This is a genomic window from Neobacillus kokaensis, from assembly GCF_014656545.1.
GTDB classification, from domain to species: domain Bacteria; phylum Bacillota; class Bacilli; order Bacillales; family Cytobacillaceae; genus Neobacillus; species Neobacillus kokaensis.
On record NZ_BNDS01000017.1, the window covers coordinates 1 to 113,732 of the forward strand.

99 protein-coding genes and 2 riboswitches are annotated in these 113,732 nt (G+C 41.6%); of the genes, 15 read left to right on the top strand and 84 right to left on the bottom strand.

Going from position 1 to position 113,732, the window contains the following annotated elements:
- Positions 1 to 32 precede the first annotated feature (32 nt).
- The 5 genes from IE222_RS17375 to IE222_RS17395 form a co-directional block, all read right to left on the bottom strand.
- Positions 33 to 200 carry a DUF6903 family protein gene (locus IE222_RS17375; RefSeq protein ID WP_191274964.1) on the bottom strand — a complete coding sequence of 56 codons (168 nt, stop codon included), beginning with the start codon at positions 198 to 200 and terminating at the stop codon, positions 33 to 35.
- Positions 190 to 2,358, bottom strand: a complete 2,169-nt coding sequence (gnpA, locus tag IE222_RS17380) for a 1,3-beta-galactosyl-N-acetylhexosamine phosphorylase (RefSeq protein WP_191274966.1) — start codon at positions 2,356 to 2,358, stop codon at positions 190 to 192. Before gnpA ends, IE222_RS17375 begins: the two co-directional genes overlap by 11 nt.
- A gap of 13 nt (positions 2,359 to 2,371) precedes the next feature.
- Positions 2,372 to 3,253 carry a carbohydrate ABC transporter permease gene (locus tag IE222_RS17385; protein WP_191274968.1) on the bottom strand — a complete coding sequence of 294 codons (882 nt, stop codon included), beginning with the start codon at positions 3,251 to 3,253 and terminating at the stop codon, positions 2,372 to 2,374.
- A 14-nt stretch (positions 3,254 to 3,267) separates the two neighbouring features.
- The gene (locus IE222_RS17390) at positions 3,268 to 4,158 is read right to left on the bottom strand and encodes a carbohydrate ABC transporter permease (protein WP_191274970.1); all 891 of its coding nucleotides are present in this window, start codon (positions 4,156 to 4,158) and stop codon (positions 3,268 to 3,270) included.
- A 67-nt stretch (positions 4,159 to 4,225) separates the two neighbouring features.
- Complete coding sequence (locus tag IE222_RS17395; RefSeq protein WP_191274972.1) at positions 4,226 to 5,560, bottom strand: carbohydrate ABC transporter substrate-binding protein; 1,335 nt, start codon at positions 5,558 to 5,560, stop codon at positions 4,226 to 4,228.
- A gap of 171 nt (positions 5,561 to 5,731) precedes the next feature.
- On the opposite strand from IE222_RS17395, the gene IE222_RS17400 reads away from it, so the two are divergent.
- Entirely contained in the window at positions 5,732 to 6,604 is an 873-nt protein-coding gene (locus IE222_RS17400; protein WP_191274974.1) for an AraC family transcriptional regulator, read from the top strand.
- 191 nt (positions 6,605 to 6,795) lie between these two features.
- Here IE222_RS17400 and IE222_RS17405 read toward each other — a convergent pair whose 3' ends face one another.
- The 14 genes from IE222_RS17405 to IE222_RS17470 all read right to left on the bottom strand — a co-directional run bounded on the left by IE222_RS17405 (position 6,796) and on the right by IE222_RS17470 (position 24,197).
- A complete protein-coding gene (locus IE222_RS17405; protein ID WP_191274976.1) occupies positions 6,796 to 9,372 on the bottom strand; it encodes a beta-galactosidase in 2,577 nt (858 codons plus the stop codon).
- 72 nt (positions 9,373 to 9,444) lie between these two features.
- Positions 9,445 to 10,032, bottom strand: coding sequence for a hypothetical protein (locus IE222_RS17410; protein ID WP_191274978.1), 588 nt, complete (start codon positions 10,030 to 10,032; stop codon positions 9,445 to 9,447).
- Between the two features lie 125 nt (positions 10,033 to 10,157).
- Complete coding sequence (locus IE222_RS17415) at positions 10,158 to 11,735, bottom strand: extracellular solute-binding protein (RefSeq protein ID WP_191274980.1); 1,578 nt, start codon at positions 11,733 to 11,735, stop codon at positions 10,158 to 10,160.
- Between the two features lie 57 nt (positions 11,736 to 11,792).
- Entirely contained in the window at positions 11,793 to 12,671 is an 879-nt protein-coding gene (locus IE222_RS17420) for a carbohydrate ABC transporter permease (protein ID WP_191274982.1), read from the bottom strand.
- Between the two features lie 16 nt (positions 12,672 to 12,687).
- Positions 12,688 to 13,638 (bottom strand): ABC transporter permease, encoded by a 951-nt coding sequence (locus IE222_RS17425; RefSeq protein ID WP_191275140.1) that lies wholly within the window; start codon positions 13,636 to 13,638, stop codon positions 12,688 to 12,690.
- A 60-nt stretch (positions 13,639 to 13,698) separates the two neighbouring features.
- Positions 13,699 to 14,418, bottom strand: coding sequence for a YesL family protein (locus IE222_RS17430; RefSeq protein ID WP_191274984.1), 720 nt, complete (start codon positions 14,416 to 14,418; stop codon positions 13,699 to 13,701).
- Between the two features lie 185 nt (positions 14,419 to 14,603).
- On the bottom strand, positions 14,604 to 15,878 hold the full coding sequence (locus tag IE222_RS17435) for a Gfo/Idh/MocA family protein (RefSeq protein ID WP_191274986.1): 1,275 nt from the start codon (positions 15,876 to 15,878) through the stop codon (positions 14,604 to 14,606).
- 105 nt (positions 15,879 to 15,983) lie between these two features.
- Positions 15,984 to 17,030, bottom strand: coding sequence for a LacI family DNA-binding transcriptional regulator (locus IE222_RS17440; RefSeq protein ID WP_191274988.1), 1,047 nt, complete (start codon positions 17,028 to 17,030; stop codon positions 15,984 to 15,986).
- A gap of 196 nt (positions 17,031 to 17,226) precedes the next feature.
- Entirely contained in the window at positions 17,227 to 18,093 is an 867-nt protein-coding gene (locus tag IE222_RS17445) for a metallophosphoesterase family protein (protein ID WP_191274990.1), read from the bottom strand.
- 108 nt (positions 18,094 to 18,201) lie between these two features.
- Positions 18,202 to 19,821 carry an extracellular solute-binding protein gene (locus IE222_RS17450; protein WP_191274992.1) on the bottom strand — a complete coding sequence of 540 codons (1,620 nt, stop codon included), beginning with the start codon at positions 19,819 to 19,821 and terminating at the stop codon, positions 18,202 to 18,204.
- Positions 19,822 to 19,838: 17 nt separating this feature from the next.
- A complete protein-coding gene (locus IE222_RS17455) occupies positions 19,839 to 20,651 on the bottom strand; it encodes a carbohydrate ABC transporter permease (RefSeq protein WP_191275144.1) in 813 nt (270 codons plus the stop codon).
- An 82-nt stretch (positions 20,652 to 20,733) separates the two neighbouring features.
- Positions 20,734 to 21,630, bottom strand: a complete 897-nt coding sequence (locus tag IE222_RS17460) for an ABC transporter permease (protein ID WP_191275142.1) — start codon at positions 21,628 to 21,630, stop codon at positions 20,734 to 20,736.
- 110 nt (positions 21,631 to 21,740) lie between these two features.
- On the bottom strand, positions 21,741 to 22,895 hold the full coding sequence (locus tag IE222_RS17465; RefSeq protein ID WP_191274994.1) for a Gfo/Idh/MocA family protein: 1,155 nt from the start codon (positions 22,893 to 22,895) through the stop codon (positions 21,741 to 21,743).
- Between the two features lie 243 nt (positions 22,896 to 23,138).
- Positions 23,139 to 24,197 (bottom strand): LacI family DNA-binding transcriptional regulator, encoded by a 1,059-nt coding sequence (locus tag IE222_RS17470; RefSeq protein WP_191274996.1) that lies wholly within the window; start codon positions 24,195 to 24,197, stop codon positions 23,139 to 23,141.
- A 291-nt stretch (positions 24,198 to 24,488) separates the two neighbouring features.
- Between IE222_RS17470 and IE222_RS17475 the strand changes: the two genes are divergently transcribed.
- Positions 24,489 to 25,259 carry an alpha/beta hydrolase gene (locus tag IE222_RS17475; RefSeq protein ID WP_191274998.1) on the top strand — a complete coding sequence of 257 codons (771 nt, stop codon included), beginning with the start codon at positions 24,489 to 24,491 and terminating at the stop codon, positions 25,257 to 25,259.
- Positions 25,260 to 25,388: 129 nt separating this feature from the next.
- On the opposite strand, the gene manA is transcribed toward IE222_RS17475, so the two are convergent.
- From manA to IE222_RS17605, 26 genes are all read right to left on the bottom strand, one after another.
- The gene (gene manA, locus IE222_RS17480) at positions 25,389 to 26,348 is read right to left on the bottom strand and encodes a mannose-6-phosphate isomerase, class I (protein WP_191275000.1); all 960 of its coding nucleotides are present in this window, start codon (positions 26,346 to 26,348) and stop codon (positions 25,389 to 25,391) included.
- 383 nt (positions 26,349 to 26,731) lie between these two features.
- Complete coding sequence (locus IE222_RS17485; protein WP_191275002.1) at positions 26,732 to 27,451, bottom strand: sigma-70 family RNA polymerase sigma factor; 720 nt, start codon at positions 27,449 to 27,451, stop codon at positions 26,732 to 26,734.
- A 52-nt stretch (positions 27,452 to 27,503) separates the two neighbouring features.
- Positions 27,504 to 28,376: a MinD/ParA family protein gene (locus IE222_RS17490; protein ID WP_191275004.1), complete on the bottom strand. Its 873-nt coding sequence runs from the start codon at positions 28,374 to 28,376 to the stop codon at positions 27,504 to 27,506.
- Positions 28,336 to 29,508, bottom strand: coding sequence for a flagellar biosynthesis GTPase FlhF (gene flhF, locus IE222_RS17495; RefSeq protein WP_191275006.1), 1,173 nt, complete (start codon positions 29,506 to 29,508; stop codon positions 28,336 to 28,338). Before flhF ends, IE222_RS17490 begins: the two co-directional genes overlap by 41 nt.
- Positions 29,505 to 31,535 (bottom strand): flagellar biosynthesis protein FlhA, encoded by a 2,031-nt coding sequence (gene flhA / locus IE222_RS17500; RefSeq protein ID WP_191275008.1) that lies wholly within the window; start codon positions 31,533 to 31,535, stop codon positions 29,505 to 29,507. The genes flhF and flhA overlap by 4 nt, the downstream gene beginning before the upstream one ends.
- Position 31,536: 1 nt before the next feature.
- Complete coding sequence (gene flhB, locus IE222_RS17505; protein ID WP_191275010.1) at positions 31,537 to 32,631, bottom strand: flagellar biosynthesis protein FlhB; 1,095 nt, start codon at positions 32,629 to 32,631, stop codon at positions 31,537 to 31,539.
- A 13-nt stretch (positions 32,632 to 32,644) separates the two neighbouring features.
- Complete coding sequence (fliR, locus tag IE222_RS17510) at positions 32,645 to 33,418, bottom strand: flagellar biosynthetic protein FliR (protein ID WP_191275012.1); 774 nt, start codon at positions 33,416 to 33,418, stop codon at positions 32,645 to 32,647.
- Between the two features lie 4 nt (positions 33,419 to 33,422).
- Positions 33,423 to 33,692 (bottom strand): flagellar biosynthesis protein FliQ, encoded by a 270-nt coding sequence (fliQ, locus tag IE222_RS17515; protein WP_191275014.1) that lies wholly within the window; start codon positions 33,690 to 33,692, stop codon positions 33,423 to 33,425.
- An 11-nt stretch (positions 33,693 to 33,703) separates the two neighbouring features.
- Positions 33,704 to 34,456: a flagellar type III secretion system pore protein FliP gene (fliP, locus tag IE222_RS17520; protein WP_191275016.1), complete on the bottom strand. Its 753-nt coding sequence runs from the start codon at positions 34,454 to 34,456 to the stop codon at positions 33,704 to 33,706.
- A complete protein-coding gene (locus IE222_RS17525) occupies positions 34,453 to 35,052 on the bottom strand; it encodes a flagellar biosynthetic protein FliO (protein WP_191275018.1) in 600 nt (199 codons plus the stop codon). Before IE222_RS17525 ends, fliP begins: the two co-directional genes overlap by 4 nt.
- Positions 35,053 to 35,066: 14 nt before the next feature.
- Positions 35,067 to 35,411, bottom strand: a complete 345-nt coding sequence (gene fliN, locus IE222_RS17530) for a flagellar motor switch protein FliN (RefSeq protein ID WP_191275020.1) — start codon at positions 35,409 to 35,411, stop codon at positions 35,067 to 35,069.
- A 39-nt stretch (positions 35,412 to 35,450) separates the two neighbouring features.
- Positions 35,451 to 35,897, bottom strand: coding sequence for a flagellar export protein FliJ (locus tag IE222_RS17535; RefSeq protein ID WP_191275022.1), 447 nt, complete (start codon positions 35,895 to 35,897; stop codon positions 35,451 to 35,453).
- A complete protein-coding gene (gene fliI, locus IE222_RS17540; RefSeq protein WP_240009783.1) occupies positions 35,897 to 37,159 on the bottom strand; it encodes a flagellar protein export ATPase FliI in 1,263 nt (420 codons plus the stop codon). Before fliI ends, IE222_RS17535 begins: the two co-directional genes overlap by 1 nt.
- Before the next feature lie 56 nt (positions 37,160 to 37,215).
- On the bottom strand, positions 37,216 to 37,956 hold the full coding sequence (locus tag IE222_RS17545) for a FliH/SctL family protein (protein WP_223282777.1): 741 nt from the start codon (positions 37,954 to 37,956) through the stop codon (positions 37,216 to 37,218).
- Entirely contained in the window at positions 37,946 to 38,947 is a 1,002-nt protein-coding gene (gene fliG, locus IE222_RS17550; protein ID WP_191275028.1) for a flagellar motor switch protein FliG, read from the bottom strand. The genes IE222_RS17545 and fliG overlap by 11 nt, the downstream gene beginning before the upstream one ends.
- Positions 38,948 to 38,965: 18 nt before the next feature.
- Positions 38,966 to 40,570 carry a flagellar basal-body MS-ring/collar protein FliF gene (fliF, locus tag IE222_RS17555; protein WP_191275030.1) on the bottom strand — a complete coding sequence of 535 codons (1,605 nt, stop codon included), beginning with the start codon at positions 40,568 to 40,570 and terminating at the stop codon, positions 38,966 to 38,968.
- Positions 40,571 to 40,590: 20 nt separating this feature from the next.
- Positions 40,591 to 40,887, bottom strand: a complete 297-nt coding sequence (fliE, locus tag IE222_RS17560; RefSeq protein WP_191275032.1) for a flagellar hook-basal body complex protein FliE — start codon at positions 40,885 to 40,887, stop codon at positions 40,591 to 40,593.
- 20 nt (positions 40,888 to 40,907) lie between these two features.
- A complete protein-coding gene (flgC, locus tag IE222_RS17565; protein ID WP_191275034.1) occupies positions 40,908 to 41,348 on the bottom strand; it encodes a flagellar basal body rod protein FlgC in 441 nt (146 codons plus the stop codon).
- 5 nt (positions 41,349 to 41,353) lie between these two features.
- Complete coding sequence (gene flgB / locus IE222_RS17570) at positions 41,354 to 41,746, bottom strand: flagellar basal body rod protein FlgB (RefSeq protein ID WP_191275036.1); 393 nt, start codon at positions 41,744 to 41,746, stop codon at positions 41,354 to 41,356.
- Between the two features lie 25 nt (positions 41,747 to 41,771).
- Entirely contained in the window at positions 41,772 to 42,146 is a 375-nt protein-coding gene (fliS, locus tag IE222_RS17575; protein ID WP_191275038.1) for a flagellar export chaperone FliS, read from the bottom strand.
- 15 nt (positions 42,147 to 42,161) lie between these two features.
- The gene (locus IE222_RS17580) at positions 42,162 to 42,521 is read right to left on the bottom strand and encodes a flagellar protein FliT (protein WP_191275040.1); all 360 of its coding nucleotides are present in this window, start codon (positions 42,519 to 42,521) and stop codon (positions 42,162 to 42,164) included.
- A gap of 16 nt (positions 42,522 to 42,537) precedes the next feature.
- Complete coding sequence (fliN, locus tag IE222_RS26960; protein WP_370465063.1) at positions 42,538 to 42,912, bottom strand: flagellar motor switch protein FliN; 375 nt, start codon at positions 42,910 to 42,912, stop codon at positions 42,538 to 42,540.
- Positions 42,905 to 43,846 (bottom strand): flagellar motor switch protein FliM, encoded by a 942-nt coding sequence (gene fliM / locus IE222_RS17590; protein WP_191275044.1) that lies wholly within the window; start codon positions 43,844 to 43,846, stop codon positions 42,905 to 42,907. Before fliM ends, fliN (IE222_RS26960) begins: the two co-directional genes overlap by 8 nt.
- A gap of 122 nt (positions 43,847 to 43,968) precedes the next feature.
- Positions 43,969 to 44,055: riboswitch (cyclic di-GMP riboswitch) on the bottom strand.
- Between the two features lie 185 nt (positions 44,056 to 44,240).
- Positions 44,241 to 45,059, bottom strand: coding sequence for a flagellar hook-basal body complex protein (locus IE222_RS17595; protein WP_191275046.1), 819 nt, complete (start codon positions 45,057 to 45,059; stop codon positions 44,241 to 44,243).
- A gap of 12 nt (positions 45,060 to 45,071) precedes the next feature.
- A complete protein-coding gene (locus IE222_RS17600) occupies positions 45,072 to 45,488 on the bottom strand; it encodes a flagellar hook capping FlgD N-terminal domain-containing protein (protein ID WP_191275048.1) in 417 nt (138 codons plus the stop codon).
- Between the two features lie 14 nt (positions 45,489 to 45,502).
- Positions 45,503 to 46,666 (bottom strand): flagellar hook-length control protein FliK, encoded by a 1,164-nt coding sequence (locus IE222_RS17605; RefSeq protein WP_191275050.1) that lies wholly within the window; start codon positions 46,664 to 46,666, stop codon positions 45,503 to 45,505.
- A 141-nt stretch (positions 46,667 to 46,807) separates the two neighbouring features.
- On the opposite strand from IE222_RS17605, the gene IE222_RS17610 reads away from it, so the two are divergent.
- Positions 46,808 to 47,494, top strand: a complete 687-nt coding sequence (locus tag IE222_RS17610) for a glucosaminidase domain-containing protein (protein WP_223282778.1) — start codon at positions 46,808 to 46,810, stop codon at positions 47,492 to 47,494.
- 184 nt (positions 47,495 to 47,678) lie between these two features.
- Here the strand turns inward: IE222_RS17610 and fliD are convergent, their stop codons facing one another.
- The 11 genes from fliD to IE222_RS17665 form a co-directional block, all read right to left on the bottom strand.
- Positions 47,679 to 49,241, bottom strand: a complete 1,563-nt coding sequence (gene fliD, locus IE222_RS17615; RefSeq protein ID WP_191275054.1) for a flagellar filament capping protein FliD — start codon at positions 49,239 to 49,241, stop codon at positions 47,679 to 47,681.
- Positions 49,242 to 49,488: 247 nt separating this feature from the next.
- Positions 49,489 to 53,202, bottom strand: coding sequence for a fibronectin type III domain-containing protein (locus tag IE222_RS17620; RefSeq protein WP_191275055.1), 3,714 nt, complete (start codon positions 53,200 to 53,202; stop codon positions 49,489 to 49,491).
- A 105-nt stretch (positions 53,203 to 53,307) separates the two neighbouring features.
- A complete protein-coding gene (locus IE222_RS17625; RefSeq protein ID WP_191275056.1) occupies positions 53,308 to 54,576 on the bottom strand; it encodes a flagellin N-terminal helical domain-containing protein in 1,269 nt (422 codons plus the stop codon).
- Between the two features lie 97 nt (positions 54,577 to 54,673).
- Positions 54,674 to 55,168 carry a PilZ domain-containing protein gene (locus IE222_RS17630; RefSeq protein WP_191275057.1) on the bottom strand — a complete coding sequence of 165 codons (495 nt, stop codon included), beginning with the start codon at positions 55,166 to 55,168 and terminating at the stop codon, positions 54,674 to 54,676.
- Positions 55,169 to 55,240: 72 nt separating this feature from the next.
- The gene (gene flgL, locus IE222_RS17635) at positions 55,241 to 56,119 is read right to left on the bottom strand and encodes a flagellar hook-associated protein FlgL (protein ID WP_191275058.1); all 879 of its coding nucleotides are present in this window, start codon (positions 56,117 to 56,119) and stop codon (positions 55,241 to 55,243) included.
- Positions 56,120 to 56,152: 33 nt separating this feature from the next.
- Positions 56,153 to 57,619 carry a flagellar hook-associated protein FlgK gene (gene flgK, locus IE222_RS17640; protein ID WP_191275059.1) on the bottom strand — a complete coding sequence of 489 codons (1,467 nt, stop codon included), beginning with the start codon at positions 57,617 to 57,619 and terminating at the stop codon, positions 56,153 to 56,155.
- An 11-nt stretch (positions 57,620 to 57,630) separates the two neighbouring features.
- Entirely contained in the window at positions 57,631 to 58,101 is a 471-nt protein-coding gene (flgN, locus tag IE222_RS17645) for a flagellar export chaperone FlgN (protein WP_191275060.1), read from the bottom strand.
- The gene (flgM, locus tag IE222_RS17650; RefSeq protein ID WP_191275062.1) at positions 58,094 to 58,369 is read right to left on the bottom strand and encodes a flagellar biosynthesis anti-sigma factor FlgM; all 276 of its coding nucleotides are present in this window, start codon (positions 58,367 to 58,369) and stop codon (positions 58,094 to 58,096) included. Before flgM ends, flgN begins: the two co-directional genes overlap by 8 nt.
- A 246-nt stretch (positions 58,370 to 58,615) precedes the next feature.
- Positions 58,616 to 59,392, bottom strand: coding sequence for a flagellar hook-basal body protein (locus IE222_RS17655; RefSeq protein ID WP_191275064.1), 777 nt, complete (start codon positions 59,390 to 59,392; stop codon positions 58,616 to 58,618).
- 5 nt (positions 59,393 to 59,397) lie between these two features.
- Complete coding sequence (locus IE222_RS17660) at positions 59,398 to 60,240, bottom strand: flagellar hook-basal body protein (RefSeq protein WP_191275066.1); 843 nt, start codon at positions 60,238 to 60,240, stop codon at positions 59,398 to 59,400.
- A 15-nt stretch (positions 60,241 to 60,255) separates the two neighbouring features.
- Positions 60,256 to 60,693, bottom strand: coding sequence for a YaaR family protein (locus tag IE222_RS17665; RefSeq protein WP_191275068.1), 438 nt, complete (start codon positions 60,691 to 60,693; stop codon positions 60,256 to 60,258).
- A 92-nt stretch (positions 60,694 to 60,785) separates the two neighbouring features.
- Here IE222_RS17665 and IE222_RS17670 point away from each other — a divergent pair, with 92 nt between their 5' ends.
- The 3 genes from IE222_RS17670 (at position 60,786) to IE222_RS17680 (ending at position 62,744) form a co-directional block, all read left to right on the top strand.
- The gene (locus IE222_RS17670; RefSeq protein WP_191275070.1) at positions 60,786 to 61,586 is read left to right on the top strand and encodes a MotA/TolQ/ExbB proton channel family protein; all 801 of its coding nucleotides are present in this window, start codon (positions 60,786 to 60,788) and stop codon (positions 61,584 to 61,586) included.
- Positions 61,583 to 62,308 (top strand): flagellar motor protein MotB, encoded by a 726-nt coding sequence (locus tag IE222_RS17675; protein WP_191275072.1) that lies wholly within the window; start codon positions 61,583 to 61,585, stop codon positions 62,306 to 62,308. The genes IE222_RS17670 and IE222_RS17675 overlap by 4 nt, the downstream gene beginning before the upstream one ends.
- Before the next feature lie 186 nt (positions 62,309 to 62,494).
- A riboswitch (cyclic di-GMP riboswitch) is annotated at positions 62,495 to 62,584 on the top strand.
- Positions 62,585 to 62,606: 22 nt separating this feature from the next.
- Positions 62,607 to 62,744: a hypothetical protein gene (locus tag IE222_RS17680; protein ID WP_191275074.1), complete on the top strand. Its 138-nt coding sequence runs from the start codon at positions 62,607 to 62,609 to the stop codon at positions 62,742 to 62,744.
- Positions 62,745 to 62,815: 71 nt separating this feature from the next.
- Here IE222_RS17680 and IE222_RS17685 read toward each other — a convergent pair whose 3' ends face one another.
- A complete protein-coding gene (locus IE222_RS17685; protein WP_191275076.1) occupies positions 62,816 to 66,604 on the bottom strand; it encodes an endo-alpha-N-acetylgalactosaminidase family protein in 3,789 nt (1,262 codons plus the stop codon).
- Positions 66,605 to 67,497: 893 nt separating this feature from the next.
- On the opposite strand from IE222_RS17685, the gene IE222_RS17690 reads away from it, so the two are divergent.
- Positions 67,498 to 67,980 carry a sigma-70 family RNA polymerase sigma factor gene (locus IE222_RS17690; RefSeq protein WP_191275078.1) on the top strand — a complete coding sequence of 161 codons (483 nt, stop codon included), beginning with the start codon at positions 67,498 to 67,500 and terminating at the stop codon, positions 67,978 to 67,980.
- Between the two features lie 325 nt (positions 67,981 to 68,305).
- On the opposite strand, the gene IE222_RS17695 is transcribed toward IE222_RS17690, so the two are convergent.
- Positions 68,306 to 69,217 (bottom strand): NAD(P)-dependent oxidoreductase, encoded by a 912-nt coding sequence (locus IE222_RS17695; protein WP_191275079.1) that lies wholly within the window; start codon positions 69,215 to 69,217, stop codon positions 68,306 to 68,308.
- Positions 69,214 to 70,011: a hydroxypyruvate isomerase family protein gene (locus IE222_RS17700; protein ID WP_223282779.1), complete on the bottom strand. Its 798-nt coding sequence runs from the start codon at positions 70,009 to 70,011 to the stop codon at positions 69,214 to 69,216. Before IE222_RS17700 ends, IE222_RS17695 begins: the two co-directional genes overlap by 4 nt.
- Positions 70,012 to 70,504: 493 nt before the next feature.
- On the opposite strand from IE222_RS17700, the gene IE222_RS17705 reads away from it, so the two are divergent.
- Both IE222_RS17705 and IE222_RS17710 read left to right on the top strand, forming a co-directional pair.
- Positions 70,505 to 70,807, top strand: coding sequence for an MTH1187 family thiamine-binding protein (locus IE222_RS17705; RefSeq protein WP_191275081.1), 303 nt, complete (start codon positions 70,505 to 70,507; stop codon positions 70,805 to 70,807).
- A 347-nt stretch (positions 70,808 to 71,154) separates the two neighbouring features.
- Entirely contained in the window at positions 71,155 to 72,114 is a 960-nt protein-coding gene (locus IE222_RS17710; RefSeq protein ID WP_223282780.1) for an LCP family protein, read from the top strand.
- A 77-nt stretch (positions 72,115 to 72,191) separates the two neighbouring features.
- Here IE222_RS17710 and IE222_RS17715 read toward each other — a convergent pair whose 3' ends face one another.
- The 5 genes from IE222_RS17715 to IE222_RS17735 form a co-directional block, all read right to left on the bottom strand.
- On the bottom strand, positions 72,192 to 73,838 hold the full coding sequence (locus IE222_RS17715; RefSeq protein ID WP_223282785.1) for an ATP-binding protein: 1,647 nt from the start codon (positions 73,836 to 73,838) through the stop codon (positions 72,192 to 72,194).
- A gap of 178 nt (positions 73,839 to 74,016) precedes the next feature.
- Positions 74,017 to 74,793, bottom strand: a complete 777-nt coding sequence (locus tag IE222_RS17720) for a 3-hydroxybutyrate dehydrogenase (protein WP_191275085.1) — start codon at positions 74,791 to 74,793, stop codon at positions 74,017 to 74,019.
- 338 nt (positions 74,794 to 75,131) lie between these two features.
- Complete coding sequence (locus IE222_RS17725; RefSeq protein WP_191275149.1) at positions 75,132 to 76,451, bottom strand: GntP family permease; 1,320 nt, start codon at positions 76,449 to 76,451, stop codon at positions 75,132 to 75,134.
- 681 nt (positions 76,452 to 77,132) lie between these two features.
- Positions 77,133 to 78,506, bottom strand: coding sequence for a sigma-54 interaction domain-containing protein (locus IE222_RS17730; protein ID WP_191275087.1), 1,374 nt, complete (start codon positions 78,504 to 78,506; stop codon positions 77,133 to 77,135).
- 153 nt (positions 78,507 to 78,659) lie between these two features.
- Entirely contained in the window at positions 78,660 to 80,750 is a 2,091-nt protein-coding gene (locus tag IE222_RS17735; protein WP_191275089.1) for an Ig-like domain-containing protein, read from the bottom strand.
- A 266-nt stretch (positions 80,751 to 81,016) separates the two neighbouring features.
- On the opposite strand from IE222_RS17735, the gene IE222_RS17740 reads away from it, so the two are divergent.
- Positions 81,017 to 83,023: a catalase gene (locus tag IE222_RS17740; protein WP_191275091.1), complete on the top strand. Its 2,007-nt coding sequence runs from the start codon at positions 81,017 to 81,019 to the stop codon at positions 83,021 to 83,023.
- Between the two features lie 61 nt (positions 83,024 to 83,084).
- On the opposite strand, the gene IE222_RS17745 is transcribed toward IE222_RS17740, so the two are convergent.
- Genes IE222_RS17745 through IE222_RS17755 form a run of 3 tightly spaced genes read right to left on the bottom strand, consistent with a single transcriptional unit; the run spans position 83,085 to position 85,636 of the window.
- The gene (locus IE222_RS17745) at positions 83,085 to 83,573 is read right to left on the bottom strand and encodes a DUF751 domain-containing protein (protein WP_191275092.1); all 489 of its coding nucleotides are present in this window, start codon (positions 83,571 to 83,573) and stop codon (positions 83,085 to 83,087) included.
- Complete coding sequence (locus tag IE222_RS17750) at positions 83,555 to 84,367, bottom strand: DUF3100 domain-containing protein (RefSeq protein ID WP_191275095.1); 813 nt, start codon at positions 84,365 to 84,367, stop codon at positions 83,555 to 83,557. Before IE222_RS17750 ends, IE222_RS17745 begins: the two co-directional genes overlap by 19 nt.
- Positions 84,368 to 84,379: 12 nt before the next feature.
- Positions 84,380 to 85,636, bottom strand: a complete 1,257-nt coding sequence (locus tag IE222_RS17755; RefSeq protein ID WP_191275097.1) for a M20/M25/M40 family metallo-hydrolase — start codon at positions 85,634 to 85,636, stop codon at positions 84,380 to 84,382.
- 347 nt (positions 85,637 to 85,983) lie between these two features.
- Here IE222_RS17755 and IE222_RS17760 point away from each other — a divergent pair, with 347 nt between their 5' ends.
- From IE222_RS17760 to IE222_RS17770, 3 genes are all read left to right on the top strand, one after another.
- Entirely contained in the window at positions 85,984 to 86,289 is a 306-nt protein-coding gene (locus IE222_RS17760; RefSeq protein ID WP_191275099.1) for a monooxygenase, read from the top strand.
- A 707-nt stretch (positions 86,290 to 86,996) separates the two neighbouring features.
- Positions 86,997 to 87,266, top strand: coding sequence for a hypothetical protein (locus IE222_RS17765; protein ID WP_223282781.1), 270 nt, complete (start codon positions 86,997 to 86,999; stop codon positions 87,264 to 87,266).
- A 396-nt stretch (positions 87,267 to 87,662) separates the two neighbouring features.
- Positions 87,663 to 87,851, top strand: a complete 189-nt coding sequence (locus IE222_RS17770; RefSeq protein WP_223282782.1) for a hypothetical protein — start codon at positions 87,663 to 87,665, stop codon at positions 87,849 to 87,851.
- A 53-nt stretch (positions 87,852 to 87,904) separates the two neighbouring features.
- Here IE222_RS17770 and IE222_RS17775 read toward each other — a convergent pair whose 3' ends face one another.
- The 15 genes from IE222_RS17775 to IE222_RS17845 all read right to left on the bottom strand — a co-directional run bounded on the left by IE222_RS17775 (position 87,905) and on the right by IE222_RS17845 (position 103,647).
- On the bottom strand, positions 87,905 to 89,434 hold the full coding sequence (locus IE222_RS17775; RefSeq protein WP_191275103.1) for a glycoside hydrolase family 31 protein: 1,530 nt from the start codon (positions 89,432 to 89,434) through the stop codon (positions 87,905 to 87,907).
- Positions 89,435 to 89,498: 64 nt separating this feature from the next.
- Positions 89,499 to 90,383, bottom strand: coding sequence for a carbohydrate ABC transporter permease (locus tag IE222_RS17780; RefSeq protein WP_191275105.1), 885 nt, complete (start codon positions 90,381 to 90,383; stop codon positions 89,499 to 89,501).
- A gap of 18 nt (positions 90,384 to 90,401) precedes the next feature.
- Positions 90,402 to 91,256 (bottom strand): ABC transporter permease, encoded by an 855-nt coding sequence (locus IE222_RS17785; RefSeq protein WP_223282786.1) that lies wholly within the window; start codon positions 91,254 to 91,256, stop codon positions 90,402 to 90,404.
- 169 nt (positions 91,257 to 91,425) lie between these two features.
- The gene (locus tag IE222_RS17790) at positions 91,426 to 93,042 is read right to left on the bottom strand and encodes an extracellular solute-binding protein (protein WP_191275109.1); all 1,617 of its coding nucleotides are present in this window, start codon (positions 93,040 to 93,042) and stop codon (positions 91,426 to 91,428) included.
- A 258-nt stretch (positions 93,043 to 93,300) separates the two neighbouring features.
- On the bottom strand, positions 93,301 to 94,686 hold the full coding sequence (locus IE222_RS17795) for a response regulator transcription factor (protein ID WP_191275111.1): 1,386 nt from the start codon (positions 94,684 to 94,686) through the stop codon (positions 93,301 to 93,303).
- The gene (locus IE222_RS17800; protein ID WP_223282783.1) at positions 94,683 to 96,407 is read right to left on the bottom strand and encodes a sensor histidine kinase; all 1,725 of its coding nucleotides are present in this window, start codon (positions 96,405 to 96,407) and stop codon (positions 94,683 to 94,685) included. The genes IE222_RS17795 and IE222_RS17800 overlap by 4 nt, the downstream gene beginning before the upstream one ends.
- Positions 96,408 to 97,201: 794 nt before the next feature.
- Positions 97,202 to 97,816, bottom strand: a complete 615-nt coding sequence (locus IE222_RS17805; protein ID WP_191275115.1) for a PadR family transcriptional regulator — start codon at positions 97,814 to 97,816, stop codon at positions 97,202 to 97,204.
- Between the two features lie 81 nt (positions 97,817 to 97,897).
- Positions 97,898 to 98,611, bottom strand: coding sequence for an urease accessory protein UreH domain-containing protein (locus IE222_RS17810; RefSeq protein WP_191275116.1), 714 nt, complete (start codon positions 98,609 to 98,611; stop codon positions 97,898 to 97,900).
- 72 nt (positions 98,612 to 98,683) lie between these two features.
- Positions 98,684 to 99,508, bottom strand: coding sequence for an urease accessory protein UreD (locus IE222_RS17815; RefSeq protein WP_191275118.1), 825 nt, complete (start codon positions 99,506 to 99,508; stop codon positions 98,684 to 98,686).
- Between the two features lies 1 nt (position 99,509).
- Positions 99,510 to 100,121, bottom strand: a complete 612-nt coding sequence (ureG, locus tag IE222_RS17820) for an urease accessory protein UreG (protein WP_191275120.1) — start codon at positions 100,119 to 100,121, stop codon at positions 99,510 to 99,512.
- Positions 100,122 to 100,142: 21 nt separating this feature from the next.
- On the bottom strand, positions 100,143 to 100,829 hold the full coding sequence (locus tag IE222_RS17825) for an urease accessory protein UreF (RefSeq protein WP_191275122.1): 687 nt from the start codon (positions 100,827 to 100,829) through the stop codon (positions 100,143 to 100,145).
- Positions 100,822 to 101,277, bottom strand: coding sequence for an urease accessory protein UreE (ureE, locus tag IE222_RS17830; protein ID WP_191275124.1), 456 nt, complete (start codon positions 101,275 to 101,277; stop codon positions 100,822 to 100,824). Before ureE ends, IE222_RS17825 begins: the two co-directional genes overlap by 8 nt.
- A gap of 11 nt (positions 101,278 to 101,288) precedes the next feature.
- A complete protein-coding gene (ureC, locus tag IE222_RS17835) occupies positions 101,289 to 103,001 on the bottom strand; it encodes an urease subunit alpha (RefSeq protein ID WP_191275126.1) in 1,713 nt (570 codons plus the stop codon).
- Entirely contained in the window at positions 102,998 to 103,321 is a 324-nt protein-coding gene (locus tag IE222_RS17840) for an urease subunit beta (RefSeq protein WP_191275128.1), read from the bottom strand. The genes ureC and IE222_RS17840 overlap by 4 nt, the downstream gene beginning before the upstream one ends.
- Positions 103,322 to 103,344: 23 nt before the next feature.
- Positions 103,345 to 103,647: an urease subunit gamma gene (locus IE222_RS17845; RefSeq protein ID WP_191275130.1), complete on the bottom strand. Its 303-nt coding sequence runs from the start codon at positions 103,645 to 103,647 to the stop codon at positions 103,345 to 103,347.
- 296 nt (positions 103,648 to 103,943) lie between these two features.
- Between IE222_RS17845 and IE222_RS17850 the strand changes: the two genes are divergently transcribed.
- Together IE222_RS17850 and IE222_RS17855 are read left to right on the top strand one after the other, a co-directional pair.
- The gene (locus tag IE222_RS17850; RefSeq protein WP_223282784.1) at positions 103,944 to 104,885 is read left to right on the top strand and encodes an urea transporter; all 942 of its coding nucleotides are present in this window, start codon (positions 103,944 to 103,946) and stop codon (positions 104,883 to 104,885) included.
- 698 nt (positions 104,886 to 105,583) lie between these two features.
- Positions 105,584 to 108,073: a M64 family metallopeptidase gene (locus IE222_RS17855; protein WP_191275134.1), complete on the top strand. Its 2,490-nt coding sequence runs from the start codon at positions 105,584 to 105,586 to the stop codon at positions 108,071 to 108,073.
- A gap of 196 nt (positions 108,074 to 108,269) precedes the next feature.
- Here the strand turns inward: IE222_RS17855 and IE222_RS17860 are convergent, their stop codons facing one another.
- Both IE222_RS17860 and IE222_RS17865 read right to left on the bottom strand, forming a co-directional pair.
- A complete protein-coding gene (locus IE222_RS17860; protein WP_191275135.1) occupies positions 108,270 to 109,001 on the bottom strand; it encodes a YwaF family protein in 732 nt (243 codons plus the stop codon).
- A gap of 125 nt (positions 109,002 to 109,126) precedes the next feature.
- On the bottom strand, positions 109,127 to 113,317 hold the full coding sequence (locus IE222_RS17865) for an Ig-like domain-containing protein (RefSeq protein ID WP_191275138.1): 4,191 nt from the start codon (positions 113,315 to 113,317) through the stop codon (positions 109,127 to 109,129).
- Positions 113,318 to 113,732 lie beyond the last annotated feature (415 nt).

Here is a 113,732-nt window from a genome sequence, read left to right on the forward strand (position 1 = left end):
AGCTAGTTTTGGCCCAGCCTCCATATTGTTGCTTACACATATTTCCGGTTGTAATCATAGAGAAGACCCAATAGACCAGCAAGTCCAATTAACATCATGCCCAGTTCCATTTTTCCTACCGCCTTTTGCCCAATGAAAATCAATGCCAAACTCAGAACAAGAACAATCAGTTTGATCATAATTATAAGACTAGCCTTCATATGAAACATCCTCCCAGCGGATTTCACTAGGTGCTAATGTCACTTCTTTACTGTTGCCGTTTCCATCATAAACGAGTGTTGTCTGTTCTCTCATCGAATTGTTGACCAGCGCCGCTTTTCCGATTGATGGATAGGCATGAACCTCACAATATATATTGCTGGCATGCCATTTATGGAACTCTTCTTCCTTATGCGCCGCATAATATAATGCCCGCATCAATAATCTAGTATTTTCTTCGCTGTACGGAAGCCCGGCTATATAGACGGTTCTGCCGCTGCCAAACGGATGGCTTGCCAAATGAACCTCTCCGTTCGAATACTCAATGATTTCCGTTTCCTCTGACAGGGCGTAAATATTCTTCATCCCTTCCCCGAAATCAAATGTGGTGCTGTCAGCAGAAATAAAATGTTCAACGACAGGTGTGGTAAAATATTTGTCAGTCGATAAGCTATAACCAAGTTCCTTGTCTATGCCTAAGGCTGATGCCAGTTGGAAATAATGTCCCTCGTGCTGGCAGGCTGTTGGTTCTCCAATACCAATGAAGCCGCCGCCATTATAAATCCAGGCTCTTAAAGCAGTTAGTAATCTAGGATTCTTCCAATACTCTCCGCCGGAAAAAGCAGTTCCTACGTCACCTGCATTGATAATCACATCCACGTCTTCTGGCACACCATTGTGGAGGACATCATCAAAGCTGATAAACGTAACATCAACGGATGCCCCGCTTAAAGATTCCAGCACACCGAGATAGGAATAGATTTGCTTATACCATAAAGCATGTGCGACCATATGAGTCTGCCAGGTCCTCAGACCGCCCCATGCATTTAAAATGGCTACCTTCAAGCCGCAATATGGCTTTACTCCTTTGATGGTGTCATAAATGTCACGGAATTCATCCGTCACCTGCTCAATATAGGAGACGAAATCCGGGAATTTATAAGCCAGGCTCAAATAACCTCCATAGCCGATCCGGTCAACAGGATTCCTAAGTATCGCTCTTCGGGCTGTCAGCCAGTTTTCGTTGGCTTCTATAACAGGGTTGTTACCTTCATAAAATGTATCAGGGAAGAAATATGGCAAGAATCTTCCTTCCGTATAGCTGACATGTGGAATATCAGCAATCATTCTTAATGTGGCTCCGCCGCCGACACTGCCAACAACGGCATCTAAGCCAATCTGTTCAAAATATTTCCCATATGGTTCGGTTCCAATCCAGTTATCGCCAAGAAACATCATCGCTTCTTTTCCGCTTTCATGGACGATGTCGACAAGCTTTTTGGCTTCTTCGGCAACAAATTTCTGGACAAAATCCATATACTCTAAATACGTTTTTGTCGGGACACGGAAGGCAGTATTATAATACCCTTGATCAACAATGTCCTCTGGTCGTAAGCGATAGCCCTTTTCCTTCTCAAACGCGTCCATTGCAGCTACAGAGATACTTGCTCCGTATCCAAACCAATCGACAAATTTCTCCTTGCCGAGATTGTTGAAGACGAGGGTAAAATGGTAGAAGAATGTTGTGAATCTGACCACATCGGTATCTGGATTGTCCTGCAGCCATTGTTTAAGATAGCTCGCCATATATTGATTAGAGTGCGGCCCTCTGACATCAAACGGAATGTCATGCGGCTTATCGCCCCAGTTATTCGTGATATGATTGTACATTTGGGTCGGATCCCAAATGGCAAAAACAAGGAAGGAAACCGTATATTCATGCCATGGAATCGCATTTGTAATCACAACTCGATTGGTCCTTGCATTTACGTCCCAATCGCTGACATTCACTACTTCTCCGGTGGTCCGGTCAATGACCTCCCAATACTTCTTCGGATCATGAAGATAATCAGGCTGTAATTGCTCAGCAAAATAACCTTTCATAAAATCAATTTCGAGCGTGCTATCAAGTGCAGTATTGAACAAACTCATCAAGTAAAGCTGCTGGCATTCTTCCATATGCTGCTCGGCAAACTCATTATGACCACGGGCAACAAAATACGTCGTATAAATCTTTGCATCCAGTTGTTTAATCTCATTGTCCAGCTTCGTCCCGTCACTGTCACGAATGGCATCTGCACCCCAACGCTCCATCAATTCCTTCGTTTCCGCCAAGAAGTTTTCTTCACTCGGCAGTGTCACACGACCATTTTTCTTCATGTAGTTCGCCCTCCTAGTCTTTTAGTCCGCCAAGGGTCATCCCTTGTGTCAATTTCTTTTGAACAATCATATACAAAATCAACGTCGGCAGCATGACGAGAACCATCCCTGCATACATTTGCCCATAATTAGCTGCTGACTTTTGCGCTGCCATTAAGTTCATCAGCCCAACCGGCAATGTTTTATTTGGACCGGGAATCAAGGTTAAAGCAATAATATATTCATTCCAGAAGGCAAGAAAATTAAATAAGATGACCGCAATGATACTCGGACGGGCCATTGGAATCATAATCGAAATCATGGTTTTAAAATAACCTGCCCCATCGACCAATGCTGCTTCCTCATAGGTCGTTGGCAGCGACTGAAAATAACTCGATAATAAGTAAATCGTAAATGGTAATGCAGTTGCTGCATAGACCACTGCTAAGACAAATAAATTATCCAGCAGAAATCCATCGCCGAGTTGGGTGCGAAAAAAATTATCTCCGTCCAATAACATTAAGAAAATCGGTACAACAATATAATTCACGTTGATAAATAATCCTGCTTTAAATAAGGAATTCATGAATTTGCTGCCTCTAAAGGTATAGCGGGCAAGCACATATGCGGCCGGCAAGGCTACTACTAGTAAAATCAACAGTGCCAAAGCAGTAACCATGACAGAATTCAGCATATACGTCCCCATGTTTGCCTTTTGAAACGCATCTATGAAGTTTTGAAAATAGAAACCTTCCGGCACGGACCATGGGCTTCCGTAAAATTCCTTGTTTTGCTTAATGGAAGCAAGGAACACCCATCCGACCGGAACGATGATTGAAATCGCTAAAGTAACCAATGCAACATATATAAATATTCGATAAATTTTCTCAGCACTTGCTGCTTTTTGATTATTCATTGTATACGGACCCCCTAATACTCCAGTACGTCCCGTTTGGTGACTTGACTAATGACCGCCGATAAGATAAAGGAAAACAAGAAGATGACTACCCCGATTGCCATTCCGTAACCATAGGAAGAATTCGTGTATGCCTGCTTGTACATATAGCTTAAAAACACCTCTGTTGCTCCATCAGGTCCTCCCCCTGTCATGGCTTGAACAAGAAGGAAACTTAAGTTAATGGTACTAATAATAAAGAAGGTTAATGTCGTACGAATGTTATGCCAAATCAATGGTAAGGTAATACTGAAAAATTGTCTGATCCGGCCTGCTCCCTCTAAAGAAGAAGCTTCATAAAAGCTTTCCGGAATACTCGCCATACTTGACATATACATGACCATGTAATACCCTATTGCCTGCCAAATGAGGGCGCCGCCGATACTATAAATGGCAATCTGTTGGTTGCCAAGCCACATTTTCTGCAGATGGTCTAGATGAAATAGGCTTAAGATATTATTCAGCAAACCTGTCGTTGGGTCATACACTGCAGAGAATATCCCCGCAATAACAACAATGGACAAGATATTCGGGATATAGAAGATAATTCGAAAAAAGCTATTACCCTTCATATTTTCTCTTGTTAACAAGCTGGCGAACAAGATCGCAACCACCATGGTGATGATTGTCACTAACACAATTAGGACAATGCTGTTTTGCAGGGATCGAATGAAGTTTTCATCATTCCATAGGATCTTGAAGTTGTTAAACCCGACAAATTCCTTATTGTTTGAAAACCCGCCCCACTTATACATGGACATTCGGAATACCTGAATAGTAGGAACAATCATAAAAAGGGTTAACAAAATCAGAGAGGGGACTGTACAAACAAAAATAAACATTCTTTTTGCTGCTGTTTTGCTCATTGCTTTTCACCTCTTGTAATAAATATAACGGTGAGAAATCGGACCTCACCGTTATATGAGTGAACTGTTATTTTAATGCTGCGCGCAATTTATCGCTTGCTTTTTCAACTGCGTCCTGCCATTGTTTCACTGTTTTATCACCTGTTACAATACTATCAATGGTATGGAATAACGTATCTGCCATACTGACACCTTCTACAGCTTCTGTTGCAGCAAATCCGCCCATCCCTGCTTTTGCACCGTTATCATAGATGCTATAGAAGAGTTTGTTTTCACCGGATAGCTTGTCAGACATTCCTTTGATTGGCTGGACTGCTCCGGACTGTGCAAAAATATCTGCTGCTTTATCAGAGTATACAAATGTTAAGAAATCCTTTGCTGCATCTTTGTTTTTCGCTTGTGCTGGAATCCACATTTGCTCAAAGAATGTAAAGGCATAGCGGTCACCGCCACTTTCCAAAGCCGGCAGCGAAGTCATTCCCCATTCAAAATTCTTAGCTCTTGGTGCATCTTTCATTTCCCCAACAACCCAAGTACCATTTGGCATGAATAATGCTTTGTTATCTAGGATTAATTGCTGGTTTTTCGTATAGTCCTTATCATTCGCATTTGCTACTGTTGTCGGAGCCGTATATTTGGCCAACTTGCCAACAATATCAAAAGCCTTCGCCGCTTCTGGTGTTTTCCAAATTCCATCTTCGTATTTCATGGCTTTATTATAGAATTCCGGACCGCCGGCTTCTAACAGAAGGGAATAGAAGAAGGCATCAAAGTATCCTGTTGTTGGGTACGTAAACAAAGAAATTCCTTCTGCTTTAGCTTTATCGCCCAACGCCCACATCTCATCCCATGTCTTTGGCACTTCCCAGCCTTTTTCTTTAAATAAAGCTGCATTATAGAATAATCCTGTTGGGCTGTAGAACATTGGAGCCATGTATGTTTTCCCGTCATTATACGGGTTAGTTGCCAGTGTATCTGTGAAGCCAGGCACCAGCTTGTCTTTTACGGGTACTTCTTCCCCGTAAACTTTCTTATCTAGTACATCAGTTAGATCTTCTAATGCTTTATCTTTAATCAATGTTTCAGTAAGGGCCATTTTCCTGCCCGTTGCCAATAACACGACATCCGGATAGTTCCCTGCCTTCATGTTAGGGCTAATTACATCTTCAAGGTTTTTATCCGCTGTTAATTTAATTTCAACGTCTGGATTTACCTCTCTATAGGCATCAACTATTTTGGTCCACATATCCTTGCCATAAGCCGATTCAAGCGCCGCTACCTCGAGAGTTTGCTTTTTCTCAGAGGTTTCTCCTCCTGATGAGGTCTCATTCTTACTTTGACAGGCAATTAAACTTAATGATAACAAGGCTGACATTCCTGCTAAAAACAGTTTCTTCTTCATCTTTTCCGTCCTCCTTTTTTACTATTTCTAAATAAAAGTATACAAACCGAAAAGCGCTTTCACAATCAACATTTTGTTATGTTTTTTAGATATGTTGCTTTCCGTTGTAATAATCTACTAAAAAATTTATAGTATTAATAATCGATGCTTTTTTATGGAGGGGGACGTGATTTGTCGAATGAAATTTATGAAATTCCACAGTCTAAGCGAGAACATCTTCCTGTCAAACTTCTTTATGTAACCAAAGCAAAATATGATACGGATTGGCACAGCACCAATCATACTCATCACTTTACAGAGCTATTGTATATTACCAAGGGGAAAGGGACATTTATCTTTTCGAAACAAGAGGTTTTCGTCAGAGAGCATGATATGATTATTATCAATCCAAATACCGAGCATACAGAAAAGTCCAATCCCATGGACCCGCTTGAGTACATTGCACTTGGAATTCAAGGAATGGCTTTTTCTTCACCTGATCTTCCAGGTGGACAAGTTTCCTTTTTCAATCTTACACAGGATAAGAATTTCTACCTTCTTTATCTTAATCAATTAATGGAAGAAGTAGAAAATCAAAAAGAAAACTATGAGTTAATCGTCCATAATCTATTAGAAAATTTATTACTAAAAATGATGAGAAAAAATCCGTTAAATCTAGAGAAGGTCTCCCATCCGGAAAAAATCAGTAAAGATGTGGCCTTTATAAAACATTACATCAAGCAGAATTTTCGTGAAAAAATTAATCTTGATATTTTAGCGGAAGCGGGGCATATCAATAAATATTACCTCGCGCACTCCTTTAAAAAATCAGTCGGAGTTTCTCCCATTGAGTACTTAATTCGTACCCGAATCCGGGAAAGTAAAATTTTACTTGAAACGACGAACTACCCAATTTCTGATATTTCATCTATCACTGGATTTTCTTCCCAGTCATTTTTTGCACAATCCTTTAAACGAGTGACGAATCTATCACCTTCACAATACCGAAACATGAAAAACAGCAGTAAGAAGAATAAGGGTAGCAGCCCAAAAGATAAAAGTTAAGCGGAAGAAAAGGACAGGTAAAAAAAGAGGCTGTCTTCTAAAGTACTAAACTATACTTTAGAAGACAGCCTCTAGGGGCATATTAGTCTGGGCATGCTGTTATCAATTCCTTGGCACATGCCCATATCATGTAACAACGATTACATCGTTACCATTGCCTTTCCCCAATTCGGTATACCGATATTAAATACTTACATACTGCTTTTTTCCATATTAGTTATTGGAGTAAAGGATTGAATAGATATCCCATCCGGCACCTGTCCTTCTTCATCAAAAATGATTAATTCATTCTGATGCTTTAACAAGGATGCTGGAATTTTATATTCCTCCTGCGGCCCAACGTTCCAATATCTTCCTAAACAGAATCCATTGACCCAAAAACAGCCTTTGCTCATTTGGTCAAAACGAATCTTGATAATCGAGCCTTGGTCCGGTGACCAGTTAAAATGACTCTTATACCAGCGTGGAACTACAGTTGATTTTGAAGGCTGCGCTAATGTCCGCCATTCCTTCGCTTCCTCAACCCTTGCCAAGGATTTCATTTTCCAATGAAGAATTTGCTCTTCTTCATTGAATAAATATAGGTCGAATCGACGAATGCTTGAAATCCCCTGCACATCAAAATCCAACACATTCTCACCCTGCTGCAGGACCTCACTTAAATCTGCAATACCATATACAGCACTGTTTCTGGACCAGCCTGTTTGACATTCCATCAGTACTTCTACAGACTTACCATTTACCTTTACTCGGGAAACTCCTTCACCCACAAGGACAGCTCTGTCATACCCGTCATTTACAAACGTTTTTAAGAACCCAATCCTTCCGCCGATTCCCGGAATCTTTGATAGATGATGGTACGCTCCACATCCTTCAACCTGCCAGTTGTCTCTTAACGATACATACTTGCCTCCGATTGCTGGTGCTTCACTAATCCCTTTTGGTTCCCCCATCGCTTGGGTAAAGTTGAAACGTCCCATATTTTGAACGAGACAGGTTAACTTATTTGTCCCTTGCTTTACTTGGACGTCAATCGTTGCTGCCCCAAGTTTGCTAAGTTTTCCAGCATATTGATCATTGCAGAAGACCATTACCGGATCTTCGATTCTTGGGAACACAATCGTCTTTTCCCCGGCTTCATCCACAGTAAACTCACTTTCATAGCCTAAATAACCGCTAAACTGACCAAACTTAGTGAAATCGAGCGGCTTATCCGCTGCTTTTACGTTTCCGCTTATAAAGCTAAGATCTTCTTCAGCCGCTTCCCACGTTAGTGAGTAGTTTGCTGAGTGCTGCTCTAACTGTGGAATGGAATCTTCCGTTAATATTCTAGAAACAACTTCAATCGAAAACGTCGATCCATCTTCAAATGAAAGCTGTACAGTTTGCGGCTTGATGCTATGGAAAAGCTGGAACGAGATCGATCCGTCTTCCAATACCTCATATCGATTTGGCAGCGGGCATTGAATTTCTGCCTTTTGCTTAGTCTGGATAAGCAAGCTTGAACGTTGACCGGTTTCATGGTAAATCACAGCCTGATCGGATCCAAACCCAGTTGTCTGGCCTGTGAGCACTTTAATGGTGAATAGATCTTCTACCTCGACATCACGGACAATTGGTAGAATTGCATTCGCTTCCACTGTAAATGGAATCCGTTCATGTCCATAAAAAATATGAGCTCCAGCCCGTTCATCCCCACTATTTTCAATAAAAAGCACTTCGCCGGCCGGACTTGTTACTTTCCGTGCTGAAAGGCGGTCCGGAAGCTTGATATCTGCACTTGTCTGCTCGGCATTGGTGAATATTGGCTCAAGCCAGTTCACAAACGAATGGAATCTTTTTAACACTTCGTATTTTCTTGTAGGCTGTACGTATTCATCAAGTGCTACATCATAATCGTACGAAGTGGTTGTCAGCGTTTGTTCACCAACGGTCCTTCCGCCCCAGTGATCAAAATTTGTACCGCCAAAATACATATAATAATTAATCGCTGTAAATCCATTGCTTAAGAGCTGATAGCACTCGCGCTCAAGATGTTCCGGTGTTTTTTGATTTGCTTTCGTACCGCCCCACTGTTCAAACCAGCCAATCCAAAACTCCATTACTCCTTTTGGCTGATCGGTAAATCTTTCATCTAATGTCGCTGCAGCATAGTGTGAATGCGACCAAAAGTTGAGGAACTCCACTGCTCCATCTACACCGCCGTAGCATGTAACAAATGGCACTTCTATCCCTCTTGCCTTCATTCCCTCACGGAGGTATTCCATATACGGTTTATCCGGTCTCCCGTATGCCTGAAATTCATTTTCGATTTGGACCATGATTACGGTCCCATTTTTCGTCAATTGATAGGAATCAATAATCCGAATGACTTGATCAAAATATTTGTCCACATATTGTAAAAAGTTAGGGTCACAGGAGCGGTATTGAATATCCTTTTTTTCTGTAAGCCACCAAGGAAGACCGCCAAAATCCCATTCTGCACAAATATACGGACCCGGTCTTACAATCGCATACAGCCCTTTGTCTGCACACAACTGTAGAAAATGGCCTAGATCCTTATCTCCTGTAAAGTCCCATTCCCCTTCATTCATTTCATGAAAGTTCCAAGGTACGTACGTTTCAATGGTATTACACCCGCCGGCTTTTGCCTTCTCTAATACTTCATCCCACTCTGCCTGCGGAAGTCGAAAATAATGGATGGCAGCAGATAGAATAAAGGTTCGTTTATTATCAATCTTCCAGCTTTTCTTATCGTAAGTAATCATGATTTACCTCCGTATGATATAGTACTAAAGCTTTTACACTAAAGCTGCCAAACTAAAAATGCTGTCAGCTTGTTAATTTGCCTGGTCAACAATCCATTGAACAAACTTCTTCGCCGTTTTTTCCCTCTCGGTATTAGTGATGATGGCCATCATCTTATTATCCGGATTGTATCCGGCATGAAGGAGAAGTTCATTTCCAGTTAACGATATTCCATCATAATCTGTTTGAACATTTTGGTTATCTTTCTTTATAAAATCCAACTCTTTAAAAGCCTCTTGTTGAGACAATACTAAATAATCGCTTCGATCTAGAATAATAATATCAATGTCCTTTGCTGCAACTTGGGCAAGCAATTTTTGGTACAAATCCATATTAGTCGGCGAGGTCAGCTTGTCACTTACCTGCCAAAAGTTGAACTTAATTTCAGACGTTGAATCCTTATTTAAAATTTCGCCTGAAGCTTTTTTTTGCAGGGCATTCTGTTCCTTTGGGTTAATGGCATTTCCAATAATCGTAACGTTTAATGCTGAGGGTTTTTTATCTTTGTCAAAAAATACAAGAGGAATCAGGGCGGCAAGGACAAATATTCCGATAAGGATATGAGATTTATAATGGTACCAGATGTTATCAAGTTTTTTTATGAGTTCCGTTTTTGTCATTTCCATCACCTTGTTTCACCAAAAGTTGCCAATCAAATGGAAGATCACACCATCAAAGCTCCCTATCAGGATTGTATGAAAAAACAATCCCCCGAATAGGTTTCAGGGGATCGTATTCACCTTTATTATTCCGCTTTCTTCCATTCGCCTTCAATCTTGCTTTCTTCTATCAGGCTGTTTACATCATCAATTACTTCTTTTCCGCCTTTATCTAAAAACTCATTTACATATTTATCCCAATCAGAAATTGGTCTTTGACCGACAATCATTTTGGTTAATTCATTGGACGCATACTCTGTTAATTCAGCCATTTTATTATTATAAACATCTGAGTGAATCCGTCCAACAGGACTAATGTAGAAATTAGATTTAGACAGCATGCCATACATAATTTTATTAAATTCTTTTGCTTCAGGAGATTTGGATTGCTTTTCGTAATCTTCCATTACCTTTTCGCCAACCGCAAAACCGCCTAGTTTTTCATTGAATAGAGCTAATGGTGCATATTTGCTGTAATCATCTGTTTTTTCTGTCTGACCATCAACGATATTATAGCCTTTGCCTTCGCCGCCCATTGTCCAATCGAAATATTCGTTATCAGCCTTTTGTTCAGCTGCAGGCACATACTTAGCCATATAGTCCATCATTTCTAAAATTTTCTCAACTTTTTTCGTATCATTTTTCAATTTAGCGCTTAACATCCAAATTCGGTAATAACCGCTTCCGAATACATATCCGGACTCGCCATCAGGCTGCTGGAATGCAGGAATAGCAGCAATTTTTGCTTCAGGTGCATTCTTTCTTAAAGTTGCTAAGTCAAGGTTATTAGGCTGTGCCCCTTTTTCTGTTCCTGGCTGTTCATACCAAATACCAACCTTGCCAGCGTTAAAATCTTTAAATACCTCGTTATATTCCTTAACTGCCCAGTCTTTATCAATTCCACCAGCTTTATAGATATCATTTAGAGCTGTGATTTTTTCTTTGCTGCCTTCAGAAATTTGCCCTGGAATTAATTGTCCATCTTTGTTTTTATGGTACCAGCTATTGCCCCAATAAGCACCATATGCAGGATCATAAACAATTCCTTTTGCAAGGCCTAGACCAACAGTGTCGTTTTTGCCATTTCCATCAGGATCCTTAGTTGCGAAGGCAATCGCGACTTTTTCTAGTTCATCATAGTTTGTCGGCATCTTTAAGCCTAATTTATCAAGCCAGTCTTGACGAATAACAGGCTTTTTCCCGCCAGATGCCGGGAAGAAAAGTGGAATCCCGTAAATTTTTCCATCGATACTTACCGCATCCCAAACAGATTGTGGAATCGCTTTAAAGTTTTCGTATTTATCAACAAAATCATTTAATGGTAAAAATGCGCCTTGTTTTGCCCATTTTACATAATTGGTGTCTGCACCCTCTGTCCCAATCACATCTGGGATATCGCCAGAGGCCATTTTCACCGTCAATTTATCGTTATAAAGGTCAAAAGGAATGTATTGTGGCTTAAAGTCAATATTAAATTTCTCATCTAATTTTTTTACCGCTTCATTTCCTGGTTCAGGAACAGGATTTTCCCACGACCCATCGAACCAAGTAATGGACATCTTTCCATCTTTGTTACCTGATGAAGTCTTTTCATTGTTTGAACAAGCTGCAAGTGAACCTGCTAGTAAAACGGATGATAATGCAATGGACATAAAACGTTTCATCTAAGTATTCCTCCTCATTCGATACCTTTTTATTTTAAAAATTTCAATTTCATCATGCTATTCTTTCACTGATCCAAGCATCACTCCTTTCGCAAAATGTTTTTGTAAGAACGGATAGACGATCAGGATTGGAATGGTGGCTATGAGGATAGCTGCCATCCCAACGGTTTCAGCTGGCGGCGGATTATCCATCCCGGCCTGCATCCCGACATCTAGTAAATTGGACTTATTTAGAATGACCAATTGTCTAAGAACAACCTGAACCGTCCATTTTGCTGGATCACTCAAATAGAGCAAGGCTGTGAAATAAGAGTTCCAAATACCAACTGCATAGAACAATCCAAAAGCAGCTAATGCCGGCTTAGACAATGGGAGAATAATCTTGGAGAAAATTTGCAGATCATTTGCCCCGTCAATAATGGCTGCTTCCGTTAAATCGATCGGCAGCCCTATGAAAAATTCCCTCATAACTATTAAGTTAAATGAGCTGATAGCACCTGGGATAATCAGGGCCCATAGGGAGTCCATTAAACCTGTTCCTTGAACAACCATATAAGTTGGAATCATTCCTGCACCAAACACGAAGGTGAAAAGAACCATGAAAACGTATATTTTTTGCCCAAGAATATTTCGCGATAAGGCATAGGCCATCATCGCAGTTAACAATAAACTCACTAGCGTACCCACTACAGTTACATAAATCGTAACGCCAAGTGAACGAATAAACTCTTTAGATCCTAAGATGTATTCATACGCATCCAATACCCATGTTTTCGGAAAGAGAAGCAGGTCGGTCTTTACAAACTCCTCATAGGTTGCAAAGGAAACTGCAAACATATAATAAAATGGGAATAACATCGTTAATGCAATCAGGCCGAGCAGGATAATATTCGTATAATCAAAGACTTTATCTGATAGTTTGTTACTCTTTAGCAATCTATTTCCTCCTCTCCTAGTAAACTCCTTGATCTCCGAATCGTTTTGCTAATCGATTAGCCCCAACAATAAGGATGAGTCCGACAAAGGATTTAAACAACCCAACTGCCGTTGCAAAACTGAAGTCTGAGTTTTGAATCCCTTTTAAATATACGAAGGTGTCCAGTACGTTCCCAACTTTCATGGTAAATGGGGTTAACATTAGATAAATTTGTTCAAACCCAACATCCAACACACTTCCTAAACGGAGAATTAATAAGATGATAATCGTGCTTTTTAACGCTGGTAAGGTAATGTGCCAAATTTGCTGCATGCGACTGGCTCCGTCAACAGCAGCAGCTTCATAAAGGCTTGGACTAATACCGGAAAGTGCAGCAAGGAAAATAATCGTCCCCCAGCCGGATTCCTTCCAGATTACCTCTAATACCACTAATGGCATAAACCAATTCGGGTCCTGCAAAAATGGAACAGGATCCATTCCAAAAAGGCTTTCGAGTAATTTATTCACAATTCCGTTTGATTTAAGTAAAATCGTTACAATCCCAATTACCACTACCCATGATAAAAAGTGCGGCAAATAGACAATGGATTGAACGATTCTTTTATACACATTGCTTCTTACTTCATTCAACATAATTGCTAGAATAATAGAAACCGGGAAAGCGAAAACAATTTGAAGAAACGATAAATATAATGTATTCCACAATACACGTATAACTTCTTGGTCTTCAAATATCGTTTTAAAATGCTTTAGGCCTACCCACTCACTATGAAGAAAGCCTTGAAACGCGCTGTAATCCTGAAAAGCAATAATATTCCCGGCCATCGGAACGTAGCGGTAGATAATAAAATAGAGTAATCCTGGAATTAATAAGATATATAGATACCGTTCTTTCCACATTCTTTTTCCAATATTTCTCTTTGGCTTGACGGTTAGATCGATATCTCCTGTTACCTTCTCTTCCATCTTCGTTGTCCTTTGTAAATTTTCCACCTTACCTCGTCACTTCCTTTCAAATTACTCTATTTAATGATGTGATTCTGCATTTTCATTTTCATTTGCAGCAGGCTTGAACCCATTTTTCATAAAGCCTTTCATAAACGGCTGTTTTTTAACAGCTGTTTGCTCCTTTTTTACCTCCATACTGTGAAACACCTTCATGGATACCCACATGGAGACAAGTGAGAATAAACCGATGCTTAAAAATGGAATCAATCCTGGTATGAAAAGCAGCAGCAAATAGACAAGATAAAACCCAATGATCATTAGCGCGGTATGAAAAGGGAACGACATGCCTATTAAGATTGAAAGACTGAAGTATCTGCTGAACTTATTCTCAAAATGAACATATACCGGAAAGATATAGAACAACAGAATGACAAACAGAATACTGATCATAAAGACAAAGATCACCAGTAACCAATAGACAATCCCATGTGTATAACGGATGAGGGAAAAATTCATGTAAATTAGAAAGCCTATGATCGTAAATATTAGACCTATTAAATTAGCCTTCCAAAACTCTTTTCGAAAGGTATTCCAATAAATCTTTACATAGGATTGGTTATCCTCGTTCCCCTGAAGCCATTTTCGCATGACTGTAAATAGACCAATTGTGGCAGGCATTGTTCCAAGAACAATACCGCCGCAAAGGGAAAAGGCAATCCATAGCAATTGAAATTGGGCAATTCTCATGACCCTTTCAGCAAAAGTATAAAATTTCCCAACAAGTCCGTTAGCCCCCATGGTGCACTCTCCTTTTCATAAGGTGATGTAAATAAAGAACGTTTACACTTTTTAAGTGATTTTTACCAGCAAGTACAATTTTTTCCTTTTTTAAAAACTATACCTTTTTCCTAATTGATACGTCAACCCAACAAGTTAAAATTCACTTTTACAATTGGAATAAAACATAACATACTCCAAAAATATTACACTTCCATTTTATCTACTAAACTTTGATAATATTCATCAATATGAATAGATTGCCCTTTATTTAATCTCGATTCTTCTGCAGCAAAGGCCATAAGGTGGCTCCTAACCGAAGCAGATACAGAAGAAACACCGTCTCCTTTATTTCCGAGTTGGATTTCACGAAGGAACGTTCTCATAATGGCGTTATCACCGCCGCCATGCCCGCCAATCGGATTGTCAAATTTAATGATAGTTTCTTGTTTTGTTAGAAAATTAAAGATGGAGATTTGGTTATCCTCCATGTTTCCACGGATCTCACCTTTTGTTCCCATGATTTGAACAATTCTTGTTTGTTCTCTAGTGAAGCCGCACATGCTGAAGGTAGCAGTTGCCCCGCCCTCAAATTCCATATTCACTACCTGATGATCGACGACATTGTTATCAGAATGGAATACACATTTTCCATATGGTGTTTCGTTTAATGCTTTGATAATTCCTTCATTTGTATGGTCTTCGGTAAATTTCTTTGCCCAGCCTTTTCCTTCTCCTAGATAATAACGACCTGCATGGAATGGACAATCAAGTTCATGAGGACAGCCATCCAAGCATCTCAGCGGTGCGCCAGCCGGAGCATTTTCCTCATTAAAATACATCAGCGAACCGTAGGAACTTACACGTTTACACTCTTTGCCCATAATGAAAGAAATGATGTCCATATCGTGGCATGATTTTTGTAGAATCATAGGACTTGACTTTTCCTTGTTGTTCCAATTTCCTCTGACAAAACTATGGGACATATGCATGACTTCAACATTTTCATTTAGCTGCAGCGATACAACCTCACCAATGTCCCCTTTGGAAATAACCTTTTTAATTGTCGACCAAAAGTCGGTATATCTCAGAACATGGCAGATAGTCAGCTGGCGGTTATATTTTATTGCTTGCTGTTCCATTGCAATACATTCGGCTGGATCTGGAGACATTGGCTTTTCCAGAAGAACATGGTATCCAAGCTCTAAAGCCTTCATAGTCGGCTTGAAATGATTTCTATCCATTGTACAGATAATCGCTATATCTGCGACATTTTCATCTAGACTTAATACCTCTTCCCATGACTCATAGCAGTTTTCGGAAGGAATATTGTGCGCTTGTTGAACTTTCGTTCTTCTTTCTACCCATGGATCGGCGACACCAACAACTCTTAATTCATTAGGGTATTCTAAGGCATATGGCGCATATGCCCTTGCTCCTCTGTCGCCAGCCCCAATAATAATGGCTGTCATTGTTCTCATCTAAATCTCTCCTCTTTTCGAAAAAATATATCAAATTCGGATTTTCCACAGGGTTTTCCGAAATGAATCCAAACGTTTTCCCGTTGGTGTAAAAAAAAGAATTGTTTAAGTACGTATTATCTGAGATGATTCACGAATGACTAATTTATATGGGAGTATAACCTTGTTTGAAAGGGTCATCGTTCCCTCCACCATGTCAATAATTGTTTTCGCTGCTAATCTTCCCATTTCATATTTTGGAATTTCTACAGTTGACAATGGAGGTGTGAAGTATTTCCCCATTTCGATATTATCTACGCCAAAGAAGGCGATATCCTCTGGTATTGTAAGATTATTTTCATTCACAGCTCTCATGGCAGCGATTGCCATCATATCACTGGCACAAACCATCGCTGTTGGCAGTTGGGCTGGGCTCCCTTTAATGAGCTGGGTCATTTGCTCGTAGCTTATTTCCATCTTCCACTTAGCATTTAGGATCCATTCAGGCTTAATACTAAGACCTGCCTCTTCCATAGCGGCTTGAAACCCTTTAAACCGGTATTCAGCCTGCAAATCTTCATACCCTTCATTAATACCTCCGCCAATAAATCCAATCTCCCGATGACCTTGGCTGACCAAATGCTGAACCACCATTTTAATAGCTTCCTGGCGATTATAATCAATGACGGCTATATTCTTATCCGTGTAGAAAAAATCCAATCCCACCACTGGAATTGTTTGCTGAATGTAGTGGACCAGACGATCGTCTATCTTATCAATCAGCAGTAAACCTTCTATCCCAAGGTCATGAATAGTTTTTAAAAGCAGCGCTTCATTTTCAAGCTCATCTTTTGTAATACTAATCAAAGTATATTGGGCACTTGCTAAGGTATCATAAATCCCTGTATAGATTTCAGCAAAATACGGATTCGTTTCCGCCTGTTTGGGATTGGCCACCCACCCGATTTTCATCGTTCTTGTACGGCTGTCCTGGTCCTTTTTGACTAAGTTTCGCGCGTGCTGGTTGGGGACATAACCTAATTCTTTAACAGCCTCCCATACTCTAACCTTTGTTTCTGGGTTTACTTTTCGCGTTTGATCATTTTGAATAACTCTTGAGACTGTAGAAATGGACACGCCTACATATTCTGCTATATCCTTTAATCTTGCCAAAAAACACACCTCTTGCTGTTCATTCTACGATTATCGACGAAATTTTTTAACTAATTTGAATATACCATCAGTATAAATTTTATGTCAATATATTTTTAAAACCGCTTTCTTCAGAAGAAATGGAATTAAACGTAAATAGTGAGAGAAAACATCCTCTTGGTTTAGTAAATTTTAAAGCTACGTTGATATACTATTACTAGCAGCAAACCGGAATCGTCAATTGATACTCTTGAATCCATTTTTTATTGCTAAAATCGCGCCCTTTAATTAATACGTTATCCTGAAATACTTGTATATATAAACCCTGGCTTCCTTCTGAATCAATGACAGTATCTCCGCCTTCTCCATCAGGTCCCCATGTGTCGTATACTGCCCCCGTATTCAACATATGAAATGGACTGTCAACATACATGTTGGGAAAGCGTAGATCGAAATGAGAATGCCCGGAGAAGAAAAATACATTTTTCAACCGTGCTACCCTTTTCACCAACTCTCGATAAGGGATAATAGCATTTTGATAGTATTTCAGATCGGTTCCATATAACGTAAATGGAATCGGTTGATGCAAAAATACAAAAACCGGTTTGGTCTGATGTTTTAGTTTTTCAACTTTATCCTCCAACCACTTTAATTGCTCCCTGCTTAAGACCGCAGAATCTTTTACGGGGCTTCCCACCGGTCCCCAGCTTTCTGTTCCCAGGAACAGAAAAGAACATTCATTTATTTCTTGCTCATAATATACCTTCTCAAGCCCGCTAAACTCTAAAAAACGTCCTATGGAAGCTATATTACCATCATTTTGAAAGAACTCATGATTTCCTATCGTGAAAAATACTTTCTCTGGATGCGGGTTCATTTTTAAAATTTCTCTTATCTTGTTATAGCTTTCTTTTCTCCCGTCATTAATTAAATCTCCATTTATTACTAAAGCAGCGGCCTCAGAATCAATTTCGTTAAGGTCTTGCAGGGCATAGGCCAATTTATGGTGTGAAACTTCATTAGTAACAGTTAATTGGATATCACTAATGACAAAAAAGGAAAAGCTCGGTTTAGTCTTAGACATGAAATGCACCCCATTATTATATTAATAAAAAATAAGACTCATATGAGCAGATGGCACATCATATGAGTCCATGCATATTCGATTCTGCTAAAATATTGGCAAGTGCAGTTATTTTTTATATCGCTTATAGGCGGCTTCGTATATCTCCATGTAACGATCCAAATTCATCTTTTCTAACGTTTTCACATACTTGTCCCATTCATTCATGGATTTTTTTCCTGAAATGAACGCTGCAGTCATTTCCGTTACATAGGTATTAAGATCTGTGGAAAGGGTTGCTAGCTCACCTGACTCTTCTACCGTGAAATTAAAGTTTGGCCAGATTTGGTCCTGTTTTAAGGTCAGCGGTTCAGCCTTTTCTGCATTTGCTAAGGATCCCGGTGATGCCTCTGCACCTTGGAAGAACTGTTCCTTTACAACACCAGGATAATATCCGCCAGGCCATGTTAAATATTTACTGATTGCTTGGTCAAGGTTAAGACCATCCGGGTTTTTAGTAATTTCATCAGTATAAGCATATTTACCGTCTTTTTCCTCATACGTCACACCTTCAAAGCCCATAAAGAACATTTTAATTCCTTCGTCGCCATAGAAATGATCAATCCAGCGAATAGTTGCCTCAGGATTCTTATTTTTGTCAGTCACAACAAACATCCCTACATTCCCCAATGGCGAGCCGATTGCCGTATTAAGGCGATCCCCATGTGGTCCTTCAACAATAGGAGCACCGACATATCCATCCTTATCCGCCAAAACTTTCGGGTCGACATCAAAGATTACGCCTACTTCATCCTTTCCAATATTTGTGTAAAACTTTTCATTATCTGGGTTGAAGATATCTTTGTTCATTAATCCAGCTTTCCATAACTTATTTAAATAAGTTAATAGCTCTTTATATTCATTTGATGTTGGCTGAAACCTTAATTTATTTGTTTTTGGATCTAAATCAATATTACCATTAGATGTTCCGTGATTATTTAAACCAACTGATCCTTTAAGGTAGTTGATAACCGGTCCAATTCCATAACCTGAGCCTAAAGGTATTTCATCAGCCTTGCCATTACCGTTTGGATCTTCAGTTTTAATTTTCATCAATACATCGTATAGCTCGTCCCAATTAGTAGGTTCTTCAAGTTTTAATTTTTTCAACCATTCGCTTTGGATCCAAGGAGTTCCTATTGTTAACCCTTTAAAGTTAGGATCATAATAGGTAGGGAACCCATAAATATTTCCGTCCGCCATGGTAACCCCTTCCTTTACAATCGGGTTTTCGTCCATAATCTTTTTAAAATTCGGAGCATACTTATCTATTAAATCATTCAGAGGAAGGAATACACCTTGCTGGCCGTATTTAACTAGGTCAGTCTTGGACAGAGCAGCAGCAAACAAAATTTCTGGATAATCCCCGCTCGCCAGCATAAGATTGCGTTTCTCTGCCAAAGCATCGACAGAGACTGTTTCCCAGTTAATATGAATATTCGACATTTTTTCATATTCTTTCCAAAGCATGAGGTTACTCCAATCCTGGGAAGAAAAGAACTTAGCGGCGAACCCGTCCATTTCAATTTTCTTTTTGACGATTGGCATACCCGTCTTATTCAGGTTTTCGATATTCTTTTTATCTGTCTTCGTTGCCGTTTTCTCACTGCTGCCATTACAGCCGCTTAATAATACCGAAACAGCTAAAGCACCAGTAATCAAACTTGCCGCATACTTTTTTCTCTTCATCTAAAAAATCCCCCTTATCACCCTTTAATAGAACCAATCATAAAACCTTTAACGAAATACCTTTGCAGGAATGGATACAGAAGCAGCATAGGAAGGTTTGCCACGATGATGACTGTATATTTTAAACCCTCTATACTTAATTTTTGCTTTAAAAAGCTTTCCGAAGTTCCTTTCATCAATTCGTCCATTTCACCCTGAATTAAAATTTCTCTTAAAATTAATTGAAGTGGAAATTTGCCCTTATCCGAAAGATAGATTAACGCTTGGAAATAGGAATTCCAATGACCCACTGCGTAAAATAAAATCATGACAGCGATAACCGGCATCGAAAGCGGCAGTACAATGTTTAACAGGATTCGGATATTCCCGCATCCGTCAATTTGGGCAGATTCCTGCAGCTCGAGCGGAATCGTCGTTTGAAAGAATGTCCGCATAATAATGATGTTCCAGACTGCAACGGCATTAGGGATCACCATAACCCAGAAAGTATCAATCATCCCGAGGTCTTTAATTAATAAATAGGTTGGGATCAACCCTCCCCCGAAAAACATCGTAAACACAAAGATGGCCATGATGACATTTCGACCGTAAAAATCTTTTCTGGAAAGCGGATAGGCAGCCATAATCGTCATAATCAGGTTAATCAGCGTTCCAATGGTGGTATATTTTAAGGTATTTAAAAATCCATTCACAATATCCTTGTTCTCAAATACCTTTGCATAGGAATCCAAATTGAACCCTTTTGGCCAAAGCCACATTTCCCCGGTCAAAATATAGGTTGGATTACTAAATGACGCACTGACAATAAAGTACAACGGATATATAACCATTAGTGTTATTACTAAAAGAAAGATTGTATTAATGAGAGTAAATAATTTGTCTGAAGCGGAATTTTGCAAACTGGTTCACCACCTACCATAGGCTTGTATTATTAATTTTTTTCGCAATGAAGTTCACCATTACAAGCATGATGAAATTAATGACTGAATTGAACAACCCAACCGCTGCCGAGAAGCTGTATTGCGCTTCCTGAATACCGGCCCGGTAGACGAATGTTGAAATGACATCAGATGTTGACATATTCAAAGTATTTTGCATTAAGAATACTTTTTCGAAACCAACAGACATCACCGATCCAGCATTTAATATAAACAGGATTACGATGGTCGGCATGATTGCCGGAATATTAATATGCCAAATTCTTTGAAGTCTCGAAGCACCATCGATCATCGCTGCCTCATGCTGGGAATGGTCAACAGCTGTAAGCGCTGCCAAGTAAATGATAGAGCTCCAGCCCATTGTCTGCCAAACGTCAGAGAAAACATACAGGCTTTTAAACCAGGCCGGCTCCGTCATAAACTCAATTGGTGTCCCGCCTACTAGGGTAATTAACTGGTTAATTAGTCCATCCGATTTTAAAAACAAAACCAGCATCCCGACAACTACGACGGTTGATAAAAAGTGCGGTGCATAAATGACGGTTTGAACAAATTTTTTAAACTTCACATTTTTGACTTCATTAAGCATAAGTGCAAGGATGATGGGAACTGGAAATGATACCGCTAGTGTATATACGCCAATTCCCAGCGTATTTTTAATTAGCCGCCAAAAATAGTAGCTGTCAAAAAAACGTTGAAAGTGCTTGAATCCTACCCACTCACTCCCCCATATTCCCTTCGTGGCAATAAAATCCTTAAAGGCAATTTGGATTCCATACATTGGGACATAATGGAAGATAATAAAGTAAGCAATAACAGGAGATACCAATAAATATAAATCCCAATTTTTTCGAAAGGACTTTTTAAACATCGCCCACTTTGACGGAGAAATATCTGCCTTTGCGGTTGATAGAAAATTGGATTGTATATCGTTTTTGTTTTCAATAATTTTTTCCAAATCTTCTCCTCCTTTAGCGGGGGCTACTCACATAAACTAGCTGTTGAAGCTTGACTTATCTCAACCACTTTACCGCCGGAACGAATCGACTCAGTTGCCGCACAGCCTACAGCTACGCTCATTCTTCCGGCAAATGGTGTGGTTAATGGCTGCTTGTTGTATAAGACTAACTCGATAAAGTCTCGGCAGATTTTCGGATCCGCCCCGCCATGACTGCCTTCCTCTTTCTTCATGTCATAGGTGATGTCGCTGAATTCGTGCCAGCTATTGGATTTACGTGTTTTGACATAGATTTTATCGTTGACGTCATCGTTTTCCAATCGCCCTTTTGTACCGATAAAAGTATAATTCCGAGAATAATCCGGTGTAAAATGACACTGCAGATAGGATGCCTTAATGCCGTCCTCAAGCTCCATAATCAGCATATTGTTATCCTCAACGTCAATCTCTTTTCGGAAAGCACATTGGGTAAAATAGTTAAGAGTTGCCTCAGGACACGTATCTTTAATCTCACACTCAGGGCATGTTAAGGTATTCGGCATATCCCCGCCGTAATAATCAAGGCTTCCAAAAGCAGATACCTTTTTTGTATATTTTCCAGTAATCCAATGAATCACATCGAGGTCATGCGAACCCTTTTGCAGCAGCAGGGATGTGGTATTCTCTGCAGTTCCATGCCAGTCATGGTAGTAAAAATAGCCGCCATATCCGACAAAGTGGCGAACCCAGACAGCCTTAAGATCTCCGATTACGCCTGAGTCGATAATTTCTTTCATCGTTTGGTACATACTCATATAGCGCATATTGAAGCCAACCATTAAATGCTTACCAGCTTTTTTCGATTCCTCTATGATCCGGTCACAGCCTTCTACAGTAATGGCAAGCGGCTTTTCACAATAGACGTGTTTACCGGCTCTTAGTGCAGCAATGGCGTGCTCTTCATGTAAATAATCCGGTGAAAGAATCGCCACCGCATCAATATCTGGGCGTGCTAATAATTCGTGATAATCCGTTGTAATAAAGGCGTGCTCATTTACTTTTTCTTGAAACGCTTTCAATCTTGCTTCAGAGACATCAGCTGCTCCCACAACCACTGATTTCCCGCCAGGATTATGCCAGTACCTTGCAATTCCACTTCTAAGTCCTGCACCAATAATACCTAATCTAACCGTTTCCATTCCATTCACTCCTATTCTTATAATCTTGTAGTCTTAAAAAATAACCATTAAACACCGCTGGGCCTCACCCCCTTTAAATGATTCCTTCGTTTTCCTCTAATTTGTCCAAACGTTTTCCGTACTCCGTTGAGAAAGATGGATGTAACATCGCATTTTCTTTCTCGTTTTTAACTATTTTTCGCCTATCATTTGCATTTTCCGCAAATTACAGCAAACGTTTTCCAACTAGTTAAAAAAAATAACTTATTCTATTCTTATAAAATTTGATGATTCACGTACGATTAACTCAAAAGGTACCAGCATCTTGACTGGCAGCTTTGTTTTTCCTTCAATCATCTCAATAATAGCTTTTGCCGCTAATTCCCCCATTTCATACTTTGGAATATCAATGGTCGAAAGAGGCGGCGTTGAATATTTAGACATCTCAATATTGTCTAATCCTATAAAGGCTATATCCTCTGGAATTCTTAAGTGATTTTCGATAACAGCCCTCATGGCAGCAATGGCCATCATATCGCTGGCGCAAAACATTGCTGTTGGCAAATGAGCGGGATTTTCCCTTATCAGCTTGGTCATAAATTGATAACACTTATCCATTTCCCATAGAGTATTTATAATCCACTCAGACCTAGGCACAAACCCGGCCTCACTCATTGCGTTTTGATAACCTTTAAAACGACATTCTCCTTGTAAATCCTCATACTTTGTTCCGATACCACCGCCAAGGAAACCAATCTTTCGGTGTCCCTGTTGAATTAAATGTTCCACCGCCATTTTACCGGCCGCTTCCCGGTCAAAGTCGATTGTAGTAAACCTTGAATACTTACTTGAATAGCTAAAATCGAGTCCAACAATCGGTATGTATTGTCTGGCATATTCCAAAATACTATCCTCAACAGGATCAAATAGAATAAGTCCTTCTATCCCAGATTCATAGATAGGTTTATGCAGCAGCGGATCATTCTGAATGTCCTCTTTCGGAATGTTCATTAAGGTGTAGCCCGATTTTTCCATGTATTCACTAAGCCCCATAAGCATGTTTGCATAATATGGGTATGCTTCTATAACTTTATAATCAGCGACCCAGCCAATCTTCATCGTCCGCTTGGATGTCCTTTGCTGATTGTTGGTCACTAAATTTCTTGCATTTTGATTAGGGATATACCCCATATCTTTCACAGCATCCCAAATTTTCTTCTTGGTTTCCGGGTTAACATTTCGGGTTGGATCGTTTTGGATTACCCTTGAAACAGTAGAAATGGATACACCTACATATTCAGCAATGTCTTTAAGTCTAGTCATCGGTAAGTCTCCTCGCAGCCTTCTTAATATAGAAAAAAATCCCTATACTGAATTTTTAGACTAATTAAACTATACTATCTGCTCTTCTGCCATGTCAACCTGTCAAATTAAAAAAATTTACCAGATTTTTATTCTTGTATTAAGAGTGTTAAAGGAAAGAAAAACAGTTTCATGGGAATGTCGTGACGGCTCCTATTTATCTAAAGCAACAGATCAAGAGCAGGGAAAGGAAATGGAAAGCAGATGTCGAATTTACTTATTAATACTAAACATTTTAAGGAGAGAAACGAAATGGCTCTTATTCAATGTCAATTTTATTCAGAGGTATTAAACTTAAGTACGTCGATGACTGTTATTCTGCCGCAGCAAACTGCGTCTCAAATTGGCATGCAAAATAATAAAAAGGGTGACTTACACCAGACACTCTTTTTGCTGCATGGTTTCAGTGACGACGACACGATTTGGACCAGAAGAACTTCGATTGAAAGATACGTTGCACCACTAGGTCTCGCTGTCGTGATGCCGCAGGTTCATCATAGTTTTTACACTGATATGAAGTATGGAAATAAGTATTGGACATTCCTTACAAAGGAGCTCCCTTCCATAGCTCAATCATTGTTCCCATTATCGCCTGCCAGAGAGGATAACTTTGTTGCCGGACTTTCAATGGGTGGATATGGAGCTTTCAAATGGGCATTGAACCGTCCCGATCAAATTTGTGCCGCTGCAAGTCTATCAGGGGTTACCGATATCGTTAAACACATTAAACATTCAGATTTAGCCCCTGTATTTTCATTAGTTTTTGGTAATGAAGATATTTCCGGCACCGAACATGATTTATTCTCTCTGATAAAGGATACACATACAAATGAACAGAAGCCCGTATTATATCAATGCTGCGGGACAGAAGATTTTCTTTATGAAGATAATATATACTTCAAACAGCTATGTGAACAAACCAGCTACAACCTTACAACAGACTTTGGACCAGGAAACCACGAATGGGGTTATTGGGATCAGAAAATTCAAGACGTGCTTACATGGCTCCCTCTAAGAAGATAAGGACGAAAAGGGAAGTACTTCCTAGCCTGGATAACTAAAATCCCTGCAAGAGGTCTCAGTCTATAGTTTACTTGCGGCAGACTCTAAATTAGAAAAGACCCTATATGTTCTTAGGGCCTTTTCTATTATCTATTCATGCGAAACAATAAATGCTGCTTTTCCTTCTAACGTAAACTCACGAATCCCATTAGGCAGGATAAAATGGATGCCCTTTTCCAGGCTGAAGGATTGACCATCAATTGTAAGAGCTGCATGACCTTCAATCACGCTTACCTGTAAAAAGTCTTTATTCATTTCACAAGCGGCCTGTCCATCCAATTGCCAGTGATACACAGTAAAATATTGCTCCTCCGCTAATTTCTTTTCAACTAAATCTCCATTCACAGTTTCTGTTTGTTCAACTGGAGCATCCTGATGAGGGACAGTTGTCACTTGTTTTGAACGTTCAAGATGCAATTCGCGTTTATTGCCGGCTGCATCTGTCCGGTCATAGTCATATACGCGGTATGTAATATCAGAGCTTTGCTGTGTTTCAAGGATCACGATCCCTTTTCCAATAGCATGGATTGTGCCGCTTGGAACGTAGACAAAATCTCCTGCCTTGACCTTCACACGTCGTAGAAGCTTGTCCCATTCTCCCTCGTCAATCATCTGCGCCAATTCTTCTTTTGTCTTGGCATAATGGCCTAACACAAGCTCTGCTCCTTCTTCCGCGCTTAACACGTACCAGCATTCGGTTTTCCCATAAGGGACACCTTCCACTTCACGAGCAAATTGATCATTCGGGTGAACCTGAACGGATAAATCGTCAGCCGCATCCAGAATTTTAATAAGGAGCGGGTACTCTCCCTGATCCTCTGAGTTTTTATTAAAAAGCTCCTTATGTTCATTCCAGGCATCTGCTAATGTTTTTCCGGCCAGCGGACCATTGGTGATGATGCTTGGACCGTGCGGATGGGCAGATATCACCCATGCCTCGCCCGTCTTATCATTCGGAATCTCATAGTTAAATTCAGTCCTTAATTTTTGACCGCCCCATATTCGCTCTTGAAAAATCGGCTGTAAAAAAATGGGCTCATTCTTGTACATAGTTAACCTCCGCTTGAGGAAGCATGGGGACAGTTCTTCTGCTTCTTGATAACAGAAGGAAGCAAGAGAGCCGTCCCCTTGCTTCATAGTTTTTATTAATTGCTCTCTAATAGTTTATACGCTTCTTGTTTGGATGTCACCTGTTATAACCGCTTATTGATACTGTATCCTATTATGCTTTCTGCTTTAAGATTAACTTTGTATCTTGAATAGTTGTGGATAACTAATATCAAGATTGCTAAAAAACCCCTAACTTACTCACATTTACACAGGATATCCACAAAATCCCCTAAATTATCAACAGTTTGTTAGAATATATCAACAGAAAACTGTTGATTATCAACAACTTTTTTCAAGTTATTCACAAATTTATTAACAATGTTTCAAAATGAAGCCAAAGAACCGTCCCCGTGCTTCGCCATGGCAATACGGAGTCTTTTGATGGCTTGGTGGTGGAGCTGGGAGATACGTGATTTATGCAGGCCGAATATTTTGCTTACATCAGTGAAGCTTAAGTTTTCAAAGTAGATGAGGGATAGGATGATTTTTTCACGTTCTGGTAAGCTGTCGATTAATTCGGCTAGTATTTGTTTTTGCTCCTTTGCTTCAAGCCATTCATCCTGCTTGATGGATTGATGATCTTCGATTTGTTGAACCGCCGTGTTTTCTTCCTGACTCTTCGGTTGGTCTAATGAGTCTTGGTGAATGAAAGAGAGCTGCATTCGGGTTTGCCCGTATTCTTTCATGCTGACGCCCATATACTCGCTCACTTCTTTTGCGGTTGGACGTCTAAGATATGATTGTTCTAATGTCTCCATTGCCTCCCGGTACGTTTTTTCTTTTCGCCGTAATGTCCGGGAGACATGGTCCGTTTGCCGTAACCCATCTAAAATTTCGCCACGGATTCGCTGAACGGCATAGGTTTCAAATTTAACTCCCTGAGTTGGGTCAAATCGCTTTCCAGCATCCCACAATCCAGTCATTCCAAAAGAGATAAGGTCGTTCTCATCCGCTTGGCTGGACAAGCTTCTCTTCATTTGCGATACAACCCTATGAACCAATGGAATATATTGATCGATGACTTCTTCTACATTCCACTCCAATCTATATTCCCCTCTCCTTGGTTTTCTCTTAAATTCAGCAAGACAGTGAACATTATGTTATAAATAAGCGTGAAATCGTTCGAATAAATCCCTTCATCCCGCCGTTTTCAGGAACAGCTGCTTCGGCTCCTGTAACAAATCTTTCTGCCAATCGCTTTAACGTTAACGACACCTGGGATCTTGGATAAGCAAGATAAAACGGCACTTGTATTAAAACCGCCTGCATGACAGCACCATCATCTGGAATGGCTCCAAAAATGGTAATCTCCTTTTGTAAAAACCGCTGAACCGCAAACTTAAATTTACTTCCAACCTCTACTCCTTCTTTTTGCCGGGAAACTCGGTTTACCACCAATTGAAAGGAAATTGTCTTGCTTTTGCTGTGCAGCATTTTCACTACGGAATACGCATCGGCCAGCGCCGTCGGTTCAGGCGTTGTAAGTAAAATGACCTCATCGGCCGCAAGATGACATTGCTGCGATTCCGCTGTCAAACCTGCACCGGTATCAATCAAAATCAGATCAGCATAGCCGTGCAGTTTTTCCAGCTCACGAAAAAAATAATGCCTGTCTTCCTCCCGTAATTGCAGCAGCTCACTCAAGCCTGAACCCCCAGCGATATATTCCAATCCCTTCGGACCTCTTTCCAGCACACTCCAAATGCTTTTCCGCTCGCGTATCATATCCAGAAGGTGACGCTTCGGTGTCGCCCCCATTAAAATATCTAAGTTGGCCATTCCGATATCAAGATCAATCACGACAACCTTTTGCCCAAGATCCATCAGGCTGAGCGCAAAACTTAGAATAAAGTTTGATTTGCCTACCCCTCCTTTTCCGCTTGCCACGGTAATCACGCGGGACGTTCGCCTGTGCCCTGAGAGGGAGTTAGATAATTGTCTTAATTGATGTGCTTGATCCTGATTCATTCTCATCTGCTCCTAGAATCTTTTTCGCCATAAAAATAGGGTCTGCCTTCATGATATCCTGTGGGACTCCTTGTCCTAAACTGACATATGCTAATGGATATGGATAGTGATACACCATATTGAGGGCCACACCATAGCAGCTGGTTTCATCCATTTTCGTTAAAATCAGCTTATCAATCGGGACAGCCTTCATTTGATCCACAATTCTGCGCATATCACGCCAGCGTGTTGTCATACTAAGAACTAAATAATTTTCCTGCGGGACATCATAGCGTAAATATTGATTAATTTCTTCGATATATTCTTCCTCTAAATAATTTCGCCCGGCGCTGTCCATAAATACGGTATGGCAGCCTTTCAGCCGCTCCATGGCACCTTTTAGCTCACTTGCGTCAGCGACTACTTCTAACGGAACATGTAAAATCGATGCATAGGTTTTAAGCTGATCGACCGCGGCAATCCGAAATGTATCAGTCGTCAGCAGTCCAACCTTCTGCCTTTGCTGAAATACCCGTGCCGCCGCCAGCTTAGCAATTGTGGTTGTCTTGCCAACCCCTGTTGGACCTAATAGCGTGATAAAACAGGCGGATGATACAGAATCCTTCGCGATTCCTTCTTCAAAAAGCTGTTTGATAATCGTCATAAGCAGCTGCTCGATTTGTAAGTCCGACAAACTCCCTAGGTTTATTTGTTTCATTTGCACTTTTTTCACGATATACCGGATGACTTCCTCGTCTACTTCCTGATCCCTTAGATGCAGCACCCATTTTTCCAGCGGCTTCGGTATGCTGTCGGCGACCGAATCATCCTTAAGCAGCGAATGAAGCAGCGCCTTTACCTCTGACAGCTCCTTCAGGACATCAGGCTGAGAAGGCTGATCAGCATGAACTTCTACACTCGTCTGCTTTGGCTGGCACTCCCATTTCGACTCAACAAGGGGTTTCACTTCCTCCTGCACCAACGGTTTCGGGGCAGATAAATCAACTGCCGCTACAACTTCCACTCTTTTTTTTCGAAAAAAACCAGTCCTAACCGGCTTCGTATTTAAAATAAAGGCATTGGTTCCTAGGTCTTGAAAAATCATCGGATATGCTTCCGCTATCGTGTTAACGACATAGGTTTTGATCATCATAGATTTACCACTCCAACACTCTGCACTTCGACATTAGGCTCGAGCTCGTTGTAGGAAAGAATCGGAACATCCGCTAATGTACGTTCCATTAGCTGCCGGACATACATCCTGATTCCTGAGGATGTTAAGATGACCGGACGGATCCCCAGCTGAGCCATTTGTTCCATTTTTTGTGTGAAAGAAAGAATCAATTGATTCGAAGATTCCGGATCCATTGTCAAAATATCACCATGCTCGGTCCTCTGAATCGATTCTGCCAGTTTCTTTTCAATTCCGGCACCCACCTGAATTGCATGTACTACACCGTTTCGTACATACTGCGATGTCAATTGGCGGGCAAGGGCCTGTCTTACGTATTCTGTTAGGATGTCGGGATTTTTTGTGTAAATCGAATAATCCGCCAGTGCTTCAAAAATAGATGAAAGACCCTTGATTGAAACATTTTCCTTTAACAGCTTTTGGAGCACCTTTTGAACATCGCCGACAGAAAGCACATTAGGAATTAATTCTTCCACCAATGATGGATAAGTTTCTTTCAAATGATTAATTAACTGTGCCGTTTCTTCACGACCTAAAATTTCATGTGCATACTTACGGATCGTTTCTGATAAATGAGTGCTGACAATCGAAGCAGGATCGATTACGGTATAGCCAAACATTTCCGCCTCATCCTTCTGGTCTTCCGTAATCCAGAGCGCCGGCAGGCCGAACGTCGGATCAACAGTTTCAATGCCATCAATTCCATGCTCCTCATCACTTGGATTCAACATTAAGAAATGATCCAGCAGGATTTCCCCTTTTGCGACCTCATTCCCTTTGATTTTAATCACGTACTCATTATGATGAAGCTGGATATTATCACGGATGCGGACAACGGGAACAACAAGACCCAAATCTAAAGCAATCTGTCTGCGTATCGCGACCACCCGGTCTAATAAATCACCGCCCTGATTGACGTCAGCCAGCATAATCAGGCCAATCCCAAATTCAAACTCAATCGGGTCCTCCCGGAGTAAGGCAAACACATTCTCCGGCTTGCGCACTTCTTCGATTTCTTGCTCAGTTTGCGTACTCTCTGCTGCGGCCTCTTGCTTTGTATGCTTATGCTTAATGCTATAAGCAGCAAAAGCAAGCAGTCCGCCAATTCCCCATGTCAGAAAAATACTGATAGGTGTCACAATGCCAAGCAGGGCAATACAGACGGCAACGATATACAACAAACTTGGGTAGGACATAAGCTGCTTCGACACATCATCGCCTAGATTCCCGTCTGATGCTGCTCTCGTCACGATAATTCCAGTTGCTGTTGAAATTAACAGGGCTGGAATCTGGCTGACAAGCCCGTCCCCAACAGATAACAAGGTAAACGTATTGATGGATTGGGTGACATCCATCCCGTGCATTGTCATCCCAATAATGAATCCTCCAATGATATTAATCATTAGGATGATAATGCTGGCAATCGCATCCCCTTTGACGAATTTACTGGCACCGTCCATGGAACCATAAAAATCCGCCTCCTGCTCGACTTTTCTTCTTCTAAGGCGGGCTTCCTGATCATTAATCATGCCTGTATTCAAGTCGGCATCAATGCTCATTTGCTTTCCCGGCATCGCATCCAAAGTAAAGCGGGCAGCCACTTCCGCGACCCGTTCCGATCCCTTCGTAATCACGATGAATTGAATAATCACCAAGATTAAGAAGACAACAAAACCAACAACTGTATTGCCGCCCACCACAAAGTTCCCGAACGTTTCGATGACGTTTCCTGCTTTTCCATTCGTCAAAATCAACCGTGTACTGGACACGTTCAAGGACAGGCGGAATAGCGTAGTCAGTAGCAGCAAGGAAGGAAAGATGGAAAAATCAAGGGGCTCCCTCGTATTCATCGTAATTAATAGAATCATAATCGATAAGGATAAATTGAATAAGAGCAAAATATCTAATAAAAATGTCGGTAACGGAATAACCATCATCACGACAATCATGATGACCGCGATGAGAACCCCCATATTTTTCATACTCACGTTAAATCCCCCCCTGCTTGTTTAATGTCCCTTTGACTTTATAAACATAGGCCAGAACTTCGGCGACTGCTTTAAACAGCTCTTCCGGTATTTCTTCACCAATCTCGACATTAGCATATAATGTTCGGGCTAACGGTTTGTTTTCCATGATGACAACCCGGTGTTCTTTCGCTATTTCCTTTATTTTGTGCGCTAAATAATCCGCACCCTTGGCGACCACAACGGGCACCTGTGTTTTTCCTGCCTCATAGGCAATCGCCACAGCAAAATGGGTAGGATTTGTGACTACCACCTGGGCACGAGGGACATCCTGCATCATCCTGCTGCTTGAAATCTGCCGTTGTTTTTCCTTGATTTTATGTTTAATTAACGGGTCGCCCTCCGACTTTTTATATTCATCTTTGATGTCTTGCTTCGACATACGCAGGTTCTTTGCATGATCAAACCGCTGATAAACCAAGTCAGCAACGGCAAGGACCAGATAAGCAGCCGAAATGACTATTCCCAGTTTCACAGTAAGCGACCCAAGAAACGCTGCCAGCCGGAGCGGTTCCATTTGCGGCATTTTCAATAAAACCGGTTTTTGCTGCCAAAGAAAGAGGCTCGCCACCGTAATAATCACTACCAGCTTTAAAATCGACTTGATGAATTCAACCAATGTGCGGGCTGAAAACAACCGCTTAGCACCCTCGACAGGATTGATTTTTTTCAAATCCATTTTGATTGCTTCCGTCGAAACGAGAAAACCGACCTGCGCCAGAGTTGAGGCAAAACCGCCAAACCAAGCAATCGCAATGACAGGCGCTGCAATCAACACACTGTCCTTTAAAATGGTAACGAACAAGAGTGTTACGGATGAGAGATTCAGGTCAATGACCAGCCCATCGCTAAAACCATGACGAAATACATGCAATAGCTGTTCCGCAGCCCTTCCACCGTAAAAAGATAGGAAAGAAAACGCACTTAACAGTACTATGGCATTGGATAAATCGGTACTTTTGGCAACCTGCCCCTTTTTCCGTGCTTCTTTCTTTTTTTGGGGTGTCGCCTTCTCAGTTTTTTCAGCAAATAATTGTAAATCTAATGATAAGTACATGTGAATGGTTCCTTTACGCCCCAAGTATCTGTAACATTTGCTCCAATGAATGAACCATAGTTTGAACGAGTTTTTCCATTACGATCAAAAAGACCGGCATAAAGACAAACAAAACGATAAAATGGACGGCCATTTTAATTGGGATTCCAATAACAAACAGGTTCATTTGCGGGACCGTTTTAGCTAAAATCCCGAGTGCAATATCCACTAAAAACAAGGTGCCGACAAACGGAGATGCGATTAAAATTGCGATCCAGAACAGATTCTTCATTATCATCAGCGACAAAGTAACAAGATTCTCAGAAACTGCAGCAGGCAGCATCGACTGAATCGGAATCCACTCATAGCTTGCCAGAATTCCTCTTATTAAAAGTTGATGACCATCAATGGACAAGAAAAAGAGCAAAGCCAAGACATAAAAGAACCTGCCTGTTTGCGGCTCTTGAATGCCGGTTTGCGGATTAAACATCATTGCCATCGCAAAGCCGCTTTGCAAATCAATTAAGCTGCCCGCGAGCTGGACCGCATATAACAGCATTGCGGTAAAAAATCCCAAGCTTAACCCAACAAGCATTTCTTTTAACACAAGCAAAAGATAGAGTCCGTCCATTTCGATTCCCTGTTCCGGCTGCATTACCGCCCCAACAAAAATAGAGAAGCACATCGCCATGCCCCATTTAAAGGCGGCCGGCACCTGCCGCTCCATCCATATTGGCGCTGCCGCAAAGAAACAGGCTAACCTTACAAACACCAGTAAAAATAACGGAATATGTGTAAAAATCGCCATGGCCCTACCCGATAAAACGCGTCAAATCAGCTAGTATATTTCGCGTAAAATCAACAAGATGCGTCAGCATCCAAGGACCGAAAAAGAGCAAGCTGGCAAAAACAGCGATAATCTTCGGTGCAAACGAAAGTGTCTGTTCTTGGATTTGCGTAATCGCTTGAAAAATACTGATAATCAGTCCGACCGCTAAAGCTACACCAAGAATTGGTGCCAATACGATAATCGTTAAGTAGATGGAGCTTTGGGCAAGCCCCATAATGCTGTCTGGTGTCATATGATTACTCCTTATTTAAAGCTCGCGAACAACGATTGTACGACCAAGTGCCATCCATCTACCAGGATAAACAGCAAAATTTTAAAAGGCAGTGAAATGAGCGACGGTGGCACCATCATCATGCCCATCGCCATCAGCACGCTTGCAACAATCATGTCAATAATCATAAATGGAACAAAAATTAAAAAGCCCATTTGAAACGCCGTTTTCAGTTCACTGATGGCAAACGCTGGAACCAAAGCTGTCAGCGGAATCTCTTGCACCGAATCGATGTTTTTCGTGTTTCTGTACTCCAAAAACAGCTTTAAGTCACTTTCACGGGTTTGTTTGGCCATAAACTCCTTCATCGGTGCAGCTGCTTTTTTCGCAGCCTGTTCCTGGCTCAGCTCTCCTGCTAAAAAAGGCTTTAGCGCCTGTTGATTAACCTCATGAAAGGTTGGCCCCATGATAAAAAAGGTCAGAATGATACTCAGCCCCATAATCACTTGGTTCGGCGGCATTTGCTGTGTGCCAAGCGCCGAGCGGACAAATGAAAGCACAATCGCAATCCTCGTAAACGAGGTCATTAATAGAAGAATGCTTGGTGCAACCGATAAAATCGTGAGAAGAATGATTAATTGAATCGATATGGCCGTACCTTCTGTATCTCCCGAACCGCCCGTATCAAAATGAATGCCTGGGAGAACGGATGAGTTAGGTTCGGCAAAAACCGTATATTGTCCTAAAAAGAATAATAATGGTGTCAGAAGGATCAGCTTTTTCATGGACGGTCTCCTTCTTTCACCGGTCGATCCTTTAGATGTTTCGTGTCTCCGGATTGTACTTCTTTTAACTTTTTTAAAAGAAGCTCGTCCCACTTTTCCTGTGAGCTCTTCTTCAGCTGCGACCCCCATTTGGAAACCGTATCGAGCGGTTTTTCTGCCATCGTTTCAAGAAGCCTGCGCTGTTCCTCGCCGGGAGGAATCGTGCGAATCAAATTGACTTCTTCTCCTACCCCTAGAATGTATAAAGTATCCCCTATCATCACCATTTGCAGTGAGCGGTTTTTTCCAAGCGAATGTCCGCCAAGCGAATGAAACGGTCCGCCGCCCCCGTACATTCCTGATTTCTTAGAAAGATATTTTAAGACAATAAAAAGCAGGACTAATATTAATAGGAAGGAACCGATAAATTTAAAGGCATATGGTACGATTGACGGATTTTGAAGGTCAGGATTTTGTCCTGTGGTCTTCTCTTTCGCCGGAGATTTTTCGAATTGCTCATACACGGTTCCTTCCTTTGCCTGAACCGCTGATAGCGGCAGCAAGGAGATAAGAAGACTAACCATAATGATGCCGAGCCATTTTTTCCATGTATGCACGTGATACGTCCCTCTCACTTAATTTTTTTCTCTATTTCCTGGTCGGATACTACATCCGTAATCCGGATGGCAAATTTGTCATCCATGACAACGACTTCGCCGACAGCAATAGATTGCTTGTTGACAAGCACATCCACGTATTCACCGGCAAGTTTATCTAAACCAATGACCGAGCCGGCTTGCAGCTGCAGAATCTCTCTAACTGTTTTTTGGCTTCTGCCTAATTCAAATGAAACTTGAAGGGAAACATCTGTTAATAGTTGAATTTGTTTTTTTCCAGGAGCAGTAAGCGGCTGATCCGCTAATGGAGCAAATTGCACCGACTGCACCGCTCCGTATCCGGTTCTTTGGTCCTTCATAGTAAACCGTCCTTTCAATGGGAAATCAGCGCGAATAATTTAGGATGAAAACTGCTGATGGAAGTAGCGAATCGCGGCCATCTCATCCATCGCATCCTGCTCGATTTTTTTCTGGAGCTGGTTGTATTTCTCAAACGCCTTGTCCCGCAAATGATGCCACGTTTTTTCCTCCTGCTGTTTGGCTAACAGCTCAGCTTGCATACTTATGATATCCTCGTCGATTTGACGGAGTTGTTCCTCCAGGTCTGCGGCCATCCGGGTTAAATAGTTTTGATATTCATTTCGTTGCTGAATGTCTGCAATTGAAATCTGTCTGTTGGCAGAGTCCATCTGTGAGAGAAGCTCTTTGCGCTTCAAATCAATAGAATGAAACCTCTCCATAACCGCTTCTCTTTTTCTGACGATTACGCTCATTTCTAAAAGAGCCTGGTCTTTTTCTTTTTCTTTCAGGTTTAAAATATGCTTATATGGAAAATGAAAAGTCATCAAACTTCCTCCCCAAATTTCGATAACAATAAGTCAATTGTCGATTCATATGCGGGGGATTCATGGGTCCCTTGCTTGACAAATTGGTCAATCCAATCCTTTACATCGATGGCCAGGTCGATTTCTCGATCCGTTCCCCGCTTATAAGCCCCGATTTGAATTAAATCCTCTGCATTCTGATAGACACTCATATGCTGCTTCAGCTTCTCCGCCGCCCTGATATGCTCACTTGTCGCAATCTCACTCATTACTCGGCTGACGCTTGACAGCACATCAATGGCTGGATAGACTCCTTTTCGTGCCAGATTCCTATCCAGCACAATATGACCGTCTAAAATACCGCGAACCGTATCTGCAATTGGTTCATTCATATCGTCACCATCAACGAGCACCGTATAAAAGGCAGTAATACTGCCTTTGGCGTTCGTTCCGGCCCGCTCGAGCAGGCGTGGCAGCAGGGCGAAAACAGAAGGGGTATAGCCTTTGGTTGCCGGAGGTTCGCCAATTGCCAGTCCGATTTCCCTTTGAGCCATCGCATAACGCGTGACAGAATCAAGCATTAGGTTGACATTCATACCTTGGTCGCGGAAAAACTCAGCAATCGCCGTCGCAATCATCGCACCCTTGATTCGGATTAATGCAGGCTGATCGGAAGTGGCAGCAACGACAACAGATTTTTTCAATCCCTCTTCACCTAAGTCTCGTTCAATAAAGTCCAATACTTCACGGCCGCGCTCTCCAATTAGGCCAATCACGTTCACATCGGCCTCAGTGTTCCGGGCAATCATGCCGAGCAGGGTGCTTTTTCCGACACCGCTCCCCGCAAAGACGCCGACCCGCTGGCCTTTGCCAACTGTTAACAGACCGTCAATTGTACGTACTCCGACACTTAATGGTTGAGTAATTCTTGGCCTTGATAACGGGTTCGGCGGCAGATTATCTGCCCCCGCTTCCAGGAGTCCCGCCGGAAGACTGGTTCCGTCCATAGGATTGCCGAGCCCGTCCAGCACCTTGCCCAGCAGGTCCATTCCTACTTTCACCGTTAACGGTTTTCCGGTTGATACTACATCGCACCCCGGGGCAATCGATTGAAGTTCACCAAGCGGCATCAGCAGTACTTTGTGATTGCGGAACCCGACCACCTCTGCTTTAATTGGATTCTGCTGCTGCGGTGAAAAGATATGGCAAATATCCCCCAATTTTACATCTGGCCCTTGGGATTCTATCGTTAGCCCAATGACCTGTGTGACTTTCCCGTTCATTTTGATTGGATTGATCGTTTCCAAAAGCTCGAGATACGGTTTACTATTCCATCTACTCACTTTCGATCCTCCTGTTGGTAAGCAAGCAGCACTTTTTTGATTTCGCTTAGCTGGACATCAATTCTCGCATCAACACTGCCTGAGGAGGTCCTAATAATGCAGCCGCCCTCGCGGATTGAATAGTCAGGAAACACTTTAATTTCGACCTGTCCGTTATCCATCGCCAATAACTGCTCTCTTTGTTTCTGGACAAGAGAAAAATCCTCCGGCGCTACGCCGATTGAAATGGAATCCGTTTCATACACCGAACTGAGCGTTTCTTTAATAATATGAATAAGGGCATCAGGATTCGTGTTGAGTTCCTGCTGCAGCACCTTCCTCGCAATTTCCATTGTCAGTTCGATAACAAACGGTTCGGCTTCTTGAATAATGGCAGCTTTTTCGTTGTAGGCCTGCTCTAATATTTCTGCTGCCTTTTGCAGCTGGAATTGATACTCCTGCCTGGCATATGCCCTGCCATCCTCAATTCCCAGCTGATAGCCTTCCTCATACCCGCGCCGTTTTTCTTCTTCTAACTCTAATCGAAAACGTTCCTCTTCCATTGCCCGCCATTCGGCTAACTCCTGCTGGGCCCGTTCTTTTTGCCGCTCTAATTCCAGCAGCAGCTCTTCTTTCCGTTCATCAGCCAGATTGAATGGCACGGCGTCCGTCAGCTGCAGCTCTGGAACAGGGACTCCAATCAGCTTTTGCCCGTTTTGAGCGATTACTTTTCGTGCTTTTACCAGCTTAGATGACACGGTTCTCTTCCCCATTTCGAGAAATAATGATGGCACCGTCTTCCTCTAATTTTCGAATGATCGTCACAATTCTGCCTTGGGCATCCTCTACATCTTTCACGCGCACCTGCTCATTCGAACTTAATAGTTCCTCGAGTCCCTCTTCACGGCGTTTCGAAATGTTCCGATAAATTGCATCCTTGACGCCCTCCGAAGTCATTTTTAGTGCCAAATACAAATCCTGATTTTGTACATCCATTAAAATCCGCTGGATGGAGCGATTATCAAGATAGGCTATATCATCGAAGACAAACATCCGCTGTTTGATTTCATTAGCAAGCTCTGGGTCCTTCTCTTCCAATGTTTCAAGAATATTCTTTTCCGTGCCGCGGTCAACACTGCTTAAAATACTAACAATCGAGTCAATACCTTTTTGCGCTTCCTGTTTCTGCGAGCTTGTCATGGTCAGCTTTTCTTTTAAAACCTGCTCTACCTGATAGATAATTTCCGGTGAAGCGGTATCCATCATCGCAATCCTTCTGGCAATGTCAATTTGACGTTCCGACGGGAAGCTTGCGAGAACAGCCGCTGCTTTTTCCGATTCTAAATAGGATAAAACCAATGCTACTGTCTGTGCGTTCTCATATTGAAGCAAATGGAAAATCTGTAATGGCTCCACATGCTGAATAAATTGAAACGGCCGGTTGCTGGTCCGATTGCCCATCCGCTTTAAAAAGCCTGCTGCCTTATCAGGGCCAAATGTGCGTTTTAATAGGTCTGTGGCTGTATCAAGGCCGCCGTACGATACGATATTGGAGTCAATCGCCAATTGATGAAATTCCCTCATCACTTGCTCTTTCACATCAGATGTGACCCGGCGCAGCTCGGTAATTTCCTTTGTGATACTCTCAATCTCTCGTTCTTCTAGATGCTTCATGATACCGGCAGAAACGTCCGGTCCGACAGAAAGCAGTAAGATTGCTGCCTTTTGAGTATTTGTATACTGTTCCATCTCATTACTCCCCTTTACCTAATCACGCGTAAGCCAATTCCGCAGCAAGCCGACGAATTCTTCTGGCTGATCGAGCGCCATCTGCTCCACTTGCTTTTTAATCGCTGCTTTTTCATCTTCTTTTAGCTCAATAGATTCATAGACAGCCTCTTGGTAAATAGGAAATGGATCGTCCTCTTCCTCCTCAGCTGCTTTCCTGCGGCGTAAGACAAGGAATAGTACAAGAAGGAGAATCAAGCCGCCGGCACCAATTAGACTATAAAGCAGCCATGGCTGAAGCTGATTAGACTTTTCCTCGACTTTTGGCAGTTCTGCTTTCCCGCTGAAAGCTTGAGAGAACACAGTAATCCGTGATGTAATATCTTGATCGGTTAATGCCGTATTCGGACTTAAGGCTGTCCTTACTACATTCGAGAGAACCTGTTGAATATTTGCCTTCGTTTCCGCTTTCAGCGATGCCGGGTTTTTGGGGTCCGGAGGCTCCACACCGACATTGATTGTCAAATCCTCAATCTTATAAGGACTTTTCGAAATCTCATTCGTGATGCGGTTCACTTCATAATTGACACGATTTTCAGTCTCGCTCGAAGTATTTTCCTGTGATGGGCTCGAAGCGGAATATTGTTCAGGCACATCCGTTTGCCCCGTTCCGTTCACACCAGAAGTCGTATCCTTGCCGCTGTATTCTTTCGTAATCTCTTCGACACTGATGGCCAGTCCCTTATTTTTTTTGCCTTTTTCGTCTTCTGTGACAGGTTCGACTAATTCTTCCCGTGTCTTCACTTGATCAAAATTTAATCGCACAAACGCCTGAACCAGCACCTTGTTATGCCCCATAATCGTTCCGAGCATCTGCTGCAAGTCTTTTTGAATATCATGTTCGATATCCTTCTGGATTTTCCGCTGCTGATCAAAATTATCCATGGCTCCCGTTGTTTGATCCGGCAGCTCCAGCCCTTGTCCGCCCTGGTCCGTCATCACAATATTTTCTTTCGGCAAATTCGGGACACTTTTAGAGACTAAATGATACAAAACTTGAATTTCCTTAGGCTCTAATTCATATCCCGGCTCCAGTTCAACGACAACGGAAGCGGAAGCCTGTTCCTTTTCATCCGGCCTGATAAACAGGCTTTCCTGCGGCGTAGATATGACAACAGCAGCATTTTTCACCCCTTCGACATGCCGTAACAAATTAGCGACTTCCCCTTGAAGGGCCTCTTTTTCCATCGCATCAAGCTGCCGGTCGGTTGCCCCAAATTGCAAATCCTTTGTCATATCGAAAAAACTAATCGTTCCCGTTTTCGGCAGTCCTTTTGAAGCCAAGGAAACTAATAAATTATCGACATCCTCCTTTGGAACCTCAATCGTGGTTCCGTTCCGATCCAAGCGGTAGTCCGTATAGCCTTCCTGATCTAATTCGGCTTTGATATCGCCGATTTCCTTTTGGCTCAGTTCATTGGTAAACAGCGGAACATACGTCTGTCTTGACAGAAGAAAGATTGAGAGCGCCAAAGCGAAAATAAGAGCAATAAAAATACCAACAAAAAGAAATCTTTGTTTTTTACTGACAGAGTTCCAATATTCGATATACTTTTCTTTAACGTTTCGTATTTGTTGAATCATGCTTCTCCACTATTTCCTTACTAGATTTGCATTCTCATGATTTCTTGATAAGCTTCCATTGCTTTATCCCGCACCTGGGTTGTTAGCGTAACAGCGATGCTTGCTTTTTGTGCGGCAATCGTCACATCGTGCAGGTTAATCGGTTCTCCCTTGGCTAATGCTAATGATTTCGTTTCAAATTCATTCACGGCACTATTTGCTTCTTGAATATATTTTTGTAACAGATTCCCGAAGGAGGCAGATGGTTCAGCTGCGGCCTGCGGCTTAATCCCCTGCAAAAAACTGCCCGGCAATCCTTGAATATTACTGATGTTCATATCCTATTCCTCCTCCTTCCCTATCTTCCAATTTCCAAGGCCTTTAACAGCATCGATTTTCCGGCATTAAAGGCTGTAACATTGGCTTCATACGCTCGTGATGTTGACATCAAATCAACCATTTCCTTGGTGACATCAACATTAGGCATCATCACATATCCTTGCTTATTGCTATCTGGGTTGGATGGATCATACACGGCCTGAAACGGGGTCGTATCTTCAACAATTTTATTAACATGGACTCCTGAAAGAGAGAGTTCCTGCTGAAGATAATTCATAAACGTCGGGGGCTTATTCGGCGTCATCTCCACCATCTTCCGGCGGTAAGGCTGCCATTCTCCGTTCACTAATCGGCCTCTTGCAGTGTTGGCGTTCGCAATATTAGAGGAAACAACATCAAGCTTTAGCCGATTCGCTGTTAACGCAGAGCCGCTGATTGATAACGTTTGAAAAATCGACATAGTGTTTATCCCCTTCCTCTAATTGATGCTTTTAATAAATTAAATTCTTCATTCAATCCATAGGTTAACGATTGGTACCAAATCGTATTTTGACTTAGCTGGGTCATTTCAAAATCCAAATCTACACCATTTCCACTGTTTGAAAAAACAGTGTTTTCCCGTTCTAATTTCGCGGAAGGAATCGACGCTGCATGGGAAGCCCCTATCACGAAATGTTTGGGATAGGTACGGTTTCCTGCGAATCTGCTTTGAACTTCCTGCTGCAGCATCTCTTCAAAGGAAACCTTTGTTGGTTTGTAATTGGGGGTGTCTGCATTGGCAATATTATTAGAAATTGATTTTTGACGTAAGGCAGAGGCATCTAAGGCACTTGACATGATTCCAATCAATCGGTTCATCTTTTTCACCCTTTTCAATAGAAACTTAAGAATTAGACTTTAATGATTTTATCGCTTCTGCCCATGAGGTTTTCAACTCCTGAAACATACCTTCTACTTCATTTAGAATCCCGCTGTCTTTTTTCATATTGGCTTCCATTAATCGTTGTTTCATATAGTCATAGAGAGAATAAAGCGAGTTTGATAGTTCGTAATCCATATTTAATGTCACCATAAGTTCGGTTAGGATATCCTGCGTCTTCATGATCAAGGAGTGAGCTTTTGCCGGGTCCTTGTTCTCAATTGCCCGCTTTGCCTGGTTGAGAAACTTTACACCGCCATTATAGAGCATGAGCGTTAAATCCTCCGGTTTAGCCGTAAACACTTGATTTCTCTGGTAAACCTCATTTCGGTCGATCATAAATTCGTCCCCCCTTTACTTCGTTCGGTCATAAAAAACACCCTTTGAAACACCGGTCAAATCCTCATATTGACTCTTAATAAACTGATTTCTTTGCTCGGAACGAATGCGGTTGGATAGTTTTCTCATCGTCAGCTGCAATTGTGACTGAATTTCTTTTTCCAGTACAGTAAGCCTGTTTAGCTGTTCTCTTATCGTGTCACTCATAAGCAGAGATCCAGCTTCCCCATCTACCTTATTAATAGAAGAAATGCAAACTTCCCTCTGCTCGAGCAATCCTGGCACCAAGTCTTCCGCTCCTTGCTGTAATGCTTCCAATATCCTCTTAGAAAGTTCAAAATAATGCTGCAGCTGTTCCTCTTTTTTCGTAATCATCTTTTCATTGCCCTCCTCATAACGGAGATTGGCAAATTTCCTTAATTCTTACGCCAAAGTGCTCTTCAATAACAACCACTTCACCTCTGGCAATCAGCTTGTTATTGACAAACACATCCACCGGTTCGCCTGACATCTTATCTAATTCCACGATCGAGCCGCTCGTTAATTCTAGCACTTCACTAATTTTCTTTTTCGTCCGACCCAGTTCCACGACAATTTCTAATGGAATATCGAGAAGAAGGTCCAAATTCATGTTGTCAGTTATTTTTTCAACAGCTTCATCAGGCACAAGCTCAGCAAACTGGAATGGTTGATTCATTGACTCTTGTTTATGGTCAGCAAGCAATGCATCAATTTCATCCTGTGTCAGTTTACCCGTTTCAATCATCAACGCCATCTCCTTCTACCAAATGTTCAATCTTTACGGCCACTCTTGACTTCTTCATCCCCGGATGGGCAAGGAACTTCACTTCTTCATTGACCCTTACTTGCAGCGGCTCATCTGCCAGCTGGTTTAACTGAATGACATCATTGACATTTAAGCCGAGCAATTCTTCAATGGTGATGGCAGCCCGTCCTAATTCTGTAATAACCGGAACCGTTAAATGTTCAATTCGTTCTTGCAAAAATTCACTTTCATCTTTGTTTTTCGCCCATTTCCCATGGCCGTACCAATTATGAGAAGAAAGTTTAGGAATAAATGGCTCCAACAATATGTATGGAATACAAAGATGCATCGTTTCTTCCCTTTTTTCAATCGTAATTTGAAAGGTGACCACAATAACCGTTTCCGTTGGGATTCCCAGCTGCAAAAACTGTGGATTTGTTTCCATGTTCAAATAGCGAAGCGGGAGGACCATAATGTCACTCCAAGCCTTCTTTAGAATTTGAACAACCCCTTCCAGCAATCTCTTTAGGACATTGGATTCGATGGGCGTTAAGGTGGTTCTCCCCCATTCTTCATCCATTCCCTTGCCTCCTAAAAGACGGTCAATCATCACAAAAGCCATTTGCGGATTGAGCTCCATCGCCATGCGGATACCCTGTTCACCTGATTCAAACACACTTAATATTGTCGTATCCGGGAGCTGCTTAACGAACTCCTCATACAACATCTGTTCAACAGAAGAGGCCTCAACCTGGACAAACGACCGTAATTCAGTGGAGATAAAGGAAGCCAGCTGGTAAGCAAAATTCTCATGAATTCTCGTCAGAACCCGCACCTGCTCCATAGATAATCGTAATGCTTTTTTAAAATCATAGACTCTTGGTTCAGCAGAACTGCCTCCAAAAGCCAGGGAATTCGGCATATTGTTGTCCATTTATTCACACCTCTTGTTCCTTTTAGACTATTAATAAATACCTAGACGCAAAAAAGACGAGACCACCCCGAAGAATAGTCTCGTCCATAGCAAATAAACATAGATAGTTTAGGACAATCTATTTCGGCAACTGGCTGGCATATTGTCATGACAATTTAGCCCCTATAGCTTTGCGTCGCTGAGTTTCCTCAGGTTTGCCTTTTTCAATTTTTAAGTAATTCTAGGAAAATGATAACATTACAAAAATATTTTTTCAAATACATTTTGTTGTAAACCCCCATAAATTGACGAATATTATCGAATTATTTACGAATATTTAACATTTATTTATTAAAAGTATCGAATTTTGTAAAAAAATAGAGAATACCTAGGAAGATATTCTCGCATTTTACTTTTATCGTTTTAAGTTTACTAATTCCTCTAAAATTGAATCAGAGACTGTAATAATCTTGGCATTAGCTTGAAATCCCCGCTGGGCGGTAATCATGTCGGTTAATTCTTCCGATAAATCGACATTGGACATTTCTAGGGTTCCGGAGATGATGGTGGCGTCGCTTTTATTATTTTTAAGCAAATCTTCAATTTTTCCTGCATTTGCATTAGGCGTGAGAGAATATAACGATCCGCCTGCTTTTAGTAATCCACTTGGATTATTAACCTTCACTGTACCAATATTTACATTAGTAGGCACGCTGTCCCCGTTAACATCAACACCAATAATTTCTCCAGATTGATCAATCGCAAAAGAAATACAATTACCTGGAATTGTAATGGTATTCCCTTTTTGATCCAAGACAAACATGCCATTTTGATTGACTAGTTGATTGCTGCTGTCTAATTTAAAGTTCCCTGCTCGTGTTAAAAACTTCTCCGTTCCATTTTGCACGACAAAAAATCCATCGCCATCCAGATAAAGGTCGGTGCCGATATTTGTTGTTGTTGGGCTGCCTGGTGTATGAACGGTGTCAATGCTGCCAACTCTAGTTCCTAAACCAACCTGAATTGGATTGGTACCTCCTGCTGCAGGTGCTGCTGCTGTTGCCGTCTTTGGACCAGATGCCGCCTTCACCGTCTGGCTGAAGATATCTTCAAAGACAACCCGGCCTTTTTTAAATCCCACTGTATTCACGTTTGCGATATTATTACCAATGACATCTAGTTTTGTTTGGAAGCCTTTAAGTCCGGATACTCCTGAATTTAGTGAACGTAACATGATAATCTCTCCCTATTGTTTGTTGATTTCCATTGAAGTAATGCTGCTCGATAGAATTTCTTGATCACCGATTTTATAGTAAACTTGATTATTTTTATAATTAATCCCTTCGACAATCCCGCTCTCCTGCGCATTTGTCTCAGGATTAGTCCAGGTAACCTTGTTTCCAAGCACATAGGAGTGCTGGCTGATATTATTGCCCGATTCAAGATAGGCAGTCAGCGAGTTGTTTAAGTTTGAAAGCTGCTCCAGCACGCTTAACTGCGCCATTTGTGCGACAAATTCTCCGTCCTTTTGCGGCTGTGTCGGATCCTGGTTTTGCAATTGCGTGACTAAGATTTTTAAAAAGGCCTCTTTTCCCAGCTCCTGCTTTGACAGGCTGCGATTGGGAGATGCTGTGTTGGATTGAATAGAATGGATCGTGGACATTTTCGGTTCATCCCTTATGCTGTCGTATTGATTTGGGAAACCCAATCGGTTTGGATATCATAAGCACGTGTCTGTTCTTTGGCTTGTATCAAATGCTGATCGCTTCGTTTTCGTGATTCTTGCTGCCCCTGCCTTCCGTGGGAATCACCGCTTTGCGAGAAAGTCCCCACGAAGTTTGTGTTTGTGTTGGTGTTTGACGGCTGCTGTGAGATATCAATCTTTCCAACCTGCAGCCCTTGTGTTTCTAAGCTTGAGCGTAAAGCCTGGACATGAGTTTCCAGCAAATCCTTTCCTAAAGAAGTGCTGGTAAGGAATTCTGCCGTCACTTGCCCATCCTGAATCGTCACCTTTACATCAACTTTTCCTAAATGCTTCGGTGCAAGGGTGAACACTGCCTCAAAGCCCTCGTCCGAACCTGTTACATGGATGGCCGGTTGAATGAATTGCTTCATATCCTGTTCGAAGTGGGCCGCTCTAACAGTTTCAGTTAGAACTGTTTTTCCATCTAATGTGGGCTGGTCTGTTGTTGTGTGATTTATCAAGGAAAATTCATTAGGCAGCTGGAGCTGTCCTGTTTGATTTGTATTTGGTGATTCCGTTTGATTGGAATCCTCACTAAGCTTCATTTGAAAAGCTGTTAGGTTCTGTTCTTTACCTGTTTCCAAACTAATGTGACTCTTTGATGTTCCCGCCAACAATACATGTTGCTTTAAATCCCCTGTTTTTTCAGAAGTATCTAGGTTAGGAATGATCGGATCAGATACATCACTATTTACTATTTCTTTTGCTAATTTCGTTGCACCTTGAGCCAGTGGCAAAGTTGATAATCTATTAAGTGATGTGTACTCAGGCTTGGTTTCTACCATTTGTCCCGCTGCTGTTGAACCCATAGATTGCTTCAGTGTTGGCAGCTCACCCTGTGACTGCTCCACCGCGGGAATTGTCGTTTTTTCCTGGAGAACAGGAACGATTACGATATTCTGCTGTAGAATCGGCAATTGTATCGATTGAATTTCGGCTGGTATCAGTTCACCATCTTTTCCCTCTTGCTGACCGATCAGCTGCAGCAAGGCATCAAAAGTGGAAGCAGGTTCTCCTTCTTTCCCTTTTTCTGTTACTCTAGCTTGCCCATTGTTACCTGATGTTTGTATACCTGAAAGCTGGATCACTTCCGCCACTATTTTTTCAACCCCTTGTAAAAATTGATAAATATAACAAATTAGTATTTTTATAGAAAATAACTGTTGCTAGATGATAAAATAGAGTTAAAATAAGAAAAAATACATACCAAGGAGATAACAACTATGAATGTTGGATCTTTGTCCACGAATTGGCTTCTTTTTAAAACCATGATGGACATTTCGCGCATTGGACAAGGCAATCGCACCAATCTATCTGGTCTAAACAGCGGCTCCTTTGAACTCCTGCTGCAACAAGTCCTATTACAAGCTGAGATGAATCAGCAAAGCAATAGCGGCTTAGATGCGTTGCAATTTACTGGTTTGAACCGGCTTCCTTCTGTTATAGAGACGGCCACAAGCCAAACGAAAGTCTTGCAAACGACTAATAGGACATCACTAACAGATGCGGCGAAAAATGACGGCGATAAGCTAGATCTTTACTTAAAAGGTGTGTTGCAAAACACCGGACATCACTTCGCTGAGGCTGGTGAGAAATATCAAATCAACCCGGCTCTGCTGGCAGCAATCTCCATTCATGAAACTGGGAATGGGACTTCAAATGCAGCACGTTTTAAATACAATGTGGCCGGGATGATGGGCAAAAACGGCTTAAAGTCGTATGACTCGATTCGCGACAGCATTTTTGATATGGCCCGTAATCTTCGGCAAAATTATCTCGACCAAGGCAAACAGACGATTGCCCAAATCGGTGCAAAATACGCCCCAATCGGCGCCTCCAATGACCCGACTCAATTAAACAATCATTGGGTGACAGGCGTTCAAAGTCAATTTCATAAGCTGACAGGGAAGACCGGACTCGCTTAGCGCGAGGCCGTCTTTTTTTTAGGCAAACATTACACCATATCCGCGAATTTTCGGGTATTATCCGCGGTTTTTCATGGGTTATCCGCGAATTTGAGCTAGTTATCCGCGATTCGATGGCTATTATCCGCGAATCAGAAAACATCCACTCTTTGAACTGTCCTTTTTATGCGAGCAGTCCCATTTATTACATTCCGCCCCCCATTTGCTGGTAAAGCCAAGAGCTTTGGGAATTAAATTTTGAAATAGCCTGCTCCATGGAAGCAAATTGCCGATAATATTGGGATTCCTTTCGAGATAACTTCTCAGTCTGTCGCGTAATATCCGTCTGCATATTTGATAATATTTTTCCAATAACACTTTGATCATACTGGCTATTCCCTGTATAACCCGCTTTATTGGTTAACTTTTTTATGCCATCTTGTAATACATTAGAAATTTGTTTAATCACGCCATTCGTCCCTTTACTCGTATCTCCAAGCTGTGAAAATAACTTTTCAACAGCATTAGGATCCGTTTGAATAGCTTCTCTTAATTTGGCTTCATCCACATACAATTTTCCTTTGTCCTGATAGCTTTTTGATGATATTCCAATCGAAGCAAGAGAATAATAGGGACTGCCATTATCGACAATCGATGTCATTGCATTCCGCATTTTGTTCGCTATATCTGTGAGAATACTGTCACTGCGGAGCAGGCCGCTCTTCGCTTTTACCTCCCACATCTCAATTTGCTTCTCAGACATCTCACTGCGCTGCTCATCTAAAAGCGGCAGGTAATCTCGATAGATAGGCTCCTGAACAGCATTATTGAGTTTTTCAAGTAAACTATTATATTTATCAACAAAATCTTTAATATTTTTGATGACTTCGTCAGGGTTTTGAGAAACAGTAACTGTACTCGGCATTACATTTCCATTAGCATCCACAGTGGTACTTTTAAAGGTAAAATTAATCCCCATAATCGTCGTATTATTAGCTGCTAAATTAGTAATTTCATTTCCATTAAAAATAATATTTGCATTTTGACCAGATGCGACCAGATTGGTGGTGTCAAGACCCAATGTATTGCTTAAGAATGCTTGACTCGCCGCGCTTGTATTCTTGCTGAGGTCAATTTTTGTGGCCGCTCCGGTTTCCTTTGTTTTTAAAATAAATTGCTGTAATGTTGGATCGTAAAAAGCCTGCACACTTAAACTTTTTCCGTTACTGTCCTTTGCATTATTAATCTTTGAGACTACATCGTTGATTGTATCTGTTGTTTTAATATCGATGGTCATAGACTGAAATGCAGAAGGATTTTTCGGATCATTATAGACATCCATCGTGATGGAGGTGTCAGCAGTTAATTGGGCAGAACCTTGGACCGTATTACCCAGCGTTTTTGTCGGGTCTAATGGAACTTTGCTTCCAGTAAACGCTGCAGAACTGGCGAGTTGCTTTACAGCCACCGAATAGGTGCCTGCCAGGGAACTTCCCGAAGTTGAGGCTGATACGGAATTCTCTTGGCTGGATGTAACAGTAAACGTATTATACGTTTTTGATAGATTCATATTAAAAAGCGTATTCGACCGGAATGCTAATAAATCAGTATTCCACTGCCGATAAGCATCACTTAACCATGTTTGCTTTTGCTGATTCTGCTTCAATTTGTTAAGCGGAATACTCTCGGCATTCATCAGTTTTTTAACAATCGAGTCTGTATCCAATCCAGACGCAAACCCTGTTAACCTAGTGATAGAGGAATTCACTGGTGGTCACCTCACATGAAAGATATTCTCTGGATAAGTATCGGCAGGTTAGAAGAGAAAATAGAGGGGGTGTGGGGATTTTTTAAAAAAAGTTGTTGGAGGCGAGTTATAGAACGTGGTTCTTTTTACCATTGTGTCGCTTTTTCTTCCTCCTCGGGCAATAGAACAGGGGGACTTAGTTTTCCTCGCTAAAAAATAAACAGAAGCCATAAAAACAGCCCTAGGATTCGTTCCTAGGGCTAGTCTTCTATTTAACTTCAACTATTGTTTTAGCAATGACTAAATATCCATTGTCTAAATAGCCTCGTAATTCAAGAACTGTTTCGCCTTTTTTCCAATCAAAGTCTGCTCTTTCAAATTTGAAATGGCCCTTTTCAGCTTGCTTTTGCAGGCCATTGTTTTTTGGATCGGCGGCTACACCGTTTAGGGTGACAATGGAAACATCAAAGGATGCTGATTGGTATTCTTTAGGTATTGATGCTTTTACCGTAAAGACCCCATTGTTGCCTTTAATCACTTTTGGTAATACTTCAAGAGTGACAGGAATGTACACAACAAATTCCTTTTCTACTTGAGTTGTCCAACCGGCAGCATCCGTTACAGTAACAAGGAGCTTGTTTGTACCTGGTTGATCTAGAGTGATTTTGTCGCCTTTTTGATAAGTTTTTCCGTTCAGTGTCACTTTTTCAACAGCGATTCCGGAAAGGTTATCATTAGCTGTGTAATCTAACGTGATCATTGAGCCAAGTTCCTGTTCCTTTGCTAATGGAAATGAAACAGTTGGAGCCGTTTTATCAAGCTTTAATGCGACTGTTTTTGCTTTTTCTATGTTTCCAGCTTTGTCAATGCTGTAGAACGATACTTCATTGATGCCTTCGTCCTTAACCGTAAATGCTGTTCCTTCCGTAAACTCTGAACCATTAATAGAATAATAGGTTTTATCTGCTCCGCTTAGGTCATCGGTCGCCTTCAGTTCAACCGATACTTCGCTTTGGTACCATTTATCAGCAACATTTGAAACAGTTTCTGGAGCGGTCGTATCAATCTTCACTTTAACAGTTTTTATTTCTTCAACATTTCCCGCATTGTCAACACTAAAGAAGGTTACTTCATTTTCTCCTTCTTCGTTTACTGTAAACGAGGTACCTTCAACGAAATCAGAGCCATTAACAGAATAGAATGTTTGCGCCACACCGCTCAGGTCATCTGTTGCGGTTAATTCAACTGCTGCTTCGCCTTGATTCCACTTATCAGAAACATTTGATTTGGTCTCAGGTGCCGCAGTATCAATCTTCACTTTAACAGTTTTCACTTCTTCTTTGTTTCCAGCTTTATCAACGCTGTAGAAAGATACTTCATTGACGCCTTCGTCCTTAACTGTAAACGCTGTACCTTCCTTAAACTCTGAGCCGTTCACAGAATAATAGGTTTTATCTACTCCACTTAAATTGTCAGTTGCCGTTAATTCTACTGCTACTTCCCCTGAATGCCACTCGTTAGTGACGTTAGAAACTGTTTCAGGAGCTGTCCAATCGATTTTTACTTGAACCGTTTTTGTCTCTTCTACATTTCCTGCTTTATCGACACTGTAGAATGCTATCTCATTTACGCCTTCATCTTTAACGGTAAACGAGGTTCCTTCTTCAAGATCTGAGCCGTTCACAGAATAATAGGTTTTATCTACTCCGCTTAGGTCATCGGTCGCTTCCAGTTCAACCGATACTTTGCTTTGGTACCACTTATCAGAAACATTTGAAGTGGTCTCAGGGACCATAGTATCAATTTTCACTTTTACTGTTTTCACTTCTTCTTTGTTTCCAGCTTTATCAACACTGTAGAAGGATACTTCATTGACGCCTTCGTTAACAGCAAACGCTGTACCTTCCTCAAAGTCTGAGCCGTTCACAGAATAATAGGTTTTATCCACTCCGCTTAGGTCATCTGTTGCCGTTAATTCAACTGCTGCCTCGCCTTGATACCACTTATCCTCTACGTTTGATTCTGTTACCGGAGCCGTCGTATCCTTTTCCCCGGCATCAACTGTAATCGTGGCAGCATTATCTGATTCTTGACCTGATGGCGAAACTGGAACAATAACGTACGTATGTTCACCTGGTTCCAAGTCAGATATAGTAAATTCAGGATCGTTTGTATTCCCTACAAGAACCCGTTCCCCGTCTACTTCTTCATACACATTATAAGAATCCGCGTCCTTTACTGGATTCCAGCTAAGAATCACATCATCTCCTTCAACAGATGCTTCTGGAGTCGTTGGCGCTTCTAAAATCGGTTCCACATTAGCAGTAACTTGTTCAGAAGGAGTAGAATCACCGAACTTACTGCGCGCTACTACATCATAGATATAAGCACCATAAGGCATATTGTTAAACACAATACGGTTATTCGGTGTATTTTGTATCAGCGTACGCTGTCCATCTATGATTTGATAAATATCATAAGAGGCAGCATAATCCACTGCATCCCACCAAAGGGCAATGGATTTAACTTCCTGATTAACATATACCTGTACATTTGGTGCCAGTATTTTAGGATACACAATGGCTGCCTCTACTCGTGAAGCTTCTGCAGATTCTCCAAAACGGTCGCTGTAAGAGGTAATTTCATACACATAATTGCCTTCCGGTAAATTATTGATGGCCGTATAGGTATTGTTAATGTCTGAAATAAATTTCCGCTCGCCATCCACAATCTGATACAACTTATAGGTTGTTGCATATTCTGCCGTTTTCCATTTTAAATAGATGGTATTTACATTTAAAATAGAGGCTGTAAATGCATCAGGTTTTTGCATAGCTGGATGGACAACCTCCTGCTCCAGCCGGGCAGGTGCTGATTCACCGAATCGATCACTATATGCAGTTACCTCATAGATATATGTCCCCTTATCCATATTAGGGAAACTTACCTGCTGATAAGGCGTCTGCTTAAGAAGTACCTTTGAACCGTTAATGATTTGATAGACCTTGTAGCTTACGGCATACTCTACTTTTCCCCAGCTTAAGGTTCCATCATTCCCGTTTGTAATTGAGAACTTTACATTTCCAGGAGTCTGCACAACTGGATGAATCAGATTAAACTCAATCGCAGCGGCATTTTGAGATTCTTTAAATGTAGTACTGTAGGATGTGACTTCATAGCGATGAGTGCCTGCTGATACATTTGACAGCATTACATTTACATTTGTCGTTGATGTCACAAGTGTCTTTTTATTATCTACAATCTCATAAATATTGTATTTATTTGCATAATTAGCACGAGTCCAGCTTAAGGTCACATCATTACCGTTTGCCACTGAATAGGTTAGGCCGGCAGGTGCCTCCATCTCGGGGTATACGATATCGAACTCAACATGAGCAGCCTGTGCTGACTCACCAAAAATGCTATTATAGCTCGTAATCTCGTACACATAATGCCCTTCAGGCAACGTATTAAAGGTTTGGGTGGTCATTTCTGTTGTAGTTACTAACTTTCTGACCCCATCAATGACTTGATAAATTTTGTAGTAATGAACATAGCTGGCACTGTCCCAGCTTAATGTTGCATTATAAAATTTTTCAACAGAAGCTTTTACGTTCCCTGGGGCCTGCATTTCCGGGTAAACGATGTTAATCGAAACGGGCTGAGATAATGGTGATTCCTGTCCACTTACAACCGCGGTGACCGCGTAAGTATAGGTTCCCTCTTTTAACGATATAAAAGCTTTGTTAGTAGTAACCTGAGTTGCTAAAGTTTTAGTGTCCCCATCTAAGCGGTATACTTTATAGGCGGAGCTATTAGAAACCGCGTCCCATTCTATGACAGCATTTCCTGGGTAGCGTTCATAGATTTTTAGATTGGCAGGAGCTTGCACCACTGCAGCCAGGGCACCGATGATCGGAAAGAACAGCTGAAGGACCAGCATAGCACTGACAATAATCGGAATGGATTTAAATTTACGCAAAAAAAAACCCCCTTTTTTTAAATAATAGGCAAAATGGCCGGAATACAAGATTCCGGCTTTTTAAAAAGAGATGAAAGAAATAGAGAGTTACGTTCAATTCAAAAATTAACGAAGTAATTGCAGTACACCCTGCGGCTGTTGGTTTGCTTGAGCCAGCATAGCTTGAGCTGCTTGAGAAAGAATATTATTCTTCGTAAATGTCATCATTTCTTTTGCCATATCCACATCACGAATACGTGATTCAGCAGATGTTAAGTTTTCAGCAGTTGTGCTTAAGCTGTTGTTAGTAAATTCAAGACGGTTTTGAACCGCACCCATCTTAGAACGTTCTGCAGACACAGATTCAATGGCTGTATTAATAGATGTAATCGCCTTGTTAGCTGCTGCTTGAGTAGAAATGTCTACACCGCCAACTTTAAGGCTGTCGCCATCAGTTAATGCCACTGTTGCAGTAAGTACTGTCGCACCGCTTGCTCCCTTGAATGCAATACCATCAGTTGAACGGGCTACTACTTCGCCGTGTGCATCTAAAAGTACATTATCAGTTGCATTATAAGTATAAGATCCTGCTTCAAGTCCGCTGTTCGTAAACGCAGCCGTAGCTTTTGCTGTTGTTCCATCGAAGCTTAATGTGCCTGAAGTTACAGCTTGTTCAAAAGTAAAGGTGTCATCCCCAGCTGTTCCATCAAATGCTTTTGTAGTAAACGTTAAACCATCAGTACTTGATGCTACCACTTTGCCATTTTCGTCTTTTACTTCATAATTAGCGCCATTTTGAGAAACACTGTAAGTACCAGCTTTCAACGTATCACCTGTAGTTGTACCACCGACAGTTACCGCGCTGGATTGTTCAATTCCAATTGTACCAGCTACTCCTAAGCTGTATGATTGCGCATCACCAATTTTAAGACTCATATTTTGGTCTTGGTTTGCACCAATTTGGAATGTGCCATCAAATGAACCGTTTAATAGTTTTTTACCATTAAACTCAGTAGTAGAACCAATACGCCCTACTTCTTCAGCAAGTGTATTGATTTCTGCTTGAAGCTTTTCACGGTCAGATGAAGTATTCGTGTCGTTGGCAGATTGAACAGCAAGTTCACGCATACGCTGTAAAATGGAGTGTGTTTCATTTAATGCACCTTCAGCCGTTTGAAGTAAAGAAACACCGTTTTGTGCGTTCTTTTGTGCTGTTTCAAGCCCGCGGATTTGGCCGCGCATTTTTTCAGAGATCGCCAGACCTGCTGCATCATCACTAGCACGGTTAATACGAAGGCCGGATGATAATCTTTCCATGTTTTTTGCTGCTGTGTTAGAGGCAGCTGTTAATTGACGATGTGTGTTAAGTGCTGCTACGTTTGTATTAATTCTCATTTTATTTACCTCCTAATAGTTGAGGAATATTTTCCCTCTGTACTTTTATGTATCGGAAGGTTTACTAGTGTTGTAGATAGAAAATGAGAAATATTTTTTATTTGATAGACGTTTGTCTTCTACGGTTTTCCAAAGCGACAATTTCTTTCATCAATCGTTCTTCCTCTTTAACGGATAAATCGAGAAATTGAAGCCCATAAAAATAATTACTTTTATTAATCCTTTCTACTTTCCGGACAATCCTTCCGTTTAAAGAAAATGACTCGTTGTTTAGGTGAAAATGAAGCTTTACATATACTTTTTGCTTTAAAGGGAAGTCATAATAACTGATAATTCCGGCCCCTCCCGCACTGACATCACTGATTTCGCAATCATCAAATTCATTCACATCCAAGTTTCCTATTCTTAGCACTTCCATGATGGAATTTTTTTGATCAATTCGCAGCCTAAAACTATCTCTCCGATTCACCTGTTTCTCTGCTTTTTTAAGATTCCTATGTTTCTTAATTCTTTGCTGCTGGATTGAAAATATGATAAAAGAAACAAAAATAAATAATGCTGCCGTCGCTAAAATAATCTGATACTCTCCCATGTATTCCCCTCATTACATAAAAAATAAGATGCCCCATCTTAAGTCCAAGATGGGGAGCACTGAAACCTATTTCTATCTTAAAAAGTCGGCTAAACTTAGCTGCATGGTTTTTCCCCCGGCATTGAGCGCTGCTTTAAGTGCTGTTTCTTGCAGCGTCAGCTCGGTAAAAGCTTCGGCAACGTTAGTATCTTGCGTGTCCGACAACATTTTTTTCGTTAAAAATTGGGACTGGTCCAATTTATTGGCTGCAAGTTCAAGAAGGTTTTGGTTAGTTCCGACAATAGTCCGCTGGGTAATTAAGTTATCGGTTTGACTGTCAATGGAATTCAATAATGATCCGGGGTTTTCCCCATTCTCTAATGTTTCTGCAAGGCCCTCTAAGGTTTCGAATAAGTTTTTCCCCTCGACTGAAAATCCAAATACAGAGGAAGCATGAACTTTCCCATTCACGCTGATCCCCTGGCCAATCGTCCACTCTTTACCCATTTGATTTGTTTGCTGTAAGACACCATTTTGATATGGCGGGGTGTTAAGGTCTGTCCCCGAAAAAAGATACCCGCTTCCATAGGCGGTATTCGCAATATTTCCAACCTGCTGCATGAGAGAGCGGATCTCAACGGCAACATTTTTCCGATCATTTTCATTGAGCGTATCACTGCTGGCCTCAACGGTCAGCTCGCGAACGCGATGCAGTACGTCAGTAACATTTCCAAGCGCTCCGTCCATCGCCGTGCTCCAATCAATTCCGTCCTGGGCATTTTTTTTGTATTGTTCGACCTGGCTCAACGTGGAACGATAGGTTAATCCTTGTAAAGTGGCAGAAGGCTGGTCTGATATTTTTTCAAACTTTTTCCCGGAGGATATTTGTCCCTGCAGCTTCTCCATAGCTGTATTATTACGCTGAATATTTTGCATAAACTGTTGAGCTGCCATTTGGTGGGTGATGCGCATTGTTCTCCCCCTTTCATGTCATTATCTAATTCATTACTTCATCCCATTAATCAATGTATTTAGCAAATCGTTAACGGCTGACACATAACGAGCAGCTGCATTGTATGCTTGCTGGTAACGGATCATGTTGGTCATTTCTTCGTCTATCGACACCCCGGACACGGATTGTCTCTGGTTATCAACCATGGAAACCATCGCATTAGCATTTTCGCTTGATTGCTTGGCACCCTGCACATCAGTACCTAATTGCCCGATGACCTTTTGATAGAATTCACCAATAGTCGTGTTCGTTCCGCCAATATCTATTTTTTGAAAAAATACATCGCTCATTAAAGCCGCATTAGAACCGTCGCCGATATTATCCGATGTGGCGGCTGCTACCTTTGCTGGATTTTTCACCAGTTCCGGATTGATCATCATATTCCCGGCATTTTTTGGCGGCTGTGTTGGGTCGTCTTTATCGACAAAAAATAATAATTTTTCTAAGGGAGCATTCGGATTCGTGTTTCTTGCTTGGATATCGTCCAAATTTCTGGCTTCATCACTTGCATGAATCGCATTCATTCTTTCTGCAATCGCCACAGCCAAAATATCAAGGTTTGCTTTTAATTCTGGTATCCTGCCAAGCACGGTTCCGTCTGCCAGCTTATAACCATATGTTTCAAGCAATCCCTTGATTTTACCGCCATCCAATTGAACAACAGTTCCGGCTATTTTCGCCCCGCCGTCCTCGGGTTCAACACTAAACGAGTTGGCTTTATTGCCATCTACCAGCTTCACACCACTAATAGACACATCGACCCTTCCATTAACAGTCGGCTTAACGTCTATATTTACTAGTTTTGACAGCTGATCAAGCAGGGTGTCGCGGCGGTCCAGCAAATCATTCGGCTGTTGGCCAGAACCGATATTTTGGGCAATTTGCTGGTTTAAAGACGCGATTTCACTAGCTGCCATATTAATTTCCTTGGAATTTGCCTGCAGCTGATCATCTAAGTTTTTTTCATAATCAGCAATTCCCGAATAAATTTGGTTGAGCTGGTCTGCCACTTCTTTGCCGTTCGCTGTGACTACTACCCTTGCCGCTAAACTTTCCGGTTGTTTCGAAAGCTCCTGCAAGCCCTGCCAAAACTTATTGAGAGAGGTGCTCAAGCCCGAACCAGATAGCTCATTAAACACATCTTCGAGATGGGAAAGGGAATCGGCCTTTGCTTCCCAGTAGCCTGCTTGTTGCTGTTGATTTTGAAACTGGGAATCTAGGTAACTCTCACGAATGCGCCGAAACTCTGATACTTCCACACCTGTTCCCATTTGCATCGGAATGGTTCCGTTATGAGGATTTGGGGAAGCAAGGGGACGAGTGGCCTCGAGCACAGCCTCTTGCCGCGTGTACCCTTTAGTATTGGCATTGGCAATATTATGTCCGGTTGTACTGAGTGCTGTTTGCTGCGATAGGATCGCTCTTTTTCCAATTTCTAAGCCATGAAAGGTTGAGTACATGTTTTTCTCCCCTATACTTTTAAATCAAATAACCGAGCGTATTCCCTAGAATCTTGGGAATCGGTATCTGTGCTATAAAGTCCCGAATCCTTTGACTGAGGCAGCATTTGCTCGATCATGAACTGAGTGTAGGTTAACGCTTGCTGCAGTAGCTGCTGGTTAAGCTTGTTTACCTTTTCAATCTCTTTAAACAATTTTTGCAGTACAAACAGCTTTGACGTCCATTCTGCCTGCAGACCTTCATCCGGCTGCTGCTGGATTAGTTTGGAAAGTGGAAGATACGCATTGTCATGCTCCAGTACTTCCATTCTCATCTCATCAACTTTTTTTATTTTTTTGATGAGCTTGGCTTCATCCGCCATAACTGCAATTAACGGATTTATCTCGGCAGATACAAGAATTTCTTGCTTTTTCTTGGCCGTTTCTAAAAGAGTGATGTGCAGGTCTGTTAACATCTGCAGGATTTCTGTCAGTCTATTCATCGATCTTCGCACCTGACTTCCAGAATGACAGGAGCTTATCCGCTAACTTTTCACTGTCCACTTTGTATGTGCCGTTTGCAATCTGCTGTTTTAATTGCTCGATTTTTGCATCTTTTTCTTTTTGTATCTGCAATTGGGCTTCGCTTGATAATTCAAGCTTATCAGTTTGATTCTTTTTCGCTTCTTCCGCTCGGGGCTGACTGCTCTTTTGATATGCTTGATATGCTGTATCAATTCGGTTGATTGGATTAATTGGATTGATTTTCATATACCTGCTCCTTTTAACTCTATCCTTACCCTTAGTATCGGCAGTTGCTCAGTTAACGTTTAGGGATTTTCACTTATTTTTTTATCTAACGGAGATTCGCCGATAAAAGCTATAAATCTGCCGATATATAGCACTAATTTGCCGATAAAATATATAAAATCGCCGATAAACGATTCAAATTCGCCGATATTCCGATAAATTATAAAAAAGCGGCCTGCACCTTTGATAAATGCAGCCGCCTTTTGCTTACGATCTCATAATTCCATTTGCGATTCCCATCATCTGATCCGCATAGCTGAGGGCGCGGGCGTTTGCTTGGTAGCCTCTCTGCGCTTTGATCATATCGGTCATTTCCTGGTTTAAATCGACATTCGATGATTCTAGAAATCCTTGTTTAATCTGCGCATTAGAACTAACGGTAGTAACGGCTCCATCAGTTAACCGGTATACCCCGCCCTCTTCCATTAACAGCTGCGGATTGCTGAAGTCAACTAAGCCAATACGCTGGTTTGTCCCTCCAATTGTTCCATCGCTAGACACCATGAAGTCCTTGCCGCGCACCCATTCAATCGAATTACCATTTTGGTCAAGGAGCACATCGCCGTGAACATTGACAAGCTGAAACCGGCCTGCCCCAACTGGCGTTTGCTGAAACGCACCGCCTCTTGTATACAAAGTTTCCTTACCGGAGTCTGTTGTTCTTCGCACTTGGAAATAGCCGCTGCCAGCAATCATGAAATCAAACGGCTTATCGGTTTGCTTAGGAATTCCTTGAGTTAAGTCCAATGGGGTAGCAGCAATTCGCGATCCAAAGGTTGTCCGAATCCCAAGCGGGGACAAGCGGCCAGCCTCCTTCTCCGTCTCAGCCTGGTTTTGAATTGAAACCGTCAGATTCTCAGAAAATGCAGCTTCTCTCCGTTTGAAGCCAGTTGTTTCCACATTGGAAATATTATTAGCAATCGTATCAAGCTTTCCCTGATAGGCTCGAACCCCCATGGAGGCAATCAGTAAAGATGTATTCATACCAGCTATACCCTCCCAATCGTACTTAATTGTTCAAGTGTTTTATCATAAGTCTGGAGGACCTTTTGATTGGCCTCGTACAAGCGAATGTTGGTCATCATGTCGGTGATCGTCTGTGATGTATCGACGTTCGATTGCTCAATCATTTTATGATGCAGCTGCAAGCCAGCCGGAAGCGCCCGCTGCTGAATAGCAGGATTTGCCCCATCCAGCTCATACAGCCCATTGTCTTTTTTAATTAATTGATGAGGATTATTGACGATGACCATTCCAAGGGAACCAATGGTTCTGGCGCGTGCCGCGTCACCCGGATGGACAACGATTTCACCATTCCCTTGAATCGAAATGTCTCCTCCAGACAGCTCCGTGTCTGCAATCGGCCTGCCGTTTTTTCCTAAAATCAAATCCCCTGATGCCGTTGTCAACTGCCCGTTTCCATTAACGGCAAACCGGCCGTTGCGAGTGAATTGGATGCTGCCATCAGCTGTTTGCACGGAAAAAAAGGCCGCGGGCTGAGTAGTTTTCCCGTTTGCAGTGACCGGGGCAAGTGCCTGATCGTTAATCGCCACGTCAAACGGCATGTTCGTACTCACAAGACTCCCCTGTGAGAACAGCGGCAAGGTTTCCTGGTTGTACACCCCCATCGAAAGTGTTCCGATTCTTGGAGCCCTTCCTGTACCTTCCCCCTGATTAATGCGTTGCAGCAGCATTTCCGGAAAGGACCGTAATGGGCTGGCATCCTGTTTAAATCCTGGAGTTTCCACATTGGCTAAATTATTTGTCAGGGCATTTTGCTTTCTCTGCAGTGCAATCATGCCGGATGCAGCAGTATTGATTCCTCGCAGCATAACTTGTTCACTCCTCTACGTGTATAAATTGACCAACAATCCCTTGATCTCACCGATTGTTTTTAGCAGATTAATAGAGCTAGATTGTTTTTCCATCACTTGTTCTGAGAGCTTGATCAGCTGTTCATCAATTTGTTTAATAATTTTCAGCCGTTTCTCTCGACCATTCGGCTGAAAGTGCCGATACTCTTCTAAGGAATAACCGTTTTGTGCTACCTCTTTCAAAAAATCCTGAATGCTTTGCTTATACGCTAACAAATCATTTACGGATTGGGAAGTAACCAGCCGATTGCCATTACGGTTCAGCACATTCAAGAGATTCTGCAAGGGCTCCTGTGTTAAATCAACTTGGGTCTCTTGAAAAACTTGTTGAAAGGAAGGAGATTCTTTCCCTCGTTCTCTTACGGAAATAAAGCGATCCTGCTTGATTCCGTGAGTATGATCAATTTTCAAGGTAATCCTCCTTTCACCAAAAGGGTATGTCGAATTTTACCGATTCACGTTTTTTTAAAAACTAAATTAAAGATAAACCAAAGGAGAAAATTATGTCTAGTATTTTTGGAATTATTTTGGCACTTCTTGTCATTGGCTTTGGAATGATTCTAAAAGGGGCACCGCTTGCTTCCTTGAACAATCCAGCGGCTTACTTGATTATTTTTGGCGGAACAGCAGCTGCTTTGCTGATTGCCTTTCCGTTTCGAGAAATGAAAAAATTTCCGAAACTATTAAAAATTGCTCTATTTGAACCGAAACTCCCTTCAAAATCAGAACAGGTGGCAAAATTAATAGAATGCGCTGAAACTGCCAAAAAGGAAGGCTTTCTAGCATTAGAGGAAATTGCTGAATCAGCGCAGGATCCCTTTTTTAAAAAAGGGCTGGAGATGATCATTGACGGCTACGAGGCAGAATTCATCGAAGAGGTTTTGTTGGATGAAGTGGAAGCCATTGAACAGCGGCACAAGGCAGGAGCGCTTATTTTCTCACAAGCAGCTACATATGCACCGTCTTTGGGTGTGCTTGGAGCGGTAGTAGGACTGATTGCGGCACTTGGTTCGTTATCAGAAATTGAAAAAATCGGCCATTCGATAGCCGCTGCCTTCATTGCAACATTACTTGGGATTTTTTCAGGATATGTGCTTTGGAATCCGTTAGCAAATAAATTAAAGCGGCTTTCGAAGTTAGAGCAGGAATTGAAGCTGTTGATTATTGAAGGGCTCCTTTCGATTTATCAAGGGGTTTTACCGAGCGCCTTAGAGAAAAAACTGTCCGTCCATGTCCCGCCGTCCGAACGTAAGCGAACGGAAAAAACTGAGAGCGAACCACAGCTGGAGGAAAAAACAGCATGAGGAAACGGAAAAGGGCTTTTCATCCAGACTACGAAGAACATATCGATGAATCATGGCTGATTCCATATGCCGATTTACTGACATTACTGCTGGCCTTATTTATTGTCTTATACGCAGCCAGCACGATTGATAAAGAAAAATATCAATCGATTATGGAGTCATTTCAATCAGAGCTGACTGGAACAAAAATCGCTAATCAGCAGGTTGGTCTTTCTCCAACACCGCCTTCGCCGGAGCAGGGGAAAGCGATGCCGGTACAAAAAGGCAACGATCAGGACCTGGATGGTTTAAAACACCGACTGGAAGGGTATATAACAAAAAACAGTCTGCAGGATAAGGTTACACTCCGGGAGACAAAAAAAGGGATTGAAGTGTCGTTAAAAGAGGTTGTGTTGTTTGATTCGGGAAAAGCAGAGCTGAAGGAGCGGTCGCACAAAACCTTGAACGGAATCGTTGGATTAATTAATACCGTTCCAAATCCAATCAGTATCGAGGGTCATACGGACAATGTCCCGGCTTATAATACGGTCTATTCCTCCAACTGGGAACTATCGGCCGCACGGGCGGCAAGTGTACTTCACTACTTCGAAACACACAAAGTAGCACCAAAGCGCATGCAATTCTCCGGATACGGCGAATACAAGCCACTATACCCAAACGACTCAGATAAGAACCGTCAAGCCAACCGCCGTGTCACCATCGTCATCTTGCGAAATAGCTAGCGAGACAGGGGGAACGGGGCTTCCGTTCCTTTCCTATTTGTTTTATAAAAGTTTTTATAAAAATGGCTATTAAGGCTAAACATTTTGCCTTAGGCTGTCGATATACTATAATAGGCGATACTAGTAAATGTAATTTTTTTGAAGCTAGCACATTTTATCTAGTCACAATTATTATAGTTAAGTAACAAAAATGAAAGGCAAAATCACTGAAAGGTGATGACGCAAAGCTATAGGGGCTTCCGTCATGTAAATTGACAAAGTCAGCCAGCTGCCATCAATTACAAAGGAGAAATTATTGATGTCAAAAAGTTTATGGATCACACCAGAAGAACATCTTCGAAAGAAAAAAGTGAAGAAAAATCTTCTCTACGTTTCTTTAATGCTTGGAACTGCTATCCTAAGCACATTGGTAACTATAGCAACCTATCAATTTTAGGCAAAACAGAGGGACGGTTCCCATGCTTCCTAGAAGGAGGCATGAGAACCGTCTCTTTGTTTTATGCACATTTAATCTATTTGTTTGATACGGAGGTTATCGAGGATAAACGTCCCCTCACCCGTATGCATGGTGATAGGGGAGCCATCATTAAAGATTCCAATATAGGTTTGCCCATTTTCAGAACCTGTTACAATAATTTCGGCAGTTCTTGTTTCAGTTGAAGCAGGAAGTGAATCATTCACGCTCAAACCTTTGACACCATTAATATTTCTAGCGTCTATTTCCTGATCGCCAGAGATGATGCGGAATGAATTAGCTGTTGTTTGATAGTCAAACGAAACTTTATAGGTTACACCCGGTTTAAAGGTGAAGTGCTGCGGAATAGTGCGATAAACTAAACCAGCATTTCCACTATTGGTTTTCACGGACCAATTTCCACCTATTACATCATCGATTACCTTTGCATTTGCCCAGCCCTTTTGAGTGTAAGGAGCATGCAGTTCTGCTAAATGGGTACGATTATCCGCTACTCCTTCAATATTGCCAATGACAAATGGGTATATGCCTTGTACTACCGATTCGAAGTCTTGAACGAATTGATTAGAAGAAACATAATTATTTAATGTTTTTTGTACAATTCGAATGTCATCAAATTCTGTGTTACCCTCACCCGCTTCACGGGTTAATGTTATTACAGCCGTATCATTTTGAGCTGTAAAGCTAACCTGCATTCTTTGCATTTTGCTATTATACCCGTTAGTTGATGCATGTGAATCGGCCTTTACATAGTTCTTTTGCAAGCTGCGAAGCGTACTGTTACTTACGTCTTTCAATGCACCAGTCACCTTAATGGAAGCTTTGGCATCACTATTGTTTTCAATATAAACCTCTGCGACATAATCTTTACCCGGTTCTAAATCAGTTAAAGTACGAGTAACAGAAGTTGGTTTTGACGGACTGTCAATATTTAAATAGTAGTCACCGCTGCTTAATTGGCGCGCACTGCCGGTTTGGCTTGTACGTTGGACGCTAACCGATGTTTTGTCGCCGGCAACTTTTGTATATTTATCCTCAACAGTACCGGTATTAAATCCTGAGTCATATACATGATTTCCGGTGCTCCACTCATCAACCTGAGCCCCTTTATTTTTCCCTGCAACCACAACATATGGAGTTGCTGGTTCAGCCGTTAATGTGACTTGGTTTTGAACTACCTTCACTTTTTGTTTTTTGGCCCGACCTTGATCCGTCAATTTGTAGACATAAACTTTTGACACACCCTTATATTCATCCGGGAGTGTCCAGGTTGTGGTTCCCCCTTCTAAATTCCAATGATATAACTTATGAGAATCAGAGGTTGGGTTTTTAAAATCTTGATCTACCCACGGAATTAAATAGGTATGTTCGTCCAGCACAACTTGACCATTAAGAGTCATCAAACGTTCCCGGGAATTATCTTTTCTTGTTACAACTACGACATCCCCGTTGCTTGGATCCTTCAATTTAATTTCATTTTCAAGATTCGTCTTCGTTGGATCGCCGTCCACCTTACTCCAGTTGGTCACATAATATTTTTGAAGAAATTTAGTCGGCAGGTTCGTATCAAACGTTGTCCGGATAAAGTTATCAAAATTACGATCTGATCCCCAGCCTTCAAAACCGGCCAATTCATAGCCGCCTAGCAATGGATTGTCAGCTGTACCGCCAAATGCTGGGTTATTCAATACCCAGGAATCCTTTTGGTGGTTGCTGATAAACCGAAGTACATCGGAGTTGAGGCCTTTGCTTGCTGCTCCGCCGTAGTTTTTATCAACTGCCCAATGCTGCCAGGTTGATGTATTGACCATAGAAGTGCCAAACTCGGTCGTTAACCGCCAGCCTCTCTCCTTAAATTGTTCCGTAATACGATTAGATTCCCATTGGTTTTGGTACCAAACATCCAAATAAACGTAATCGAGACCCGGTGCAGCCGCCTTTAATTGGTCAAGTCGTTTGGCACGGCTTCCCGAATACAAATCTTTTAATTTATTAATCGTGTAAGACTGATCTAACCATCCCCAGCCTTTAGAATTAGGTCCGTCAATAAAGCCATCGTTAAAAGCTTTAGCTTCCGGATACACTTCTTGTGCGTTAATGTGAACACCAACCTGCGTATTATACTTATGGGCTCCTGCAATTAAGGTGTTCAAATCTTTTGCTCCGCCCATCCGCTCACCTACGTCACCATAATCCGGATGCCCGCTGTCATGCCCTTCATTTGCATAGCCTTTGAGGAGCACTGACTGGCCTAATCCATCGGTAGCAAGAGCAACCTTTTTAATATTATCCAATGTTTTAAGGAATGGCTGCTGTGCTTGTGAACCGAAGTTCATGACAATACGCATTCCAACATTATTATTGACATCCTGATAGAATGGTATTTCCTGCATAATGTCGCGGTAGACAATCGCACCATCCTGCCAATCGACTTGTTTGTCGTCATTCATATCTTCTGCAATGGCAATTTTAACAGTAGGTTTTGTTGCCTGTGGCTCTGGCATAAAATTGCGATGGTAATAGAACAGATTGGAGCTAAGCCCCATTGCTTTATCTCCATTACTATTTTCATAGCGGTTAGCCACTATGTTTCCATAACCATCGACTTCTGAACTCGACCAGACGCCGGCACTTAACTGTCCATTTGACAAGAAACCAGTATAATAGCGATTAGTCGATCCTATGCCAGACATAGATGAATCCACTTTCACATCAACATCGCCTGGTTTTGTTACATCACCGCTCAAGGTTGTCAATTTTGCATTGGCGTCATTTTCACTAGAATTTACAGAAATAAAGTTCATCCCTGGCAGCTCGATTGTTTCAATCTTCGCGCTTCCAGCATTTTTAATTTCATTAAAGCTATAAATCACCTGGTTTTTATTCACTTTTAAGGATAGCTTAAAAACAGCGTCCAAATTCTTACTTTGATCCTTGGCAGTTAATGTATACATAGCCTCACTGTCATTGACCTTATCAAAGGCTACTTCAGGAGTATATAATTTTCCATTTACCTTTAGCTTATAAACAGGGGATTCCTGCCCGTTCATCACTTTATCGCCAACTCTGTATTGAACGACACGTGGAAAAACCTCGTCAACATCAACTTCCATATAATTAGATTTTAATGTATTAAGTACTGGCGGTTTGTTAGTTTCTTCCGGAACATCAGATCGCCAAATTTCCATTAAAACTTGACTGTCTTGGGTTCCATATCTTCCTAATTTTATTGCCTCTGGTGCATCATACAAATTTTTAACTGCATCATTTAGTGTGACTTTATCAAACAAAATAGTTCCATTTAATGTCGCACTGATTGTTGCCCCATTGTAATCAATTTTAATCTTGTACTCATTTCCTGGCTGCGGAAGATCTTTAGGTCTATTGCTTTGAAGATAGGTCCCCTGCCCATTATATTTGTATTGCCAGAACCAGCCACCGCTATCATAGCCGATAAATACGAAGTTATTTATATCTTTAAAGTGTGGATAAAACCCAAATCTAGTTACGCTTCCTTCTGTTTCCGGCACAAAGGTATACTCCATTGTTCCAGATTCTTTAGCTGCAGCATCAGATTTCCTGAATATCGCTGCCTTAGCCCCGTTGTCATTCCCTTCACCTGTTCCAAGTCTTGTGTAAATTTTTGATTCTTGGTCGACAATTTCATTTACTTCTTTACCTACAGTTGAAACAGTTACCCAAGGATTGGTTAATTCTGCTGCTGTACTTTTTAGAACAGGCAGACCGGGTAGAAACGAGGTAAGAATCAAAATAATAGATAGGATGATTGAAGATCCTCTCCTGAAAGAATTGCTTTCCATTTTTCTCCTCCTTTGAGATATTAATGTTTTCTACTAGCGAATTAGCACATTTCTATAGCAAATCACCCCCTTAATTGCCTATAGGAATGTAAATACAATGATAAAAATAGCAAACTAGTAATTATGGGTTGACATGTTGTTAGGTGCACATTAGGTAGAGTTTTAGATTAAAATCTTCTTTTCATGGTATTTGACAATATGAGGATAATACCTGTTGTGATATCATGTTTGGAGTTTTCTTATGGATGGCAGTTTTTTGAGGAGGATGGAGTGGAAGCGTTGTTAATTATTCTTAAAATGCCGATCCCCCATGCTCTCTGGTTATGAAAAATGTTTATTAATAAACTTAGTGATAACACTATTTAGGTTAATTAAACTTCTTCTAAGAGCGCTTTCAATAAACAGATAGTAGAGTAAAATTTTTTATTTGATTATACCCTCAACAGGTTGATGGGTCAATTAGTTTGATACTATTCATTCGAAAAATTTAAGACATAGAAAATCCGTTCAAGCAATAAAACGAACTTTCCTTCTATTAAAAATACCATCCCTCTCCAAACTTCGACTAATTTCCCCGGGAATATTATTAATAAACGTCTGCTAAAACAGCTGCAAAACTAGACTAAATCAAGGATTCCCCTTAGAACGGCGGGAAATTTGCCGAAAAATAAGAAGATCACTTTGATGGTGTCAGGTACTAAATTGATAGAAAAATCATACGAAATCCCTCAATATCCCCTTCAATATTACCTTTCCCGTCATTAAATGGTGTTTTCCACGCCTTTTTTTACTCCAGATTAGGATTATCACTGTTCGACCAATTACGCCATTCCCAGTATGGTAAAGGTACCCGGGAATACATGGTAAGCGCGCTTTCCTGAAGGGATTTCGCAATGGAGAGCTTTGAACAGTTGGCAGAACAGTACCAGCCGATGATTCACAAAATCATCAGCTCCTTACACATTTACAAAAATAAAGATGAGTTTTATCAGGACAGTCTTATTGCACTATGGAAGGCACGCCAACGATTTGACCCCGAAAAGGGAAGTTTCACGAATTATGCTTATACTTATATTAAAGGGACCTTGTTGATGGGATTGAGAAATTCTTCAAAAGAAGAAGAACGGAAAATTTGCCCGAAGGAGGAATTTTGGGAACTGCTTGAGGACCCTTCAGTCAGCATTAGAAGAATAGTCAGCGATCGTTTGGGCGATTTTGACTGCCAAAACCTGACGGAAAATCAAAGAAAGTGGCTGTACTATACTGTCCATTATGGGTTATCGATCAAAGAAATCGCCGATCAGGAAAATGTATCACTATCAGCTGTCAAAGGATGGCGTGCTGGAGCGCGGGCGAAGCTGCAGGGGCGAAAGTAGTTTAAGAAAGCAGGGGGCGGTTTTGTCCTCCTGCTTTCTTTCAGCTGTATTTCTCACGAATAAAAGCCTCTGAGTTTCAGCGGGGTTAGTGCATTACCGATCGGCGGAATTATCGTGAAAATTGGCGGAATCCTCTTTTCTATCCGTCGATTTAAGGGATTTACTCGATTAACTCGTCAATTTTTGAGATTTACCCGCCAACTTTCGAGTTTTATCCGTCAATTTTCGAGTTTTACCCACCAACTTCCTATTTATCCGTCAACTATTGAGATTTACCCGCCAACAACTTAACTAGCATTTCTTCTTCTGAGCGTAAGAAGTATTTTCATGAAACAGAAGAACCGGTTCCATGTTTCATCACGACAACCCCGCACTTCTCTTCTAACGGCTGGATAACAGCGGACATGTCAAGGTCGTTTAACCCTTTAGCGGCGGCGGTTTGGAAGGCGTGTTCTGCCAGTTGGCCTGTAAATTCGTTTAATCCTGCTTGCTCTAGGAGCTGGTTGGCGAGACGGACGTCTTTATGGACGTATTTCACGGCTCCGCCTGGTGCAAATTGCCGGTCGAGTACATATTGCTCCATATGGCGCCGCAGCATCGCACTGTCTCCGTAGCTGACTTTTAAAATGTTTAGCAGTTTTTCAGAATCGAGTCCAAAAGCGGCTCCCGTAACCATCGCTTCTGATGCGGCAAGCGAATGGACTGCGACGAGATATTGATTAATCAGCTTAGCAATGCTTCCTGATCCGGACTTTCCGAGATATTCAATCGTTTTTCCTAAAACCCCGAGCACCGGTGCAACTTTTTCAAACGCCGCCCGCTCGCCTCCGACCATAATCGTTAATGATCCGTTTTCCGCGCCCTCAGGACCTCCGCTTACAGGAGCGTCCAGATAATCAATGCCCCTTTCGGCCGCTTTTTCAAAAACAGCCCTGCTCGTATCGGCCCCTACCGTCGTAAAATCGATACAAACGGTACCCGGACGAGCATGATCGAGGATTCCTGAGACACCCAGATAAACCTCCTCGACATCACTTGGCATCGACAAGCATGTGCAAATCATGTCGCAGCTTTCTGCCAGTAAGGCTATCGTTTCAGCATGCACAGCTCCCTTCTCCACAAGTGCTCGTACCTTCTCCTTTGTCCGGTTGTATACCTGCACCTGATATCCATGGTCGAGGAGCCGTCCCGCCATCCGCGAGCCCATGACACCCGTTCCAACAAACCCAATCTTCATGCTACATCCCCCCCTTGTGCTATCGAATTCAGCCATGCAAAACTTTCCTCGCTTTTTCCAAGCGGCGAGTACTCTAGCCCAATGCAGCCATTATAGTTACTATTTAAATAGTTAAAAATCGACCGATAGTCCATCTCCCCTGTACCCGGCTGGTGCCGCCCTGGAACGTCGGCAATCTGGATATGGTCTACGAGATGGGCATATTGTTGATAGATTACGAGCGAATTTCCATAGATTTTTTCCATATGATAAAAATCAAATTGGAGTTTCACATTCGGCAGGTTCACTTCATCAAGAATTTCCTTTGCCTGCTGAATATTATGCAAAAAATAGCCCGGCATATCGATTCGGTTAATTGGTTCAATCAGAATCGTCAACCCGTGAGCTGCCGCTTCCGTACCGGCTGCCGTAAGATTCTCTATGTAAACCTTTCTCGCAGCTTCGAGATCTTCTGATTCGGATACAATCCCAGCCATACAATGGATCCGTGGAACCTTCAAGGCTGCCGCATACTTAATTCCCTCCTGAACCGAACTTCTAAATTCTGCGATTCTGTCCGGTTTCGCTGCCAGGCCACGTTCGCCCGCCTCCCAATCTCCCGCAGGCAAATTAATCAACTCCAGTGACAACTCCTGCTGCTCAAGCTCCTGCCGAATTTCTTCTATAGAATATGGATACGGGAACTGACACTCCACAAACGAAAACCCGCACTCCCTTGCTTTCTTAAACCGTTCCAAAAATGGTACTTCCGTAAAAATGGTTGATAGATTAGGAAGCATAACAATTGTCCCCATGCCCCCATCACTCTCCTTTATTTTCGAAATTTTTATAATATTATATACTATCGAAAACACTTTTGTAAAAGTTCGATAATTTCCTATCATTTCAGCTTTATGAATTTGCCGAAGAGGCTTTACTTCGTCATTATTTACCTTAAAACATCCATCTTATCTTACAAAAGATAGTATTGGAAAATGCAGACCAACAGCATTGCTGTAAATGAGACGCTTACGAAAAATCAGTCAAACCGTACATACTGAAATTTAACCAACTTTGGACAGAATGGAAAGCGAAAGTCTCTATTTAATTTGTCGGCGAAATCACAGAAGGAAATAATCACACACTCTACAAAAAGGCACACACTTTAACCAGAGAGTACAGAAAAAGCGCTATTGGACATGTATAATAGGAGGGTAACACAGGAAAAGGTCTTGTGTTTCATCATAATAGGGATGAATCAGAAGTATCGTCCCTATGCGCAGAGAATTTTCAAGGAGGCTATTAAATATGGCGATTGTTGATATTACAGTTATTCCGGTGGGGACCTCAACGCCCAGCGTAAGCGGATATGTGGCCGAGATTCATAAGTTCCTTCAGCAGTACGAAGGCCAAATTAAGTATGAATTAACTCCGATGAGCACGTTAATCGAGGGTGATTTAAAAGAATTACTAGAAATCGTGCAGCAGCTGCATGAGTTACCTTTTCAAAAGGGTACTCAAAGAGTATGTACCAATATTCGGATTGATGACCGCCGGGATAAGGAAAATACGATGGAGCGGAAATTGAAAGCGGTGGAAAGTAAGTTGTAAGGCAAAGACTGATGGGGGTTTCATTGACCGCGGATAGATTTTTCATCTTTTTCGGGCCATGGAACCCCTCTTTAAAAATATTAAAAAAGGTATTCCCCAATAAAAGGAAAAGGCGTTTTTACTGGTGACTCTGGGGGTAAGAGGAACCACTCCCACGTTCTAACTAGCCTCCATACTACGTAATAAAGTTTTCAATAAAACGTAACCTGATTTTCATCGAAATGAAAACAACTTATGGAATAATTCTACCTTAGGGGTATGTCATAATAGCTAAGTCCTCTTATATAATGTTAAGCCCATTTAATACAACAATACATATATAGTTTTTCAGACTAGGTGGTGCAGAATTGTCACGAAGGAATAGGAAAGTCCGAGTAAAATGGGGCAGAGTAGTAGGAGCCTTTTTTTTCATAGGAATCTTTATGGTTGGTCTATTTAGTATATATCAATATGTTAATAAAACGGTGCAATCCCTCAATCAGCCATTTAAAAAAGTTGAGGAAGATCATTTCGTTAAAAGTAAGGCAAGTCCGCCAATCCAAAAAACGCAAAATAAAATTGACGCTGTAAATGTTCTGATTTTAGGAAGTGACTCCCGGGGGGAAAAACAAGCGCGAACGGATACGATAATGGTGGGACATTACAATCTTAAAACTCACGAGGTAAAACTGATCTCTCTCATGCGGGATATGTATGTCTCTATACCCCAGCATGGCCAGCAAAAGTTAAATGCCGCTTATTCATTTGGAGGTGCTGAATTACTTAGGGAGACGCTTAAAGAAAATTTTGGACTGGACATTCATTATTATGCGATGGTCGATTTTAAAGGATTTGAAAAAGCGGTGGATCTCCTCGTCCCGAATGGAATTGAAGTCGACATTCCCCACGAGATGTCTGAAGGTATCGACATGACATTAGAGAAAGGAAAGCAAACACTGCATGGTAAAGAGCTATTAGGCTATGTCCGTTTTCGTAAGGATCAGTTAAGTGACTTCGGGCGAGTACAGAGACAACAAGAAGTGATTTCGAAATTAAAGGAAGAAGCAATGAGTCTACATAGCGTGGCCAAACTTCCTGAGCTATTAGAAATTTCACATAAATACATCGATACAAATATTGAAGCCTCCACTCTTTTGACGATTGGAAAAGACTTGTTAGCGAACAAAGCGGGGGATGTAGAATCACTTCGAATCCCGGAGGATGGCAGTTTTGAAAATAAACAATACGATGATGTCGGCCAAGTATTAGAAGTGGATTTAGATCAAAATAAAAAAGCGCTTGAAGCCTTTTTAGGAGAAACGGAATAAAAGGAGCGATAATCATCGGTAGATTATCGCTCTCTTCTATCATTACCTTTTTTTGCCTCTTAGGCATGATCCATTGCTTATGAAACCAAAGAATCTTCCCCATGCTTTTTACCGTAATCTGTAACAGGGAGATTTATTTCAACCAATGTTCCTTCGTTTTCTTTGCTTTTGTAAGTGATGGTTCCGTTGTGCTGTTTGATGATTTTATGGCAGATCATCAGTCCGAGCCCTGTCCCTTTTTCTTTTAAACTATAAAAAGGTTCCCCCAATCGTGGGAGCAATTCTTCCGGAATACCGCTGCCCTGGTCCTGGATGGAAATCGTACACATATCGTCAGAAGGCTTTTCGAGCCGGACATAAATATTCCCGCCACCTGGCATGGCCTCGATGGCATTTTTAAAAATATTTAGAAATACTTGCTTTAATTGATTTTTCCCACATGTAATAAATAAGGGTGATTCCCCATACTCAAAATGAAATTGAATATTATGCATATGAGCCTGAGGCGATAATAAATCGATCGTTTTTTCTAGAAGCTCCCTTAAATCCGTACGGATCACCTCTATGGCTTGTGGTTTTCCAAGGGATAGCATTTCGCTTGTGATGGTTTCAATTCGTTCGAGTTCATCTAACAGCAAGTCGCTGTATGAACCATTATCTGCTTTGTAAAGTTGAACAAAGCCTTTAATGGTCGTAAGAGGGTTGCGTATTTCATGAGCCACCCCGGCCGCTAATTCTCCCACAATGGAAAGCTTCTCCGATTGTAACAGTATTTCTTCTGATTTTTTTCGTTCCGTGATGTCACGGCTTATCATAACGATGTGTTCAACTAAAATGTCATTCTCCTTAACAGGCATACAATGGGACTCCAATTCAATCCATCGCCCATCCTTGTGACGAACCCGATATTCTATCGATTCGGACTGTCCTTTTTCAAACATTCTGACAAGTGAATTTATAAACATCTCTACATCATCTGGATGCATAAACCTGCATAGCTTCGTATCGACCAAGTCCGTGAGTTCATATCCTAAAACCTGCTTATGGGAGGGAGAAAAGTAGCTCCCGAAAAACTCTTTATCTACCACAAGAATGAGATCAGACGTATTTTCAGCAATTAGCCTGTACTTTGCTTCACTTTCCTCTACTATTTTATACATTTCCGATAAACGGTGGTTTAAGCGATATAACTTTAAATAAGATTCTATTAATAATACGCCCATGATTAGGCCTAATAAGACAAATACGATATATTGAAAATGAAAGAAGGGTTGATCCCTAAATACGTTAAAAATGTAGGGCACGGTTGATACATAGATAATCACGTATGCTGTAAAAAAAATCATACTTTTTTTTATAGGGGAACATCTTGAACATAGCCAATGGATAGCTAAAAAAGCGAGAAGAATGATAATCCAGCCAGTAATTGCAGGTGCCCAATGAGCACTTGAAAGCAACCGGATCAATAAGGCGCAGCTCCCAGTAATAAAGCCGGCTGCCGGGCCAAAATAAGCAAAGGCTAAAATGATAGCTGCATATCGAATATCGTAAGAATATCCTTCCTGTTGAAAGGATAAAAAAACGAGAATAGTCGAAACGATTCCTCCATAGATCCCGCCCCACAAGCTGCTATACTTTAACGGTTTAAAATTAATGAAGGACCCCATGATTAATGGTATACCGAGCAACAACGAAAAAATCGATAGATTAACAATATATTCCATAACCACCAAGCTGAATCCCACCCACATCTAGAATATTCTTATCATAAACCAGATGCTTAATTTTGGGAATAGCTTTCAAAAATAAGCATAATGACCTAATGAAACAAAGTTTACTAGTTTGATTCTATTCTGCTTCAAACTGCCTGCAATGAAGCAAGAGATTCCTCCCTTCGCTTCATTATTGGGCAGTATATCCTCCATCGATGACACAAGCTTGACCGGTGATGCCTTTTGCCTGGTCGCTTGCGAGGAATAAGACGTAGCTAGAGATTTCTTCGACACTGAGCAGTCTCTTTTGGGGAACAAGTGGATAGATGACGTCCTCCAACACACGTTCCAGTGGGACATTTCTAGTCTTAGCTAAGTCTGCCAACTGGTTGCGGACAAGCGGTGTGTCGACATATCCCGGGCACACAGCATTGACGGTGATTCCATGCTCCGCTCCTTCAAGCGCCGCAACCTTTGTCAGTCCAATCACTCCATGCTTAGCACTATTATAGGCAGCTTTCCCAGCAAATCCGACCAGTCCGTTGATGGAAGCCATATTGATAATACGGCCGGATTTTTGTTCTTTCATGATGGGAAAAACCTGTTGGATTGCAAGAAAAGGGGCCGTCAGCATAACCGAAACCAGCAATTCAAATTTTTCCTTAGGAAATTCCTCAATTGGGGCAACATGCTGCAAGCCGGCATTATTAATCAGGACATCCAGCCGCCCATACCGATTAACCGTGTAGTCAATTGCCTTTTTAAGCTCCTTTTCGTCTGTAACATTGCACTTCACACCAACTGCCGTTAATCCCTCTGCCTTCAAAGAGGCTACCGCTTCCTCCAATCCAGTGCGGTCCAGATCGCTCAGTACAACCCGGGCACCATTTTTGGCGAAGTTTTTTCCTATCTCAAACCCGATCCCCCGAGCGGCACCTGTTATAAAAACTACTTTATCTTCTACCATGTAAAACATCCTCCCTGTTGGGTGAACCTCTATGTTCTTGGTGTCAGGCACCAAGAACAGCGGAAGCTCCTCGGTCAGGGGCGACAAGCATAAGACGAACCGTCAAGCAGGCTGTTTTTTAGCCTACCTAACGGGGCGGCTTGTAACCTCGAGCCCCTACACGCCCCTCGTAAAAGCTATCGCTTTAAGTCGTGCGATGTTAATGCTGCCGAAGCCTTCCTTGTGTAGCTGTACATGTGAAAAATTCAAATGGTGCCTGACACCGTTTCTTTTTTATCAGTATTCCCACTGATTATAACGGACAAACTGACTATTTCAACCGATTGTTTGATGCTGTTTTAAATACCTAATCCAAGTGAGAAGAGAACGATTGCCAATACCACACCTATGGCTGGAACAATGACCGTTAAGGCACCGACAGCGCCATAGGCATCCTGATGAGACTCGCCGCAAATTGAGCGGATAGTCGTCACGACATAGCCATTGTGCGGCAACGAATCGAGCGCTCCAGAAGAAATCGCTACTGTCCGGTGCAGTGCCTCGGTGTTTACACCCATATCCATATAATGCGGTGCCAATAACGGCAAGGCGATCGCCTGCCCGCCGGAAGCGGAACCGGTCATCCCGGCAATCACACTGACCGCAATCGCTCCGCCGATGAGCGGACTTCCCGGAATGCTGGTCATTGCCTCAACCGCTTGCTGGAATGCCGGAACCGCCTTCGCAACCCCGCCAAATCCAACTACGGCTGCGGTGTTACCGATTGCCACCAATGCTCCCATTGTTCCATCAGATACTGCATGCCAGAACGATTTAAAATAGCTGCGGTTAAGGAGGTACGTGGCGATTACCGCGCCCAGTAACGCGATAATCAGTGCGGATTGTTTGAGCGAATCGTGAAAAACAAAGGAAATAATAAGGACTACTAATAACGGAACTAAGCCTGTTAGCGGATGAGGCAATTTCTTATCCCCCACTACAGGGTCGTTGTCACGGGTTAAGAAGGTTTCTCCCTTGGCAACCGCCTTTTTTATCATACGCTTCAGCCACCAATAGCCAAACACAGCCATAAATACAGCGACAATCAGACTGACCTCCCAGCCGGCATATGGAGAGGTCCCAAGAAATTCAATCGGAATCCAGTTCTGTATCTCCGGAGAGCCTGCAGAGGTCATCGTAAAAGTAACCGACCCAAGTGCGAGCGCAGCAGGGATAAAGCGCCGCGGTAAGTTCGCCTGCTTAAACAAGCTTAACGCCATCGGATAAACCGAAAACGCCACAACAAATAAACTAACACCGCCATAGGTTAAAATGGCACAGGCCGCAACAACAGCAAGCACCGCATGCTTCATGCCCAGCTTTTCAACGACCCATTTGGACACACTGTCGGCCGCTCCGCTGTCTTCCATGACCTTTCCAAAAATTGATCCCAGCAAGAACATTAAATACCATGAGGTCACAAATCCTGAAAAACCGCCCATGTAGTTCGTTACTAAATTGGCCTCCCCCTCGCCCACCTGCTGCGGAAACAGCGGCAGACCGCTCAGAACCGCGACGAACAACGCACATAATGGCCCCGCGACAAGCAAATTCATACCCTTCATCGTTAAATAGATTAAGAGAATTAAGCCTCCAATCAGGCCAATCATACTTAGCATTGCCATTGCCTTTCCCCCTTTTTCTCATCATCCATTCCAATGGGCTGGTGAAAAATCTCTTTTTATACTTTTGATTAATCTAATTTAAAAATCTCCTCCTCTTCTGTTGTCTTGTCTTTATATATGCAAGCACCATGCCAATATGAAAAATCAATATTTACCTTCTAGGTTTTGGTTTTCTTATCCAGAAATCTGGAATCGGAGCATGGCAGGTTGGTTGTAACCACTTATATCATTAGTTTTTTCTGTTGATTCCAGAATTCCGGAATGGAATCCGGATTTTTGGAAATTTGCCTTTAAGTAATTTCGCGGGATTTGGCTGGGATTTCGCCGATCTCGGGATTTATTTCGCCGATTTGCTAGCTAATTTCGCGGGTTTTCACATTAATTTCGCGGATGCCGCTTTTAGCGCGCTAAAAATTACTATCTTTTTAGTTTCTAACGAGAAGAGTTCCGCCACTTTAGCTGGATTTCCGCCTATTTCTAGATTTTTTCGCAGACTTTACTCTTAATTTCGCCGACTCTTCCGTTTTTTCGCAGACTTTACTCTTAATTACACCGACTCCTCCGTTTTTTCGCGGACTTTACCGTTTTTTTTGCAAAATAGGCATTTTTTTTCGCGGGATTCTGAATTAATTTCGCGGATCTCCTCCTAATCCACATTAAACACTAGAACCTTACTTATCTCTCTAGCCGATATTTCTTTATTTTTTCATATATACTCGATTTGCTAATACCGAGCGCTTTGGCCGCTTCCAGTTTATCTTGACCAAACTGCTCCAACGTCCGCCCAAGTATCCGCTTTTCGGTTTCCTCCAAAATCTCCTTTAACGACAGGTGCCCGATCAGCACTTTCGGATCGCCTGTTAAAGATTCTGGCAAGGAAGACAAGGTGATTCTTTCACCATCCGTTAGATGCACAGCCGCCTCTACTACATTTTCGAGCTCGCGTAAATTCCCGGGCCAATGATAGCGGTCAAACACACGCCGCACTTCCTCGTCAATAGTCGTAACACGCTTCCCCGCCCGCCGCGAGATTTTTTCGAGGAAAAAATCCGTCAAGTACGGAATATCCTCCGGCCGTTCCTGTAACGGCGGAATCTTAAACGGAACCACATGAATGCGATAAAACAAGTCCTCACGGAATCGCTTCTCCTCAATCATTTTTTCCAACGGGCGATTCGTAGCAGCAATCACCCGGACATCCACCGGAATCGGCTTCAGTGAACCAACCGGCTCCACTTCTTTTTCCTGGAGCACACGGAGCAGCTTCACCTGCATATTCAGAGGCATGTCCCCAATCTCATCAAGAAAAATAGTCCCCCCATGAGCCAGCACGAACTTCCCTTTCTTGCCGCCTTTTTTGGCCCCGGTAAAGGCACCTTCTTCATAACCAAAAAGTTCAGATTCCAGCAAATGCTCCGGAATCGCACCGCAATTGACCTTAATAAACGGCTGATGACTGCGCGGGCTTAAGCAATGAATGCTGTGGGCAAAAAGTTCCTTCCCGGTCCCGCTCTCCCCGCGAATCAATACGGAAATATCCCCCGACGCTACGCTTTTTACTTTTTCCTTTAATTCCATAATCGACGTTGATACCGTTTTAATGTCCTGCAAGGTATATTTCGCACCGCTGTTTTCATTCCAGTCCTGCAAATATGTTTGTAGCTTTGGCAGCAGGCTCTTTATATGCGAATTCATTCTATTCCATTCCTTCGTATCACGAAAAATCACCGTCCCCAACGCCCCGAACAGCTGACCGTTTGAAAAAAGCGGAATGCGGTTGGCAATCATATAATTTCCTTTAATGTACTGAAGGTCGGCAATTTCCTCCTTCCCCGTCCGTGCCACGATATGCATCCTTGAATTTTCGATGACCTCTGTCACATGGCGGCCAAGCGCCTCCCCCTTCTCAATCTCAAGAAACTGACAATAATTTTGATTGATATAAACAATCCTGCCCTCCGTATCAACCACCACAATCCACTCATACGCACAATCAATAATCGTCTCTAGAATCTCATTTTTATACAGCACATCCATTCCGTTCAGCATCCTAACACCCCCATCTCCTTCTATCATATGTAACATTGAAATCTAGTAGAAGCATGAGGTACATTTCTAGTGCTTCCTTATATAAAAGGAAGAACCGTCCCGCATGATTCAAACACAAAAAAGGAAGCATGCGGTTCATGCTTCCTTTTGATACTATTTCTTTGTAAAAACTACCCTGTCTAGACCGGAAATCATGATGCGGTCGCCTGTTTTAAGTGTAGTGGTTACGCTTGTGACACCGAAGTAGTCGGGTTTATTTGTGAGGATTTCATTTACTAGTAAATTGCTTCCTCTTTCAATGATTAAATTGCCAGACTCACTGGTGGTGGTGATTCTATATCTTCCGGGATTGATATCTTTCCCGACTGTCCAGTAACCGGAGTGTAATGTATTAGATTTAACATTCTTGACGCGGGTAAACTGCACACTGTTTAATCCCAAGATTTCAATGCTGTCGCCTGCTTTGATATCCGTTGTTACAACCGTTACGCCAAATCCATCATCCTCACTTGAAAGAATTTCATTTACAAAACGGTCCGTTCCCATACCAATAAATAAGTTTCCGCTTCCGTAATTCGTCGTAATTTTATACCGCCCTGCCGGTAAATCACTACCTGCTTTCCATTTACCCGCGCTTAAACTTTTTACGTAAGGAACTGTAATCTTGACGGTAGCTTTCTTACCGTTTGTGGTAGCTGCTGTTATAGTGGCGGTTCCAGCTCCTACAGCTGTTACTTTTCCTTTGCTGTCAACCTTCGCCACTTTGGTATTCGAAGACTTCCACTTCAAGGTTTTATTCGTAGTATTGCTTGGACTTACCGTTGCCTTTAAATTGTAGGTTTTTCCTTTGCTAAGTGTAATAGACGTCTTGCTGACCTTAACCGCTTTTGCCGCTACCGGAGGGGTAACAGTTACTTTTACTGAAGCTGCCTTCGCCCCCTTCACCGTTGCTGTTATAATCGCAGTACCTTTTTTCTTGCAGGTTACTTTCCCTTTACTATCCACTGTGGCAATCTTTGTATTAGAGGATTTCCACTTTACCGTTTTATCCATACTGTCGGACGGAGAAACAACCGCTGTCAATGTTACGGTTTTACCCGCGGTGACTGATACTTTCGTTTTAGTTACTTTTACTGTTTTTGTAGCAACTTTAACGGTTACTTTTTTAAAAACTTTCGTATTATCAGCTGCCGTTGCTGTAATGACTGCGGTTCCGTTCGCAATCCCTTTAATGTTGCCATTGGCATCCACTGTGGCTGCTTTTGTATTTGAAGTTTTCCATAGAACTGTTTTATTCGCTGCATCAGCCGGAGTGATTGCAGCCGTTACCTTTACAGTTTGATTTTTCGTAATGTTTAGCGCCGACTTACTTAATTTTAAGCCAGTTGGGACGACTTTTGTCACTGTCACCGGGATAGTTTTAGTAATGGCTGGAGCACCCTTAGCTGTTACGGTAATGGTAGTACTGCCCACCTTTAGTGCGTTTACATTGCCATTAGTATCCACTGTTGCGATTTCTGGATTGGCGCTCGTCCAGCTGATGCCCTTATTAATCGCTGTCGAAGGCTGAACAGTTGCGATTAAACGTGCAGTTCGGTTCACCATTAGGGACAAGCTTGACTTGTTGACCGTAATACTTTGAGGGACAAGGATTTTTTCCTTTAAACTGAGTGTCCCTCTGAGCGATGAAATATAAACTTTGTCACCGTTTGAAAGCTTATAATCAAAAGGTTCATCATCGGAATACAGACTAAAGTAATCTTTTTCAGCATTGTTACTATCTAAAATTGTGAAATACGCTGAATCATAGTCATCCTCAGGGTGATTCAACTGAACAGTATACGTTCCTGCAGGGAGATCTGAACCCACTTCATAAAACCCGGCCGAAATATTTTTCAAATCTACTGCCGCGATTGTCTGTGCCGTAATGTTGGCTGCATCATAATCTAGGTAGACTTCGATTTCATCCCCGTTTTTCAAACTTGCTGTGAATTGATTAAGAGAAAATAGATTATCACTAAGCGTTTCGTAAATTAAACTATTAGACCCTCTAGTAATTGAGATTGATGCTGAACCTTCTGAAATACTAAACTTTGTTAATCCAGCGGTAATTTCCTTCCCTACCGTGTATGTACCGTCGCCAAATGAATACGTTCCGCTAGCCTGCACCTTCCCCCCCGAAGCTAAAGAGAGTAACAGCATCATGATCACTATTACTTTAAAAAACCCATTCTTCTTCTTCATACTTAACCCTTCCCTCATTTTCCATTTAATAACATGGTTTATAGATACATAATACCTATTTCCAATCTATAAATATAGTACTTTTTAACTGAAATGACAGAAAAAAATTTATCACGACAGATACAAAAAGCCAAAGAGTTTGAAGCACAGAGAAGGTTCTCCTTTCTCCCTTTTTGGGAAGCAGAGGAACCGTCCTATGTTTCGTTACAAATTATACTGGGTACTTAATGAACTAATATGGTTTCTTTAGGAGGGTACCCCAAGAGATGGAAAATAAAAAGCTAGAGCAGTTACAGAAGTATACAATAAATAACGAGGAAAAGGCTGGTTTAACGACGAACCAGGGACTTAAAATGGCGGAGGATGAATTTTCATTGAAGGCTGGAGAACGCGGGCCGACTTTAATGGAGGATTTTCATTTCCGCGAAAAAATGACCCATTTTGACCATGAACGGATTCCGGAGCGCGTTGTTCATGCCCGCGGTGTAGGGGCTCATGGTATTTTTCAGCTTTACGAATCGTTAGCAGATTATACAAAAGCTGATTTTCTTACTGATCCCTCAAAAACAACACCTGTATTTGTTCGTTTTTCGACCGTCCAGGGCTCAAGGGGCTCAAGCGATACAGTCCGTGATGTCCGCGGATTTGCGACTAAATTTTATACAGATGAGGGCAATTTTGATTTGGTCGGAAATAATATGCCCGTATTTTTTATTCAGGATGCCATTAAGTTTCCTGATTTTGTCCATGCTGTTAAACCTGAGCCGCATAACGAAATCCCCCAAGGAGCCAGCGCTCATGATACCTTTTGGGATTTTATCGGGCAGAATCCGGAAAGCGCCCATATGGTCATGTGGCATATGAGTGACCGTGCGATCCCTCGGAGTTTACGGATGATGGAAGGCTTCGGGGTTCATACATTCCGCCTGATCAATGCTGACGGACAGGCACATTTTGTGAAGTTCCACTGGAAGCCTGCCCTAGGTGTTCATTCATTAGTCTGGGATGAAGCCCAGCGGATTGCCGGGAAAAATCCGGACTTCCACCGTCAGGATTTATATGAAGCGATTGAAAAAGGGGATTTTCCGGAATGGGAACTTGGATTGCAATTAATCCCAGAAGAGGATGAACATAAATTTGATTTTGATATTTTAGATCCGACAAAATTATGGCCGGAAGAAGAGGTCCCTGTGAAAATTGTCGGTAAAATGACGTTGAATCGTAATGTCGATAACTTCTTTGCCGAAACAGAGCAAGTCGCATTCCACCCAGGACATGTCGTGCCGGGAATTGATTTTTCGAATGACCCGCTTCTGCAGGGACGGTTATTCTCGTATACGGATACACAGCTGTCACGGCTGGGCGGCCCAAATTTCCACCAGATTCCGATTAATCAGCCGGTCTGCCCATTCCATAATAATCAGCGGGATGGCATGCACCAAATGAACATTCATCATGGTCAAACAAGCTATCATCGCAACGGACTAAATGCCAATCAGCCTAAGCCGGTTCCAGCTGACCAGGGAGGCTACGAGCATTATCAAGAGAAAATCGACGGCCGGAAAATCAGAGGCCGCAGCGAGAGTTTTCGTGATTTTTACTCGCAGGCTAAATTATTTTATAACAGCCTCTCCCCTTTTGAACAGCGTCATCTAAAAGATGCCTTAAGCTTTGAACTCGGCAAGTGTAAATCAGATGCGGTTAAGGCAAATGCGGTTGCGCTTCTCAATCATATTGACCGCGAATTGGCAGAAGAAACAGCGGAAAATATCGGTGCACCGATCCCTAAAGAAAATTGCGAAGTAACTTCTTCGAAAAAATCGCCCGCGCTCAGCATGGTTAATACCATCAGTAAACCAGATACAAAAAGTGTTGCCATCCTCCTGAACGGGGAACCTGATGTTGAATTGTTAACAACCTGGCTGGGGACTTTCGCCAAGCATAAGATCAATTACAGTATTGTAGATAAAAAGCTTCGTAGCTTAAATCAAACCGTAAAAGTGACAGATACGTACGAAACGACCGATTCCAGCCTGTTTGACGCAGCACTGCTCATTAGCAGCGAGCCCATTATTCAAACACCTGCGCTGGAATTCATTCAAACCACTTACAAACATTACAAGCCATTAGCCGTCTCCCTCAGCAATCCAAACGCATTGGAGGGGAGCCGCATCAACCTGGAAGGACCAGGCATCTACCACATAATAACCAGCACTATCCAGCCCTTTATTGAAGGCATTGCCGAAGGCCGGTTCTGGAACCGGATGCTATAAATAATAAATGGGGACATTCCTTCTGTTTCATTAATGATACAGAAGGAACGTCCCCATATTGTTATTGCCCTGAGATCATTAGGCCGATTTGTGATAGGGTGGCGCTGCCGACATAGATGCCGATGAAGACGAAGACCGCAACGATAGCCACTTTCCAAGAGGTTTTTCGCAAGTCGGCCAGGCGGTCAACGACTGAGATTCCGGCAAATGTAAGAATCGGCGTCGTGATTGACAAGAAATCCACCGCGCTAATGGCTTTGACAAATGTATCGGACATCAAACATAATACTAACGAAGTAATTGATACCCAGCCTAATACAGGGAAGTTTTTAATAAAACCGATGGGTTGTTTCTTGGCCAATTCAGAAATAATAATCCCTATTACTGAAAACAGCCAAAGCGTAAGCAGACCCCAAATGGTCATTGATGAAATCGGTGCTGCGTCCGGATTTTTCAACAGCTTAATCTGTTGCGTAAATAAAATCAATGCCACACTCAATAGTACTACTAAAGCATATTTTGCATACTTATTTATGCCGTTTGTTTCCATGACTTATCACCTTTTCCTCTCACCAATAATTTGTACATGAATGTCTGCAATGGCACTGCACAGAATACCATTACGAAGGTTCCGATAAAGCTAGACAGCAATTGACTGGCAGATGCATAAGCAATAATCGTTTTTGCCTTGTCAGGAATTGTCGCTGCTAATGACGATGAAGCTGCCGTCATCATACTTCCAGAACCCATACCGGATGCCATCGCTAATGCCTCGACTCGGTACCCAAAATGCAATAGCACAGGGGCTACAATACTGAAGAACACAGCACCAAAGATGGTTCCAATAATGTATAACGATAAAACACCGCGCCCTTCATCCGAATCCAGCGTATATTTTTCCGAAATGTAAGCTAATTCCCCTTCACGTCCTAATCCTAGTGTCGAACCAATCGCTTCACGTCGTAACCCTAGGAAAATCGCGACAGGCAGTCCTAATAGTATGGTTCCCAAATGACCAAATTCTTGAATTAAAAAGATCCAGCCGATGGATAAAATCTCCTGAAGCTTCGGTGCAACGTCTGCACCATATCGAGCCATTAGCGGCAGCATGATAAAAATCAAATACTTGCTGGCAAACGTAACATTTTTTTCACTGTAGATCTTTTTAACAATGCCTTTTCGAAAAATGCCAAACCCGAGCACCATCGAAATTAAAATCGCAAACACAAGCGGCAATAAATTAATTGAAATCGGACCGAGCGGAATGCTTTGAAAGCCGATCATTTCAGCCGCAGTAATGACAAGGAGTGCAAAAATTAGTAATAAAATAAAGTTGAATTTCATCGTTGTTTGCTCCTATTCGTTAATAGATTGAATCAAATTTTCATAGTCTTTATAAGAACGCTTGTACAGCTTTTCTTGATCAATTTTTCCATTCATTACTTCAAAGACCTGTGCCAAAAATCTTGGGAAGATTTCAAAAATATATTCCGGATCAATATCAATGAAGTCATCTCCGTGAATCGTCCCGGTAAAACCGCTGTAGCCGATTTGAATGCATGGGAACATGTATGAAAGATCGCCAATATCGCCTGCAGCACTGATCGGCGTATCTTTACGGATAGCAGTGATTTCCTGATTTTTTTCAAAAGCATCAACCACAAACTCTGTCAGGTAACGATCCTGTTTAAACGGCAGGTAGCCCATTTGCGTTTTAATCGTCACTTCGCCTTGTAATGCCATGGCGCTTCCTTTTGCGGCATCATCCATTTTGGAAGCTGCTTCCTTCATATATTCGACCGATTGTGTCCTTAAGTCACTTCCAACTGTAATCTGGTTTGGCACAACATTTGTCGACATATCCGATTCCATTACAATTGGATTGATTCGGACCATTTCCGAGTCCTTCAGCTGCTGACGGGCAAGTCCTAATGCCACGTTAAATAATGTGGACATGCTGTAGGCGTTTTTCGCTGAGAATGGATCAAAACCGGCATGTGTTGCTTTCCCGTGGAAGGTATATTTTTTATATAAGAATCCAGCAAGATCACAGTTGACTTCGATTGTCCGCTCTGGAAATTCGCCGCCCATGGCATGGACACAGATCCCGACATCGATATCATCGAACACACCCAATTTCATCGCTTCCGGCTTGCCGCCATAATAGGAGATTTCCTCTTTGTGCAAAAGCTCGTCGCGGTAGGCTAAATCCAAGTACTCCTCAGCCGGTACAAAAATAAACGATAGATTAAAATCATAGTTTTGATGGGACCCAGTTTGAATGAAGTAGTTATATAGGGCCAAGGCAATCGCAACCTGCGTATAGTGACCGCAGTTATGAGCCGCGCCTGTAGACTTATCCGACCATTGGTGTGACGGGGCATAAACCGCATCAAGCTCCGCGATAAAAGCAATTGTGAACGGTTTATCGTTACTTAGCGTTGTCTTTAAACCCGTTTTGCTGAATTCCTCCAGTTTAATTTGAGGATTTACTTTCTTCAAAAAGTCGATAACTGATTGTTTTGTTTTATATTCCTTATATCCAAGCTCCGGGTTCGCAAAAATTGTTCTTGCAATCTCGTGAATTTCTGCGTACTGCTCCTTGAAGATCATATTTCCACTCCTATTTTTCGACAATTTTCACTATTTCATCTTAAGGGTAACGAAAGATTTAGTCAATACAAAACACGAACAATTTCTTAATAAACAAATATTTCCTTCGCAAATCACGAACAATACATGAAATTCGAAAGGATTCTTACGTTATTTGGAAAAACAGCTAAAGTTCTTGTGTTTTTTGTGGTGAGTTACGAACCGATATAATGTGTAGATATCCTTAAAAAAGCGCAGATATTGTCGCAATTTGCGTAGATATCTTTAACAGAGAGCAGAGAACCGTCCGCATGCTTCTATTAGATCTATGTGATAATATTAGTAAAACACAATAGGAGGTAGTTATCGTGAGGTATTTGCTGCAGGTGGATTTTAAGATGGATGGGCCATTTGGAGAAGAAATGTCCGAGGCATTTGTAGATCTGGCAAAGAGCATTAACGATGAGCCCGGGGTGATTTGGAAGATTTGGACGGAGAATGCCGAAGCAAAAGAATCCGGCGGGGTGTACTTATTTGAAACAAAAGAAGATGCTGAAAACTATTTAACGATGCACTCCGCACGGCTGACAAGCTTCGGGATTACGGACATTCGCGGGAAAATTTTTGCAGTGAATGAGGCATTGTCGCTTATTAATCATGGACCTGTTAAATAATCATCACCTTTCTATGGGACGGTTTCCTCTCTAAAACGCTATCGTTTGTCCCATAGACTCCTTCTATGGGACAGGTTCCTCTCCAATACGCTGTCGGTTGTCCCATAGACTCTTTCTATGGGACAGGTTCCTCTCCAAAACGCTGTCGGTTGTCCCATAGACCCTTTCTATGGGACAGGTTCCTCTCCAAAACGCTGTCGGTTGTCCCATAGACTCCTTCTATGGGACAGGTTCTTCTCCAAAACGCTGTCGGTTGTCCCATAGACTCTTTCTATGGGACAGGTTCCTCTCTAAAACGCTGTCGGTTGTCCCATAGACTCTTTCTATGGGACAGGTTCCTTTCTAAAACACTGTCGGTTGTCCCATAGACCCTTTCTATGGGACAGGTTCCTCTCCAAAACGCTGCCGTTTGTCCCATAGACTCTCTCTATGGGACAGGTTCCTCTCCAAAACGCTGCCGTTTGTCCCATAGACCCTTTCTATGGGACGGTTTCATCTCTACTCTCCCTGATTTGTCCCATAACCAAAGCAAGACTGCTATCATCACATATATAAATGACCTTCCTACAGACAAGGATCTTTATTATGCTTTTTATGATTTCAGGTAACGATCAACCTTAAGGAAGCATAGCAGCCGCACCCACTCACAGATTAAAAAGTTTTCCAGATGGATATATTTGTAACATAGAATATAAGGAGTGGTTTGCTTGGCTAGTCATGAGCATCATATTATATTTGAAAGACGTTCTAACAAGGCAGCGGGTATTTCCATTACACTCGTCATCCTTGGATTTGTTTTTAGTTTAGTGCCGTTTTTGGGATGGTTCCTTCTCCCCTTTTGGATTATAGCCATCTTGTTCGGGATCGTTGGTCTGTTTAATTCCTACAGACGAGGGCTTGCCCTATCCGGCATCGCCATCGGCCTATTTACCTTTATCTACAAAATCATGTTCCTACAGGCGCTATTCGGCGGGTAGTTCATGAAACACGGGGACGGTTCCAGCGAATTAATGTGCAGCAGAAGAACCGTCACCCTTCTCCAATATTATATGTAATTTTGAAATATTTTTACTTTTCGACAGAATGCTATTACGATATAAAGTGTTTTGTTATCTTTTGGAAACGGTTTCATAAATTTCTGTTTAAATAGAGGCAGTTGGGGGTAAATTTCTAGTGAATACTTAATATATCAATATTATGCACCACTTTTTCGAATTGTTTCACTTTTAAATTACGTATTTAAAAGAATTATAGACTATGGTAGAATCAGTAGGGTTTTGGATTTTGCTTAACAAGTTAGAATTCGCAACACAAGAACAGTAAGTCATCATGCCTTCCAAAATCACGTCAAAAAAATTACTTTTTCGAGGTGTATGATGAAAACAAAAGAATCAGTTCCATACGAAAACAAGAAACTGCTAATGGAAATCGCTGATGTCAAAAAGGAAAAAAACGAACTATACAAACAAACGGGCCCAGGCAGCCCCGACTATATTTCACTCTCAATCAAGCTCGATCTGCTCATGAAGGAATACATCAACGAAAAGATCGCACACCTATGAGACTAGGGACGGTTCTGATGCTTTTTTCTAGAAGCATAAGACCGTCCCATTTTTTATTTAACTCTCTTATACCATGTTAAACGTGATAGGGGGGCATCGATTAATTGTTCTGCCGGCCCTTGTATTATATTGCCGTCCTCATCTTGCCAAGCTCCTGTTGGAAAGTGAACGAATCGTTGGGTGGTTCCTTTCGTAACAACCGGTGCGACTAAGATGTCATCGCCCAGCATGAATTGATCATTCACTTTTTCAAACCCTTCTTCCGGGAACATGTAGGCCATATGCCTTATAATTGGCTCGCCAGTTAATGCGGCGCTCTCTGCTATTTGAAGTATGTCATTTCCAAATCGCTCATGAAGCTTTGCTGCCTCAAGACAATAACCAAAATGCTCATCATCTAAAACTCTCCAAGGAGCCGCTGAAAACTGCATCATCGGGAATAAAGCGGAACACTGCGCATAACGAACAAATAACTCCTGATCTAACTGGTCCGAGTTGGCAAGGAAATTTTGAAACTCACCGCCGCCGATCATATCAGGACAAGTAAAGGCATAACCCATTAACCCTTGTGCTAATCCATTGGGAATAAGGGAACCCAGTCCATTATCTCCCCAGCTATGCAATTTATCACATAGTCTTTGTCCGATAGGTTCACCAGCCATTTTCCAGCAAGCCCGATATTCATTTAAACGATATCGTCTTCCAAGCTCTGCAAACTTTTCAGCATGCCCGTTCGCATGTGTTGGCAATGCACTTTGGTCTGTATCTTTATAATACATTGGATCACCAGCGTCGAATTTAAAGCCGTCAATTTTATAGTAATCTACTAGATGATCAAGCTGCTGTTGATACCATTCTACGGCTTTCTCATTTGTTAAATCTAGAATAGCACTGTAACCGTTCCACCATTGGCGGATGGCGACCATACCATTCTCATCCTTTAAAAGTAACCCATCAGCCATTAACTTTCGAAAAACAGAACTATCAGGACTTACAAATGGACATGTCCACAGCATGACTTTAAATCCTAATTGGTGCAATCGTTCTACCATTTTCTCTGGATTTTTAAAACGGCCAGGATGAAAATTCCAAACACCGTAATCCTCCTGCCAGTTGTCATCAATCATTAAAATCCCTGGAGGCATCCCGTTTGCAATAATCGCCTCAGCATATTCTAGTATTTTTTCCTCCTCCTGGTCGTACATAAGCTCAATCCAAGTATTATATTGTGGTGAAGTAAACATCAAGGGCTCAGGAAGCTTCGAAGTTGGCGGGAAAAATTTTGCTTGAACCGCCTTATACACATCTCTTAAATGGAGATATCCCTCACCTTGTTGTACATCGCCTTTTGCGTTGGAGATCTCCAACAAGTTTTCAGTAAAGGCGAAATCAAATGGCTCCTCCGACCAAATGAATCTTCCTTTATTAGAAATCAGGATAGGTGCGGCTTGATTAGGTGTTAAATTAGGGGTCAGCGTTCGTTCAAACGGCTGATTCCCAAAAGGCATATGGATCCCATCAGCAACAGCCCCTCCCCACCAATACTCACCATCTAAAAGTTCTATTTGATACTGTTTTTCCATCAGTCTTCCTCCAATTTCAATAGTGACAACTAAAAATAATCAATTACTTCAAGAAGATCTCTTGTTACTCTTTCACTGATCCAAGCATAATACCATGAATGAAATAACGTTGAACAAACGGATAAACTATTAAAATAGGAATCATCGAAATAACAATTTTCGCAGCATTCAATGTTTTGTTAGACATCTGCGCAATCATTTTTAACTCTTCAGTTGTCAAATTAGATATGTCCGTTTGTACGACTAGTTGTTGAATATAGGTTTGAAGCGGATAATTCTCTGCTTGGGTCATAAAAATCATTCCATCAAAAAAGGAATTCCAGTGCCCGACCACACTAAATAAAGTAATGGTTGCCAGCGCCGGTACAGACAAAGGTAAATAAATCCGAAATAACTTATACCAAGGTCCTGCTCCATCCATGTCAGCTGCCTCATCTAACTCCTTAGGTATAGCACGAAAAAAATTCAAGAGTAAGATAACGTTGAAAACAGGTACAGCCCCTGGCAGCACTAATGCCCATATCGTATCCAGAAGACCGTATGATTCAATCGTTAAAAACAAAGGAATAAGGCCGCCGCTAAACAACATTGTAAATATTATAAACCACATATATATATTTCTCATTTTAAATTGTTTCGAGCTGCGTGAAAGTGGATAAGCCATCAAGACTGTTAAGATAAAGTTAAGGCCGCCGCCTAATATAACTCTTTCAACAGACACACCGAAGGCTCTAAAAAAACTTCCATCGGAGAGAAGTGTCTCATAAGCACTTAACGTAAATTGAACTGGACGCCATGTAACAAGCCCCCCTGCAACGGCAGATTTTTCACTAAACGATACAGCTACTGTATACCAAATGGGAGCAATACAAAGAAGAGCAATAATGACAAGAAATGCAATAATTGTATAATCTACCATACGTGATGATAGCTTTTGATCTCTGACCAACAAAATCACCCCAGACGATTAGAAGATTCGGTAATTCGCAAATCTAGAAGCTAAGAAATAGGAAATAATAATAAGGAAAAAGCTGATAACGGATTTTAACAAACCAACCGCTGTTGCAAGTTCAAACTGTGCATTGACTAAACCGGCACGATAAACATAAGTATCAATAATATCACCAGTTTCATAGACAATTGGATTGTATAAGTTGAAAATTTGATCAAATCCCGCATTTAAAACACTCCCCAAGCTGAGTGTTGCCAGCAATACAACCGTAGGCTTTAATGCAGGAATGGTAATGTAGCGTATTTGCTGCCATCGTGTTGCTCCGTCCATAACTGCTGATTCATATAACACGGGGCTGATTCCTGTTAAAGCAGCCAAATAAATAATGGTATTAAACCCAAATTCCTTCCATACATCGCTGACTACGACAATAAACGGAAACCAGCTCGTACTTGCTAGGAACATAATGGGATCTGCTCCAAAGAATATTAATATTTGATTAATAATGCCATCGACTGATAATAGGTCAATGACGATTCCAGCTAATATAACCCAGGATAAGAAATGCGGTAAGTAAATAATTGTCTGTACACTTCGTTTAAATAGTCTCGCACGCACTTCATTTAACAAAAGGGAAAAACAAAGAGCCACGACTAAATTAACAATTATTTTGGCAACTGCAATAAGTAGTGTATTTCTCGATATCGTGACAAAATCAGGGAGATTAAATAAAAAGCGAAAATTTTCTAATCCAATCCATTCGGAGTTGAAAATCCCCAAACCTGGATTAAAGTCTTTAAACGCAATAATCACTCCAAACATCGGGACAATACTAAATAAAAATAATAGAATGATGCCTGGCATGAGCATTAAATGATAATGCAGCGTGTTTCGATCTTTTTTTATGATTGGACGTTTGACAACAGTCTGATTGGGAACAATCTTGGAAGAATCGAATGTTGTAACAACCTTTTTCATTGTTTCACCTCATTATCTAGAAAAGATGGCACCGGCCACTGTGCCGGCGCCACAAATTCCTTTATTTGTTTATCGCCTCTTCAACTTCTTTGGTGATGACGTCACCGCCTAATTCATTAAACTGTTTCACATATTTATCAAAGCTATTTACAGGTTCTCTGCCCATAATAATTTTCAAAAATGTTTCTGACTGCAGTTTTGAGATGGTCGTCCATTTCGCTTCCATTGTTTTTGTTTGAGAGTAGAATAAACTACGTACTTCGTTCATTGGTTCGAGAAGGGTTTTACCACCTTCCATATACGAATGAGCAGGCTGCCATGTGCTTAAATCAGCTGTTGGATTCTTTGCGTATTGCTCAATTAACGGCAGCAGCCTTTTTGTTTCATAATCCATTTGTGACGTATCTTTGTTTCCATCTAAGTATTGTTCAAACTGTTTAACACGTCTTGTGACCGCATCAGACCAGTCGGCCACCAGGCGGACAGGTGTATAAGAAGGGTTTAAATCATTTGTTAAGTTACTGAAATTGCCGCTAAACTCTGCATTTAAAACCAGCATAAGTGCCTCAGGATGTTGATACCCTTTTCTTACAACAGCATAGGTATTTGATATATTGGTCATTTTTCCGTTAAACTCGCCATTTTCATCAAGAGGAGCTGTATAGGCTTTCCAATCAGCTTTTGGATTAATTTTTACTGCATCTGCAATCGGACCGCCCCACGGAGACCACCAAGGTCCAAAAAACAATCCCGCTTTACCACCTGCAACAAGTTCATTCGGATCTTTTCGAAGGGCAAATTCTTTATCAATAATTCCTTCCTTATACCATTCACGAAGCTTCTCTAGACCTTTTTTGGTCTCAGGTGTGACCGAACCGTGAACCACCTTTCCGGAATCATCCTTCACCCAAAAGTCAGGATACGCATGGACTGCACTAAAGATACTGTCAAAACCGTGTGATCCAAATAAATACGGTGTCCCAGTCAGTCCGATTGTATCAGCTTTCCCATTCCCGTCAGGATCTTGTTCTATAAATGCTTTTGCTACTTTTTCAATATCATCAAGAGTTTTCGGTGGTGTTAATCCAAGCTTATCCAGCCAATCTTGACGGATCCATAGCATGGAAACAGTGTCTCTTTCAAATACGGAATCAGGTATGGCCATTAGCTTTCCGTCAAATGTCGCGTTTTCTAAAGCCCTGTTATTTCCGGATTCATAAACATCCTTCATAAATTTACCTGCATAATTTTTATAGACATCCGTTAGATCCTCAATCATATCTGCTTCTACCAATTGTCTAAGCTGTTTTTCAGTAACAATCATGGCATCTGGAATATTATTACTGGCGATCGCAACCTGCATCTTTTGGTTGTAGGAGTCACCACTTGCTCCCGTCAAGGTAGCTTTAAACTTTACATTTGTTTTGTCTGTAACGTAACGTGTTAGAATATTGTTGTCTATTGTATCACCTGATGGTAGGCTCTTATCTTGCGGATTCACTGGTTTTGCAATCGTCATCATAACTGGTTCTTTAAATTTTCCGTTATCAATACTATTTTCTGCTTTGCTTTCATCCTTTTGTTCCGTGGCCTTTTTACCAGTGAACATACTGCAAGCGGTTACAAAAAGCATTGATAAAACAAGAATACACATGAGCCATTTTCGCGATCTCTTCATACTTGAGTCCCCCTATCCTATTCTATATTTAGATTCTATAACGATTCTATTGCTTTCAAGTGTAGAATCATTTTGCAAACACGTGCCTTATCGTTCCATTTTCTCTTTGAAAAATAAGAATAGTAAATCAAAGGTATACCATTTTTTAAATGATTTTTATACCTTTTTTGTTTTGATAAAAAAATAACCCCCTTCACCACAGGATGTTCCTGCTTTGAAAGGAGGTACTATTTAAGTAGAAACATAGATTGTGAGTATTCATTTCATCATCGTTCGATATTCACTAGGCAGCATCCCTGTATATTTTCGAAATATTTTACTAAAGTACTTTTCATTGTGATAACCTATTTGTGAAGCAACCCAATAGATTGGTTTATTGGTATCATGTAATAAAGCTTTCGCAGAAGAGATTCTTATATTTCTGACATAATCATTAAAATGGATCCCAACAATATTACGAAAACATTGACTGAAATAACTTTGGCTTAAATGAACTTCGTTCGCTACATCCTTCAGTTTAACTTCTGAACTAATATCGCGGTGAATGATTTCAATTGCCCTCATAATACTCGAAACCACCTCATTGGAATATGGCGACTTCTTTAATGTACCTTGAAGATGATTTCGAATTTTCTCCAGCCAACTAATCCAATCTTGCCAAAAATACATTTTGTCTAATGGATCATCTGTTGGGATTTTGGCAAATTTCTCCCACTTTGAAACAGCATAGGTAAACAATCCTTCAACTTGAGAGCTAGGTACTCGAAATTCTTTTACCTTTGTAATGGTTTCATCAAATAATTCATCATTTGTGATACATTGCAGCGATGAAAGGCTGTTGCGCAATGTTTGAACAGCACAATCGGTGGACGTATCCTGATCGGGAGACTGCTTTAAAGAAATTTTATAGTAATTTTCATCATATCTATAATCATAAAAAAGCTTCTCTGCACAATACTTGCGAAATAAATGAATCAGACCAGCAAGATCCGTTTCCTCACATTTAACAGCCTCCAAAATAATCCATTCAGTGGAATGCTTTAATGTCTGAATAGGGGAACCTTGAATACTATTATTTCTTGATCCCATGAATAACCAAAAACCATTATCTATTTTAATCAGGGAATGATGACTGCCCCCTTCGGGTACGGGAGGAACTTCTGCCTGCTTTTTGCTGTACGGATTGGCAAGTATACCATATAGATCGTGAGACGAAAAAGGTATTCCGTTTTGCATCATTAGGTCTGTTCTTTGACGTCTATCCTGTTCGTATTTAATTCGATTCATGATTCGGGCCAATACTTCGTTCATTTTCTCCTTTTCCAATTGAGTTTTCGTTATGTAATCAATGGCACCGAGTCTTAATACCTCCTGGATATATTCAAACTCCTTATGAAAAGTTAAGGCTACTGTCCAAATGTGAGGGTAATTCCCATGGACAAAACGTAATAAGTCCAGGCCGGTAACTTTTGGCATCGCGATATCAGTGATAAGAAGATCGACATGATGTTCTCGGATAAACTGAATGGCTTCTTCACCGTCGGATGCTTCCCCCACAATTTCTAAATCAAAATCTTCCCAAGGCATCATCAGCCGTAACCCTTTTCGAACTAAATAATCGTCCTCCACTATTAATACTTTCACCTGCTATCCTCCTTTTCTTTAACTGGCAAGATTAAAATCACCTCAGTTCCTCTTACCGAATCACTTTCTATTCGACAGCTTGCTTCCTCCCCATACTGATATTCAATCATCCGTAAAACATATTGCATTCCGATACCGAGTCCAGCATTTTTTTGTTCCCTTTTGGCATCGTTTAACAATTGACGGATAGACTCGTCTTCAATTCTACCGCCGCTGTCAATAACTTTAATGATGATATGAGCCTCATCTTGCCTTCTAATATCCACTTTAATGATTCCCTCATGACCAATGCCATGGTATAAAGCATTCTCAACGATCGGCTGTAAGATAAACCGAGGAATAGGTGTCTCTAACGTACTGTCATCTACGTGAATACTTATATTAAATTTGATGTTATAGCGGATTCCTTGAAGTTCCATATAGTCATTAAGCGCTTCCAACTCTTCCTTAATGGTTGCTGTCTCGCCTCTTCTTAAATTGTAATGAATAAGTCTGCCAAATTGTGAAAGAAGCCTGTCCATTTCCTCTTGACCAGTTAAACGAGCCTTCCACCTGAAAGTATCTAACGTATTATGAATAAAATGGGGATTTATTTGAAGCAGCAGCTTTTCTACTTCTAATCTTGTTTTCTTTTTTTCACTTTCACGGATATCATTCAATAGATTTCCAATTTTTGTTTTCATTTGGTTGAATTGATGTATTAATGTATCAAACTCAATAAGTCCTGTCAGCTTAATTTCAAAGTTTTTCTCATTATTCATTGTAAGGATTGCTCTTCTAATTCTATTTAGCGGCCGGTATACTGTCCGCCAAATCCACCACACAAACAACAAACTTATACATAGGGAGGCAATGGCAAACAAGATAAACTTAATAAACCAGCTCCTTGATTCTTTCTCATAAATTTTCTTTCCAATTAATGCGACGATCTCCCATCCTTGATTACTCCGTTCGGAAAAGGCATATTGATGAGAGTCTTGTTTTCTACTGTCTTTATAAGAAGAACCAATCGGAAAATACCTTTGATTTTCACTGTATGTGATGATACCTTGTTTATTAACTATGAGATAATCAATATTTTTTCCGTACTGCGAGTTTTGAAATATCTCACTTAAAAACTCGTTATTTGTCTCAATATAAATATAAATGTTATCTAAATGGGGAAATTTAACCTTCCGTGATATTGAAAGAACATAATTATTAAAAATACGACTTTCTGTTTGATGAGGACCATAGATCGTTATTTCCTTTTCTTTTACCAGAACCGGAAGCTGGCTTAATGAAAAATGATCCCGTACTGGATAATTTTGAAACATATAACTTTTTTTATCTATGTTGTAATACAACATTAAAGAAATGTTTGGGTTGCTCGATCCAATAAATCCCACTTTTTCTTTTATGCTTCTTTCAGCAACTACTTTTTCGACACTATTATTTGTCAAATAAGTATAGAGATCATTACCAACCCCCCCGCCGAAGGCCAGCTGCTGCGAGACGTGGTTTAAATTTTCTAAGTTCCCTTCTAATGTAATCTTTATCTTTTGCAAGTCATTTTGGATTCCGCTGCGCATCTTATGGTCTTGAAGGGTGCTTATTGAATCATAAGAGATAAACCCTATTAAAAAGATAGGTATAAAGGAACTTAGTAACAAAATAACAATTAGTCTATTTTTAAGTGAATGAAACCATCCATATTTTTGTTTCGAAGACGTATCAATCAATACCATCATTCCTTGTGAAAAATAACCGCTTCCGTCAAATTAAAATTATTTCTCAATTAATTTTTACTATTTTTAATTTTAACTCTAGTATATATTTTGATACCTAACTGTCAACTTGTATATTAATTTAGAAGGAACCGAAATTTATACCTGACAAATGGCTCCCCATGTTTTCGGCTATAAAAAAAAAGCAGTCCATTTTATTGTCAGCTCTCAATAAAATGGACTGCTTTTTTAGTTATTCCATGTTTTCCTCTGCTTGCTCCGGAAAACAATCGGAGATCTGGCTGAACAAATAAGTTAAATAAGAATTGAGTTCAAAACGATCTTCCTTTAAAAAAAGGTTAAACAATGTTATCCGGTCCTCCACGTCCCTTCTCCTTTCCTTAGCTGTTATTTTATAAACGCACCGTATGTCCAAAGTGAATAATTGATATTTTACAGTTAAAATGTATTCTGCTTAGCTCCTGCATCCAGTATTGGCCCCGCCCTACGCTCAATACCATGATGGCCACACGCGCCATCCACCTAACTACATTATAATTGAAAACGGTTACAATTTCAAAAAATATTATATTTCAAATTTTGACAAATGTTTACATCACGGCTCATCCTTTCCATACTTTTTGAAAAAACCATGCCTCTCCTAGAAACTATGGTTAAAATCTTTAATACTATTATGTAACCAAACTGAGAATTTTATACATTGCTATTCTAGAAAAAACGGGACGGCTCTTCTGTTTCATTTATGCTCTCTAAAAGCACGAATGAAACAGGAGAACCGTCCCCCTGTTTTAAATCAAGGCAATCCATGGTAAACCATCGAGCAGGAGATTGAATCTCCCTGTAAATGCTAAGCAGAATACAGTAAAGTTTACTTTTTTGTTTTTTAACAGGCCGAGGACCCATTGGCACCAGTCCTTTTCTTCTTTGGCCAGCCTAAATTTTCTGCTGAATAATAGGTATCGCCCAAAATCCTTTGAAGTCGTCTCAAGTTCTTCCATTTGTTCCATTTCTGTTATCTTATCTGATAGAGAAGCGATAGATTCATCTAATTTTGCAATCCGATCATGGACTAATTTTGCAGAGTTTTCCTCCCCTAACAACCAGGAAGAATATACCTTAATTAGAAATTCGTCTCGATGGATCTGTTCAGAAGGCGATTTAGCGATCCACTTTTTTAAAGCTTCTGTTCCCTTTTCTGTAATCGAATATATTTTTTTATTAGGTCTCCCTACTTGTTCAACAATCTCATGGACTAGAAACCCCTTCTCCTCCATCTTCGTTAACATCGGATAAATCTGACTGTGCTTGGCCGGCCATACATTCTCTAGATATTTTCCTAATTCATATCCCGAATAAGACTTCCTGCCAAGCGCGCTAAGTATTGCATATCCAAGAGTATTCATAGCAATCACCCCAATCTAGTAAACCGTAGCATCGCTAGAAATACACAAGTCCACGTGTCACGGCGCTATAAATATAGTATTCTATATCCAAAGGTGAAATAAACCTTCATTAACACCTATATTATACATATAGTATACACCAAAAATAGTGCTTATGACACCGGTAATTATACCTAACGACCCGCTGATGCTCCTCCGCTTCTTGCTTAATACAAACGGAATTCCAATAATAGTAGTAAAGAAAAGCATCCCAATAACCGTTCCTGTACCAAAGACAATGATATAAATAGCTGCCTCTCCAATACTTTTAACTGTACTCATGGTTAATAAAACCATTGCACCGCTTCCTGCCAGACCATGAACTAAACCGATGAGTGTTGATCCTAAATATGTTGTCCTTTTATGTTTATGCGGGTGACCGTGTTCGCCGCTGCTTGTATGAGAATGGACATGTTTATGCTCATCGCCGTCATGTTTATGGGTGTGGATATGGATATTTTTAAAAGAAATCATCGTTTTAATTCCAAGATAAACAAGCATGATTCCTACTAAAAACTCTAAAGACATTGCCCACTTCTCCGGTATTTCGCCCTTCATTAGAATAACAATCACACCGACGATAAATAATGTTACAGTGTGGCCAATCCCCCAGAATACACCGGCTAATGAAGCCTGCCATAACTTTTTGCTCTGGCTGGCAATTGTTGATACAGCAATCACATGATCTGGTTCAATGGCATGCTTGATTCCCAAAACCAAGCCCAATACCAGAACAGATAATAATGTAGCATCCATTAAGTTTTTCTCCTCTACTCTTCTTTTCTAATGAAAACCCAGCAACCATAAACAATTGCTGGGGTATGAACATTAATATTTTCTTAAAAAACAAGGCTTCTTACTAAACCATTCTTGACTTAGAATAGAATGTAACTCAGAAAATATTTTTTCGATTGCTTGTGTTGCATTAGCTAATACCCGAACAGTAAATCCTGAAACGGGCAGCTGCGATATTCCTATTTTACATTCATTTAAGTGATTAGGCAAAGCCTGATATAATCGATCGATAAGTTCATGACTCACCTTTTCATCAATCACGATCATTGATCCTAAATGAGAATAGCCCTCCATTAAGCCTAGACCGTCCATGTTTTGCGAGGCTGGATTTAATTTAATATGATCATAGACAATCAGTTCATCATCCATATAAATTTCGTTGATGAGCTGAAGTGTATCATAGCTAAATCGTTCCCCTTCAGGAGACCATCCCGGGGTGATAATATCAGAGTATAGGAGAGAACATCCTTTTTCCATATATATCACATTTTTTTGTTTATAACGTGCGTTTTGATAACCGATAAGCGGATCGGGAATATATTCTAAATAGCTGCCTTCCTTTAAATGAAATTCAGCTTCTTGGTAGGCATGTGACTGAGGCGTCTTATATATTTTCGTTGCCGATTGGGTGGTTAAGGTTAGTTTAGCCTGCTTCTCTAATGAAATCTTCATTTGATAGCGGTCCCCGTCTAAATAGCCCCCCCCCGGGTTTAGGATATAATAACAGGCCTGCCCTGAGTCATCATGATAGACGGGGCGCATAACTTTAAACGCCCCTTGGAAATACACATCATTGGCAACGGTCTTCCCGTTTCTAGCTTCGGTACCTAAGCGTAAAATACCTGTCCAATCGCCCATTTTATTCAAGCCCTTTTAATAACGCATTTTTCTTAATCCAGTCAATCACTTGATCAAGCCCCTGATTATCTTTTAAATTCGTAAAGACAAAAGGCTTGTTGCCGCGGAACACCTTCGTATCTGATTCCATTACCTCAAGGCTCGCACCAACAAATGGAGCTAAATCTGTTTTGTTAATAATAAACAAGTCAGACTTAATCATTCCCTGTCCGCCCTTACGCGGAATTTTCTCCCCTTGCGCTACATCAATTATATAAATGGAAAAATCAACAAGTTCCGGACTGAAGGTCGCTGCCAAGTTATCCCCGCCGCTTTCGACAAAAATCAATTCCACATCCGGATGCTTTTCCTTTAATTCATTAATGGCAGCAAAGTTCATTGAAGCATCTTCACGAATTGCTGTATGCGGGCAGCCGCCAGTTTCAACACCAATAATGCGGTCCGCCGGAAGCACGCCATTTTTCATTAGGAATTTAGCATCCTCTTTTGTATAAATATCATTTGTTACAACTGCCATACTAATTTCATCTTGTAAATAGCGGGTTAATTTTTCAACTAACATCGTTTTACCTGCACCAACAGGTCCGCCGACACCGATTTTAATTGGTTCCATTGCTAACACTTCCTCTTTCTATTAAGACATAAAGATACGTATATTCACTCGTTCATGCTTCATTTGCGATAATTCCAGCCCAGGTGAAACAATCCCGAAATCTTCTTCCTCTAATTGTTGAATCTTTTCTGTTGCTTTGATTAATGCACCTTGAAACGCCTGAATACTTTTCTGACCAGCTGTCTGCCCTAATGGAATCGCCCGCACGGCATTTTGGACAAGACTTGAGACCGTAGAATACAAATAATATAAGGTGGTGGTTGATTTAGGAACACCTAGATGGTGGCCAACGATTGTAAAAACAATGACAGGATGACCGAAGGATTTCTTGGCCTTAATTCGTTCCCGATAGACTGACAGAACCGGAATATCATAGAGTGATTCTACGAGATTTAACATTCGGTCTCCCATTCGCTGCGTTCCTTCTCTCGTTTCTCGCGGTAAATTTTGTACCGTGAGCATCCGGTCTAATTTCCACACCTTTTGCACATCTTCCTTCTCTAAGGCCTCGTAAACGAGGCGGGAAGCAAGCCCATCTGAATAGATGAGCTGCTCGTTAACATACGCATGAAGCCATTCAAGAAATGAGGCTTGATCATGAACTTTATCCTCTTGAATATAGCTCTCAAGCCCATACGAATGACTAAATGCCCCCGTCGGAAAATTCGAATCACATAGCTGAAATAATGATAGAATTTGATCAGTCATGGCTATGCCCTATATGACGAAATGCTTGCTTTACTTTGCGATCCTCACGTTTGTAAGGGATCTGCAGGTTTTGTAGTAGTTCTTCCACAAGATAGTCGTATTGAACAAGCATCTCGTCTCCTTCAAATTGGGCTGGCAGGTGACGATTCCCTAATTGATGGGCAATCGTTCCCATTTCATTCAGGCTGCGCGGGCAAATAATCAATAAGTCATCTGAAATCACATCGATGATGATCATATTTTTATCATCCAAATATAAAACATCACCAGCAACAAGGTCACGCGGCTCTTTTAGACGAATGCCGATTTCTGTACCGTGATCTGTGGTGACACGCTGAATTCGTTTCACTAAATGAGCGCTTTCAAGGTAGACTTTTTCCTTATGACGCTTAGCCACCTCTTCTTTATCCATTTGTTCAATATTTGTTACGATTTTTTCAACTATCAAAACCTTCACCTCTAGAATAGGAAATATCGTTGTCCCATTGATACCCGATCAACTGGATCGCAGGTAATCAATTCCCCATTTACTCGTACTTCATATGTTTGTGGATCGACCGTAATTTCAGGTGTTTCCGAATTTAACTTCATATCTTTTTTCGTTAATTTCCGAATGCCGCGAACAGGAAGAATCATTTTTTGCAAGCCAAGCTTTTCATGGACCTTATCTTCAAAAGCAGCCTGCGAAATAAATGTTGCCGATGTGCTGGCTAGTGCCTTGCCAAGCTGTCCATACATTGGACGATAAATAACCGGCTGCGGTGTTGGAATCGATGCGTTTGCATCACCCATTAAGCTCTCAACCACAAAACCGCTTTTAATAACCATTTCTGGTTTCACAGCGAAGAAAGCAGGATCCCAAATTACTAAGTCGGCAATTTTGCCTACTTCAATCGATCCAACATATTCGGAAATACCATGAGTGATGGCAGGGTTAATGGTATATTTGGCTACATATCGCTTTGCACGATTATTATCGGCATGCTCCTTGTCTCCTTCTAGCAGCCCTCTTTGTTTTTTCATCTTGTCGGCTGTTTGCCAGGTGCGTAAGATCACTTCGCCAATTCGTCCCATTGCCTGGGCATCAGAGCTGACCATACTAAAAACACCCATATCCTGCAGAATATCTTCGGCAGCAATGGTTTCTTTACGAATCCGTGAATCCGCAAATGCAAGATCTTCCGGAATTGATGGGTTTAAGTGGTGACACACCATTAACATATCAAGGTGCTCATCTACTGTATTCACCGTATACGGTAAAGTTGGGTTCGTAGATGATGGCAGGACATTTATATAACCGGCAGATTTAATTAAGTCTGGAGCATGTCCTCCGCCAGCCCCTTCTGTGTGGTACATATGAATAACACGATCTTTTAGAGCGGCCATGGTATTTTCCATAAAGCCCGCTTCGTTTAGAGTATCTGCATGAAGGGCAACCTGTACGTCATATTTTTCAGCTACCTTTAGGGCATTATCAAGCGCCGATGGAGTTGCTCCCCAGTCTTCATGCACCTTCAGGCCGATAACACCCGCACGTACCTGCTCTGCCAGCGGCTCTTCTGTAGCAGCCTGGCCTTTACCAGTAAATCCAACATTGATTGGCATTCCTTCTGCTGCTTCAAGCATCCGGTGAACATGCCATTCACCAGGGGTTACAGTAGTAGCCTTTGAACCTGCAGCAGGGCCTGTTCCGCCGCCAACAAGTGTGGTCAGCCCTGAAGCTAATGCTGTTCGGATTTGTTCCGGGTTAATAAAGTGAACGTGGGTATCAATACCGCCAGCAGTAACAATCATTCCTTCCCCGGCAATAACTTCTGTACCTGCGCCGATGATAATATCCACATTGTTCATGATTAATGGATTACCCGCTTTACCGATGCCGGCAATTTTTCCGTCACGGATGCCGATATCGGCCTTGTAAATGCCTGTGTAGTCTAGAATAACGGCATTCGTAATAACGACATCCGCAATTCCATCGCCCCGTGTGACAAGCGGGTGCTGCCCCATTCCGTCACGAATAACCTTTCCGCCGCCAAATACAACTTCATCCCCATACGTGGTGTAGTCTTTCTCAACCTGAATGATTAAGTCTGTGTCTGCTAAACGAATCGAATCCCCTGTAGTCGGACCATACATTTGAGCATATTGATTTCTAGTCATTTTAAAACTCATTTGCTGCACCCCTTTTCCAAAGATCCATCCACTTTATTGTTAAATCCGTAAACGCGGCGTTCCCCTGCGTAATCTATTAATTCAACTTCTTTCTCATCGCCAGGCTCAAAACGAACCGCTGCGCCTGCTGGAATGTTAAGCCGTTTGCCATACGCTTCCTCACGATTGAATTGAAGAGCTTCATTTACTTCGAAAAAATGAAAATGCGATCCTACCTGAACCGGACGGTCCCCAGTATTGATGACCGTAAGTTTAGATGTAGTTCGATCGGCATTAATGATAATATCTTCTTCTTTTAAAAATAATTGTCCCGGTATCATGTTATTTTGCCTCCCATCACTTGTTATTTAATTGGACTATGTACAGTCACAAGTTTTGTTCCATCAGGAAAGGTTGCTTCAACTTGAATATCATGAATCATTTCTGGAACACCCTCCATAACATCTTCACGTGATAAAATGGTTGTTCCATATTCCATCAATTGGGCAACGGTTTTGCCATCCCGTGCACCTTCTAATACTTCATAAGTGATAAGGGCGACTGCTTCTGGGTAATTCAGCTTCAATCCTCTGTCTTTTCTCCGCTTGGCAAGATCTGCCGCAACGACAATCATGAGCTTGTCAATTTCGCGTGGTAATAGCTTCATAGAAATGCCTCCTTATTTTTCAAATGTAAGATATGAAAAATAACCCTCTCGAATGATGTTAAAAGGGTTATTTTGTAAAAGGAACCAATGAAGTTTGATATTCATTCATAAATGGCTGGATGAAAGGTGTTTTATGTTAATTATGAATAATTTGAATAAAAACCCGATTGATTCCCTATGGAGAATACTATATCATCGTACTATACATATATCAAATTTTATATATATAAAAATATATGTATGTAAAAATATATGTAATTATCCGAGAATTGGAATCTGAAAGGAGCTTAAGATTTATGGAAACAGACAAACCCGGTATTATGGATGGAAAGGTTGCTTCTTTTCTATCAGCGTCTCTTAAAGGAATCTCTCAAGTTATTTTGATTGAAAATGTCATTACTGGATTGCTAATCCTTATTGCCATCATGATTTCTTCTGTTTACTTAGGGGTTATTGCTTTTTTATCGGCGGTCATCGGAACTTTAGTCGGAAAGTTTGGAGGAGCAAATGAGGAATCTATTAATCAAGGTTTGCTAGGTTATAATTCTGTCCTGACAGGAATGGCATTGGCACTATTTATAAATGGTTCCTATACGTGGATCATCGCTTTAGCTGGAGCTGCCGTGGCTGCCATTTTTACCGCAGCCATGATGCATTTTATGAAAAACACGGAAATACCTATATTGACATTTCCTTTTATTGTTCTGACATGGTTTATCCTGCTTGCTGCTTATAAGTTAAAAGCTCTTACATTAAGTTCTTCTTTAGTACCTCAAGATTTAACACACTGGGAATTAAATATTACCGGGAAAGTCAATCTATTGGACGGTATTTTTCATGGGATTGGGCAAGTATTTTTCCTAGATAATACCATGTCTGGCATCCTTATATTTATTGCCGTATTTTGGGGTGGAAGGAAACTTGGTTTATACGCAGTTATCGGTAACGCAGCAGCCATCATCATTGCCTACGTATTAGGCGGGGAACATGCTTTAATCGTGTTGGGGCTTTACGGGTACAACGCCATTTTAACAATCATCGCCGTATCAGCAGTGTTTAAAAATCAACACCATCGTTATGCGCTACAATCCGGCATCATTGCAGCCTGCCTGACTGTTCCCATCACAGCAGGACTCAGCGCATGGCTCCTGCCATACGGCCTCCCAGCACTAACCATGCCATTCGTCTTAGCCACATGGCTCTTCTTAGGCGCTAGGAAAGTGATGCCGAACTTATAGTGTGTTGTACTGATGAAACAAGTGGACGGTTTGAGACTTGTAAAGGATTTTTCCTTATAGTGCGTTTATGAGGACTGGGACTGCATTTTTTGGGGGGAACTGTTCTCATGGAGCGTCTACGAGGACTGAGGCTTAGATTTTCGTTTGGGATTTGTTCTCATGAAGTGTTTATGAGAAAGCCGACTGCCCTTTTTGTGGAGCAACTGTCCTCATGCAGCGTTTATGAGAACCCCGACTGCCCTTTTTGTGGAGCAACTGTCCTCATCGAAGGTTTATGAGGACAGGGACTGTCTTTTTGGTGGGGGCACTGTCCTCATGGCGTTTATATGAATTCCAACTACCTTTATTCAGGGGATTTGTCTACAAAAAGAAGCATGAGGACTGAACCGTCCCCATGCACCTTTCAATGCTAAATTTTCCATTTTGCAGCTGGTGTCATATTGTCACCTGTTTCTTTTAAATCGTTAATTCGTATGTCTGATAAGCTTGCTTCATCAATGGATAAGTGGCCGTTTTCCGGTGCCCACACAAGTAAGATACAACGGCTTAGGAAGGATGAGGGCTGTCCTCATTCTTTTTATTTCAGGTCTTTTGCACTATTTTTCAGAAAAATCAAAATATTTATGGAAATAGTTTACATTCTGTGACAGAATAGATTTGGCATGGCCAAATCTTTTTTTTATGAAGGGCGGGGTTAAATGGTTAAGAGAAAATCATTGCTTTGGTCAAGTGTGCTGAGTGCTGCACTGCTGGTTTCTGGGACTGGTTTTACCACGAAGGATATAAGCGCCGAGGCACAAGATGCGGTACCGAAATTGCAGCAACAGCAGCAGCTTCAACAGACCAATGCAGCAAAGGAACTTAAAGTTGGGGACGTAAATATTATTCCCTTGCAAGTAACAGGTCCGGCGAAGGATCGGCTTAATCTAATTATTTTGGGCGATGGCTACACCGCTGAAGAAATGGACAAATTCCAAGCGGATGTTGAAAGAAACCTAAATGTCCAGTGGAGTGTAGAGCCCTTCCGCAGTTATCGTTATTACTTCAATGTTTACATGGTCCAGACCCCATCAAAAGATTCCGGAATCAGTTGCGACCCGGATGACGGAAACGTCCGTCGGGACACTGTTTTTAATCTTCAGTTTGCCAGCCAATGCCCAGCGGACAAGCTTGCCCGCGGTGTTACGTATGGTACGGGCGGAACCGAAGCACGAAACAATATTCTTACCAACTATGTAGCTCCTCAACTAGGCATACCTTCTAATGCTCAAAATATTCAAACACTAGCAATCGCCAATACATTCACATACGGCGGCATTGGCGGCGTTCATGCTACAACCACTGGCAGCAGCCCACAAGGTCCGTTAGTATCTTTACATGAATTAGGCCACTCACTTGGTAATCTGCAGGATGAATACGCTTACTATGATCGCGGTGTTCCAGGCGGTCTGCATCCCGAAAGAGAGCCTAGCTCCAATCATCATACCCGGCTGACGTCCAGTCAAATGATTGAAAAACAAACTAAATGGTGGCGCTGGCTTGGAGAGGAAAGTGAATCAGGCGGAACCATTCGTGCTGCCGACCAAGACGGGCATGAAAGCGGCGTATATTACAGCTCCAACGTCTGGCGTCCAAGTGAGCATTCCATGATGCGCCACACTGGCTTCTATTTCGATCAGGTTGGCCGCGAACAAATGACTCAACGGATTACCGGGATGCGTAATGCCGGAGCAATGCCATTAGCTTCAACTCCAGTCGGCGAAGTCGGTCCTAAAGATGTGGTATGGGTGGAAACTATGCACCCTAGGTTCCATATCCTTGATGTAACGTGGGAAGTTAACGGCAAAGAGGTTAAGAATATGCATAATAGCCGCCATCTCAAGCTGGCTGACCTGAATGTTCAAGCTGGTGATAAGGTTAAGGTCACGGTAAAAGATCAAACTGATTTTGTACGCGATTCCAACTACTTAAATGGCTCTAGGATGACACAGGCACGTGAGTGGACAATTGGAAAACCGCTTCAAAAAACAGAGGTTGAGGTAAAATTTACTTATACGTCCGTCACGGATCATCCATTAGCAAATAATGAGGTTGCTTTCGTTGAAACGACCAAACCGAACGACCGCGTTCTCGACGTTACTTGGGAGCTTAATGGAAAAATAGTGCAAAACACCAAAAATAGCCGGCTGCTTGATCTTGGTAAATTCGAATTACCGAAAGGAACTTCACAGTTAAAAGCAACCATAACAGACCCTACCAATCCAACTGGTCCTTCAGAAACAATAAACTGGACGGTCGATAATGGTCTGCCAACAGCGCCCCGAACATTATCTGAGCCGCTTGTTACGTTGGACGGCGATGTTGAACACAACGTTTATTTTAACGAGTTTGATATGCTGCTCAACCCTGTAGATGATCAAAAAGGATTTATCGTAGGAGAGTTCCGCTTGGACCGAGACGGCTGGTACAATTACTTTGGATTCCCAGAGAAGCCTAAGGGCACTCCTTTCAAGTTCACCCATTCCGGTACTGATATTAAAGCATTAACATATGGCAACCTAGGAACTGGCGGCTTGTCAAAAGCATCATTTGAGCAGTCCTATAAGGCGGGAGATCCTGGCGGTCCATTTGTGCCTGGCTTCGGCACACACACTGTCGAGCACCGTGCCATCGACGCTACCGGCAACATTGGAAATGCGGAAAGTTTTAAGGTTACTGTTTTACCTGGAGAGACGCCTGATTGCTCAACAACTGTCACAGGTAAGCAAAATGGCGGACTAGTTGTTACAGAGGGAGTCACCTGCTTAGAAAATGCAATGGTTTCCGGAGGTGTTACGGTCAAAAAAGGGGCATCCTTGGTTATCTTTAATAGTACGATTAATGGCGGCTTGAAAGCTGACAAGGCAAAGAACATCCAGCTTTTTGGTACAACTGTAAACGGCAAAACTAACATTACTGGTACCGCGAGCAACGTGACATTAGCTGGAAACACCTTAAATGGCGGACTCACACTCGCTGACAACAGCCAAGTATCTGCCAATAAACAATTCGGCGAATACGGACCAATTATGTCCGGAAACTCAGTCAATGGAAAAATACAATGTGAGGGAAACAGCTCAACAGCCAACGACTTCGGAGCACCAAATAAAATAGAAGGCTCGCTCACAGGACAATGTAAAGGGCTTTAAATAAAACTTGGGGACGATTCTTGTACTTCCGCCATATAGGATGCAAGAGAATCGTCCTAACTGAAATCTCGGCTTCAGAAAACTGCTAATATCCTTTTTCAAAACTCAGCCATTTTCGTAAATTGCAGATATCCTGTTCATAATTGCAGATATAGCTTTCCGCAATTAACAATTGAGATCGTACAATTCCCATTCATCATGAAACACCTGAACTATCCCTAATTTTCCTCCAAAACGGAATATAAAGTATATAAAAACTCACTATCATCACGATCTCCATCGAAAGAAGATACCATGGCCATGGGCCAAGATAATCCAGAAGCGAAGGGGTTTTTGGTTTTTTCATGATGTAGAGGTAATTGGATCCCAGTAACTTATTTAGGAAAAAGACACATGCCGCATACAGGTTCACAATAAGGACGGTTACCCATAGGGCTCGAATGGTTGGCCGGTAGTTAAAGGCCGCAATCATGAACATACAAGCGAGAATTACTCCTCCATGTGATATAAAAAATTCAATATATTGAAAGTGCGGGAATGAATACCTGCCAAGATTGGGCGTTAAGATCGCCTGAATGGAACTGCCAATCCCTGCAAAATACATGAATTGAAAAAGTTTATTACTTTTGGTGAGCAGCATGATAATCGCCAGTATGACAACTAGATCACTCAAATGCAGAGGCAAATCGCGTTTTATGGACCAAGCATTCTCCTCTACCAGCCAAAGATGTTGCAAAACATCAGAAATCAGTAAAAGAAAAGCAAGAGGGAAACGAAATAACCTTCGTTTCCCATCCTTCTTATATTGATTACGTGTGACAAACGGAAGAATGCAAAGAATGATAATAATCGCTATAGTCACAAGATGTTCCATTGAAAAAAGACGAAACGAATCCAGTTTTGAATGAAATTGAAAGTATGCATTCATCTTCATAACCCCATTAACTAAGCTGACTTTTTTTTTTAGTTTGGGGCAAATGATTCCTTTTCTATACCCGAAACGTACAAGCATTACTATTTCCTCTTATGAAACAGCAGCACCGTTTCTGTGTTTCATTCTGTAAAACGAATGTTGTAAATCTCCACTTTCATGCCATCCTCCGATTTAGCGATTATTTTTGCGGTGGATGGGGCCGTGAATGTTGGTATTATTGTTATGCTTGTGTTGTCTTCTGCCTTTACCTTAATTTCTGGTATGTCTCTTGGGTCTTTGACCTGGAAAGTTAATTCGTTGTTGTCACCTTTTTTACTAAAATCATCGAGAATGCTTAGATCGCCTAGCTTAATGTCCGTCACCATTGGATGTGTGTGCGCCTTCGCCCACTTGGAAAATACTTTGATCTCGGTGATGGCTAAGCTCTTTCCAGTTTTAGCTGTCATATCGACTCTGATCGCTGAGGTTCTCACCTTATCAAAGGTATAGACGTTAGCTTGACGTAATACCGTATTCGATGGATTAGTCTTTAATCCAGAGACATCCTTCCATTCATCGCCTGATTTATATTGAATCCTAAAATAAGCTGGAGACGATGTACCAAGATCCTCATACCAGTGAATCTCCATACTGTCTATATCATATTTTCTAGGCTTGCTGTCGCCAAAGGTAATGGAAACCCAATCTCCTGGCCGCGGTGTAGGCTGCCAATTCGTCCAGCGATTATGCGGCTCGGCATCATAGGAGATAACATCATCGTTGATTGCTTCAATCCGGTCATTTGATCCTGGGCCTGTGTTTGTGAAGGATGCTTCCGCTTTCGGATATTCGTAGCCATTTTTCGCCCGGCTGATATTCTGTACCCCGCCAACTTCTGAGGTCACCCTAATCTGTGCCGTTGCTTTCAGGTCCACACCCTTTACAGAGCCTTTTACCTTAACTACTCCCTCACTTTTCAATTCCGCTGATGGCATAGCGTCCCAATCCACATCAGCCTGTTCTTCCGTTCCATCACTATAATACACCGTTACTTTTTGAGGCAGTTCAGGTTTTTGATTTGGCAATACAGCCATTGAGATTGTTTCAATCGCTAATGCAGATCTAACCATCACCTTTGCCTGGGCCTTGATTTCTGTCCCTTCGACATCACCTGATACCGTAAATTCACCTAGATTTTGATAAAGAGCCGGATTTACTATTTCCCACTTAACCTTGACATCTCGCGGCATTCCCCTGTCAAAATGAGCCACTGCCGTTGCAGGAAGAACCGGTGCTTCCCCTTTGCCAGCTACCACTGTAATTGAATCGATGTGCGTAATGGTTTTAGGGACAGGGTTTTTCGTTATCTTCAACATCATTTCAGGTGAGGTAACGGTCCTCCCTTTATAAGTAACCGCAGCTGTTACCTTGACCAGGCCTTCTTCAAGCGCATACAGCTTATTTCCTTCAATCTTAATAATATCGCAGTCGAATTCATAGATTGGCATGAAGTTAGATAAATCCACAACTTCCTTGTTTTCTAGCTGTCCGATTACCTTTATATCGATGAAATCGTCTTCCATGATATTCGTCTTCTCTACTGTCAGCTCAGTAGAAATTAGCTTTGGATCTGGCGAGAAAAGATCAATCCTGTACTCAGAGTTTTCCTGCCCATTGCCTTTAACAATCAATAGTGCCTTTGCCTTTTTGTCAGTTCCTTCCACAGTACCCTCGACAATAATTTTTCCGGCAGTGTTAAGAAGATTGGGGTCGACCGCATCCCATGTCACAGGTTTCATTTCAACAGTGGAATCACTGTAATACACTTTAATCTGCGAAGGCAGCTCTGGCACCACATTGAAATCGACCAAAACATTTACCTCATCTATCCCTGCAATGGTGATGCTGTTCTGGTCGGCAGAGGCCGTGGTGAAAATGGTCACGTTGCCGCTTGAGAGCCCTTCTGCAGACGCATGCAATGTAATATTTCCGTCAAGCTTATTAGATTGAACGATCGCTAACGCTTTGCCGCTAAAAGCCTTGCGCTTATTATCCTTGTATCGTTCAACACTAGCTGCGTCTCCATTATCAACGCCGGCAAGTTCACCATGGCCAGACAGGTGAAACTGGATCAGGTGATCCGCATTTGGAACCACATTCCCTTTACTGTCCACAATTTCTGCGGTAATAAACGATAAATCTGTTCCGTCTGCTTTTATTACCTTACGATCGGCCGTTAATTTGACAGCGGCTGGTGCACCCGCAGTTGTCACCTGATCACGGGCAATTTCCTTGCCGTTTTCGTCCATGGCTACGGCTTCTAATGTCCCGGCTTTAAAAGGCACTGCCCACTCTAGATAGGTTTTTCCGTCTTTAGTTTCTTTATATGGTGCGCCCCAAGAGGTTTTCTTATTTTCATAGCCTCGTACCCCTAATGATTTTCCATTAAGAAAAAGTTCAACCTGATGGGCGTTCGTATAAGCGAGTACGCGGACCGGTTCCCCTTCGGTCCAATTCCAATGCGGCAGCAGATGGACCATCGGCTCTTTTTTCCACTGGCTTTGGTAGTAGTAAAAAATGTCCTTTGGAAAACCAGCTGTATCAACAGCCCCAAAGTATGAACTTTTTGCCGGATAAGAATCATAATAAGGTGTCGGCTCGCCAATATAATCAAAGCCTGTCCAAATAAATTGTCCTGCAAAATGCTTCAAATCGCGGTCAGATTTCCAGGCGTCCTCAGCCGTCCGTCCCCATGGTACATAATCATTATCATAGGAGGATTGCTGCAGATCATCATACTTTGTACCAAGATTATATTCATATGGGTGGGTGTAGACTCCCCGCGAACGTGTAGCGGAAGATGTTTCCGAGCCATACAGCTTCCAGTTTGGATGCTGCTCATGATATCCTACATAATTGTTCTCGCTGTAGTTCAATCCGACCACATCGACAGTATGGAATATTTCTAGAATATTAGGGTCGATTGGTGTGACATTTACCTTATCGCCCCTGGTTTTATCCTCGCCAATCGTAGTCGGTCTTGTTGTGTCTATTTCTTTGATCCAGCGAACTAAATTACGTGCCGTTTCTACTCCAGAAGGGCTTGTTGTGTCATAAATTTCATTTCCAATCGACCACATGATAATCGAAGGTTCATTCTTTCCGCGGTCGACCATTTCTTTTACGTCATGCTCCGCCCATCTGGTGAAGAATCTCCCATAGTCATAGGTCTTCTTTGACTGGCTCCAGCAGTCAAAGGCTTCCTCAATCAAAAGCAGCCCTAGGTTATTGACGGCCTCAAGAAACTCTGGAGAAACAGGATTGTGGGTGCCCCTTATGGCATTAACACCCATATCTTTCATGATTTGCAGCTGCCTTTCCACAGCCCGTGCATTAGTTGCAGCTCCTAACGCACCTAAATCATGGTGCATGGAAACACCATACAGCTTCATTGGCTTTCCGTTTAGTGAAAACCCTTCGTTTGCATCAAATTTGAAAAACCTCGCACCAAAGCGAGTTTCATATGTATCTACCGTTTCGCCGCCAATTAGAACATCTGTGACAAGCTTGTATCGATAAGGATTATCCAAGCTCCATAGCTCCGGATTTTCGATCACTGTGTTGTCTTCAAAATGTGCTGTCGTACCCGCAGCAGCAGTTTTTTCCTGCGACACTACGCTAGCCACCTCTTTGCCGTCTGTATCGTAGATCGTGGACTTCACCTTCACCTGTACCGCAGCATCTGAGTCATTGTTGATTTTGGTTTTGATGTTTACCTCCGCTTTTCTTGCAGCATAAGCGCTTTCCAAATCAGGCGTTGTGACAAACGTCCCGTATCTTGCTACATGAACCGGATTGGTCACGGTTAAATAGACATTTCTGTAGATTCCGCTTCCTGAATACCAGCGGCTGCTCGGCTGGGTGTTATCGACTTTCACAGCGAGAACATTCTCTCTGCCGTCCATAAAAAGCTTGTCCGTAATATCATAGGAAAAAGCATTATAACCAAAAGGATAGGTCCCCAGCTCTTCGCCATTTAAATAGGTGGTGCTGTTCATATAAACCCCATCAAAATCAAGGGAGATCCGCTTCCCCTCCATCGCAGATGGCACGGTAAAGGTTTTTCGATACCAGCCGACACCGCCGTCCAAATAGCCGCCTTCATGTGTTGCAAGTGAATCTTTGTTAAAATCTAATTCAATACTCCAGTCATGCGGCAGACTCAATTGCCGCCAGGAATGATCGTTAAAACTAGGTTTCTGTGCTTCTCTTAAACTGGTGCTTATCTCCCGTTGAAAGCGCCAATTGTCATTAAAATTAATTCGTCTCATCCTGTCCTGAACAACTCCGTTTCCCGTGGTGATTTTCGTTTTCTATATTACTCACTGCCTCGTAAATATGCTACCATGATTACTCAAAATACTCACTTGGTATATCCACAATATTTGGTATTTTCATAGGCTTTCAAAAAAAACATAGCGGGGTATGAAATGACAATTGTTAGATGAAGGGACGTTCTTCTGTTTCATTACATGAAAAAAGAGCGCCGTCCGAAAGTACAGAAAAACTAGTAGGGAACAGAATAAGAATTAATAATGGATAAAAGGACAACTCTTTGTGATCGGTTGTCCTTTTTTCGGGATTACACGATTGCTTATTGTTGCCCCGCTTTTTTGTATGCTCCAATGTGCACTTCATCCGTGATTTTCCTTGCTCACGCGCTCATTGGACGCTCCAATGTGCACT

Coding starts and splice junctions, on each gene's coding strand:
- IE222_RS17375 (WP_191274964.1), bottom strand. CDS start 200: ATGAAGGCTAGTCTTATAATTATGATCAAACTGATTGTTCTTGTTCTG.
- gnpA (WP_191274966.1), bottom strand. CDS start 2,358: ATGAAGAAAAATGGTCGTGTGACACTGCCGAGTGAAGAAAACTTCTTG.
- IE222_RS17385 (WP_191274968.1), bottom strand. CDS start 3,253: ATGAATAATCAAAAAGCAGCAAGTGCTGAGAAAATTTATCGAATATTT.
- IE222_RS17390 (WP_191274970.1), bottom strand. CDS start 4,158: ATGAGCAAAACAGCAGCAAAAAGAATGTTTATTTTTGTTTGTACAGTC.
- IE222_RS17395 (WP_191274972.1), bottom strand. CDS start 5,560: ATGAAGAAGAAACTGTTTTTAGCAGGAATGTCAGCCTTGTTATCATTA.
- IE222_RS17405 (WP_191274976.1), bottom strand. CDS start 9,372: ATGATTACTTACGATAAGAAAAGCTGGAAGATTGATAATAAACGAACC.
- IE222_RS17410 (WP_191274978.1), bottom strand. CDS start 10,032: ATGACAAAAACGGAACTCATAAAAAAACTTGATAACATCTGGTACCAT.
- IE222_RS17415 (WP_191274980.1), bottom strand. CDS start 11,735: ATGAAACGTTTTATGTCCATTGCATTATCATCCGTTTTACTAGCAGGT.
- IE222_RS17425 (WP_191275140.1), bottom strand. CDS start 13,638: ATGGAAGAGAAGGTAACAGGAGATATCGATCTAACCGTCAAGCCAAAG.
- IE222_RS17430 (WP_191274984.1), bottom strand. CDS start 14,418: ATGGGGGCTAACGGACTTGTTGGGAAATTTTATACTTTTGCTGAAAGG.
- IE222_RS17435 (WP_191274986.1), bottom strand. CDS start 15,878: ATGAGAACAATGACAGCCATTATTATTGGGGCTGGCGACAGAGGAGCA.
- IE222_RS17445 (WP_191274990.1), bottom strand. CDS start 18,093: ATGTCTAAGACTAAACCGAGCTTTTCCTTTTTTGTCATTAGTGATATC.
- IE222_RS17450 (WP_191274992.1), bottom strand. CDS start 19,821: ATGAAGAGAAAAAAGTATGCGGCAAGTTTGATTACTGGTGCTTTAGCT.
- IE222_RS17455 (WP_191275144.1), bottom strand. CDS start 20,651: ATGGTTATATATCCGTTGTACTTTATTGTCAGTGCGTCATTTAGTAAT.
- IE222_RS17460 (WP_191275142.1), bottom strand. CDS start 21,630: ATGTTTAAAAAGTCCTTTCGAAAAAATTGGGATTTATATTTATTGGTA.
- IE222_RS17465 (WP_191274994.1), bottom strand. CDS start 22,895: ATGGAAACGGTTAGATTAGGTATTATTGGTGCAGGACTTAGAAGTGGA.
- IE222_RS17470 (WP_191274996.1), bottom strand. CDS start 24,197: ATGACTAGACTTAAAGACATTGCTGAATATGTAGGTGTATCCATTTCT.
- IE222_RS17475 (WP_191274998.1), top strand. CDS start 24,489: ATGGCTCTTATTCAATGTCAATTTTATTCAGAGGTATTAAACTTAAGT.
- manA (WP_191275000.1), bottom strand. CDS start 26,348: ATGTACAAGAATGAGCCCATTTTTTTACAGCCGATTTTTCAAGAGCGA.
- IE222_RS17490 (WP_191275004.1), bottom strand. CDS start 28,376: ATGAATCAGGATCAAGCACATCAATTAAGACAATTATCTAACTCCCTC.
- flhF (WP_191275006.1), bottom strand. CDS start 29,508: ATGATGATCAAAACCTATGTCGTTAACACGATAGCGGAAGCATATCCG.
- flhB (WP_191275010.1), bottom strand. CDS start 32,631: ATGTACTTATCATTAGATTTACAATTATTTGCTGAAAAAACTGAGAAG.
- fliR (WP_191275012.1), bottom strand. CDS start 33,418: ATGGCGATTTTTACACATATTCCGTTATTTTTACTGGTGTTTGTAAGG.
- fliQ (WP_191275014.1), bottom strand. CDS start 33,692: ATGACACCAGACAGCATTATGGGGCTTGCCCAAAGCTCCATCTACTTA.
- fliP (WP_191275016.1), bottom strand. CDS start 34,456: ATGAAAAAGCTGATCCTTCTGACACCATTATTATTCTTTTTAGGACAA.
- fliN (WP_191275020.1), bottom strand. CDS start 35,411: ATGAAGGACCAAAGAACCGGATACGGAGCGGTGCAGTCGGTGCAATTT.
- IE222_RS17535 (WP_191275022.1), bottom strand. CDS start 35,897: ATGACTTTTCATTTTCCATATAAGCATATTTTAAACCTGAAAGAAAAA.
- fliI (WP_240009783.1), bottom strand. CDS start 37,159: ATGAACGGGAAAGTCACACAGGTCATTGGGCTAACGATAGAATCCCAA.
- fliG (WP_191275028.1), bottom strand. CDS start 38,947: ATGGAACAGTATACAAATACTCAAAAGGCAGCAATCTTACTGCTTTCT.
- fliF (WP_191275030.1), bottom strand. CDS start 40,570: ATGATTCAACAAATACGAAACGTTAAAGAAAAGTATATCGAATATTGG.
- fliE (WP_191275032.1), bottom strand. CDS start 40,887: ATGAACATCAGTAATATTCAAGGATTGCCGGGCAGTTTTTTGCAGGGG.
- flgC (WP_191275034.1), bottom strand. CDS start 41,348: ATGTCGATTTTTCAAACGTTATCAATCAGCGGCTCTGCGTTAACAGCG.
- flgB (WP_191275036.1), bottom strand. CDS start 41,746: ATGAACCGATTGATTGGAATCATGTCAAGTGCCTTAGATGCCTCTGCC.
- fliS (WP_191275038.1), bottom strand. CDS start 42,146: ATGATCGACCGAAATGAGGTTTACCAGAGAAATCAAGTGTTTACGGCT.
- IE222_RS17580 (WP_191275040.1), bottom strand. CDS start 42,521: ATGATTACGAAAAAAGAGGAACAGCTGCAGCATTATTTTGAACTTTCT.
- fliN (WP_370465063.1), bottom strand. CDS start 42,912: ATGATTGAAACGGGTAAACTGACACAGGATGAAATTGATGCATTGCTT.
- fliM (WP_191275044.1), bottom strand. CDS start 43,846: ATGGACAACAATATGCCGAATTCCCTGGCTTTTGGAGGCAGTTCTGCT.
- IE222_RS17595 (WP_191275046.1), bottom strand. CDS start 45,059: ATGTTACGTTCACTAAATTCAGGAGTATCCGGACTTAAAGGCTTCCAA.
- IE222_RS17600 (WP_191275048.1), bottom strand. CDS start 45,488: ATGTCCACGATCCATTCTATTCAATCCAACACAGCATCTCCCAATCGC.
- IE222_RS17625 (WP_191275056.1), bottom strand. CDS start 54,576: ATGAGAATTAATACAAACGTAGCAGCACTTAACACACATCGTCAATTA.
- IE222_RS17630 (WP_191275057.1), bottom strand. CDS start 55,168: ATGGGAGAGTATCAGATTATTTTAGCGACGGCAGCATTATTTATTTTT.
- flgL (WP_191275058.1), bottom strand. CDS start 56,119: ATGCGCATCACCCACCAAATGGCAGCTCAACAGTTTATGCAAAATATT.
- flgK (WP_191275059.1), bottom strand. CDS start 57,619: ATGTACTCAACCTTTCATGGCTTAGAAATTGGAAAAAGAGCGATCCTA.
- flgN (WP_191275060.1), bottom strand. CDS start 58,101: ATGAATAGACTGACAGAAATCCTGCAGATGTTAACAGACCTGCACATC.
- flgM (WP_191275062.1), bottom strand. CDS start 58,369: ATGAAAATCAATCCAATTAATCCAATCAACCGAATTGATACAGCATAT.
- IE222_RS17655 (WP_191275064.1), bottom strand. CDS start 59,392: ATGAATACATCTTTACTGATTGCCTCCATGGGGGTTCGAGCCTATCAG.
- IE222_RS17660 (WP_191275066.1), bottom strand. CDS start 60,240: ATGCTGCGAGGAATCAATACTGCTGCATCCGGCATGATTGCACTGCAG.
- IE222_RS17670 (WP_191275070.1), top strand. CDS start 60,786: ATGTCTAGTATTTTTGGAATTATTTTGGCACTTCTTGTCATTGGCTTT.
- IE222_RS17675 (WP_191275072.1), top strand. CDS start 61,583: ATGAGGAAACGGAAAAGGGCTTTTCATCCAGACTACGAAGAACATATC.
- IE222_RS17680 (WP_191275074.1), top strand. CDS start 62,607: ATGTCAAAAAGTTTATGGATCACACCAGAAGAACATCTTCGAAAGAAA.
- IE222_RS17685 (WP_191275076.1), bottom strand. CDS start 66,604: ATGGAAAGCAATTCTTTCAGGAGAGGATCTTCAATCATCCTATCTATT.
- IE222_RS17690 (WP_191275078.1), top strand. CDS start 67,498: ATGGAGAGCTTTGAACAGTTGGCAGAACAGTACCAGCCGATGATTCAC.
- IE222_RS17695 (WP_191275079.1), bottom strand. CDS start 69,217: ATGAAGATTGGGTTTGTTGGAACGGGTGTCATGGGCTCGCGGATGGCG.
- IE222_RS17700 (WP_223282779.1), bottom strand. CDS start 70,011: ATGGGGACAATTGTTATGCTTCCTAATCTATCAACCATTTTTACGGAA.
- IE222_RS17705 (WP_191275081.1), top strand. CDS start 70,505: ATGGCGATTGTTGATATTACAGTTATTCCGGTGGGGACCTCAACGCCC.
- IE222_RS17715 (WP_223282785.1), bottom strand. CDS start 73,838: ATGGAATATATTGTTAATCTATCGATTTTTTCGTTGTTGCTCGGTATA.
- IE222_RS17720 (WP_191275085.1), bottom strand. CDS start 74,793: ATGGTAGAAGATAAAGTAGTTTTTATAACAGGTGCCGCTCGGGGGATC.
- IE222_RS17725 (WP_191275149.1), bottom strand. CDS start 76,451: ATGCTAAGTATGATTGGCCTGATTGGAGGCTTAATTCTCTTAATCTAT.
- IE222_RS17730 (WP_191275087.1), bottom strand. CDS start 78,506: ATGCTGAACGGAATGGATGTGCTGTATAAAAATGAGATTCTAGAGACG.
- IE222_RS17735 (WP_191275089.1), bottom strand. CDS start 80,750: ATGAAGAAGAAGAATGGGTTTTTTAAAGTAATAGTGATCATGATGCTG.
- IE222_RS17740 (WP_191275091.1), top strand. CDS start 81,017: ATGGAAAATAAAAAGCTAGAGCAGTTACAGAAGTATACAATAAATAAC.
- IE222_RS17745 (WP_191275092.1), bottom strand. CDS start 83,573: ATGGAAACAAACGGCATAAATAAGTATGCAAAATATGCTTTAGTAGTA.
- IE222_RS17750 (WP_191275095.1), bottom strand. CDS start 84,367: ATGAAATTCAACTTTATTTTATTACTAATTTTTGCACTCCTTGTCATT.
- IE222_RS17755 (WP_191275097.1), bottom strand. CDS start 85,636: ATGATCTTCAAGGAGCAGTACGCAGAAATTCACGAGATTGCAAGAACA.
- IE222_RS17770 (WP_223282782.1), top strand. CDS start 87,663: ATGATGAAAACAAAAGAATCAGTTCCATACGAAAACAAGAAACTGCTA.
- IE222_RS17775 (WP_191275103.1), bottom strand. CDS start 89,434: ATGGAAAAACAGTATCAAATAGAACTTTTAGATGGTGAGTATTGGTGG.
- IE222_RS17785 (WP_223282786.1), bottom strand. CDS start 91,256: ATGCTCATGCCAGGCATCATTCTATTATTTTTATTTAGTATTGTCCCG.
- IE222_RS17790 (WP_191275109.1), bottom strand. CDS start 93,042: ATGAAGAGATCGCGAAAATGGCTCATGTGTATTCTTGTTTTATCAATG.
- IE222_RS17805 (WP_191275115.1), bottom strand. CDS start 97,816: ATGAATACTCTTGGATATGCAATACTTAGCGCGCTTGGCAGGAAGTCT.
- IE222_RS17810 (WP_191275116.1), bottom strand. CDS start 98,611: ATGGATGCTACATTATTATCTGTTCTGGTATTGGGCTTGGTTTTGGGA.
- IE222_RS17815 (WP_191275118.1), bottom strand. CDS start 99,508: ATGGGCGATTGGACAGGTATTTTACGCTTAGGTACCGAAGCTAGAAAC.
- ureG (WP_191275120.1), bottom strand. CDS start 100,121: ATGGAACCAATTAAAATCGGTGTCGGCGGACCTGTTGGTGCAGGTAAA.
- IE222_RS17825 (WP_191275122.1), bottom strand. CDS start 100,829: ATGACTGATCAAATTCTATCATTATTTCAGCTATGTGATTCGAATTTT.
- ureC (WP_191275126.1), bottom strand. CDS start 103,001: ATGAGTTTTAAAATGACTAGAAATCAATATGCTCAAATGTATGGTCCG.
- IE222_RS17840 (WP_191275128.1), bottom strand. CDS start 103,321: ATGATACCGGGACAATTATTTTTAAAAGAAGAAGATATTATCATTAAT.
- IE222_RS17845 (WP_191275130.1), bottom strand. CDS start 103,647: ATGAAGCTATTACCACGCGAAATTGACAAGCTCATGATTGTCGTTGCG.
- IE222_RS17850 (WP_223282784.1), top strand. CDS start 103,944: ATGGAAACAGACAAACCCGGTATTATGGATGGAAAGGTTGCTTCTTTT.
- IE222_RS17855 (WP_191275134.1), top strand. CDS start 105,584: ATGGTTAAGAGAAAATCATTGCTTTGGTCAAGTGTGCTGAGTGCTGCA.
- IE222_RS17860 (WP_191275135.1), bottom strand. CDS start 109,001: ATGAATGCATACTTTCAATTTCATTCAAAACTGGATTCGTTTCGTCTT.
- IE222_RS17865 (WP_191275138.1), bottom strand. CDS start 113,317: ATGAGACGAATTAATTTTAATGACAATTGGCGCTTTCAACGGGAGATA.